95 protein-coding genes (1 of these 95 only partly in view) are annotated in these 115,343 nt (G+C 53.3%); 51 read left to right on the top strand and 44 right to left on the bottom strand.

Annotated features, from left to right (window positions below):
* From ygfK to dpaL, 6 genes are all read right to left on the bottom strand, one after another.
* Nucleotides 1-2,461, bottom strand: partial view of a putative selenate reductase subunit YgfK gene (gene ygfK, locus Dvar_RS27535; RefSeq protein ID WP_419656346.1) — the 5' portion only. It extends 833 nt beyond the left edge of the window; 2,461 of the gene's 3,294 nt are visible here — the first part of the coding sequence; it begins with the start codon at nt 2,459-2,461; its stop codon lies off the left edge, out of view.
* Entirely contained in the window at nt 2,451-3,866 is a 1,416-nt protein-coding gene (gene hydA / locus Dvar_RS27540) for a dihydropyrimidinase (protein ID WP_419656347.1), read from the bottom strand. Before hydA ends, ygfK begins: the two co-directional genes overlap by 11 nt.
* Nucleotides 3,867-3,946: 80 nt before the next feature.
* Nucleotides 3,947-5,224, bottom strand: coding sequence for an amidohydrolase family protein (locus tag Dvar_RS27545; RefSeq protein WP_419656348.1), 1,278 nt, complete (start codon nt 5,222-5,224; stop codon nt 3,947-3,949).
* Between the two features lie 120 nt (nt 5,225-5,344).
* Nucleotides 5,345-6,565 carry a knotted carbamoyltransferase YgeW gene (gene ygeW, locus Dvar_RS27550; RefSeq protein WP_419656349.1) on the bottom strand — a complete coding sequence of 407 codons (1,221 nt, stop codon included), beginning with the start codon at nt 6,563-6,565 and terminating at the stop codon, nt 5,345-5,347.
* A gap of 51 nt (nt 6,566-6,616) precedes the next feature.
* Nucleotides 6,617-7,828 (bottom strand): YgeY family selenium metabolism-linked hydrolase, encoded by a 1,212-nt coding sequence (locus Dvar_RS27555; RefSeq protein ID WP_419656350.1) that lies wholly within the window; start codon nt 7,826-7,828, stop codon nt 6,617-6,619.
* Nucleotides 7,829-7,903: 75 nt separating this feature from the next.
* Nucleotides 7,904-9,136, bottom strand: coding sequence for a diaminopropionate ammonia-lyase (gene dpaL / locus Dvar_RS27560; protein WP_419656351.1), 1,233 nt, complete (start codon nt 9,134-9,136; stop codon nt 7,904-7,906).
* A gap of 134 nt (nt 9,137-9,270) precedes the next feature.
* On the opposite strand from dpaL, the gene Dvar_RS27565 reads away from it, so the two are divergent.
* From Dvar_RS27565 to Dvar_RS27600, 8 genes are all read left to right on the top strand, one after another.
* Nucleotides 9,271-10,683: an FAD binding domain-containing protein gene (locus Dvar_RS27565; RefSeq protein ID WP_419656352.1), complete on the top strand. Its 1,413-nt coding sequence runs from the start codon at nt 9,271-9,273 to the stop codon at nt 10,681-10,683.
* Nucleotides 10,680-12,932, top strand: coding sequence for a molybdopterin cofactor-binding domain-containing protein (locus Dvar_RS27570; protein ID WP_419656353.1), 2,253 nt, complete (start codon nt 10,680-10,682; stop codon nt 12,930-12,932). Before Dvar_RS27565 ends, Dvar_RS27570 begins: the two co-directional genes overlap by 4 nt.
* A gap of 263 nt (nt 12,933-13,195) precedes the next feature.
* Entirely contained in the window at nt 13,196-14,458 is a 1,263-nt protein-coding gene (locus Dvar_RS27575) for a chemotaxis protein CheB (protein ID WP_419656354.1), read from the top strand.
* A gap of 219 nt (nt 14,459-14,677) precedes the next feature.
* Nucleotides 14,678-15,400, top strand: coding sequence for a PAS domain-containing protein (locus tag Dvar_RS27580; protein ID WP_419656355.1), 723 nt, complete (start codon nt 14,678-14,680; stop codon nt 15,398-15,400).
* A gap of 12 nt (nt 15,401-15,412) precedes the next feature.
* Nucleotides 15,413-17,161 (top strand): hybrid sensor histidine kinase/response regulator, encoded by a 1,749-nt coding sequence (locus Dvar_RS27585; protein ID WP_419656356.1) that lies wholly within the window; start codon nt 15,413-15,415, stop codon nt 17,159-17,161.
* A gap of 26 nt (nt 17,162-17,187) precedes the next feature.
* Complete coding sequence (locus tag Dvar_RS27590; RefSeq protein WP_419656357.1) at nt 17,188-18,954, top strand: response regulator; 1,767 nt, start codon at nt 17,188-17,190, stop codon at nt 18,952-18,954.
* A 119-nt stretch (nt 18,955-19,073) separates the two neighbouring features.
* A complete protein-coding gene (locus Dvar_RS27595) occupies nt 19,074-19,727 on the top strand; it encodes a response regulator (RefSeq protein WP_419656358.1) in 654 nt (217 codons plus the stop codon).
* Between the two features lie 440 nt (nt 19,728-20,167).
* Entirely contained in the window at nt 20,168-20,662 is a 495-nt protein-coding gene (locus tag Dvar_RS27600) for a response regulator (RefSeq protein WP_419656359.1), read from the top strand.
* Between the two features lie 134 nt (nt 20,663-20,796).
* Here Dvar_RS27600 and Dvar_RS27605 read toward each other — a convergent pair whose 3' ends face one another.
* Entirely contained in the window at nt 20,797-20,991 is a 195-nt protein-coding gene (locus Dvar_RS27605) for a hypothetical protein (protein ID WP_419656360.1), read from the bottom strand.
* Here Dvar_RS27605 and Dvar_RS27610 point away from each other — a divergent pair.
* Nucleotides 20,980-22,536: a glycogen synthase gene (locus Dvar_RS27610; RefSeq protein WP_419656361.1), complete on the top strand. Its 1,557-nt coding sequence runs from the start codon at nt 20,980-20,982 to the stop codon at nt 22,534-22,536. The genes Dvar_RS27605 and Dvar_RS27610 overlap by 12 nt on opposite strands.
* Nucleotides 22,537-23,039: 503 nt before the next feature.
* Here Dvar_RS27610 and Dvar_RS27615 read toward each other — a convergent pair.
* Nucleotides 23,040-23,288 (bottom strand): hypothetical protein, encoded by a 249-nt coding sequence (locus tag Dvar_RS27615; protein WP_419656362.1) that lies wholly within the window; start codon nt 23,286-23,288, stop codon nt 23,040-23,042.
* Nucleotides 23,289-23,772: 484 nt separating this feature from the next.
* On the opposite strand from Dvar_RS27615, the gene Dvar_RS27620 reads away from it, so the two are divergent.
* A complete protein-coding gene (locus Dvar_RS27620) occupies nt 23,773-24,495 on the top strand; it encodes a sulfite exporter TauE/SafE family protein (RefSeq protein WP_419656363.1) in 723 nt (240 codons plus the stop codon).
* Between the two features lie 226 nt (nt 24,496-24,721).
* Here the strand turns inward: Dvar_RS27620 and Dvar_RS27625 are convergent, their stop codons facing one another.
* Entirely contained in the window at nt 24,722-25,309 is a 588-nt protein-coding gene (locus Dvar_RS27625; RefSeq protein WP_419656364.1) for a hypothetical protein, read from the bottom strand.
* Nucleotides 25,310-25,716: 407 nt separating this feature from the next.
* Here Dvar_RS27625 and Dvar_RS27630 point away from each other — a divergent pair, with 407 nt between their 5' ends.
* Both Dvar_RS27630 and Dvar_RS27635 read left to right on the top strand, forming a co-directional pair.
* Nucleotides 25,717-25,896 (top strand): hypothetical protein, encoded by a 180-nt coding sequence (locus Dvar_RS27630; protein ID WP_419656365.1) that lies wholly within the window; start codon nt 25,717-25,719, stop codon nt 25,894-25,896.
* A complete protein-coding gene (locus tag Dvar_RS27635) occupies nt 25,886-28,084 on the top strand; it encodes a recombinase family protein (protein WP_419656366.1) in 2,199 nt (732 codons plus the stop codon). Before Dvar_RS27630 ends, Dvar_RS27635 begins: the two co-directional genes overlap by 11 nt.
* Before the next feature lie 5 nt (nt 28,085-28,089).
* Here the strand turns inward: Dvar_RS27635 and Dvar_RS27640 are convergent, their stop codons facing one another.
* The 3 genes from Dvar_RS27640 to Dvar_RS27650 all read right to left on the bottom strand — a co-directional run bounded on the left by Dvar_RS27640 (nt 28,090) and on the right by Dvar_RS27650 (nt 30,138).
* Nucleotides 28,090-29,127, bottom strand: a complete 1,038-nt coding sequence (locus tag Dvar_RS27640) for an ABC1 kinase family protein (protein ID WP_419656367.1) — start codon at nt 29,125-29,127, stop codon at nt 28,090-28,092.
* A gap of 288 nt (nt 29,128-29,415) precedes the next feature.
* On the bottom strand, nt 29,416-29,709 hold the full coding sequence (locus Dvar_RS27645) for a hypothetical protein (protein ID WP_419656368.1): 294 nt from the start codon (nt 29,707-29,709) through the stop codon (nt 29,416-29,418).
* A 237-nt stretch (nt 29,710-29,946) separates the two neighbouring features.
* Nucleotides 29,947-30,138 carry a hypothetical protein gene (locus Dvar_RS27650; protein ID WP_419656369.1) on the bottom strand — a complete coding sequence of 64 codons (192 nt, stop codon included), beginning with the start codon at nt 30,136-30,138 and terminating at the stop codon, nt 29,947-29,949.
* Between the two features lie 291 nt (nt 30,139-30,429).
* On the opposite strand from Dvar_RS27650, the gene Dvar_RS27655 reads away from it, so the two are divergent.
* The 4 genes from Dvar_RS27655 to Dvar_RS27670 all read left to right on the top strand — a co-directional run bounded on the left by Dvar_RS27655 (nt 30,430) and on the right by Dvar_RS27670 (nt 33,141).
* Nucleotides 30,430-30,759 (top strand): hypothetical protein, encoded by a 330-nt coding sequence (locus tag Dvar_RS27655; RefSeq protein WP_419656370.1) that lies wholly within the window; start codon nt 30,430-30,432, stop codon nt 30,757-30,759.
* Nucleotides 30,740-31,057 carry a hypothetical protein gene (locus tag Dvar_RS27660; RefSeq protein ID WP_419656371.1) on the top strand — a complete coding sequence of 106 codons (318 nt, stop codon included), beginning with the start codon at nt 30,740-30,742 and terminating at the stop codon, nt 31,055-31,057. Before Dvar_RS27655 ends, Dvar_RS27660 begins: the two co-directional genes overlap by 20 nt.
* Before the next feature lie 231 nt (nt 31,058-31,288).
* A complete protein-coding gene (locus tag Dvar_RS27665) occupies nt 31,289-32,500 on the top strand; it encodes a zinc-binding metallopeptidase family protein (protein ID WP_419656372.1) in 1,212 nt (403 codons plus the stop codon).
* Nucleotides 32,431-33,141, top strand: a complete 711-nt coding sequence (locus tag Dvar_RS27670) for a hypothetical protein (RefSeq protein WP_419656373.1) — start codon at nt 32,431-32,433, stop codon at nt 33,139-33,141. Before Dvar_RS27665 ends, Dvar_RS27670 begins: the two co-directional genes overlap by 70 nt.
* Nucleotides 33,142-33,341: 200 nt before the next feature.
* Here Dvar_RS27670 and Dvar_RS27675 read toward each other — a convergent pair whose 3' ends face one another.
* Nucleotides 33,342-33,503, bottom strand: coding sequence for a YqaE/Pmp3 family membrane protein (locus tag Dvar_RS27675; protein ID WP_419664167.1), 162 nt, complete (start codon nt 33,501-33,503; stop codon nt 33,342-33,344).
* A gap of 342 nt (nt 33,504-33,845) precedes the next feature.
* On the opposite strand from Dvar_RS27675, the gene Dvar_RS27680 reads away from it, so the two are divergent.
* The 6 genes from Dvar_RS27680 (at nt 33,846) to Dvar_RS27705 (ending at nt 36,476) form a co-directional block, all read left to right on the top strand.
* Nucleotides 33,846-34,103 carry a hypothetical protein gene (locus Dvar_RS27680; protein ID WP_419656374.1) on the top strand — a complete coding sequence of 86 codons (258 nt, stop codon included), beginning with the start codon at nt 33,846-33,848 and terminating at the stop codon, nt 34,101-34,103.
* A 296-nt stretch (nt 34,104-34,399) separates the two neighbouring features.
* Entirely contained in the window at nt 34,400-34,783 is a 384-nt protein-coding gene (locus tag Dvar_RS27685) for a response regulator (RefSeq protein ID WP_419656375.1), read from the top strand.
* 114 nt (nt 34,784-34,897) lie between these two features.
* The gene (locus tag Dvar_RS27690) at nt 34,898-35,179 is read left to right on the top strand and encodes a hypothetical protein (protein WP_419656376.1); all 282 of its coding nucleotides are present in this window, start codon (nt 34,898-34,900) and stop codon (nt 35,177-35,179) included.
* 161 nt (nt 35,180-35,340) lie between these two features.
* Nucleotides 35,341-35,829, top strand: a complete 489-nt coding sequence (locus tag Dvar_RS27695) for a sensor histidine kinase (protein ID WP_419656377.1) — start codon at nt 35,341-35,343, stop codon at nt 35,827-35,829.
* Nucleotides 35,830-35,856: 27 nt separating this feature from the next.
* The gene (locus tag Dvar_RS27700; protein WP_419656378.1) at nt 35,857-36,237 is read left to right on the top strand and encodes a desulfoferrodoxin; all 381 of its coding nucleotides are present in this window, start codon (nt 35,857-35,859) and stop codon (nt 36,235-36,237) included.
* Between the two features lie 77 nt (nt 36,238-36,314).
* On the top strand, nt 36,315-36,476 hold the full coding sequence (locus tag Dvar_RS27705; protein WP_419656379.1) for an STAS/SEC14 domain-containing protein: 162 nt from the start codon (nt 36,315-36,317) through the stop codon (nt 36,474-36,476).
* A gap of 41 nt (nt 36,477-36,517) precedes the next feature.
* On the opposite strand, the gene Dvar_RS27710 is transcribed toward Dvar_RS27705, so the two are convergent.
* Nucleotides 36,518-36,910, bottom strand: a complete 393-nt coding sequence (locus Dvar_RS27710; protein ID WP_419656380.1) for a sensor histidine kinase — start codon at nt 36,908-36,910, stop codon at nt 36,518-36,520.
* Between the two features lie 5 nt (nt 36,911-36,915).
* Nucleotides 36,916-37,188 carry a PAS domain S-box protein gene (locus Dvar_RS27715; RefSeq protein WP_419656381.1) on the bottom strand — a complete coding sequence of 91 codons (273 nt, stop codon included), beginning with the start codon at nt 37,186-37,188 and terminating at the stop codon, nt 36,916-36,918.
* Between the two features lie 184 nt (nt 37,189-37,372).
* Here Dvar_RS27715 and Dvar_RS27720 point away from each other — a divergent pair, with 184 nt between their 5' ends.
* Nucleotides 37,373-37,840 (top strand): MgtC/SapB family protein, encoded by a 468-nt coding sequence (locus tag Dvar_RS27720; protein WP_419656382.1) that lies wholly within the window; start codon nt 37,373-37,375, stop codon nt 37,838-37,840.
* A gap of 44 nt (nt 37,841-37,884) precedes the next feature.
* Here Dvar_RS27720 and Dvar_RS27725 read toward each other — a convergent pair whose 3' ends face one another.
* Together Dvar_RS27725 and Dvar_RS27730 are read right to left on the bottom strand one after the other, a co-directional pair.
* Nucleotides 37,885-39,225, bottom strand: a complete 1,341-nt coding sequence (locus Dvar_RS27725) for a DUF2254 domain-containing protein (RefSeq protein WP_419656383.1) — start codon at nt 39,223-39,225, stop codon at nt 37,885-37,887.
* A 31-nt stretch (nt 39,226-39,256) separates the two neighbouring features.
* Complete coding sequence (locus tag Dvar_RS27730; protein WP_419656384.1) at nt 39,257-40,045, bottom strand: TrmB family transcriptional regulator; 789 nt, start codon at nt 40,043-40,045, stop codon at nt 39,257-39,259.
* Between the two features lie 321 nt (nt 40,046-40,366).
* Between Dvar_RS27730 and Dvar_RS27735 the strand changes: the two genes are divergently transcribed.
* Entirely contained in the window at nt 40,367-41,653 is a 1,287-nt protein-coding gene (locus Dvar_RS27735) for an aspartate aminotransferase family protein (RefSeq protein ID WP_419656385.1), read from the top strand.
* Between the two features lies 1 nt (nt 41,654).
* Here Dvar_RS27735 and Dvar_RS27740 read toward each other — a convergent pair whose 3' ends face one another.
* The 3 genes from Dvar_RS27740 to Dvar_RS27750 form a co-directional block, all read right to left on the bottom strand.
* Nucleotides 41,655-42,080: a PaaI family thioesterase gene (locus tag Dvar_RS27740; RefSeq protein WP_419656386.1), complete on the bottom strand. Its 426-nt coding sequence runs from the start codon at nt 42,078-42,080 to the stop codon at nt 41,655-41,657.
* A gap of 98 nt (nt 42,081-42,178) precedes the next feature.
* Nucleotides 42,179-43,390 (bottom strand): aspartate kinase, encoded by a 1,212-nt coding sequence (locus Dvar_RS27745; protein ID WP_419656387.1) that lies wholly within the window; start codon nt 43,388-43,390, stop codon nt 42,179-42,181.
* 13 nt (nt 43,391-43,403) lie between these two features.
* Nucleotides 43,404-44,867, bottom strand: a complete 1,464-nt coding sequence (locus tag Dvar_RS27750; protein WP_419656388.1) for a PAS domain S-box protein — start codon at nt 44,865-44,867, stop codon at nt 43,404-43,406.
* 628 nt (nt 44,868-45,495) lie between these two features.
* Between Dvar_RS27750 and Dvar_RS27755 the strand changes: the two genes are divergently transcribed.
* Nucleotides 45,496-45,750 (top strand): dodecin family protein, encoded by a 255-nt coding sequence (locus tag Dvar_RS27755; RefSeq protein ID WP_419656389.1) that lies wholly within the window; start codon nt 45,496-45,498, stop codon nt 45,748-45,750.
* A gap of 15 nt (nt 45,751-45,765) precedes the next feature.
* On the opposite strand, the gene Dvar_RS27760 is transcribed toward Dvar_RS27755, so the two are convergent.
* Nucleotides 45,766-47,202, bottom strand: coding sequence for a mannose-1-phosphate guanylyltransferase/mannose-6-phosphate isomerase (locus tag Dvar_RS27760; RefSeq protein WP_419656390.1), 1,437 nt, complete (start codon nt 47,200-47,202; stop codon nt 45,766-45,768).
* A 305-nt stretch (nt 47,203-47,507) separates the two neighbouring features.
* Nucleotides 47,508-48,758, bottom strand: a complete 1,251-nt coding sequence (locus tag Dvar_RS27765; RefSeq protein ID WP_419656391.1) for a CinA family nicotinamide mononucleotide deamidase-related protein — start codon at nt 48,756-48,758, stop codon at nt 47,508-47,510.
* Nucleotides 48,759-49,042: 284 nt separating this feature from the next.
* On the opposite strand from Dvar_RS27765, the gene Dvar_RS27770 reads away from it, so the two are divergent.
* Nucleotides 49,043-50,497 carry a TrkH family potassium uptake protein gene (locus tag Dvar_RS27770; protein ID WP_419656392.1) on the top strand — a complete coding sequence of 485 codons (1,455 nt, stop codon included), beginning with the start codon at nt 49,043-49,045 and terminating at the stop codon, nt 50,495-50,497.
* A gap of 2 nt (nt 50,498-50,499) precedes the next feature.
* Here Dvar_RS27770 and trkA read toward each other — a convergent pair whose 3' ends face one another.
* Complete coding sequence (trkA, locus tag Dvar_RS27775; protein ID WP_419656393.1) at nt 50,500-51,870, bottom strand: Trk system potassium transporter TrkA; 1,371 nt, start codon at nt 51,868-51,870, stop codon at nt 50,500-50,502.
* 336 nt (nt 51,871-52,206) lie between these two features.
* On the opposite strand from trkA, the gene Dvar_RS27780 reads away from it, so the two are divergent.
* The 3 genes from Dvar_RS27780 to Dvar_RS27790 all read left to right on the top strand — a co-directional run bounded on the left by Dvar_RS27780 (nt 52,207) and on the right by Dvar_RS27790 (nt 55,131).
* The gene (locus Dvar_RS27780; protein WP_419656394.1) at nt 52,207-53,046 is read left to right on the top strand and encodes an SDR family NAD(P)-dependent oxidoreductase; all 840 of its coding nucleotides are present in this window, start codon (nt 52,207-52,209) and stop codon (nt 53,044-53,046) included.
* A gap of 19 nt (nt 53,047-53,065) precedes the next feature.
* Nucleotides 53,066-53,539, top strand: coding sequence for a flavin reductase family protein (locus tag Dvar_RS27785; RefSeq protein ID WP_419656395.1), 474 nt, complete (start codon nt 53,066-53,068; stop codon nt 53,537-53,539).
* 278 nt (nt 53,540-53,817) lie between these two features.
* The gene (locus Dvar_RS27790) at nt 53,818-55,131 is read left to right on the top strand and encodes an N-acetylmuramoyl-L-alanine amidase (protein ID WP_419656396.1); all 1,314 of its coding nucleotides are present in this window, start codon (nt 53,818-53,820) and stop codon (nt 55,129-55,131) included.
* A 100-nt stretch (nt 55,132-55,231) separates the two neighbouring features.
* Here the strand turns inward: Dvar_RS27790 and Dvar_RS27795 are convergent, their stop codons facing one another.
* Nucleotides 55,232-55,387, bottom strand: a complete 156-nt coding sequence (locus Dvar_RS27795) for a hypothetical protein (protein WP_419656397.1) — start codon at nt 55,385-55,387, stop codon at nt 55,232-55,234.
* Between the two features lie 58 nt (nt 55,388-55,445).
* Here Dvar_RS27795 and Dvar_RS27800 point away from each other — a divergent pair, with 58 nt between their 5' ends.
* A complete protein-coding gene (locus Dvar_RS27800) occupies nt 55,446-57,413 on the top strand; it encodes a HAMP domain-containing sensor histidine kinase (protein ID WP_419656398.1) in 1,968 nt (655 codons plus the stop codon).
* Nucleotides 57,414-57,513: 100 nt separating this feature from the next.
* Here the strand turns inward: Dvar_RS27800 and hisF are convergent, their stop codons facing one another.
* The 7 genes from hisF to Dvar_RS27835 form a co-directional block, all read right to left on the bottom strand.
* Nucleotides 57,514-59,085, bottom strand: a complete 1,572-nt coding sequence (gene hisF, locus Dvar_RS27805; protein WP_419656399.1) for an imidazole glycerol phosphate synthase subunit HisF — start codon at nt 59,083-59,085, stop codon at nt 57,514-57,516.
* A 121-nt stretch (nt 59,086-59,206) separates the two neighbouring features.
* Nucleotides 59,207-59,617: an OsmC family protein gene (locus tag Dvar_RS27810; protein WP_419656400.1), complete on the bottom strand. Its 411-nt coding sequence runs from the start codon at nt 59,615-59,617 to the stop codon at nt 59,207-59,209.
* Nucleotides 59,618-59,890: 273 nt separating this feature from the next.
* On the bottom strand, nt 59,891-60,778 hold the full coding sequence (locus tag Dvar_RS27815) for a CBS domain-containing protein (protein ID WP_419656401.1): 888 nt from the start codon (nt 60,776-60,778) through the stop codon (nt 59,891-59,893).
* Nucleotides 60,779-60,788: 10 nt separating this feature from the next.
* Nucleotides 60,789-61,253 (bottom strand): HPP family protein, encoded by a 465-nt coding sequence (locus tag Dvar_RS27820; RefSeq protein WP_419656402.1) that lies wholly within the window; start codon nt 61,251-61,253, stop codon nt 60,789-60,791.
* 354 nt (nt 61,254-61,607) lie between these two features.
* Entirely contained in the window at nt 61,608-62,300 is a 693-nt protein-coding gene (locus Dvar_RS27825; RefSeq protein ID WP_419656404.1) for a Smr/MutS family protein, read from the bottom strand.
* Nucleotides 62,301-62,404: 104 nt separating this feature from the next.
* On the bottom strand, nt 62,405-62,845 hold the full coding sequence (locus tag Dvar_RS27830) for an NUDIX domain-containing protein (protein WP_419656405.1): 441 nt from the start codon (nt 62,843-62,845) through the stop codon (nt 62,405-62,407).
* A gap of 1 nt (nt 62,846) precedes the next feature.
* Entirely contained in the window at nt 62,847-63,197 is a 351-nt protein-coding gene (locus Dvar_RS27835; protein WP_419656406.1) for a cupin domain-containing protein, read from the bottom strand.
* Nucleotides 63,198-63,454: 257 nt separating this feature from the next.
* Between Dvar_RS27835 and Dvar_RS27840 the strand changes: the two genes are divergently transcribed.
* Complete coding sequence (locus Dvar_RS27840; RefSeq protein ID WP_419656407.1) at nt 63,455-65,392, top strand: GNAT family N-acetyltransferase; 1,938 nt, start codon at nt 63,455-63,457, stop codon at nt 65,390-65,392.
* Nucleotides 65,393-65,398: 6 nt separating this feature from the next.
* Here the strand turns inward: Dvar_RS27840 and gtfA are convergent, their stop codons facing one another.
* The 5 genes from gtfA to Dvar_RS27865 all read right to left on the bottom strand — a co-directional run bounded on the left by gtfA (nt 65,399) and on the right by Dvar_RS27865 (nt 70,737).
* The gene (gtfA, locus tag Dvar_RS27845; protein WP_419656408.1) at nt 65,399-66,847 is read right to left on the bottom strand and encodes a sucrose phosphorylase; all 1,449 of its coding nucleotides are present in this window, start codon (nt 66,845-66,847) and stop codon (nt 65,399-65,401) included.
* 12 nt (nt 66,848-66,859) lie between these two features.
* Entirely contained in the window at nt 66,860-69,043 is a 2,184-nt protein-coding gene (locus Dvar_RS27850; protein WP_419656409.1) for an HAD-IIB family hydrolase, read from the bottom strand.
* Between the two features lie 83 nt (nt 69,044-69,126).
* Nucleotides 69,127-70,020, bottom strand: a complete 894-nt coding sequence (locus Dvar_RS27855) for a carbohydrate kinase family protein (protein WP_419656410.1) — start codon at nt 70,018-70,020, stop codon at nt 69,127-69,129.
* A gap of 54 nt (nt 70,021-70,074) precedes the next feature.
* Nucleotides 70,075-70,407 carry an inorganic pyrophosphatase Ppa gene (locus Dvar_RS27860; protein ID WP_419656411.1) on the bottom strand — a complete coding sequence of 111 codons (333 nt, stop codon included), beginning with the start codon at nt 70,405-70,407 and terminating at the stop codon, nt 70,075-70,077.
* A 48-nt stretch (nt 70,408-70,455) separates the two neighbouring features.
* A complete protein-coding gene (locus Dvar_RS27865; RefSeq protein WP_419656412.1) occupies nt 70,456-70,737 on the bottom strand; it encodes an acylphosphatase in 282 nt (93 codons plus the stop codon).
* Between the two features lie 279 nt (nt 70,738-71,016).
* On the opposite strand from Dvar_RS27865, the gene Dvar_RS27870 reads away from it, so the two are divergent.
* A complete protein-coding gene (locus Dvar_RS27870) occupies nt 71,017-72,909 on the top strand; it encodes a thiamine pyrophosphate-dependent enzyme (RefSeq protein WP_419656413.1) in 1,893 nt (630 codons plus the stop codon).
* The gene (locus Dvar_RS27875) at nt 72,906-73,475 is read left to right on the top strand and encodes a 2-oxoacid:acceptor oxidoreductase family protein (RefSeq protein WP_419656414.1); all 570 of its coding nucleotides are present in this window, start codon (nt 72,906-72,908) and stop codon (nt 73,473-73,475) included. The genes Dvar_RS27870 and Dvar_RS27875 overlap by 4 nt, the downstream gene beginning before the upstream one ends.
* 158 nt (nt 73,476-73,633) lie before the next feature.
* On the opposite strand, the gene Dvar_RS27880 is transcribed toward Dvar_RS27875, so the two are convergent.
* The 4 genes from Dvar_RS27880 to Dvar_RS27895 form a co-directional block, all read right to left on the bottom strand.
* A complete protein-coding gene (locus Dvar_RS27880) occupies nt 73,634-74,488 on the bottom strand; it encodes an isochorismatase family protein (protein WP_419656415.1) in 855 nt (284 codons plus the stop codon).
* 392 nt (nt 74,489-74,880) lie between these two features.
* Complete coding sequence (gene hutI / locus Dvar_RS27885) at nt 74,881-76,134, bottom strand: imidazolonepropionase (RefSeq protein WP_419656416.1); 1,254 nt, start codon at nt 76,132-76,134, stop codon at nt 74,881-74,883.
* Between the two features lie 100 nt (nt 76,135-76,234).
* Complete coding sequence (ftcD, locus tag Dvar_RS27890) at nt 76,235-77,857, bottom strand: glutamate formimidoyltransferase (protein WP_419656417.1); 1,623 nt, start codon at nt 77,855-77,857, stop codon at nt 76,235-76,237.
* Nucleotides 77,854-79,917 carry a urocanate hydratase gene (locus Dvar_RS27895; RefSeq protein ID WP_419656418.1) on the bottom strand — a complete coding sequence of 688 codons (2,064 nt, stop codon included), beginning with the start codon at nt 79,915-79,917 and terminating at the stop codon, nt 77,854-77,856. The genes ftcD and Dvar_RS27895 overlap by 4 nt, the downstream gene beginning before the upstream one ends.
* Nucleotides 79,918-80,679: 762 nt before the next feature.
* On the opposite strand from Dvar_RS27895, the gene Dvar_RS27900 reads away from it, so the two are divergent.
* The 5 genes from Dvar_RS27900 to Dvar_RS27920 all read left to right on the top strand — a co-directional run bounded on the left by Dvar_RS27900 (nt 80,680) and on the right by Dvar_RS27920 (nt 93,228).
* Nucleotides 80,680-81,309: a class I SAM-dependent DNA methyltransferase gene (locus Dvar_RS27900; protein ID WP_419656419.1), complete on the top strand. Its 630-nt coding sequence runs from the start codon at nt 80,680-80,682 to the stop codon at nt 81,307-81,309.
* Between the two features lie 106 nt (nt 81,310-81,415).
* On the top strand, nt 81,416-82,057 hold the full coding sequence (locus Dvar_RS27905; RefSeq protein ID WP_419656420.1) for a class I SAM-dependent DNA methyltransferase: 642 nt from the start codon (nt 81,416-81,418) through the stop codon (nt 82,055-82,057).
* Between the two features lie 772 nt (nt 82,058-82,829).
* On the top strand, nt 82,830-83,954 hold the full coding sequence (locus tag Dvar_RS27910) for an EAL domain-containing protein (RefSeq protein ID WP_419656421.1): 1,125 nt from the start codon (nt 82,830-82,832) through the stop codon (nt 83,952-83,954).
* A gap of 506 nt (nt 83,955-84,460) precedes the next feature.
* Nucleotides 84,461-88,948: a BACON domain-containing protein gene (locus tag Dvar_RS27915; protein ID WP_419656422.1), complete on the top strand. Its 4,488-nt coding sequence runs from the start codon at nt 84,461-84,463 to the stop codon at nt 88,946-88,948.
* A 311-nt stretch (nt 88,949-89,259) separates the two neighbouring features.
* On the top strand, nt 89,260-93,228 hold the full coding sequence (locus tag Dvar_RS27920; protein ID WP_419656423.1) for a BACON domain-containing protein: 3,969 nt from the start codon (nt 89,260-89,262) through the stop codon (nt 93,226-93,228).
* A gap of 322 nt (nt 93,229-93,550) precedes the next feature.
* Here Dvar_RS27920 and Dvar_RS27925 read toward each other — a convergent pair whose 3' ends face one another.
* The 4 genes from Dvar_RS27925 to Dvar_RS27940 form a co-directional block, all read right to left on the bottom strand.
* Complete coding sequence (locus Dvar_RS27925) at nt 93,551-94,462, bottom strand: universal stress protein (RefSeq protein WP_419656424.1); 912 nt, start codon at nt 94,460-94,462, stop codon at nt 93,551-93,553.
* 32 nt (nt 94,463-94,494) lie between these two features.
* On the bottom strand, nt 94,495-95,181 hold the full coding sequence (locus Dvar_RS27930) for a CBS and ACT domain-containing protein (protein ID WP_419656425.1): 687 nt from the start codon (nt 95,179-95,181) through the stop codon (nt 94,495-94,497).
* Nucleotides 95,171-96,136 (bottom strand): radical SAM protein, encoded by a 966-nt coding sequence (locus tag Dvar_RS27935; protein WP_419656426.1) that lies wholly within the window; start codon nt 96,134-96,136, stop codon nt 95,171-95,173. Before Dvar_RS27935 ends, Dvar_RS27930 begins: the two co-directional genes overlap by 11 nt.
* Nucleotides 96,137-96,278: 142 nt before the next feature.
* Nucleotides 96,279-97,658: an aspartate ammonia-lyase gene (locus tag Dvar_RS27940; protein ID WP_419656427.1), complete on the bottom strand. Its 1,380-nt coding sequence runs from the start codon at nt 97,656-97,658 to the stop codon at nt 96,279-96,281.
* Nucleotides 97,659-97,821: 163 nt separating this feature from the next.
* On the opposite strand from Dvar_RS27940, the gene Dvar_RS27945 reads away from it, so the two are divergent.
* The 13 genes from Dvar_RS27945 (at nt 97,822) to Dvar_RS28005 (ending at nt 114,972) form a co-directional block, all read left to right on the top strand.
* The gene (locus tag Dvar_RS27945; RefSeq protein WP_419656428.1) at nt 97,822-98,343 is read left to right on the top strand and encodes an FKBP-type peptidyl-prolyl cis-trans isomerase; all 522 of its coding nucleotides are present in this window, start codon (nt 97,822-97,824) and stop codon (nt 98,341-98,343) included.
* Nucleotides 98,344-98,636: 293 nt separating this feature from the next.
* Nucleotides 98,637-100,379, top strand: coding sequence for a YcaO-like family protein (locus Dvar_RS27950; protein ID WP_419656429.1), 1,743 nt, complete (start codon nt 98,637-98,639; stop codon nt 100,377-100,379).
* Between the two features lie 606 nt (nt 100,380-100,985).
* The gene (locus tag Dvar_RS27955) at nt 100,986-101,396 is read left to right on the top strand and encodes a hypothetical protein (protein ID WP_419656430.1); all 411 of its coding nucleotides are present in this window, start codon (nt 100,986-100,988) and stop codon (nt 101,394-101,396) included.
* Nucleotides 101,397-102,006: 610 nt separating this feature from the next.
* Entirely contained in the window at nt 102,007-104,238 is a 2,232-nt protein-coding gene (locus tag Dvar_RS27960) for a cache domain-containing protein (protein ID WP_419656431.1), read from the top strand.
* Between the two features lie 19 nt (nt 104,239-104,257).
* Nucleotides 104,258-104,929 carry a response regulator transcription factor gene (locus Dvar_RS27965; RefSeq protein WP_419656432.1) on the top strand — a complete coding sequence of 224 codons (672 nt, stop codon included), beginning with the start codon at nt 104,258-104,260 and terminating at the stop codon, nt 104,927-104,929.
* Between the two features lie 374 nt (nt 104,930-105,303).
* Nucleotides 105,304-106,998: an AMP-binding protein gene (locus tag Dvar_RS27970; protein WP_419656433.1), complete on the top strand. Its 1,695-nt coding sequence runs from the start codon at nt 105,304-105,306 to the stop codon at nt 106,996-106,998.
* Between the two features lie 220 nt (nt 106,999-107,218).
* A complete protein-coding gene (locus Dvar_RS27975) occupies nt 107,219-108,367 on the top strand; it encodes an acyl-CoA dehydrogenase family protein (RefSeq protein WP_419656434.1) in 1,149 nt (382 codons plus the stop codon).
* Nucleotides 108,368-108,384: 17 nt separating this feature from the next.
* Complete coding sequence (locus Dvar_RS27980; RefSeq protein ID WP_419656435.1) at nt 108,385-109,191, top strand: enoyl-CoA hydratase-related protein; 807 nt, start codon at nt 108,385-108,387, stop codon at nt 109,189-109,191.
* Between the two features lie 2 nt (nt 109,192-109,193).
* The gene (locus Dvar_RS27985) at nt 109,194-110,831 is read left to right on the top strand and encodes an acyl-CoA carboxylase subunit beta (protein ID WP_419656436.1); all 1,638 of its coding nucleotides are present in this window, start codon (nt 109,194-109,196) and stop codon (nt 110,829-110,831) included.
* Nucleotides 110,832-110,877: 46 nt separating this feature from the next.
* Nucleotides 110,878-112,044, top strand: a complete 1,167-nt coding sequence (locus Dvar_RS27990) for a pyruvate carboxyltransferase (protein ID WP_419656437.1) — start codon at nt 110,878-110,880, stop codon at nt 112,042-112,044.
* A 65-nt stretch (nt 112,045-112,109) separates the two neighbouring features.
* Nucleotides 112,110-112,748 (top strand): helix-turn-helix domain-containing protein, encoded by a 639-nt coding sequence (locus Dvar_RS27995; RefSeq protein ID WP_419656439.1) that lies wholly within the window; start codon nt 112,110-112,112, stop codon nt 112,746-112,748.
* Between the two features lie 45 nt (nt 112,749-112,793).
* Nucleotides 112,794-114,746: an acetoacetate--CoA ligase gene (locus tag Dvar_RS28000; protein ID WP_419656440.1), complete on the top strand. Its 1,953-nt coding sequence runs from the start codon at nt 112,794-112,796 to the stop codon at nt 114,744-114,746.
* Nucleotides 114,747-114,756: 10 nt separating this feature from the next.
* Nucleotides 114,757-114,972, top strand: coding sequence for a biotin/lipoyl-containing protein (locus Dvar_RS28005; RefSeq protein ID WP_419656441.1), 216 nt, complete (start codon nt 114,757-114,759; stop codon nt 114,970-114,972).
* Nucleotides 114,973-115,343: the final 371 nt, after the last annotated feature.

Consider the following 115,343-nt stretch of genomic DNA (forward strand, 5'->3'; position numbering starts at 1 on the left):
AGACCGTTGCGATCTGCGTCTCATGGGTGGCTGGATTGATCTCAAGCTTACCTTCCGGAAAAAAATCCACGTTTATGCGTTGACCGATGGCCGAGATGACACTGTCCACATCCAATTCGAATTCGGACCCGTCGATCTTGATGGGTCGGGGCCGACCGCTTGAATCCTTTTCCCCCAGCTTCATCCGAAAACAGACATTGGACGTTACCCGGCCGTCTTCCATCAGCATGCACTCGGGGGCAGTCAATTCAACCAGTTTGACGCCTTCATCGATCATGGCCTGGACCTCTTCGGGGGCGGCGGGCATCTCCTCGCGGGTACGCCGGTAGATTACGCTCACGTCTCCGTCCGGCCCGACCAGTCGCTTTGCCGTTCGCGCGGCATCCACGGCCGAGTTGCCGCCACCGATGACGGCCACCCGCTTTCCCAGCAATGGTGTTGCTCCGCGGCGCACAGCACTGAGGAATTCCAGTTGATCCATTACACCGTCGGCGTCTTCTCCGGGAATACCCAGTGCGACACCCTCTTGGGCGCCAACCGCAACATAGAGATAGTCAAACGTTTTTCTCATATTCTCGAAGGCTGAACGATCCATGGCCGCGCCATAGTGCATGGTAACGCCCAAGGCCATAATGGCATCAATGTCTTTGCGAATACTTTTCTCATCCAAACGGAACGTGGGAATCGCATCCGAGGCCCAGCCCCCGGCAATTTGCTTTTTCTCGAAGATCTCGACGTCGAACCCCCGCAAGGCCAAAAAATACGCGCATGACAACCCCGAGGGGCCGGCACCGATGATTCCCACCCGGATACCGTTGGACGAAGCGGGTTTCAGTCGGGCACCATCGTCGGCGGCCTGAGCGACAAACCGCTTGATCTCTCTGATCAATAAGGGGGCGTCGTAATTGGCCCGCGTACACTTGGTTTCACACCTGTGATCGCACACCATCCCCTGAATGTTGGGAAAAGGATTGGTTTCAAGAATCACTTGCAATGCCTTGGCATAGTCTCCCTTGGCGGTGTAGTACATATAGCGGGGGATATCTTGACCTGCCGGACAGGCGGCCATGCAAGGGGCGCCGATGCAATCGAAGGCGTCCAGTTGCCGATGGGTCTTGATGGAGTCGAAGGGAAATCGTTCTTTTTTATATGCCGCCGCTTCCACCGCCTCGGCAGCATATTTTTTCAACCTTGACCATCCGGCTTGCGTCGGATCCTGTTTTGTATCACTTTGCGCGATGATGAAGTCATCGATCGTTTTAACGTTCGCAGCGCTGAATGCATCGCGGAGTTTTTCCAGATATTGGGACAGACGACCGTATCCACCGGGTTTCAACAAGTCGGAACATACGCTAATGGGTTTTAGATTACAGGCCAACACATCGGAAACATTGGCATAGTCGATTCCCGCGCAAAACGAGATGTCCAACGCCCCTTGAAACGCATCCTGCAGACGGGCGGCCAGATTGATGCTGATCGGATGGAGTGCGCGACCACTCATGTAAACCATCTGCTCGGTTTTAGGCAGATTCTGGTCCTTGTTTTGGATTTCGAGCGTGTTGGTCAGTTTGATAGTGAAGCCAACGCCAACGTTTTCCGCGCTTTTTAAAAGCGAGCGGATCAGAGTGATCCCGTCGGGATACTTCAGGTCGTGATCGAAAGCCAGATCAGGAACTTTGATTTTATAGCCAAGCTTCTCGTTGAGGATTTCGCGAACCCGCTCCGCTCCCAGCAGGGTGGGATTCAACTTGATCGTCGTGTGAAGGTTGCGTTCTTCAACGAGGTAACGGCCGATTTTTTCAATCTCGTCGGGCGGACACCCGTGCATGGTGGACACTGTGACATTATTTGAGATGCAATCGGCAATGGGCAACGCTTTGACGCGGGGATAGAAAGTGGCAAGACGTTCGATCTTTTCGGCCTTTGCTTCGGCGCAGTCCGCCATCCGATCCAAGAATCGTTGAACCGTGGGGCTGAGAATTCCTTCCAGGTTATACCCCACGCTCATGTTGAAGATGAAACCGGGCTCATCAGGGGAGCCCCAGCCGAATTGATCCTTGAGAATGTGCAGCACAATCCAGGCATTGAGGTATTCATCGAAGGATTGATCGAGCGTCAACTCCTGGGACCATTCACAATTATAGCCTTCATCGGCCATATCGATGCACGGTTTGGTCACCGTCAGTTCATCCAGCACCTGAACGGTTTTCAATTCCAGATAGCGGGCACCGGTCAGCCAGGCGGCAATCAGATTTTGAGAAAGCTGCGTGTGCGGTCCGGCGGCCACGCCCAGCGGGGTTTCCAATAGCTGCCCATACCGTTGCATCCGAAACGGATCCGCAGCATTGGGCACAAAGAACAGATCCTTGGGAATGCCAAAAATCTGCCCCCGCCGTTCGTCTTCCAGAATCCATTTCACCAAGGTCTCGATATTGCAGCCCCACAGTTTATCACTTGGCATGGGTCCCTCCTTGATTGGGTCTATGGAGAACCGCCCGTTTGCGGCGGATGTATTGTCCCCACCCCTTTTCCACCAACAGCGCTTCCTGCTGGACCACGACGCGGCCGCGCACAATGGTAACGACCGGCCATCCGCGAACGCGTCGACCTTCGAAAGGAGAGTAGTCGGCATTTTGACGAAGGATATCGGGCGTGATTGTTTTTTCCAGGTTGGGATCCAGGATCACCACGTCTGCATCCGCTCCCGGCGCCAGGTTTCCTTTTTGCGGGAAAAGCCCCATCAGCCGAGCAGGCGCGGTGGAAACGACGTCCACGAAGCGATTGAGTGAAATCCGCCCCGGCAGCACGCCTTCGGAGAAAAGCAGGGCAAGCCGCGTCTCCACACCGGGCACACCGCCTGGACAGCGGCTGAAATCATCCTTGCCCTGGGCCAATTTGTCGGCGAAGCTGAACGAGCAATGATCCGTGGCCACGACGTCAATGCTCCCCCTGGACAGGCCCTGCCAAAGCGCCGCCCTGTCCGCAGCCTTGCGGGCCGGCGGAGCCATGATGTATTGGAGGCCTTTATGATCAGGCGTTACATAGCAGGCGTCTTCCAACAGCAGATGCTGGGGGCACACCTCAGCAACAACCGGAAGTCCCCGGTCTCTTGCCGATTCAATGATTTCAAGTCCGGCTTGGGTGGACAAGTGGACGATGTAAACGGGTACATCTCCCACTGCCTCGGCCAAAGCAATGATGCGATAGACAGCCTCGGCTTCACAATATGGCGGCCGACTCAACGCATGATACTTGGGTGAGTGTTTTCCCTCGGCGATGAACCGGCGGCATAAGAAATCGATGATGGCATGGTTTTCAGCGTGGAACGCGGCTAACACGCCCGCGGTTTTTGCACGTGCCAAGACGCTCAGGATTTGCTCATCGGTCAGGCGACCGGCATAGGTCAGGTAGATCTTGGCGCTGGACACGCCATGCGCCATGAGGGTTTCGATGTCGTCCAGGATCTGCTCGGACACATGCTGAAAGACCCCGTGAATGCCGAAATCGACCACGCAGGCGCCGGCGGCTTCCTTTTGATACGCCCTCACCTGGTGCAATAACCCGCAGCCGTCGGGTCCGAAAGCGGGATGTTCCACCACACAGGTGGTGCCGCCAAACGCCGCCGCAGCCGACCCTTCGTAAAAACCGTCGCAGACTTTGTTTTTGCCCACGGTCAGGTTCAGGTGGGTATGCGCGTCCACGCCCCCCGGCATGACAATCATCCCGCCGGCATCGATTACATGAGCACCCGGGCGTGTTATTGCCTCGCCCAGGCGGGCGATCACGCCATCGGCGATAAGCAGGTCACCCTCAAAGGAGTCCTCGGCAGTGACCAGCAAACCGTTTTTTATCAGAATATCCGGCATGGGGTTTATCCGTTCTTTGGATTAAGAGGCTGTTTGAAAAGTCTGGATCAGGCCCGCTAACGGATTTATCAAACAGCCTCTTACATTTTTTCCCAAAGTTTACGGCCCATCTCCCTGGCCTGGGCCAGCACAGCTTGTTCGTCCACGGTAACCACCTGCCGTTTTTCGACCAGCAACCGTCCCTGGCAGATGACGCTCTCCACATGGCGTGCATCGATTCCGTAAACAAAGTGTCCTAGAAAGTTATCCCGGGTCAGATCGGTGGGGGTGTCATAATCTAAAATGACCAGGTTGTTGTCGCCATCTCCATGGCCGCCGACCTTGCGAATATATCGATGGACGTTCCGAAAACGACGGTAAATGTCGTCGAATCCGATGCCTTCAGTCGCCTGCCCCACGAGAAAAGCGGCCTTGGCACTTCTCAGCATATCACCGTGCATGCCGTCGGTCCCCAGCATGATGGTGTCGCTCAGATCAGTGTATCGACCTACTCCTACGTTGTTGTTCTGGTTGCTTTCCACATTTTGAACCACCCAGACACCGGAATTGCCCAACAGTTCCCTCTCATGCGCCGACAAATGAATACAATGGGCAAATATGGATTTCTGAAGCTCAAGCACACCGGCATCTTTGAACCGTTCAATCACGCGTTTGCCGTATTTGGCCGTTGCATCGTCCTGATCGGCCCTGTCTTCGGCCACATGGACGTGTATCCCCGTGTCGTGCCGGCGGGCCAGATCCACCGCTTTTTGCATCAGTTCGTCACCCACGGTAAATGACGCGTGCAGCCCGACATGGCCCTGGTGACCGGCAGACAGAAAACAATCGGTCTCAGCCAGGCCCTCCGCCATGGGACCTTGACCATCCCGGTCGGAGAGCTCATAGCAGAGCATGTGCGCGATTCCGACCCGGTCGAACGCCTTGGCGATCGTGGACAACGAATCTGTAATGGCAAACGGCGAGGCGTGGTGATCGATAACGAAAGTGACACCGTTTTTGGCGCAATGAATGGCCGCAGCCAACGCACTGGCCTCGATCATCTCAAGATCCAGGCGTTTGTCGATGTGCCACCAGACGTACTGGAGAACTTCGGTGAAATTGCCTGGAATCTTGCGGGGGGCGGGCATGCCCCGCGCCAACGTGGAGTAGATATGGTGATGACCGCAACCAAAAGATTTGGTCACCCATTTACCCTTGCAGTCGAGAACCCGATCCTCGGCAGTGAGGGCATCTTGATCCGGTATGGAGGCCGACAGGCGGATGCCTTCCTTGGGCCCCGAATTGATGGCAATGTTGGAGCGGCTGATCGTCAGGTCTTCCCAATCGATAAAAGTGGCATCCTTTAAGTATAAAGTCATCGTGTGATCCTTAGAGACTGTTTGAGAAGTCTGGATCAGGTCCGATAACAAGGCGGAAAGTGGCTCTAAAGCGGAGCATATATGGAATATGTGAGCATTTTGAGACAATTTCCAACGCCGTTAGCGGGCCTTAGACGGATTTATCAAACAGGCTCTTGGCTTGGCTGCCGACAACATGCCATCGAGCACGTCCGCAGGGTGCTTGACTTTGCTCAGAAGAATCATGGCGGCAATGATGTAAGGTTTATAGCCGGCCTGCATATACACGGAGGCGCGATAGCGCTCGAACACACTGGCCTGAACTTCACCGTTCTTGCAGCTTACTCCGGTGATGTCTGCAGGCAGACAATGCATATACAGGGCACTTGCCTGATGCGTGGTGGACATCAGCGATTCGGTACATTCCCAATCCTTGAAATCAGCGTTTTGGGCGAGCAGCTCTTTTTCCAGTGTCTGAATGCCATCGACATCGCCCTCCTCATAAAGTGCTGTGCGCTCTTCCATGGCGGAAAACGGTGCCCAGCTTTTGGGGTAGGCAATATGTGCGCCGTTGAAAGCCTCAGCCATGGAATTGGTTTTGGAGAACCGGCCCCCACCCTCGGCTGCATTTTTTTTGGCGACCGCCTCTACTTCCTGCATCATCTCATACCCTTCTGGATGCGCCAGCACGACGTCCATGCCAAAGCGGGTCATCAGTCCAATCACGCCCTGGGGCACGGAAAGCGGTTTGCCGTATGACGGGCTATAGGCCCAGGTCATGGCCAGCTTTTTGCCTTTGAGATTTTCCACGCCGCCGAAATGGTGAATCAAATGCAACATGTCGGCCATGGTTTGTGTCGGGTGGTCAATGTCGCACTGCAGGTTGATTAGTGTGGGACGCTGCTCAAGCACACCGTCCAGATATCCTGCGTGCACCGCCTCGGCCACCTCACGCATGTAGGCATTGCCCTTGCCGATGTACAGGTCATCGCGGATACCAATAACATCGGCCATAAACGAGACCATGGTGGCGGTTTCGCGCACCGTTTCACCGTGGGCCACCTGGGATTTGCCCTCATCCAAATCCTGGACTTCAAGCCCCAGCAGGTTACAGGCGCTTGCGAAGCTAAAGCGGGTGCGGGTGGATTGATCGCGAAACAGCGAAATCCCCAACCCACTGTCAAACAGGCGACTGGAGATGTTGCGCTCCCGAAGACCGCGCAGAATATCGGCCACAAGAAATGTGGCGTTGACTTCCTGGTCGCTTTTTTCCCATGTCAGCAGAAAATCGTTCAGGACCATATCCCCGCATTCAAGCTGATCAAGCTTACCGATAAGCCGTTTGATTTGGGTGATGTCCATTTTTTTCTCCTAATTCCCGATCCTAAAGTACATAGGGCGGCAAACCGGATTTTATTTTCCCAACATTACCTTTTCCAAATAAATCGTCGGCAATGCAGCATAAAAAGCCGCGCAGCGGACAAGGTCGGCCTTCCAGGTTTTCTCATTGGGTGCATGGGCCTGAGCCTCTTTTCCGGGTCCGAACCCAATGCAAGGGATTCCAAGCAATCCCATGATAGACACACCGTTGGTGGAAAAGGTCCATTTATCGACGCGGGGGTCTTGATCGAACAGACGCCGATAGGTGGCCACGGCCGCCTGGGTCACCTCGTGGTCTTCCGGCAATATCCAAGACGGAAAATAGCAATCGGTGGAATAGACCAGGCCCGTATAGGCGGGTTTGTCGTAATGATACAGGCAGACGTGGGCCTTGGCATCAATGACGGCGGGGAGGTCGCGGATCTGTTGCAGCGCCGACTCCTTATCTTCTCCGGCGGTCAGACGACGATCGATGGAAATATTACAGCCGTCGGCAACAGCACAGCGGGAAGGTGAGGTGTAGAAAATCTCAGAAACCGTCAGCGATCCGTTGCCTAAAAATGCATCGGTTTTCAGACGGGTATGCAATTGTTCCAGCTCCCCCAGGATACGTCCCATCCTGAAAATAGCATTGTCCCCTCGCTCAGGCGCACTGCCGTGGGCACTGACTCCTTTGACGTCGACCTTGATCTCCATGCGCCCGCGCTGGCCGCGATAGATGCCGCCGTCGGTTGGCTCGGTAGAAACCACAAATTCGGGTTTCAGGCCAAGTTCTTTGACGATATACTGCCAGCACAACCCATCACAGTCTTCCTCCTGAACCGACCCGACGACAACCAGCGTGTAGTCGCCCGTTAGCCCCAGGTCCTTGATAATCTTCCCGGCATAAACCATGGACGCCATGCCCCCTTCCTGGTCGCTGGCCCCCCGCCCGCCGATGGTCTCCTCGTCTTCAAATCCCTCATAGGGATCGAACTCCCAATTGTCGGGGTTGCCCACGCCCACGGTATCGACGTGTGCATCCATGGCAATCACGTGCTTGCCGTGCCCGATCCTCCCGTGCACGTTACCCATGGGATCGATTTCAACCGTGTCGAAACCGACCCGTTCCATCTCTTCCTTAATCCGCAGAACGACCTTTTCCTCATCGCCGCTTTCACTGGGGATGCGAATCATATCCCTTAAAAAAGCACTCATCCGGGACTTGTATGCTTCGGCCAGGGCATTAATTTTTTTAAAATCCAATTGAGTCAATATCTTCTATCTTCTTGAGGTAAAATCGGCATTTATTTAGCGTTTCGAAAAGCGGTATAATACAGGTTAAGGTTCCGGCAAATGCAGCGCAGGGTATTTGCCATACCAAAGAATTTCTCGATAATTGATGGGATCCGTCGCACCCTCGGTGTTGAAAAACAGTAATTTCGAGTCCGGTCCAATCCCCAGCGCTTGCTTTACTTTTTCAAAAGCACGGTGGTTGAGCAACAGGTCAATAAGACCAATGCCTACCGAACCGGATTCACCCGCCTCCACGGGTAGGTCTTCGCCCATGGGATTGGCCAGGATACGAATGCCGTTGGCGGCCACGTAGTTGTCACAACAAACGTAACCAGTCGTAAAATTCCTGAGAATTTCCCAACCCATCGGGTTCGGCTCGCCGCAGGCCAGACCGGCCATGATTGTAGTAAGATCACCGGTAACCGCATGGGGCCGGCCGTCTCCAGCGATAGCTGAGGCGAAAATACAAGCGGCGTTGTTGGGTTCCATAATGATAAATGCAGGCGGTCGTTCACGATAACGATTGACCAGGTATCCGACAACCGCGCCCGACATGGACCCGACCCCGGCCTGAACGAAAACATGGGTCGGCGCTGCTTTTTGAGCGGCCATCTGATCCACGGTCTCCTTGCCCATGGTCATATAGCCCTGCATGATCCACAGCGGGATTTCTTCGTATCCCTGCCAAGCCGTATCTTGAATCATATGCCAGCCGTTTTTTTCAGCCATGCCGTTGGCCAGGCGCACGGCATCGTCGTAGTTCAAGTCCGTCACTTCCACTTTGGCTCCGTGGGCCCGAATCGTTTCAACGCGGGACGGAACAGTACCCTTGGGCATGTAAATCACGGCGTCCTGGCGGAGCTGCTGCGCGGCCCAGGCAATTCCGCGACCATGGTTGCCGTCCGTGGCAGTGGTTAGGGTGATGCGGCCGATGCGTTGACGTGCCTCATCGCTGGTCAAGTAGGGAAAATCTGTTTCCGCTAACCTTATCCCCAGTTTTTGACAAATCAATTGGGCTACTGCATAGCTACCCCCCAACACCTTAAACGCCTTGAGATCGAATCGAGTGGATTCATCTTTAACGAAAATATCTTCAATCCCCCACGTCCGTGCCAATCTTTTGAGTGATATCAGCCGAGTGGGCTCGTAGCCTGGGAGCTGCCGGTGGAAACGAAGTACCTTTTCGGCGATTTCCTCTGAAAAGGCTTGCGGCGCGTTGCCGTTTTTTGGTTTTTGGATGAAGGATTGAAAGTTATAGTTTAAGATTTCCGTCAGCATAAAATATTTAAAGCACTAAAATAAGATCATATCAATGAAAAATTAACGATTGCCACTATGTGTAATTATCCACTATAATTGAAAAAATGTGTTAATCTCGACGGCAGTGCCGACCTCACCGACAGGGGGTCCCCATGATCCGCTTCATCCTAAATCGCGATCTTGTTTCCACCGATCTCGGGCCCGGCGTATTACTCTTGGATTATTTGCGGCGGGAATGCCGCCTCACCGGGACCAAGCAAGGCTGCCGTGAGGGCGACTGCGGTGCGTGCAGCGTGCTGGTGGGCCGGCTTACGGATGATCGGGTGCGGTATCGCTGCGTGGCCGCCTGCCTGATGCCCCTGGGTGAACTGCACGGCAAACACGTGCTGACCATCGAGGGCATCAACCTGAAGAGCCTGTCACCGGTTCAGCAGAACATCGTGGATGCCGGAGCGACCCAGTGCGGATTCTGCACGCCGGGTATCGTCATGGCCATGACGGGATTTCTCCTGGATAGCCCATCGCTCTGCCTGGCCGATGCAATGACCGCGCTGGACGGCAACATCTGTCGGTGTACAGGCTATGCCTCCATCCGCCGTGCCGTTCAAAACCTCGTCGACGGCCTGGCGCCTTTTCCGGCCGAGCCAATGCGGCGCCTGACACATCTGGTCCAGGCCGGCTATCTGCCCGCCTATCTGCTGGAAATGCATCAGCGTCTGGCGGCCATTGAACCCGTCACCAGGTTGCCTGCCGAGGGTGGCGTGCCGGTGCCCGTTGGCGGCGGCACGGATCTGTTCGTTCAGCGCCCTGACCGGTTAACCCGCCAGCCCCTGGTATTTCTCCACGATGATGCACGCCTTTCGGGCATCATCGTCGATAACAAACATATCCGTATTGGTGCCGCGACCCCGATCGAAGATCTCAAAGCCGATGCCCTACTCAATCAGATATTCCCTTTCTGGCGGAAGGCTCTGGATCACATGGCCTCGACGCCCATCCGCCATCGCGCCACCTTGGCGGGAAACATGGTCAACGCCTCCCCCATCGGCGATTTGACCATCATCATGCTGGCCCTGGGAGCCAGGCTGACCATTCGCGGTCCCCACGGCACCCGCAGGCTTGCCTTGGAAAAATTCTATCACGGATACAAATCCGTCGATCTGGCTGCGGATGAGTGGATCACGGAAATTGCCTTTGCCCGTCCATCTTCACAATGCCGTTTCAACGTCGAGAAAGTCTCACGTCGCCAACGGCTGGACATTGCCAGTGTCAACACCGCCATCGCCCTGGAAACAGACGGGAAACGAATCACAAACGCCCGGATTTCCGCCGGCGGGGTGGCGCCGATACCGCTTCTGCTGACCAAAAGCGCGGCCTGGCTGTTGGGCCAACCCGTTTGTTCTGAAACCCTGGCCGGATTGATAGATATTGTCGATTCGGAAATCGCGCCCATCGACGACGTGCGAGGCTCGGCCCGGTACAAGCGTCGCCTGCTGGGCCGATTGATGGTTGCCCATTTTAAGGCGTGTTTTCCAAAACTGGATCTTAAGGGATGGCTGCCATGAGCAGAACTGATTCCTATTCTCACGTGCGTGCCGAATCGCCTTTCGTGGACGATCTTCCCGAGCCGCGAGGGACCCTGCATCTGGCTGTTCTCGCATCACCCACGGCCCACGGGATTGTGCGTGGGCTGAAGATCGATGCTGCCCTGGCAGCGCCAGGCGTAGCAGGCGTTTTGACGGCATCGGACATCCCCGGAGAGAATCAGGTGGGAATCATGGCCGATGATGAACCCTTGCTGGCCGTGGATCGGGTTCATTACGTGGGCCATCCCCTGGCCATCGTCGCCGCCGACACCCCTGCCCGGGCTCGCCAGGCACTGGCCCGCATCGAGGTGGCAATCGATCCACTGCCGGCGGTCTTCGATCCGCGCCAAGCCGCGGCCAAAGGCGATCTTCTCACTCCACCGCGGACGGTCAGCATGGGTGACGTGGATGCGGTATGGGCCCAATGCACCACCATCGTCAGCGGACGCGTCGACACGGGTGCCCAGGCCCATGTTTATCTGGAAACCCAATCGGCTCTGGCCATTCCCCAACCCCGTGGCCGGATGCACATTTTCGCCAGCACCCAATCCCCATCCACCGTGCAGCGCACCGTCGCCCAGGTGTTGGGGTGCCCCATGCACGCCATTGCAGTGGAGGTGGGCCGCGTGGGCGGCGCTTTCGGCGGCAAGGAAGCACAGGCCACACCGTGGGCGGCAATGGCTGCCCTGGCCGCTCACCGGCTGCAACGACCGGTCAAGCTGGTGTTGGATCGTAAAGCGGATATGCAGATGACCGGTAAGCGTCATCCCTATTCCAGCGATTATCGCCTGGGATTGGATGCCGATGGTCGGTTTCTGGCATTCCAGGCCACCTATTACCAGAACGCAGGCGCATTCACCGATCTTTCCCCTGCCGTTCTTGAGCGCAGCCTGTTTCACGCCACCAACAGTTACGCAATTGCCAATGTTCGGGTTTCCGGCAAAAGCTGCCGTACGAACCTGCCGCCATTTACGGCATTTCGCGGTTTCGGCGCCCCCCAGGCCATGGTCGTCATCGAGGCGGCCATTGCAGCGGCGGCCGAGAAAACCGGCATGCCCACCTGGACCCTTCAGCGGAAAAATCTGCTTCGGCCTGGTACGCCATTTCCTTATGGCATGCATATGGACGGTGATGCCACGCGCCGTAGTTTTGATGCAGCCGTATCACAATTCGATCTCGAATCCCGGTATGCCGAAAATCAGCAACGCAACCAAGCCTCACCGTTTGTCAAACACGGTTTGGCCGTCATGCCGGTCTGCTTCGGTATTGCCTTTACGACCACCATGCTGAACCAGGCGGCGGCCCTGGTGCACATCTATAATGACGGTAGCGTCAGTGTCAGCACCGCGGCGGTCGAACTCGGACAAGATGTGAATAGAAAACTGCGAACTATCGTGGCGACGGCCCTGGGGATTGACCGGGAACGGATTCAGATTGAAAGCACGAGCACCATGCGGGTGGCCAACACGGCGCCCACGGCAGCCAGCACCGCAGCCGATCTGAACGGAACGGCGGCCCGGATGGCGTGTAAGACCCTGCGCTCACGCCTGACAACCCTTGCCGCCGAGCTTGAAGGCGTTCCGGCCACACAGATCACCATCCGCGAAGAACGGATCTGGATCGGTGATCAGCCCGGTTCCCTGACCTGGACAGATCTGGTACAGACCGCCCATAGCAATCGGATCGATTTGTCCGCGCACGCCTTTTACGCCACCCCCAACCTGCACTATGACCGTCAGCAGGAAAAAGGCCGACCATTTGCCTACCATGTCTGCGGCACCGCCGTGATCGAAGCCCGGCTGGACGTCATGCGCGGCACGGCATCCATCGAATCCGTTCAGATTGTCCACGATGCCGGACGCAGTCTGGACCTGTTGGTGGACCGCGGCCAGGTGGAGGGGGCTGTCGTCCAGGGTATCGGTTGGTGCACCATGGAAGAAGTCGTCTATGATGGAGACGGGCGGCTGCTGTCGGATACCCTGACCACCTACAAAGTGCCCGACATTTACTCGGCGCCTGAAAAATTCGAAGTGGTCTTTTTCGAGGAAGGCGCCAAATCCGGCGGCGTCATGGACAGCAAGGCTGTTGGGGAGCCACCGTTCATGTACGGCATCGGCGCCTTTTTCGCTATCCGGGCTGCCATTCGCACCCTCCGCGACATCCCATCCGACCGGATCCAGGCACCGCTGACCGGCGAACGGATATTACGGCTTCTCGACGGTGAATAGGTGATTGCTGCACGGTCCCAGCAATCTTCAGCCCCCCGGCCCCAGGAGGGCCATGGCAGATCCAGAAAAAAACACCACCCTCCCCCCTCCCTTGCGCGACCTAAACTTGTTTTTAAAATATTCCCTTTTCTCCATCGACTAGACCACTTGATCAACACCGGCTTTTCCCCTATGTCCTGAAAATCACGCATTTGGAAATTGCAATTTCGCCACCGCCTGATTTAAAATAGGTACCACTTCCAGCAAATAAAGAAAGTCACCTGATGAATGATAAAAAGAAAGCCAAACAGGCCGTCCCGGGCAAGGCCAAAGCACCGGCCAGACGGGTGAAGAAAACCAAATCAACCTCAAAGGCGGTCAGGCATTTTCCCATCGTCGGCCTGGGCGCTTCGGCCGGCGGCCTGCAGGCCCTGAAAAGTTTCTTCAGTCATGTGCCCGAAAAGTGCGGCATGGCCTTTATCGTCCTGGTCCACATGACCCCCAAGCAGCCCAGCATCATGCCCGATCTGCTGCAGAAAGTGACCGTCATGCCGGTGGAGACCGCCCAGGACGGTCAAGTCATCGAAGCCGATCACGTTTACGTAATCCCGCCGGATAAGGAGATCAGTGTCTTCCGCGGCAAAATCCAGCTCCTGGATGTGGTGGAACGGCACTCCACATTGTCCATTGACGCGTTCCTGCGATCACTGGCTCAGGACCAGGGCTCCCGGGCCGTAGCCGTGGTGCTGTCCGGCACCGGTACGGACGGCACCCTGGGCATCAAGGAAATCAAGGCCAACGACGGACTGGTGCTGGTTCAATCGGAGATCTCGGCCGATTACGACGGCATGCCCCGCAGCGCCATCACCACCGGCCTGGTCGACATCATCCTGTCCCCCGAGGAGATGCCGCACCGGCTCACCCAGTATTTTGCATTGCATCCCGTTACGTCCAAGCCCCCCCTTGCCAAAAGCGACCAGCGGACCTGGCTGTATAAAATTTTCGGCATCTTACGTTCTCAGATCGGACACGATTTTTCACAGTACAAGCTCAACACCCTGCTGCGCCGCATCAACCGCCGCATGGGTCTCAACCAGATCCAGGACCATGAGCAATACATCAACCTGCTGCGGGGAAACCTCGAGGAAGTGGAGGCCCTTTTTCGCGAACTGCTCATCGGGGTAACCAATTTCTTCCGCGACCCGGAATCCTTTGTTCCACTACACCCTGCGCCCCGACGGGGTCCTGGTGCTGGGTTCTTCGGAAACCATCGGCAGTTTTTCGAACCTGTTCGACATATTGGACAAAAAGTGGAAGATCTTTCGGCGGATCGAGATTCCCGAGGAGCTGCGCCAGCAGATCGAATTTCCCAGCGGCCCCTCCACCACCGACATAGCCCTGGCCAACGGCAAGCTGGTACCGACCGAGGAACCCAAGATCAACCTTTCCCTGATCACCCAACGGGCCATTCTCGAGCAATTTGCGCCCACGGCGCTTCTTGTGGATGCCAGGGGGACGATTCTGCATGTTCAGGGTCGCACCGGTAAATACCTGGAGACCCCCAGCGGTCCGCCCACTCACAATATCCTGGACATGGCCCGGCAGGGGCTGCGCTTTGAACTGTCCTCGGCCCTGAGGGCCGCCAAAGCGTCTAATCAGGCTGTGACCCATAAAAGGAAGAGCTGCAGTCGCTCAACGAAGAACTGCAGACGGTCAACGCCGAACTCCAAAGCAAGGTAGAGGAGCTGTCCGCGGCCCATGACGACATGCGCAATCTGCTGAACAGTACGGAGATCGCCACGGTTTTCGTGGACAACAGCCTGCGGGTCAAACGCTTCACCCCCCAGGCCACGGCCATCATCAACCTCATCCAGACCGACATCGGCCGGCCCCTGCAACATGTGTCCACCAACCTCGCCAATACGCATATGATCGCCGACCTGGAAACGGTCCTGAAAAACCTGACCCCCCAAAAGGCCGAGGTGCAGACCAACAGCGGAGACTGGTTTAAAATGCACATCATCCCCTATCGCACCACGGACAACCGAATTGACGGCGCCGTACTCACCTTCACCGTCATCAATGAGGAAAAGCAGGCCCAGGCGGTCCTGACCACCTCTAAAACGGAGATGGAACAGGCCTGGCAGCTGGTGCGCAATGTCTTCGACATGAACGAAGATCCCATGGCCGTGCTGGACGCCGAGGGCAAAATCGTCCTGGCCAATGCGTCCTTTGCCCGGTTGATCAACCTGCCCGAGGAAAAAATCGCCGGGCTGGATGTGTTCGACATTAACAACGGGTTGCTGGCGGCCACCGACTTGAAGTCCCGCCTGGCCGAAGCAGCCGAAAAAAAGAAGGATTTTACCATCGCCGCCAAGGAGATCACGCAGACCGACGGGGCCGACAACTATTTCATCAACGGGCGGATCATCCGCATCGACGATGCCCAGCCCTACCGGATCCTATTACAATTTATGAAAAAAATATAAGAGGAGCAAACCATGCAGGCCTGTCCCCCCCCCGAAAAGTTCGACAGGCTGCGCCGGCAGGCGGAGGAACGCATTCAAGAGAGTCAACAGCAGAATATTCCCCTCCCTGACGATATGCTGGACCTGATCCACGAGCTTAACATCCACCAGGCAGAACTTGAAATTCAAAACGAAGAACTCAAGCGAGCGCAGCGGGAACTTAGCGATCTTCATCAACAGTATGAACGGCTTTATCAATTCGCGCCATGCGGCTACGTAACCCTGGACCCCCATGGCGTGATCACGCGCGTCAATCATACCGGGGCCGGCCTGCTGGGCGCCCCACGGCAATCGCTGCTGCAGTCGGCCATAAGCGATTACCTTGCCGCCGGCTGGCCGGACACCTTTCTGGAAGCCCGCCACAACGCCGCCAAGACCGGCGAACCACAATCCCTGGAACTGCAGCTGAAAAGGGAAAAGCGATCGCCGCTGTGGGTCCGCGCCGATATCACAACCGAGCGGGATGAAAGCGGCGCGACCCTCCAGTGGCGCGTGGTGCTGATGGACATCAGCCGCGAAAAAGAGGCCGAGGAAGAAAAACAGCAACTGGAAGACCGGCTGCGTCAGGCCCAGAAGATGGAGAGCATCGGCACCCTGGCCAGCGGCGTGGCCCATGATTTCAACAACATTCTCAGCATCATCGTGGGCAACACCGAGCTGATGGCGGATGCTCTGCCCACCGTGAGCCCGTTGATTGACAACCTGAAGGAAATCCGCTCGGCCGCCATGCGGGCCCGCGGGGTGGTCCGGCAGCTGCTGGCCTTTGCCCGCAAGGGTGATACACGGCAGACCCCCTTGGACATCGCTGCCGTCGTGGGCGAGTCCCTGACGCTGATCCGGTCCACCCTGCCCGCCAATATCCATATCCAGCCCCACCTGCCGGAAGGCATCGCTCCGGTCATCAGCAACCGCACCCAAATCCATCAGCTGATCATCAACCTGTGCAGCAATGCGGCCGACGCCATGCTTCCCGCGGGCGGAACGCTCACCGTGGAGATGGCCAATGTCACCCTTGATGCTGCGGACGCCGGCCGTTATGGCCGCCTGCAACCCGGTGCGCACGTCAAGCTGGTGGTGGCCGACACCGGCTGCGGCATGGACAGCGACACCATCGAACACATCTTCGACCCCTATTTCACCACCAAGCCGTTCGGCAAAGGCACGGGCATCGGCCTGGCCGTGGTGCATGGCATTGTCGAGCAGCATGGCGGCGAGATTCGCGTGGAAAGCCAGACAGATCAGGGCACGGTGTTCACCATCCTGTTCCCGGCGTTTCTCGGCCCGGTGGTGAACGAAAGCACCGGGCCACCGGATCTGCTCCGTGGCCATGAGCACATCCTGCTGGTGGATGACGATACCGATATTGCAAAGCTTGGCCAACTCTTGCTCAGTCGGCTGGGCTATACCGTCACCGCCCTCACCGACCCTAACGAAGCGTTGGAAACGGTGCAGGCCGATCCATGGGCCTTCGACCTGGTGATCACGGACATGGCCATGCCCCGTTTGACCGGCGATATGCTGGCCAAGAGGCTGCTTGAGCTGCGGCCGGGCCTGCCCATTCTCCTGTGCACGGGACACAGCGATTCCATCGATGAAATAAAAGCCCGCCAAATCGGAATTGCCGGTTTTTTGATGAAACCTTTGGGCGGAATCGATTATGCGACGGCCGTGCGCCAGGCCATCGACCGGGCTAAAACGACGAGCAATCCAGCAACAGAATGAAATCCCGTAACAAAAGCGAGGCCCCAATGCCTGTTTCTCATCAACCGGACAAAAAATTCGACAGGCTGCGCCGGCAAGCCGAGCAGATGATCAACCCAAACAGACCGCTGGATGTTTCCTCCCCTGACGATATTCTGGAGCTGATCCACAAGCTTCAAATTCACCAGGCCGAACTGGAAATCCAAAACGAAGAACTTAAGCGAGCGCAGCTGGAGCTTTCCGACGTCTATCACCAGTACGAGCAGCTTTACGAATTCGCCCCGTGCGGTTACGTGACCCTGAGCCCCAAAGGTCTTATCACCCGCATCAACCTCACCGCTTTCAACCTGCTGGGAACGCCTAAAAGAAAAATATTAGAAACGGCTTTCAGTCGGTACCTCACCAGCGCCTGTCAGGGTTCATTTCTGGAGGCCCTCCGCAAGGCCGGACGGATCGGTGAGAAACAACGGGTCGAGATGCAGCTAAAAAGGAAAAACGGTCCACCGCTGTGGGTACGGGCCGATATCACGGCCGACCGGGATAAAAATGAAGTGGTCGTCCAGTGGCGCGTGATGCTGATGGATATCGCCCGCGAAAAAGATGCCGAGACGCAAATCCGCCAACTCAACCAAACCCTTGAACAGCGTGTTGCTGAGCGGACGGCCGAGCTGGAACAGCGTGCGGGCCAGCTTCAACAACTGACGTTCGATCTGACCCAGACCGAGGATCGTGAACGAAGGTACCTGGCGGCGATTTTACACGATGATTTTCAGCAGCAGGCAGCCTTTATCAAAATGACGCTTGACCGGCTGAACAGCCGGCCGGATGCCGACATGCAAGACCAACTCGTGCGACTGTCACAGTTCACCGGCGAGTTCATCGACAAAATGCGCCATCTGGCCTATACGCTCAATCCACCCATGCTCAAACATAACGGCCTGCTGGCGGCCCTGAAGGGACTGGCCAGCGATATGCTTCTGCATCACGGGCTGGCCGTGACCCTGCGCGCCCAGGCCGAAGCGGAACCTGTTTCACCGGTATTAGCCTCGATATTGTATCGTTCAATCAGGGAGTTACTTTTGAACGTGGTCAAACATGCCGATGTAAACACGGCGTTGGTCGAGATCCGCATCCGGAACAAGCGAACGCTGATCAAAGTGACCGACAAAGGTAAGGGATTTGATTACCCTGCAGCCAGAAACGGTAAGGGTTGTATGCCGGGGTTTGGTTTGTATAACATCGAGGATCGCATGTTGTTTCTGGGCGGTAGCATGCAGATCACGACCAAACCCGGCAAAGGCTGCAGGGTCGTGTTGACGGTACCCAGAGAGATATCAACGCATTCAAACGCGCCTCTAAAGCCAAGCCGAACCGCCACCGGGAAGCAATCAACGGCGTCTGAAGCAGTCGGGCCGACTGACAGACCGAACGGCGAAAACGCCGTTCGGATCCTGCTGGTGGAAGATCATCAGTTGATTCGCAAGGGGTTGATCGGGCTGCTGCATAGCCACTCGAACCTGACCGTCGTGGGCGAAGGCGTCGATGGCCTCGAGGCGATTAAGCTGGCGGACCGATTAAGGCCTGACGTGATCCTCATGGATGTCACCATGCCCAATATGGATGGGATTGAAGCCACGGCCCGAATCACTCGCCGGCATTTAGATACCCGCATCATCGGTTTGAGTATGCACAACGATGAAGACACCCGCCAAAAAATGATCAATGCCGGTGCAGTAGCCTTTCTGGCCAAAACCGATTCACCGGAGAGCTTAATAGAAACCATCCATCGCGTGAATCGAGACCTCAGAAAATGAAGCCGGCATAGTTGACAACGTTGACAGTTATTATATGGTTATATAGGTTAATCATCTACTATTTTGCCCAATTCTATCCAGATTAGTTGCATACCACGCCCGAGAAAGAATTTCGAGACATGAGCGACTATTCCATCATAATCGCCGATGACCACGCCATGATGCGTGAGGGCATCCGAATAATATTGAACGAAATGAATGGGTTGGCAGTATTGGGAGAGGCCGGAGACGGCCTGGAACTACTCAGGCTGTTGAAAAAAACGGTTCCCGATATGGTAATCCTGGATATCTCCATGCCTGGATTGCGGGGCATTGAAGTGGCCCGGGAAATAAAAAACCGTTATCCGGATATCCACATTCTCATGCTCAGCATGCATAAGAGCGAGGAGTTCTTGTGCATGGCCTTGGCTGCCGGAGCACAGGGTTACCTGCTAAAGGAGGACTCGGGTAACGAACTGCTCAACGCCGTCCAAAAGATAAGAAAAGGCGAAACCTATCTATCAAAAAAACTGGTCGCCAATTTTTCATCATCTATCCTTTCCATTTGTCGAGGCAACTATGAAGCCACCATCAGTCCGCTGACTCACCGAGAACGCCAGGTATTGAAGATGATCGCTGAGGGCAAAACCGATCGACAGATCAGCGATCTCTTATGCATCAGCGTCCGCACGGTTCACCGCCACCATGCCAACATTCGAAACAAGCTCAACCTGAAGCATACCGCGGATTTAGTACGATATGCCATTTCCCAGGGATACGTCGACAATATTTGACGAATCCGTCCGAACGGTGGCTGTTTACGACGTCTTCAACGATTGAAGCGCGATGTTGACCAATCCATCCCCAAAAGACCCGTCACTCAGAGTCAAACGCGTGCGCCGGAAATGCATCGCTGGGTGCAAGGCAGTACTGCTGCCCCCGTTCGTTGACTGCGTTTGGCATCCTGTCAATAAAATATCATACTGAGTATTTTTACCCATAGGCAATGTACTAATTGGGCAGTTTTGCCAATTGTATTGTATCCATTGCTCGCAGTATAAAATAAGTCTGACAGGCGATCGTTTCCCTTCCTGCAATTCGGTCGGATAACAAGCGATACAACAAACAATAATGACCCTGTGCATGTAAACGTTGAAAAATAGACGTAAGACAGCATGGAAAATCGAATTCAGATCGCATCAGCCATGAATAAAAATGCAAGAGGATGATAGCCATGTTCACTACCAAACACAGACCGCGAATGGCATCGGGACACGACATCGATGATCCGCCTCCATTGAATCAGCATTGGCAGCAATCGAACGGCGTCAGGAATGATCCCACCACCAGCCACATTCTGATTGTGGATGATGATCCGGAGCTCCTCAATCTGGTGTCACGTATGGTTGCCTGCTTGGGATACGCTTCCGAGGTTGCAGGAGACGCTATGGATGCGCTTGTTTACCTGAAAAAGAGGTATTACAATCTCGTGCTTACGGATTACAATATGCCCTTTATCGATGGTTATCAACTGGCGGATCAGATTAAAAGATGCAACGCCGGGACGAAAGTGATTATCATGACCGGCCATTGTGAGGAGGCGATCATAACCATGCTGAACGCATCCGATGCAGTGGATGGGTTGTTGCTCAAGCCTTTCAATCTAGTTACCTTGAAAGAAAAAATCGATGTCGTAAGCCAACTGCAGGTTGACTCGTTGGCGATTTAACGCATCCCTATCCGTAAACGGCTAATTTACCAATTCTTTGGATGGCCACCAACGACAAAACAGGTAAACGGCAACTAACATCTTACCAATTATTTGCGAACATCACTTACACAACCCAGTTAAAAAGTGAACCCTCAATAGACGATCGCGAATCCATTATTGACGGGATAATTGAATAAAATTTTGAGGATACTGGCAGCGTTAGCCAGGGTCAGCCTTTTGCTGAACAAGCTATCAGCAGCCAAATGCCTTTCGTCCATATTAAAAAAGGAAATGATATGGCCAAAAATTTTCGCGTTTGAACCAAGGAGATCATCATGAGCAGCCAAGCGAAGCATCCTCGCGTATTGGTGGTGACGCCGGAAGTGACCTTTGTTCCTCACGGCATGGGACCGGGAGCGCGGTCGATTTCCGCGCGGGCCGGCGGATTGGGCGATATATGCACGGCCCAGATTCATGCCTTGTTTGAGGCGGGTTTCGATGTTCACTTAGCGATGCCCAACTATCGCAACGTATTCAAGATCAATGCCCATCGTATGCCGGGAGTGGATCTGCATTCCCGTATGCGGGAGCTGCCAGAAAGCCGGATCCATCTGGCCCAGGATCGGTCTTTCTACTATCATCCCAAACTGTTCCTATCCACCGACTGGGATACGATCCGCATCGCCCTGGCATTTCAGCGCGAGGTGATCAACCTGATTATTCCGGAAGTCCAGCCGGATCTGATTCATTGTTATGACTGGATGACCGGATTGATCCCGGCCATGGCCCGCCGTATGGGAATCCCCAGTGTCTTTAGCATGTATCGGCTCGACTCCCCCCAGCTACTGCTATCAACCATCGAAGAGCGGGGGATTGATGCCGCCGCCTTCTGGCAACATTGTTATTATTCCCGCATGCCCGTCAACTACGAAGAGACGCGCACCACCAATCCGGTGGACATGCTGACCACAGGGGTGTTTGCCGCCCACCTGGCCACCGCCTTTAGTCAGACCTTTCTGAACACCCTGATGGATGGACAGGATCGTGGGGCTCCTCCCATGCTCAAGGCCGAGCTGTTCAACAAACTGCACGCCGGGACGCTTTCGGCCATTGCACCGGCACCGGACCCGTCCTTCAATCCAGCAACGGATCGGGCCTTGATTCGGGCTTACGGCCCGGATTTCCATGCGGTCGTCAAGCCGTACAATAAATTGTACCTCCAGGAAAGCATGCACCTGCCCATGGATTCGACCGTCCCGGTTTGTTTCTGGCCCACGCGCCTGGATGGGGCACGACCCGGCTGGCGGCTTTTAGCTGATACCTTAGAGACGATCTTGGAACGCTACCGTGAGCAACACTTGCAAGTCGTATTTGTGGCTGAAGGCGATTGCCAGGATCAATTGCGGACCCTGATCGATCGTCTGCATGCCGGAACTCGGGTGGCGGTGTGTGATTTCGATGCCCGGTGCTACCGACTGGCCTATGCCGGTTCGGATTTTGTGCTCATGCCCCTGTACCTTGATCCCTGTGCGCTGCCTTGCAGGATCGGCCAACGCTATGGGTGCCTGCCCATCGGCCATGATGCAGGCGCCATCCACGACTGCGTCGAGCACCTGGACGCAGGAGCCAACCGCGGCTCCGGATTTTTGTTCAAGCATTTCGATGCCGCCGGCCTGCTCTGGGCCATCGACCAGGCCATGGCCTTTTACGCGCATCCGCCTGAGTGGCGAGCCTGTCAGGTAGAGCGGATCATGACTGAAAGCCTGTCGCGCTTTGACCCCGACGAAATGGCCCGTCAGACCGTAAATCTCTATGGATGTGCCCTCGATCGACCGCTGGTGAAACCGTTGACGGAATCGGATCTCGCGCTTGAACCGCAGATTGCGGCCTGATGCAGTGGTGTCAATTCTTCTTCAATGTGGAACGTACGCTTAGGTTTTTAAAAAAAATTCTAAAGTATCTGAAAGATCTGCCGATAAAAATATTTTAATGCTTCAAAATCAACTTATAGACGGGGCCTCTTAATGGGTGGGGGCCTTGTCACTTTTAGCACCCCGCATGAAGACCGGCCCCTTAAGGCCGGTCTTCCATATTGATGCCATCGAAACGATGTTTCATCGGATTCATAAAGCTCGGCAATCGAATACATACCGTGTTTGCCATTCCGGCGGAGCCCGGAATCCAGGCATGTAGTGGTGAATCAGTCGCTTAAGGATTGGGGATGTTCGTATTTTCTTACAAAGGTATTTATCTTCTTTCTTCTATATCCTTTTTTCTGACAAAGTCTTTTTCCCGTAGTGTGGATTTAACCCACCCATTAGATATTGGTATGTAGTCCAACCCCTACCCTTTTTTGAATGAATTGTGATCGACATGATTTAGTCTGCACCACCGTTTAAGCGATGGTGCATCTTACATTGTATGGAATCCTATGGATCAGCCAATCAGCGAGTTTCAGGAATTTTCTTTCCTCAACCAGACTCATGCAGAAACGGTAGAGCAGGCAATAATATCCGTCCGGCATTAAATTGATGGATCGCATATCAAAAAGCTTTTTTTCAGCCCACGTGTAAAGACGCATGTCATCCGTACGAACCGCAATATATCGTAAACTCATCAGTGCAGCTTTTTTCATTCGTTTCATATTGGTCCATCCCCAATTTTCTGTATTGCTTCGGATCATCGGAAATCCACTTCAATCGTTTTTGCATTGGCGTGCAGCGATATTGCTCAGTAAGGCCAGCACACAGAAACCGTAGAGTAATGCCAGAAGCTTTAAATCCAATATGGGTAAAAAAGGAGGGGATTCATAGTAAGAACCTACCCATTATCAATGCTCGTTCATCGCCGCATTGACCGCGTTGACCGCCGCTTTACCGTCGTCGAAAAGCAACAGCGCATTAGTTGTTGTTCAGTACGAAACCGGTGGCACAGGCAGCAATCCCGGAGTAGGAATTGAGCACGGCAATGACCACCGAGATGACGAATACTTTCTGCATTCAACCGCCGAAGCAATCATACAGGGGAATTCACCAGAGCGCTTCCAATCGGCATGTTTTTTTCGTTACCTGGACGGTGCTGCTTGTGGTACATGGGTCCATCATTCATTCTCAACAGGAGCGAATCCATTGCCGTGGGACACAATTTATCTGGGATGTATTGCTTTTGCTGCCGGGTTGGTCCAGGGATTCAGCGGATTCGGCGTGGTACTGGTGGCCCTGCCACTGATGGCGCTGATTATCGATGTCAAAATCGCCATTCCACTCGTATTGATGCTGGGCATGGTGGTGAACATCATCCTGGCGATGCAATTGGCCCGCAATATTGAAATCCGTGAGTGTCTGCCCCTGATCGTCATGTCTTTGCCAGGCATCCCGATAGGGGTCTACACCTTAAAAGTCGTGGGACCACGGCCGCTGGAAATGCTGGTGGGCATCGTCATTCTCCTCACCGTTGGCACATTTTTGTTTTTGAAACCCGGCGCCAGAAAGCTGTCCAAAGGCTGGGGCTGGATCGCAGGACTGGCCGCCGGCTTCCTTGGCGGCAGCATCGGCGCAGCAGGTCCGCCGGTGATCATTTATACCACCCTGCAACCATGGGCCAAACACAAGATCAAGTCCACCATGGTCGGGTTTTTCTTCATCCTCGGGCTTGGGATTATTATCACGCATCTGATTTCAGGTATCATTACCCCCACCGTCTGGCGCTACTGGACTATCTGTGTGGGGCCGCTTGCACTGGGCGTACTACTCGGTATTGGCCTTTACGGCCGAAGCAGTGCAACCATTTACCAGCGGATTGCCATGCTCCTTCTGGCAATCCTCGGTCTTCTCCTGTTGCTCAAAGGATAAGGCGCCTTCGGCCAATATCAAAATAGACCATGGAAACATCGCCATGACAGTCGTCATCCTTACGATATTATCGCTTTTGCTGGTGGGTCTGACCCTGCTGCCCATGTGGCGACACGAGGCGTGGTGGATACGGTCCTGGGATTTCCCTCGTTTTCAGTTATCCGTTGTTGCGCTGATCATCATCGCTTTCGATCTGATGCTTCTGGATTTTTCGGTAACAGGACCATTATTTCTTGGTACGGATGATGGTAACGACCAGCCAGAGCCCCAATACCACGGACAACAGATACCCGATCACCCCCAGTGCCGGAAAGCCAAACAGATAGGGGCCGATGCCTGTGGTGATGATCATGGACGACCCCATTATAATGGCCGCAACAATGATCGCCATGGTCAATCGATTGGACGCATTCTCAATCGACTGGGCCAGTTTTTCCAGTTTGTTGTGGTTGAGTTGCAGTCTCAGATCACCACTGTCCAACTTGCTGATGATCTGCTGAAGCTGGCGGGGAATTTCTCGTTGATAGGACCACAGATTGGCGAAAGAATTTCGCAGATTACGCCAGATGACGTCAGGCTGAAAGCGGGCCTTTGCCAGACGCTTCACGGATTCACGGACCTCGGCAATCACATTGAGCTCCGGATAAACCTGCCTGGCCGCCCCTTCGGCAGTCACCAGGGCCTTGATCATGATCACGTAATCGGTCGGTAGACGCAGCTGATGATTACGGATAATGACCATCACATCCATCAGCATCTGTCCAATTTCAACATCCTTAATGGGCAGCGCATGGTAGGTGTCGAGCAGAGACAACAGATCCCTTTCGAGCGATAGCGGATGTTGATCACCACCCGTTGGTTGACATAATCGAAGGAAACCACGACACACTACCCACCTCGACGGTTTTCCTCAAAGTGTAGAAATAATACGCAACCGACACCCATTGCAAGGACAATCCCTGCAAGTTCTCGGATGGACACACCGAGATGGAAAATTAAATTTGACACTGGTTCTGCCAGACGGGAGCCGATCGCTCATTCCGGCCGATTGGACTGATCTGAATGAAGGCAACTCCACAGCGACTATCCGCCTTCCGGCATCTAATTTGATTGCCACTACAAGCCACTTGCTCCATACACGCAATATAGTGGATGCTCTTCTTTGTAAGCTCAATTCTTCAAAACAAGAATCGAAAAAAGCTTCAAAGGAGGGCCGCAATCATGCCAAGACAAATGCAACTTTGGGCCACCCCAAAAGAATCGCCTCAGTCTCAGAAAATTTGGAGAAACCTCGAACATCAGCTTCAAAAAGACGTCATCGCCGCTCTGGCAAACCTGATTTGCAAAATGGTTCTTTCACAAGACGCAAATCAGAGTCAGGAGGAAAGCCATGAGCGATAGCAGAAAAGTAACATCAACCCACTTGCAACGATGCGCATACGTGTATGTACGTCAATCAACAGCCGCTCAGGTTGAATATAACCGAGAGTCTACCGATCGACAATATAAGTTGGTCGACCGAGCCATTGGTTTGGGTTGGCCCAAGCAACAGGTAACGGTTATAGATGACGATCTTGCTCAATCCGGATCCAGTACGATACAGCGCAGTGGATTTACAACAATGACCGCAGAGGTTGCCTTAGGCCAGGTTGGACTGATTCTTTCCATCGAGGTCTCCAGGGTAGCCCGCAACAACGCGGATTGGTATCGACTGCTTGATTTGTGTAGTGTCACCGACACGCTGATTGGTGATGAGGACGGCTTGTACCATCCGGGGCTTTTCAATGATCGACTGCTACTTGGATTGAAAGGAACCATGGCCGAGGCCGAACTGCATGTGATACGTGCCAGGCTCGAAGGAGGCATTCGCAATAAGGCAGCCCGTGGTGAATTGCGCCGTGGGCTACCAGTCGGTTTTATCTGGGGTGAACAGGATGGTGAAGTCCTAATGCATCCAGACCAGGCAGTCACCGGAGCTATTCGTACTGTTTTTGAAAAATTTGCTCAGATAGGGTCAGTCCGCCAAGTATGGCTTTGGTTCCAATCCAACCAACTGAATTTCCCACTGCAAACAACCACTTTGCCAGAGATAACATGGGTTGCGGCCAGTTACCACGCCATTCACTCGGTCTTAACGAATCCGGTCTATGCAGGCGTTTATGCTTATGGTAAAACAAAACAAGAATCCTTCGTGGATGAATTCGGGCAGGTAAAAAAACGAGTCAAGCGTTTGCCTCAAAAACAATGGGCGGTATTGATCCAGGATCACCATAAAGGATTTATCGACTGGGAGACCTACGAGATGATTCAGGCTCGAATTGCCAAAAACACCAGACCTGTTGAACATCAAGCCACAGGAGCTGTTCGAGAAGGTGCGGCGCTGCTGCAAGGTCTCGCCACCTGTGGCAAATGCGGTCGTCGGCTCAGAGTTTACTACCAAGGGAAGTATTCTACTCCCGGATATTATTGCGCTGCGAGTCAAGCCATGGAAGGTCGGGCTCGTTATTGTATGCGTGTCGGTGGTGTCAAAATCGATGAAGCAGTAGGCAATGCTTTCCTTGAGGCCATCACTCCTGCCGCAATGAAAGCGGCGTTGCTTGCCGAGAAAAACATTGCAGCGGATTATGACGCTGCTCTTGAACAATGGCGTCTGCAAGTTGAACGAACCAGGTACGAGGCTGATCGTGCACAACGTCGCTATCATGCAGTAGAGCCAGAAAATCGTCTTGTGGCTCGCACATTAGAGACACAGTGGGAATTATCTCTAAGCGATCTCAAAGATGCAGAGAGAGAACTTGAGCGGCGTCAAAAGCAAAGACCTGGAAAATTAACACCTGAGCAGCGCAACAGCATTCTTAGTTTGGGTAAGGATCTCAAACGCGTTTGGCAAGCACCCACGACAACTGATCGCGATAGAAAAGAGCTGCTTCATATTCTTCTTGAAGAAGTAAACATCTCTTTAAAACGAAAAGAGAACAAAGCTCATTTGATCCTGCGATGGAAAACAGGCAATATCTGTGAGCACGAAGTAAATTTGCAATATAAAAACGTTCCCCCTCTCCGGACTGATCAAGACACTATCGAGCTTGTGCGCCGTCTTGCCGCGCACTATCCTGATGCAGTTATTACCGGCATACTCAATCGGCAAGGTAGAAAGACCGCTCGCGGTGATCGGTTCACCGCAAACAAGGTCGGAAATTTACGCCGGTATTGGAAAATCCCCCGATTCGATGCTTCGACGGTTCCCACCGATGGAAAATTGGTAACGATCACAAAGGCGGCCGAAATACTCGGCATTGCTGCTTCAACAGTCCATCGCTGGCTTGCTGACGGTTTCATCGCCGGTGAACAGATCACAGCAGGAGCACCCTGGCAAATTCGCATGACTGATGATCTGCGGTCTCGCTTTATCGAAAAAGCCCCCGAGGGATACGTGACGATGAAGGAAGCCAAAAGCATTCTCGGTGTTTCACGGCAAACGGTGTTGCAACATGTAAAGCGCGGGGAGCTAAAAGCCGTTCATGTTCGTCGCGGCAAACAAATTGGCTTATATATTAAAGTGTTAAGCAAACAGATAGGTCTCTTTTAATCCTTTCATAAAAAGGGGGGCATTATGGCGAGGGCTCCAAGCAGACTGTGCATCAGCGCATCGCTGTCTTTTTCCACCACTGCACGCAACAGCTCGGTCAATTCAAAACGATCCTTTTCCGTCAACCGGCCCACCATGCCCCAGTCGATAATGCACAGATTCATCTGCTCCGTTACCAGCAAGTTGCCCGGATGCGGATCGGCATGAAAAAAACCATCTTCGAGTATCTGCTTGGTCGCCGCGGCCAATCCCTGCTTGGCAATCTGCTCGCCATCATAAATCGATCCGGGAACGATTTCAGCGTACCTGGCACCCTGCACAAACTCCATCACCAGTATTTTTTCGGTAGAATAATCCTCATACCCGTCAGGCACATAAACGGGGGTATCGGCTGCGTTTGCCCTGGCGATCTTCATATTTCGCAACTCTGCCCTGAAGTCGAGTTCGGTAACCATGTGCCTTCGAATGATCTGAACCAGTTCAGGCAGATCGTACGATTTCAGTTCTTCAAATTTCTTGTCCAGAAAGTCCGCCAACGTTTCCAGGATGTCCAGGTCCGCCTGAATCATGTCTTGAATTCCAGGCCGTTGAATTTTAACCGAGACGATGTCTCCCTCCTGCCTGAGCACCCCCTTGTGGACCTGGGATAAGGATGCCGCGGCAATGGGCTCGACATCGAAGACCGAGAACACCTCATCGATGGTTTTTCCCAGGTTATCCTGAACCACCTGTTCGACTTCGGCCAACGAGACCCCCGGTACCGCATCCTGGAGTTTTTCAAGCTCATCCAGCAGCTCGCTGGGCAACAGATCCGGCCGCAGACTCATGATCTGACCGAATTTGACAAACGTGGGGCCTAAATCTTCAATTGCGGATCGGATGCGTGCATGCACGCCAATGTCCGCTGGTGTCGTGCTGATTTTTCGTACCAGCCCGGCACCGGGAAGTTCGATGTGCTGAACAATCTCTTCGAATCCATACTTTGCCAAGATCGTCACGATCTCTCTAAAGCGTTTAATATTTCTCAAATCATTCAATTGCATAGGCACGTCCTGGTTAAAGGATTGAAATCTATGAAAGTGAGATGCAAAAGTAACCATACTGGTGCGTAATGTCCAGCCAAGCCTGAAGATTTACGCACCGTCGGCATTCCCCCAACGGGGGATAGAATTGTGTTGCGCATCAGACTGGAATCGCAATTCGCTTCCCACGGTATGCAGGTTTAACAGACAGTCTTTCCGGTGATACAAAGGCAACTACACCCGATACAGCGCGTCTTTACGGTATCGACCTTATGTTAATTCTGTTCACAAAGACACAGTATATTTTATTCAGAAACGGCGGAAACACCGCCAACCCCATTTATGGCAAAGCCAAAACACAAATGAAAGGAAAACGACATGACTGACATGCCGATGAGAGATACAACCGGAAAATGTGTTGGTGACTGCAATGATCAGGTAAGTAAAATTGATGAATCCGTGGGTGTGCGCATGCCTGGCCATGACCAGACTGGTCTTGGCCAGAATCAGATCACATCCTGATCTACGCGTCTGTTCAGCCAATTGTTCGATGGCGTGTCCTCGAGACGTATCTATTGAGATATGACGAATATAGACCGCCATGATACGATCCGGGTTCTCACTATTTGCAGCGACCCTGGTTCTTTTTCAATCGGGCGCGCATCATTATCTGCCACCGCCTGAAGCCTGGTATGCCTTAGGGGGATTATGCTCAAGATCGAGCAGGGACTGCAGCGTCACTCGTATCTTCTTCTAAGATCTCTTCCACATAAATGCTGTCTACCAATACGACAGAACAGGCCACCAAGGGAATCGCCAGCACAACACCGATAAAACCAATCAGATCCAAGATGATTTGAGATCCGTGTAGACCAGGCGCGCATCTTCGTGTTTACGCCGGATACCGTCCAGGTCGATGGTCGGCTGTGTCTCGTCTCGCATCTTTGCTTTCCGGGTGATGGATTCGATGGTTGTGTTAAACTGGTTCATGCGGGATTCGATTTCGGCGAGATATTTGGATTTGCTCTCCATTTGGGTTTTCCTTTCCATCGGAATTTGATTTTTTTCCGTGTGGACTTATCATTGGTCATCCGGTCCACGTCCTTTTTCAATGGTTACAAAGTAAGCACTTTCCGTGTGGTGAAATATGGGTTGCAGAACCTCTATATTTATCTGTCTGATCCGGAGTATCTGATTTTTTTTCTGCAACCAATACACTGTCCGACGACCTGAAATCAGTAGACCAGCCCATACCCGCCGATCGGTTATTGCGCTATAGTGAGATAAAAACCCGATACCCTTTGACAGAACTGGAGGATCACCATGCCTTTTCGCGACCAACTGGAGAAGAAAATCACCGCTGACAAACTGACGGCCAGAGTTGCCCGGACCCTTAGGGATACGGACAGCGGCGTCAGCTTCGATCGTGCTGCCATGCGCCAGCTTCTGGTTATGGGGCCCTACCGGTATGTGCATGAACGCGACACGGATCTTTATGTGCAGGAAACCCCTTCGGGCGATGGCCCTATCATCGTGCTTGATAATGGCCTGCCGATCTACGATACGATCATTGAGGATGTACTCCTGCGCAAAAGTCCGACCGTCAAGGAAATGGTCAGTAAAGAAAATCCAGATGAGAAATATCATAAATGAACCCGCGGCACCAAAGGCGCTGGCCGTTGAGCTTCTTCCAATTTACAGACCGATAAAATACTTTCCGATAATAAACAGCGCCGCCGTGGCCATGGACCTCAACCAGACATCTTTCCAGGTGATTTCCGCATCAGGCAGAACTTTCAAAATCATACCGAACAGGAGCGTGATGATGGAATGGGAGAAATTCCTGCAGGCCTGCCAGGTCGAGTGGGATCTGATGGCCGAGAAAACCGAAACCATCATCCAGGCCATGGATGACGATCAGCAAGTGGTGGGAATCGATGGTGTTAGCTGAATCACTGAAAAATAAATACCGGTTACCGATGGACGTTCCATTATTGATCGTAGGCAATGCCGCATCCCAGTACAGCACACCTCTTTTTGCTGTTTTCGGAATCCTGTTCATCATCGCTTTTTTTATTTCACGCATGCTCCGCAACCGATATGATAGGCGCTTTGATGGCGGCAGTTAACCTTTTTTCGTTCCCGGTCCGCCAACCGGGTCAAGTTGAAGAGGAATAAAGCAATGAAACTGTTTGAATGTCAGCAGTGTGCCAGCCCGATCTTTTTTGAGAATACACATTGTGAGAATTGTGGCCTTGAACTGGGCTTCCTGCCTGATCGGCAAGTCCTCAGTGCGCTCGAAAACCGCCAGTCGGCGCTTGTCCCTCTGGCCGCACCGCAATCCCCCTACCGCTTTTGTGACAACCATCAGCACGGAGTGTGCAACTGGTTGGTACCAGAGGAGGCCGGCCAGGGGCTCTGCGTGGCCTGTGTGCTCAATGAAACCATCCCCGATCTGAGCGATTTCCAGCACCGGCTGGCATGGCAAACGGTGGAAACCGCCAAACATCGACTGATTTACAGCCTGATCCGTTTCAATCTGCCTTTCGCGAGCAAAATCGCAGAACCGCAAACCGGTCTGGCTTTCAACTTTCTGGCCGATACCAATCAGAATCCGGATCAACCCGGAATCCTCACCGGTCACGACCGGGGACGGATTACCATCAACATTGCCGAGGCCGAGTCAGACCAGCGGGAAGCGACCCGGATCGAAATGGGCGAGCCATATCGAACCCTGATCGGTCATTTCAGGCATGAGATCGGCCATTACTATTGGGATCGACTGATCAAGCCCGACGCCGAAAAACTCGCGGCCGTACGCGCCATTTTTGGTGATGAGAGCGGCGATTATTCAGCGGCGCTCGAAACATATTACAAAAATGGCCCGGCACCAGCGTGGCAGGACCGGTTCGTCAGTGCATACGCCAGCGCCCACCCATGGGAGGATTGGGCGGAAACCTTGTCCCACTATTTTCACCTCGTCGACACCCTGGAAACCGCCCAGGCATTCGGCATCCGCCTTCAGCCATCCTTGAGAAGTCATCCCGAGCTGTCCATGCAGGCTGATTTCGACCCATACGCACATGCGGATTTCGACGCCATCATCTCGGCCAGCATCCCGCTTGCCCTGGCCGTCAACAGCCTGAACCGCAGCATGGGCCAACCGGACCTTTATCCATTTGTTCTCCCACCGGCGGTTCTGGACAAACTGCGTTTCATCCACCAATTGGTCAAATGGATTGTTTCCGGTTTTCCCCAGCGCCAGACATCAGCGGGCTATTTCGAGTCCCAGGAAGGTGAGTGGGATTCCAATGGCCAGGTGCTGTGGATCGCCGACCGGCTGCAGACCCTGACCGGCACGACCGATACCCGGAAACGCTTCAAGCCTGGTTAAATGGTGCGGACTGGATCATCGCCAAACGTCTGCCGGAAGACGGCCGGACTCCCCACGCAGGGTTGTTGCCCGCGGGTTTCAGCGCCGAGCACCTGGGACCCAACGACCATTATTATTGGGACAACTTCTGGGGACTGGCGGGATTGCAAGCTGCCGCGCATCTCGCACAGATCCATGGTGCATCTGAAAAAGCCGCCGGCTACCGCCGACAGGCCGATCAATACCAACAATCGATCATGAGCAGCATCGAGCGGTTACCGGCCACAACATCCCGGGGCGCCATCCCCGCCTCGCCCCATCGCCGCATGGATGCCGGTGCCATCGGCAGTCTGGTGGCGGACTATACCCTTCAATTACTCCCGGCGGGAGATGCCCGAATCATGCGCACCGTGGCCTGGCTTGAAAAGCACTGTTTCCATTCGGGCGCCTTCTTCCAGGACATGATCCACTCCGGGATCAATGTCTATCTGCCCCTGGCCATCGCCCAGAGTCTGCTGCGTGCCGGTGATCCGGGCTACCGTCCATTGATGGACGCCGTTGCCGGTCTGGCTTCGTCCATCGGCCAATGGCCCGAGGCGATTCATCCAGAATGGACAGCGCTGCATCGAAATCAGCGGCGATCTGCATTGCCTCGTCGATGACTCGCGTCTATAGCTCTTTTCCCCTGATGCAAAGCAAAATTGTTTTGTAGGCCATGTCTCCCCTCTTACATTTCCTCGTCAGTGTCCATCCAGAAACAGGCAAATTTGGCCATTTCTGGATGGACACTCGTTAACACTCAACGCCAACCACCAGCCCCGATTTTATGTAAGTCGCCGGTGATGGCGTGCTGATGGCACATTTATCGATATTTGGCAATTACCCACACGGCATGGACGATGCCAGGGATGTACCCCAGCAGGGTCAAAAGGATATTCAGCCAGAAGTGCTTGCCAAGCCCCACCTGGAAAAAAACACCCAAGGGAGGAAGAAGGATGGAGAACAAAATGCGTATGAGATCCATGGTGTCACCTTTCATCTTTGAAAAAATTTTCTCATCCAAACTGATCGGTTCTTTCTCCAGCACGGCTTCGACAATCTCGGCAAATACCCAGACGCCGATAACGATCAATCCCGCAGCGATGAATACGTTGGTTTCGTATCGCCCAAACACCTTGCCAAATCGCTGGACACAGCCATCGGTCCAGTTTCGATCCGTTGCCGGTAATGGCTTGTCCTGACGCATACCCCCCCATCTTTCTGACGGTTGTGGCGGCATATCCAATAGCGGGATCGTGACGCCAATCCCGCCTTGAGAAAATCGATCAGCGATGCGCTGCTATGAGAATATGGATGTGTTTACCGTATGCAACCTATTTATTCCTCGCTTCATTTTGTTCATATTATCATCACGGTGATTGAGCAAGCGCTGCAACGTAACACCGGGCCTGATCCGACATCCAGCAGGTATCGGGCTTCCGGCCTTTGCCGGGATTACGGGCACATCATGTATTTGCTTGCCGGAACAGCAAATCCGCCGCGAGGCATCGGATTAAATCGATTTGATCTGATTGATCTGACCATCGGATATAAACAGGTGCTATGCGAAGTAGAGCCCGAATGATCAATCTACTTTGTATATCACCTGATGGCGTAACGGCTGGATCGATTCCGCAAAGCGGACCGGAAGCTTTATAGATTTCAAACTAAAATATGTATTTCCAGGTAGTTATAAAAATAATCATTACAAAAATAGGGTCTTCACCCCATTTTCAAACCGCCACCTCAGGCAATACTATCTGGGAAAAGTAAATATTGAACGTAACCCAATTGCCGCCGGTTGGTCGATGGTACCGGGCTGCAATACCCCGATAAGCGAGCGATCACGTTCTTGACTTTTCCAGATGGGAGTATAGGCCAATGAGTGAAAAACATCGCGTGCTCATCGTCGAAGACCATCAGCTGTTTCGTGAAGGCCTGAAAGCCATGCTCAACAGCCGCGGCGATGTCAATATAATTGGTGAAGCAGAAGACGGACTTGAGGCTGTCCAACAAATTCGCAAGGAAAAACCAGAGCTGATTTTACTGGATCTCTCGATGCCCAAAATGGGGGGAATTTCCGTGATGCGTGAAGCCAAACGGACGTTTCCGGATACCCGGATCCTGGCGCTGACCATTCACGAATCCGACCAGTTTGTTCTGGAAGCATTCGATGCCGGTGCCGATGGCTACTGCATTAAGGATGCAAGCCGCAAAGAACTCATGATTACTATTGAAAGAGGTCTGGTTGAACCTGAAACATAATCCGCGTTGGCAGTAAACGTCGCCAATCCGGAAGTGGCCGACCTGTCGATATCAGCGTCCTGATGGTGCTCTGATCCGTCTGGCTTCGGTCAAACAATCCTGGTTATATTGCCTATGGAAGAAAACAGCCCCATTGAAGATCTTGACGTCCTGGATTTCAGCCTGGATACACCTTACTTCAAGGCGCTTTACCATGCGCCGGTACCGGTTACCATTTCCCGCGATGACGGGCAACCGCTGCTGGTGAACCATGCTTTTCAGCAGGCGACAGGATATACACCGGAAATGATTCCCACGATCGATGCGTGGGCAGACCATCAACAGGGCGTCGCGGATAATGTTCAAGAGCGTTTCAACGCCTATTTCGATCGAAGCATCTGTCCCATCGAACATTAGCCATTCTGGAAGCCGATCGGCAGAGCATTTCCAAACAGCTGCACGACCGCCTGGGGGCCAGCCTGGCGGCGATCAAATTCAGCCTTGAAAGCAAAGAGATAAAACGAACACAGGAAAGCGATAAGCTTTACCCATCACTGGAGCCGGAAATTTCGCAGCTATTGGCAGCCATCAAGGAAACCAAACGCATTTCCGCCAGCCTTCGGCCCACGACTCTCGACGAGTTGGGACTGATGGCCACGATGAAGTGGTACCTGCGTCAATTTCAGCGCCTGTGTCCGAATATTATGGTCAATTACTTGGCCACGATCACCGAAGATGCGGTCCCAGAGAAAATGAAAATCATTATCTACCGCATCTTCCAGGAAGGCCTGTCCAATGTCAAGGACCACAGCGATGCCAGCCTTGTGCGCCTGAATCTGGAATTGACTGAGGATGAGAATCAATCCATTTACCTGTCAATCGAGGACAACGGTCGTGGTTTCAACGTTTCAGAAACCCTTTCCCGAAAAGATGCAATGAGCGGATCCGGCCTGACTGCGATGCGTGAGCGGTGTGAGATTTTCGGGGGTGCGTTTCATGTTGACGCGAAATCCGGTCGGGGAACCCGGATTCATATTTTGCTTCCCCTTTTTGATGAATCTATATGAAACCCGTTAATAGGAAAGGAGCCTGTTTTGGCAAAAAAGCTTGAAGTTTACAAATGTGATGCATGTGGAAATATCGTGGAAGTGTTAAACGGTGGTGAAGGTGAGCTGGTTTGCTGTGGTCAGCCCATGCAGCTGCTGACCGAAAATACCGTTGATGCAGCCAAAGAAAAGCATGTCCCCGTAATCGAAAAAATCGAGGGTGGCGTCAAGGTAAAAGTGGGCGATGTCCCCCATCCCATGGAGGAAAAGCACTACATTCAGTGGATTGAATTGATCGCCGATGGCAAGAGTTACATTCAGTTCCTCGAGCCAGGCGCCACCCCCGAGGCGGTCTTTAATGTGAGTGCATCCCAGCTGACCGCCCGCGAGTATTGTAATCTTCACGGTCTTTGGAAAGCAACCGCCTAGCCGATCGGCAAGTCGGTCGAAGCGTCCTTAAAAAAAACGCGGAAAGCGGCTCAGTCAGATGAGCCGCTTTCCAACCCATGGCCGCATTCGGGGATTGGACAGGCATCAATGTTTTTTTAAGATTCAGCACCGTAAGAAAAGGGGTCGCCGTGTTTGTCAAGCCGTTCACCGCAGCGGCAGTGCGCTATTTCGACAAACACAATATGGACGCCGCGCGGCAGTGGATCCGGCAGCCCTGATGCAAAAGTCCCGCGTTGGCCATGGTAAACGGTTGTGGTTCTTAATTGACCGCCGGCGGGGCATCCACACCCTCGGTTACAAAAGGCACCATCAATTGAAACCGGCTGCCCTTCTTGGGCGCACTGGTGATCAACAGGTCTCCACCGATATAGCGAACTCGTCGGCGCAAACTTAAAAGACCGACACCGGCGGACGCCTTGCCGGCGTCGAGGGTGGCGGGATCAAAGCCTTGCCCGTTATCACTGACGCTGACCGCTAAACGCCCGTTGGATTCAAAGACATCGATACTTGCGGTATCCACGCCGGCATGTTTGACAACGTTGAACAAAAACTCCCGGACACCCCGCAGCAGAAATACCTTCAACAATTCGTCGTCCACAGGCCGCACAGATCTTATATCAAGCGAAACGGTCAGACCGAACTGCTTTTGCATTCTTTTTACAATCCACTCCAACCCATCCTGCAGGCCAGGGTTTCATTCATGCGCTGCAGAGCATCCTCGGCATACCGGCGGGCAGTAATGTCATGCACAATGGAATACAACAGTTTCCGGCCGTCGATCTCAATGGGCCCGCTGAATACTTCCACATCCCTGATGAGGCCACTAGCCAGCCGATGCTTGAAAAAAAACTGCCTTTTTTCGCGATCGATGGCCATCTGCATCTGCTGATGGACATCCCCTTTGGTCTTTACATTGATATCCGAGATCAAAAACGCGGTTAACTCGGACAGGGGGTAGCCAATTTTTGGATTTAAACACCGTTACAAACCAACGTTGTCAATGGCGGTTTTACGCGCTATACATGGTCTGAACCGGATCAACCGGATGCATGGTTGATCCCCATCACCCGACCCTTACCGATTTTGGACTTACCCAAGCAGGAAAGGAAGCCGGATGGATCTGTTCCCCCACATTGAAATGGACTGGCAATTGATGCTGAGCCATTTAACGCATCTGATCGTTGCCTATCTGCTGGCGTTTCCCATCGGTTGGGAACGAGAACAGAGCAAAAGGCATTTTGGATTGCGTACCTTTCCGCTCGTGGCCGTGGTTACCTGCGGATTCATGCTCGTCGGGATCGCGGTAATCGACACGACAGGTGGTGAAGCCCGGATTATCCAGGGAATCATCACCGGTATCGGTTTTATCGGCGGCGGCGCAATTGTAAAAGATCAGAACACCGTTTCCGGTGTTTCATCGGCCGCCAGCATCTGGAATACCGGCGCCATCGGCCTGGCCGTGGCGTTCGACCGGTTTGAAATTGCCATACTGCTGGCCATCTTGAATTTTATAACACTTTTTTTCTTTGGCAAGGTCAAGGAAACCGTTCGAGAGGGCGATCCGTCCGCGGATAATGAATAGCCTCAGCTGCAAAGCGGCTTTTTGCCCATCCATAGCAGGCAGATTCAAGTGTCCTTGACATTCAAAAGCGCCAAAACCGTCTGATACCGTTTTTTAAGGTCATTGCGATCATCTTCGGCAGACAGCATTTTCTCACATCCACCGGACACCAGCGACGCCTGACGGTATAGGGCCGCCCGATCTTCCGCTCGTCGGGTTTGAGCGGCAATCGTCGCGATGGTTTCCAGGATATGGATCGAAACGGCGGGAACAGATTGTGCGTTCTGACGAATCATGTTGAAGGCGGCATCGACAATGCTCTCAAAATCAGAAATCTTACGAATGACGCGCAGGCGATTCTGCGCATCAAAAAAGTGGGAACGCGGCGGCCTGCAGTTCGCCAGATGGGCCACGGTATCGCCCAGCCAGTCGATGCAAGTCATGGCCGTGATCGGATCGTTGATACCCGGTGACAGCGCACGCACGGCCACCTCGACCAACTGGCTGATCGCATACTCCACGTCCTGCTCCAGCGTCCGCTCGTACCCCAATATGAATAATTGATTGATTTTACGGGACAATTCTTCGCCCACCCGGTCTCCCGGCCAGACCGTCACCAGACGCGCCCCCCGGGTAATAAAATTTCCCGGGCGATGGTCCAGGTGGATCAACAGATCGTTTTCAACAGCCGTGCGGACCAGCTGGTCCACATCCAGCACCTGGAAATACCCACTGTTTTGTGCATTGACCGGGCAGACCTGATGATCACAGCCATCGGGAATATCGTATTGTCGCCGGACCGGTTCATCCATGCGCTGATTTTCCCCATCCGTGCAATCCGGAAACAGGCGTTTGACTGTATTTTCAAGATCACGGTGAACCCGGGCAATGATGTTCTGGGCCTGAATGGATTCCGAAACATTGTGAATGAAATAGATCATCACCCCTAAACTCAGAAAGGACATCACCATGGATACGGTAACCGACAGACTGGCCAGAAACGGATCGTTGGATGCCGATCGAATCGCATTGAGCACCAGAATGCCGTACATGTAGGTGGCCACAAAAGAGCCCAGCACCATTTGATTGGTGCGGATGTTCATGAAATTTCGGATCAGGCGCGGTCCGAACTGGGAAGAGGCCTGGGACAATACCACGATGGTAATTGAAAAAACCACACCGGCAACTGTAATCATGGAACTGGTGATCGCCGACAGGATCGTACGGGCGCCATCCGGTTCACCGTTAAACAGCCACCACCAGCGGTTGCTTTCCAACTGGAAAAACGCCTTGTCAATGGCAATGGTGACAAAGGCGAAAAGGATGGCGCCAATCGCCATCAATGCGGGTATAAACCAGAAACTGGATCTGACATAATAAAGGGTATTGAGTATCTTGAGCTTCACGATCTTCTCCATCGTGGCCATTCATGGATGGCTAATCGTCTCTTTTGATAAATTCGTATATCTTTTTTTCTCTGGCAGACAATTGTTCGCCTTGGTCGTAAATTTTGTTTAAAAAGCAGTGGTAGAAATCATGCCTCACGCTGTCACGGTTAGCGGTGACAAACCAGCGATTGCGTGTCCAGATGATTGGCGCGGTATCTTTCTGACCCGTTTCGAAGATGCCCACCAGGGCCTCGGATTTGTCGGCGATGATATCGATGGACTCTCCGCCGAGCGTTTCCAGCAGGTTTTCCGCATGGGGGTGAATCACCTGAATATCATAGGTGATGGGCATGGTCCCCATGGATACCATGCGCACGCCCACCCCGCGCGAAACCGCCTCGGCGATACACCCCTCAAGGACCTGCCAGGTATCGGGAAACAGGCGCAGGTATAATTCCTTTTTGACCGATCCGATCATGTCCTTGGCCTTGGCCAACACCTCCTTATCGCCTTTGATCGTAAACAGGTATTCGTACTCGGTTTTTCCCGTTTCCTTGTTCAGGGCCTCTTCGAGGAGCGTCAGATTGGTTTCGAACTGGCCACGCAGGCGTTTTTTCAGTTCTTCAAACGGCAGCGGCACATACTGGCCCTGCTCAATCTCGAACACGATTCCTTTACGCGTCAAGCTTCTGAGAACATCATAAATTCTGGAACGCGCGATGCCCGACAATTTACTCAATTGCGAGCCGTTTGAGGGATGATTCGCCAGCAGCGTCAGGTAGCAGGTGGACTCATATTTGGAAAAGGCGAAATCCCTTAACAGTGCGGAGATATCCATAGCATCCCTTTTTTTCAATTTTTTCGAATCCGTCCGAACGGCGACTTTTTACGCGTTCATCAATTTTATCAGCCGCCGTTTGCCACCAGGAAGGTATTCCAATTGTTTGGCCCCGAAACATTGCGGTTTGGGCATCATTTTCAAGCGGTTTAATCATGATCTTCCATGGTGGTCAACAAGGCAAGTGGAAAGCGGTAATCAGCAAAGATTGACACCTGAATAAAGGTGATGATATTATTGTTGCTACAAAGATAGCAACATAAATAAGCGTCAGAAATGACACGTTATCGTCAAAACCCAAAGACAGCAAAGGGGGTAATCGTGTTGAAAAATACAATCCAGCTTTACAATGCACCTGTATTCGGCTTTTCCAACAAAACCGATGAATCCGTTATGGCAATGGAAAAAAACAGCGGCGCCCACCACTACAGGCGGCTCAATGTCGTCGTCCGGCAGGCCAAGGGCAGCTGGATTACGGACGTCAATGGTAAAAAATACCTGGATTGTCTTGCCGCTTATTCGGCAGCCAACCTGGGCCACCATCATCCCAGAGTCGTCAACGCCATGGTCAAGGCGCTATCGGGCGGTTATGGTTCCGTAATCTCCAATGTGGTCTATACGGACCCCCTGGCACTGTTTCTGTCCAAGGTGGCAACGTTTGCCCCCCAATTGGCCCCGCGGTTCGGAAGTCATGGCAACAAGGTCCTGCCCAAAAACGGTGGTGTGGAATCCGTGGAAACCGCTATCAAAATGGCGCGTTACTACGGTTGGAAATCCAAGGGGATTGCCGACGGCAAACAGGAGATTATCGTTTTCGATCGGAATTTCCATGGCCGCATGATCAGCGTGGTCTCCTTCTCCACGGTTCTCAAGTACAAACAGGGGTTCGGTCCGCTGACCCCGGGGTTCGTGTCGGTACCATTCGGCGATGTGGATGCGGTTGAAAAAGCGATCACCCCCAATACTTGCGGGATTCTGGTCGAGCCGTTGCAAGGTGAAGGCGGGATGGTGATTCCACCGAAGGGTTTCCTGAAGGGGTTGAGGGAACTCTCTGACCGTCACGACCTTTTGTTGATGGTCGATGAGATCCAGGTGGGATTAGGCCGAACAGGAAAAAACTTTTGTTTTGAGCACGAAGGGGTTGTGCCGGACGGGCTGATTTTAGGAAAAGCCCTATCCGGTGGATTGGTGCCCTTGTCGGTGTTCGTTACCAATGCCAAGTTGATGGATATGGCCTTTCAAATCGGGTCAGACGGATCGACCTTTGGTGGATATCCGCTGGCCTGTGTGGCCGGCATCGAGGCCCTTAACGTACTGCAGGAGGAACGCTTGGCCGAGTCCGCGGCCAGACAGGGTAAAAAGCTCAAAGCCAGACTCCTAAAAATGGCCGAGGGCAGTCCGCACATCAAAGAAGTCCGTGGCAAGGGACTTTTTATCGGCATCGAAGTCAACAACGGCAAAGCCATGGCGTACTGCCGGCAGTTGCTTGATTTAGGGCTGATCATCAATGACAGCCACGGGCACACGATCCGTGTTTCCCCGCCCCTGAATATCAGTGATGACGAAATCGATTTTCTGGCGGCCCAGATGGAAAAAGTGATGAAGTAAGCTATAACTCCTCGGCTGCCACGGCGATCTGCGTGAACATGCCCTTGGACACCCGTTTTTCGATTCCATCGGCAACCGAAAAGACCTCGGATTCGGCCACTTTGATCTTTTTTCCATTGTTGACCACCGCAGATCGGCAGATGATCAGCGGGCCGATAGCGGGTTTGAAATAGTTGATTTTAAATTCTATTGTCAGAATACGGAATTTGTCTGATACCGTCGTAAACGATGCATATCCGGATGTATGGTCCGCCATGGTGGCAATCACGCCGGCATGCACGAATCCGTCCTGCTGTCGGTGTTGATCAAGGACGTTCAGGCTGGTTTCGAAGATACCATACTCCGCACGGGTGACTTCAAAACCGCAAAACGCAGGAAAACCCTGCAAAAAATCTTTCTTCAGATACTCAAACCAATCCGATGACATAACGATCCTCCAGCTGGAAACCAGATCCCCGCTGACAAAAAAGTCCGGATTCTGCCCATAAGTGCCGGGCCGGTAATCCAAAAGTTCTCAAACGGCCCTCATGCGTCGGCAACCCATTTGGCATGGCAAAGCCGGACGCTTTGATCAATGTTTTCCCGGGGCATCAGCAGTGAAATCCGAAACGAGGTAGTCGTGACGCCGGCAATCACAATCCCCTGCTGCTTTAACAGGCCAAGCGCCGCTAACAACGTGGTATTGTCGCGATTCAGTCCCTCGCCGATCAATGACAGCGCACTCAAATGGGTATCGAATCGAACACGATCACCCAAGTGTTGGTCGATCTTTGCTTTTATTTCATTCCAGCCGTATATGTTGGGCGACGATACAATAAAAGAGGCCCGTGACGGGTTGGAATCATCCGCGGCCGTGGTCAAATGCACTTCTTTGATGGGCACCTGCTCGCCCTCGAGAAAATCGGAAACCCAGGAAAAATCAGACAGGGCGGTTTTCCCCTTGATCCGCAGACGGGTGATCTCTTTTTCACTGACCACAGCCTGAACCCCCACCACCCGGCCCGGCGCGATTTTCCTCACAATGGTTTCCTTGCGTCTGTCAAACGTACTGCCGGCATAGATGGCAATCTTTTTCTCTTTGGCAAACTGCACCGCCTGGGCGTTGAGAACTTTTGCACCCGCCGCACTCATCTCCTGCATCACCGGATACGATACTTCCGGCAGATGCCGTGCATCGGCCACAACCGACGGATCAGCGGAATAGACCCCATCGACGTCCGAGTAGATTTCACACCGCTCGGCATCAAGGGCGGCCGCCAGGGCCACGGCCGTGGTATCGGAACCGCCGCGCCCCAAGGTGGTGATATCTCTTTTGTAGCTGACGCCCTGAAAGCCGCCGACCACGACGACCTTTCCATCGGCCAGTTCATCCTGAACCCTGAACGGCCGGACTTCGATCACCTGCGCATCGTTGTGCCGATGGTTGGTAATGATGCCGCACTGTGATCCTGTGAGTGACACGGATTCAACCCCCATCTGATGCAACGCCATGCAAAGCAGGGACATGGTGATGCGCTCACCGGTGCTGAGGAGCATGTCCATTTCTCTTCTGGGTGGTTTGGGGGATATGCTGCGGGCCATGCCGACCAGCTGGTTGGTGGTTTTGCCCATTGCGGACACCACCACCGCCACATCCATGCCCTGCCGTTTGACCCTGGCAATCATTTCAGCGACCTTCGTGATCTTGTCCACGTCGGCCAGGCTGCTGCCTCCATATTTCTGCACGATACAGGTCATTGATGGATTCCCTTTACTTTCCATCTTTTGATTTTACGAAATCGGGGTATAATTTTTTCATACAATCAGGGCAAATACTGTGGCTGAACTCAGCTTTCGAATGGCTGCTGATGTATGCTTCGATTTGCCGCCAATACCCTTTATCATCTCTGATCTTTTTGCATGACGCGCAAATCGGCAGAAGCCCGCTCAGCTCCTTTACCCTGGATAAGGATTGTTTGAGCTCGCGAATCAATCTTTCACGTTCTTTTTCAGCTTTTTTTCTCTCGGTAATATCTCTCACCACTGCAAGAATATAAGGTTCTCCACCTTGGCTGATGATATTTGAGTTTATTTCAACTGGAAATTCTTCACCAGACTTTTTGATATGAACCGCTTCAAACACCAAGTGCCCGACTTCCAATAACTTTTTTCGATGGCTCGCCCTTCTATGGGATAAAGAATCTGATTTTCTGGTTATATCGGGAGCCGACAGGGTTAAGAATTCAGCATGGGTATAACCGTATCGTTTACAGGCAATATCATTGACTTCAACAAAAGGAGCAAACCCTTCCATTTTTAATGGATGCACAAAAATGGCATCCTCAACGGAACTAAAAAACATCCTTGAACGTTCTGATTCAGCCAGCGCCCGCGCCTCCGCTTTTTTACGATCCGTAATGTCCATCAGATTGCCGATAATCTTTACAATTTGACCATCGACATATTTCGGTATAGCCGCGGTTCGAACCCAAATCCGTTCACCCGTTGCTTTGGTAAATTGGGATTCTAAATCGTAAGGGGTGCCGTCCTGTATACATCTGTTAAATGCGGCACGAATGATCTTTCGGTTTTTTGGGGGATAACAGTTCATACTGAATTCTATATGCTTGTCCGACCCATATTCGAATTGTTGCGGTTCAAAGCCGTGCAATCGATACAACTCATCGGTCCAGTACATCTTGTGCAATCTGGCATCATATTCCCAACCGCCAATTTTTGTCAGCTGCTGTGCCGAATTTAAAATCGCCTCATTTCGTTCCAGGCGTTTTTCAGTCCGCTTGCGCTCGCTGATATCCGTAATAATAAGAACCGCTTTTGAGAATGCCCCCATAGGGTTGAGGATGGGATCCACAACAACTTCTAACCACCTGTTATCGAAATAAATTTCTGTGGATTCACGTTTCAGGCTCTCTTTTACATGGGAAACGGGGCAGTCGGGGATGGGCTCATCGGTGCCATGCACAATTTCCCAGCAATGTTTACCGAGGATCTGGTTTTCATCGCATTTAAACATCTTTGTAGTGATTGTATTGGTATATTGGACAATAAACGTTTTATCAATAATCCAAACGGCAGCATTGAGCGCATCGACGGTGTCATGCCAGGCTTGCACTTGCTCATTCAGTTTTTTCTTATCCTCAAGATGTTGACGAACCGTACCTTCCAGGCTTTCGACTTTTTTTCTAAGTTCTTCATATGGTGGGGTATCGTTCATGAAATGCAATATATGGTATGATCCATCGAATAAAAAATCAGATACCATTCAGTTGCTGTTTATTCTTATCAGCCAACAAAGAATGGCTTCGTTTCGCCAGAAAGAATGGGGGCGTTGCTAAAATGTAAATGCGTCTGCTGCGGGTAACAAGAGAGCGGATTGATAATCAGTGAACGATGAGAGATGTGACATGTCATATGTTATTTTCAATTTTGAATAAGCCACCGCACAATAAATATACGCAACTATTTTAGTTGGTTTGATCATTTATAAAAATAGCATACCAATATTTCAGAATTAGTCAAACGATTGATGGAAATCAAACCGCGATCATCTTCATGGAAACGGATGGTGTCAACACTTCCAATGGTTAAAATGTCTGATAGTATACCGATAATATTTAAAATCAGATATTTTTACACTTGACTTAAGGGCATCGCATTTTATAAATTTTATAACGAAATATATCTCGAATTAAGAACAACGCTCCTCTGGTCGGATGATTTTTTTCCATTTTATTTTGTATTTTCGCTGCAGCTATTGATGCAACATGGAATCCTTCCTTGCATCGACAGATTTCTTTTAATGGCTGCAGGACTGCCAATTGGAAAACGAAAGGGAGTCGACGATGAGTGAAAGTGTCTACAAAGTTATAGAATTGGTCGGAGCCAGCGGGACATCCTGGGCGGATGCGGCAAAAAACGCTGTTGAAACAGCAGGCAAATCCCTGAGAAATTTGCGCATTGCCGATATTTCCAGGATGGATATGCGTGTGGAAAATGGCAAGATAACCCTATACCGCGCACGGGTAAGCCAATCCTTCAAGGTCGATTCGCAAGAACTCGCAGCCAGTGTAAACAAATTAATGGGCAGTTATCCTTAATCGACATACAGATGCTCAGTCATCATTTTTATGTCGGCCGTAAAGATCCTCCATCCGGATGATGTCATCCTCACCAATATATGAACCGGTCTGGACTTCGATGACTTCCAGGGGGATCTTGCCCGGATTTTCCAGACGATGCGACGTGCCTGCTGAAATAAAGATGGAGTAGTCTTCCCTTAACACAATCTGCTCTTCTTTTTTCGTTACCAAAGCGACGCCGCGAACCACAACCCAGTGTTCGGAACGGTTGAAATGCTTTTGTAAGGACAGGGCACCGCCAGGCTTGACCGTTAACCGATTGACCTGAAAACGACTGCCGGTGACGAGTTGGTCCACCGTTCCCCATGGCCGGTATACCCGCTTGTGTGTCTGGGTTTCCAGACGGTTATGTGCCTTGAGTCGGTCCACGAGTCTTTTGACATCCTGAACCCGGTCACGGGGGGAGATCATTACCGCATCCGATGTCTCCACCACAATGTGATCCTTGATGCCCACCGCGGCGATCAACCGGCTTTCGGCATGCAGGTAGGATTCGCTCACATCTTGCAAGACCACATCGCCCTTGACCACATTATCGGCTGTGTCTTTCTCTCCCACCTGCCAAAGGGCTTCCCAGGACCCAAGGTCATTCCAGCCGGCGTCCATGGGGACCATGGCACCGGCGTCGGTTTTCTCCATGACGGCATAATCAATGGAGTCGCTGGGACTGGCGGCAAACGCAGCTCTATCCAGCCGAAAGAAATCCAAGTCTGTCTTTCCTTTTTCTACGGCCTGCCGACAGGCACTTAAGATATCAGGAGCAAATTTCTCCAGTTCCTCGATGGCTTTGGAAGCCGAGAACATAAACATGCCGCTGTTCCAGCAATACTTTTTGGAGGCCACGTAACGCTTGGCTGTTTCAAGGTCCGGTTTTTCCACAAAGGCATCAATGGCCATCGCCCTTTCAACCGAGTCAATAGGGTCTATAGGTCTGCCCATCTTAATGTAACCATATCCGGTTTCGGGCTTATCGGGAATGATACCAAAAGTAATCAGACGGCCGGATCGGGCATATGCATAGCCGGTGGTCAAGGTCTGCAAAAATTTATCGGTATATTGAATGTGGTGGTCGGCGGGCAGTATCAACAGCACAGGATCGGTGTCGGTTTTTATGGACCACAATGCGGCGACCGCCATGGCCGGGGCCGTGTTTCGGCCAACCGGCTCAAGAATGACGGCACCCGGTTTGACACCGATCAGTCGAAGCTGCTCAGCCACCATGAATCGGTATTCGTCGTTGCAGATGACCACGGGATTGATCGTATCGGCCAGCCGTTCAATGCGCATGACCGTATTCTGCAGCATGGTATGCTCATCCACCAGATTGATCAGTTGTTTTGGATAAAGGGCACGGGAGAGCGGCCAGAGACGGGTACCGCTGCCCCCGGCAAGAATGATGGGTAGTATCATGGAGTAACCTTTTGGTTTAGTTGGTGCCCATCCAGAAATGGCTAATTTGCCCGATATCGGCGTTGCGCGAAAAATTTTATCCTCGGAATATCAACCATATACCTGTGGTAAAATTTGTCGTGCGCCTTGATCTCGACCAAATTTTCCTGTTTCTGGACAGACACCAGTTAGTTTTGTACGTTTATTGGTTGAGTTGGTTTGTTTGTTTGTTGGTTTAGTTGGTTTGTTGGTTTAGTTGGTTTTGAACGAACGCTCACAATTCATTCTCCATTCTCCATTCTCCATTCTCCATTCTCAATTATCCATTATTTCTTGTCTAACAATTCTTTACGTAAAAGGTCCAACGCCGCCACGGCAAATATTTTCTTGTTCATCAGTCGTTTTCCGAACCTGAAGGTCAACCGGCGGCCAAAAGCGCGATCCGGCGTGGCGACCCCGATGCACACCGTGCCGACCGGCTTGTCCGGGGTTCCTCCGTCCGGTCCGGCGATACCGCTGGTGGAGAGCCCATAGGTGGCGCCGGCCACCTGCCGGGCGCCTTCGGCCATCTCCCTTGCAGTTTCCTCGTGAACCGCACCATATTTCTCCAGGGTTGCCTGGCGCACGCCCAGAACCTTCATCTTGGCCTCGTTGGAGTAGGTCACCCCGGAAAAGAGAAAATAGTTTGAACTGCCGGCCACATTGGTCAGCCAGTTGGCCACAAGTCCGCCGGTACAGCTTTCGGCCAGCGCAAGGGTCGCGGATTGGGCGGTCAACAGGTGCCCCACCACCGCTTCCATGCTTTCACCGGCTTCCGAGACCACCGCCGACCCCAACCGCTCGATTGCCCACCGGCCGGCATCGTCGAGACGCTTATCCAAGCGGGCAGCATCCTCGTCCCGGCTGTAAAATTTTACCTGAATCAAGGGAAAATTGGCCCGCAGTCCCAACTTGATGCCCGGAAACGCCGCTTCCACACCGGCCATTTTCTCACCGGCCAGGGATTCAGGCAGACCAAAGGTGGTAATGGTCCTCACCCGGCTATGGATATGTTCGTCTCCCTTTAAAGCGCGCATGTCCGGGATCACCTGATCAGCCAGCATCCGCTTCATTTCATAGGGGACGCCCGGTAAGAAAAAGAACCGGCAGCGTTTGATCGTCAGGGCAAAACCAGGTGCCGTGCCCACCGGATTGTACAACACCTTGCAACCGGTTGGCAAAAACGCCTGTTTGCGGTTGGATTCACCCATGGGACGATTGACTTTTTTAAAAAAACTGGCAACGTTTTCCATCGCGCGCGAGTCAAACGCCAGCTCTACGCCAATCGCTTTTGCGGCAGCTTCGGCCGAAAGATCGTCGGTCGTGGGCCCCAGACCGCCGGTCACCACGGCCACGTCCGCCCGATCGCCGATCTCGCGCAAGGTTTTCACCAGAATGGGCATAACATCGCCCACGCTGGTATGTCGCACCACTTCAATCCCATGCTGTTCCAGCAGCTCTGAGATGTATGCCGAGTTGCTGTCCACCAATGCACCGGAACGAATTTCGTCCCCGGTCGCCAGAATTTCCGCTTTCATCACTATCTTTCCAAAGTTGAGCGTTATGTTTTGTGTCCGGATCCAACATTAAAAAATCAAATGATCGTAATTTTCGTCTGCCTGAGTTCCAATTCCCGACATTAACGGCAGCCTGATGTCCCTGTCAACGAAACAATGTCCGGCAATCCGGCGGATTTTGCATTTTCCCCACAGCTAGGCTATAAATGCCACAGCAACGCTGGCTATCGTTAAGCGGCAACAACAATCGATGGCATGGACGCTGCTATCAATGGTACCCTCCCATGGCCTGATGGAAAGGGCGTATGCATCTTTTTTCCATACTTCACGTTTTCGGAACCCTTTTTTTGGTTACGGGCATCTCCATGGTGCTTCCCCTGGCCTGTTCATTGATCTATGGCGACGGTGATTGTTTTGCGCTGTCGGTTGCGGCCCTGTCGACCACGATTTTGGGGATACCACTGTGGTGGGTGTTCAGAAAGCATCATAGCCTGGGAATAAAGGACGGTATTTTCATTGCCGCCTTCGGCTGGATTGTGGTTTCCGCCCTCAGCGCCCTGCCCTTCATGATTCACGGGGTGATCCCTTCGTTCACCGATGCCTTTTTTGAAATGATGTCCGGATACACCACCAGCGGGGCCACGATTTTGACCGATATCGAGGTGGTCCCCCACGGGCTGTTGTTCTGGCGCAGCCAGACGCATCTGCTGGGCGGCATGGGATTTCTGACCCTGACCGTCATTTTCCTGCCTCACGGCATGGGCGGATTGCGCATCTTCCGGGCGGAGTCGTCCCCGGGGCAGGTGATTACCAAAGAGAAATTCCATGCCCGCAACCGCGATACCATGATCAGCCTGTGGATCATCTACATGGTGCTCAATCTGGCCGAGACCCTGCTCCTTTGCGCCGGCGGTATGTCCCTTTTCGATGCGCTGTGTCACGCTTTCGGCACCGTTTCCACTTCCGGTTACTCGCCGTGGAACGCGAGCATCGGGCATTACGACAATGCCTATTTCGACTGGGTCATCATCCTGTTCATGTTTCTGGGTGGCGTAACGTTCGTTCTCTTTTACCAGATGGTACGCGGCAACTGGCGATCGGTATGGATTAACACCGAGTTTCGCTGGTATGTCGGCTTCATGCTCTTTTTCTGCGGCATGGTCTCATGGCTGCTGTGGAAGGAAAACACCTATGGTCTCATGGATGCCATCCGCTACGGCACATTCCAGGTGACCAGCCTGCTCACCACCACCGGCTTCACCACCGCCGATTATGAACAATGGCCCCAGGCGGCACAGATGTTTCTGTATGCCGTATGCTTTATCGGGGCTTGCGCCGGATCGACCACCAGCGGTATCAAGATCGTTCACTATGTGGTGCTGTGCAAATTTATGTCGGCCTCCATCAAAAAGCTTTTTTTCCAACCCATGGCGGTGGTCTCCGTGCGTCTCAACCAACGCCCGGTGGATGACTCCATCATTCATCTCTCGGTCTGCTATTTCATCGTCAATATTTTCATGATTTTGGCGGGCGGCTGTGTGATGGTTCTCACCGATGACATGGACTACCTGACCGCCATGAGTTCGGTCATCGCGACGCTCATGAACATCGGCCCGGGTTTCGGCGGGGTGGGGCCTGTGGAAAATTATGCGTTTATCTCCGATACCGGCAAATGGTTCCTGTCCTATAACATGCTGGTGGGACGGCTGGAAATGTTCTCGGCATTAGTGATTTTTTATCCCTCTTTCTGGAAACGGTAGCACTACCCCAAAAAAAGCTTGTGCACATCCTTAAGATGCAGCGATTTGCAGAACACGATCACCCGTTCGTCAGGCAGAATACGGGTGTCTCCCACGGCGATTTTCCACTGGCCGTCCCGATAGACACCACCGATGAGAATCTTTCCGTGAAAGAACGGATCGATGCGGGATAAGGGAATGCGGGTGATGGGAGAATTTGGCGCGGCCAGGATCTCCACCACTTCCGCGTCAAACCCGTGCAGGTGGGCCACGGAGAGCAACTCACCTCTGCGGATAAACTTGAGGATTTCATTGGCCGCCAGGACCTTTTTGTTCAAGGCGATGTCGGAGCCACTGGTGGCGGCCAACACCAGATACTCCTCCTTGTTGACCAGTGAGATGGTTTTTCGCTCCCCATGGCGTGTATCGTTGTTCTGGGTGGTCATCAGATGTTTGGCCAGCATGCAGCTCATGATGTTGGTTTCGTTCTCCCCGGTGGCGGTGATGAACGTATCCATATCGCACAAGCCGGCCAGATCGAGGGCATCGGCGTCCGATCCATCGCCTTGCAGGACTTCGACATGACTCAGTCGATGGCACAACTCGGCAGCCCGGGATGCGTCCTTTTCAATAATCTTCACCTTGACGTCCCTGCCCATCAATTCAGCCACGCGTGACCCCACCAGCCCGCCACCGAGGATCATCACCCGATGCCGCCGCTGCTGTTTGACCCCGATGAGCGCCATCAACCGGGTCAGATTGCTCCGCGTTGCCATGATCAGCACGTGGTCCTGGGGAAGGATCGTGCTGTCTCCACCCGGCAGAATCGTAGTGATGCCCCTGGCAATGGCCACCACGCGGAATGGAAATTCATTGTAGGTGCGGGAAAGCGTTTTTAAATTCTGGTTAGCCAGCGGTGAATCGCTGGTAATTCGGGTGGCCATGACATGGGTATGGCCATCGGCGATATCGATGATCTCGATGCCGGCCGTACGCTTGACCAGCCGGACGATTTCCTGGGCTGCCAGTTCTTCCGGATGAATGATCAGATCGATTTTCAGGTCGGCGGTGCTGAGCACAGAATCATTACTGAAAAAATCAGTCGAGCGTACCCGTGCGATTTTCAAGGGAATACCAAAGCGATCAGCGACCATGGCTGCCAGCATATTGACAGCGTCGTTATTGGTGACGGCGATCAGCACGTCAATGGATGGTGCATTGGCGTCCCGCCAGCAATCAATGCTCATGGCTGATCCGTGAATCAGGCGTGCGTCCAGTTGACTGTCGATATGATGGATCAATTCACCGTCGGGCTCAATGGCGGTGACGGCATAGCCTTCATGAACCAGTCGTTTGGCCAGATAAGTCCCCACGCCGCCGAGACCCAGTATCAATATATTTTCCGTGTGTGGCCGCTTTTTGCTTAACATATACGCACTCTCAACCACGAGGCTTCATGTCACGTTGATCATGATTGGGTAATAATGGAAGGCACCGTGGTTGTCAATGCACCGGCACAACCGTTGTCTGGCACCATCATTTTATTATACCAGGTCGAGGAGATGTTTGCATACCCGTCATGGCTGTGATAACAAAAGGACCATCCTGACGCATCGGTTACTCGCCGGAGCGTTTCGAACCAGCCAGGCGCTTCCGACCACCATACCGGGAAGGTCAGAGCCGATCAATCTCCTATTTTAAAAGTGGCAAATCCTACAAGGAGGCACGAGATGGACATCAACGAACCGGTCATCAGTGAAGCGGACATTCTCAAGCTGTCGGATCCAGCCTTCAACACGGAAAACGTTTGTATCGTTACCGGCTGCGGCACCGGCATCGGCCGTGCCACGTCGGTGGCCGCAGCGGCCAACCAACTCACGACCGTCGGACTGGATGTCAATGCCGAAGAGGGACAGAAAACCCAGGAAATGGCCCGTGAAATGGGAGGGCGAATGGTTTTCATAAAAACGGATCTGGGTCAGGATGACGAGGTTGAGAAGGCCGTCGCCGAAGCCGCCCAGTTGGGCGCAATCCGCTATCTGGCCAACATTGCCGGGCTTCAGCATATCGACGCCATTGAAAACTTCCCCATGGAAAAATACGATCTGATGCAGCGCATCATGCTGCGGGCCCCATTTTTGCTGTCCAAACTGACCATCCCGCATTTCAGAAAAAACAAGGACGGGATTGGCGTGATTGGCCATATGGCGTCTGTCCACGGCCACATCTGCACCCTTAACAAACCGGTCTACAATATTACCAAGTTCGGCTTGAAAGCCCTTAGCCAATCCATTTCGGCAGAAGGCGAAGGCAAAATCAGATCCTTTACGGTCAGCACGGGTTACGTGAAAACTCCGTTGGCCCTCAATCAGATTCCCGCCCAGGCTAAGCAACGCGGCATTTCCCAGGAGGCCGTGGTGCGTGAGGTGATGATGGGGCACTCGCGCGTAAAGGAGATGATGTCACCCATTGATGTGGGCAACCTGTTCCTTTTCGGCTTTTCCCGTTTTTCCAATTATCTGGTAGGCGGTGACATGCTTTATGACGGTGGCATGGTGTTGACGTATTGATAAAAGCAGGAGGTAGCAGATGGAAAAAACCCTGATCGCCAATATGAGGCAGATGACCTACGGCATTTATGTACTCACCACCCGCAACGGGTCCGACATCAACGGCATGATCGCCTCCTGGGTCAGTCAGGTCTCTTTTGACCCGCCACTGATCATGGTGGCCGTCCACCCCAACCGCTATTCCCATACCTTGATCACCCAAAGCCGGACGTTCGCCCTGCACAGCCTGGACAGCACACAAAAGGATCTGTTGGCCCGTTTCAAAGGCCCCGACCCTGCGGCCAAATTCTCCTCTATCGCGTGGCACGACGGCGTCACCGGCTGTCCGGTTCTTTCGGACTGCATCGGCTGCCTGGAATGCCGGGTGACCCAGACACTGGCCCCGGGCAATCACACCCTTTTTATCGGTGAAGTCGTAAACGCTGAATTCAATGGAGAAAAATCTCCCCTGAGCACCTTGGATTATGAGGGGTGCTATCTGGGCAAAAGCTGAAAAATCCTTTCCCATCAACCTTTTTTTCATATTCGATCAGATGCCGTGAGGCAAACTGAGCCCGTCATATTTCTATCCGCTTTTAACAGTGGGTTTTGACATTTCGGTCCTTTTTAAGATAATGTTTAAAACGGCGATAATAGAGGAACAGGCAATGGTTTGCTGAATGCGTATGATTGAGCTTTTTTGTTGTGTTTGTTGAATATTGGCACACATGGATTATCGGGTTAATCAGCGATAACGGTAAAATACTTTATCGCGTGAATAAACGTTTTGTCATGGACTTATTACAGATTCGTTCTTCAGGTAAAGGTACCGGCAAAGGATTCGCATCGGTCATGGCCATCCTCATCATCCTTTGCTTTCTTCTTCCATCCCTGTCGGCGGCCTCGACGCGCTCCGGTCACGCTTCGTTCCAACGCTCGATTGTCGATTACCGCCCCCGCTTGAATCCCGGATACAAAAAAATCAAACGGTCCAAAACCAAATACATTATTGTCCACACATCGGAACTGGGACGTGAGGCAACGCTTAGAGTCGTATCCAAAGGCAAATGGGTTCGGGGCGGCCGACGCTGCACCCATGGCGGCCATACCCATTATGTCATCGCCCGCAACGGGAGAACTTATCGCATCATGGACAAGCAGTTTATTGCCGATCATGCGGGGCTCAGCATGTGGGATGGAGAAACCAAAATCAGCCGGGTCTCCATCGGCATTGAACTGGTCGGCTATCATTACACACCGATTACCAATGCTCAGTATCGATCGGTCGGCAAATTGATTGATATTTTACAAGGCGTCTATCACCTGGATGACCGTGCCGTGCTGACGCACAGCCAAATTGCCTATGGCCGACCCAACCGCTGGTTCAAGAAAAACCACCGGGGCCGCAAACGCTGCGCGAAGAATTTCATTCGCAGCAAAGCCGGGTTGGGGCCGACCTGGCCCTATGATCCGGATGTGCGCGCCGGCAGACTCACGGCCGATGCTGATCTGGCAAAGGTGTTCTATGGCCGGTTTGCACAGTATGCTCAGCTTGATGAGGCCAACATCATTTCCAAGACCAACTCCGCCTGGGCCATTGCCGGGGAGGATTTTGACAGTTCAACAACCGTATATAAATTTCCCGACGGCAGCGTTCGCACCGGTCAACAGATTGCGGCCGCCAAGGATTGGAACCGGATCCCCGCAAAAACGGTCATTCTGCTCAACCAGGGTGATCATGTCGAGGAATTGGAGGAAGACGGACCGGTAAAAACCATCTCAGATGGCATCACGGCATGGTCGCTGGCCGGAACGATGTACAACCATGAAACCACAATTTATCTGCTGCCCTCCGGTCATATCCGCAAAGGATCGATGATCGATGACTGGGATGATCTGCCGGCCAAGACCAAGCTCATCATCGGCTATGAAGGGCCTTACAAGCTGAGTAAAAGACAATCGGCCTATAATATTGCTGGGAATAAATACAAGGACCCGAAAACCATTTACTACCTGCCCTCCAATCAACTGCTCAGCGGCAATGAAGTGAAGGATTTCAAGCGGCTTCAGGCCGGGACACTGGTTTTTCTGCCTGCGGCTATGTAGAATCAACAATTCATCAATACCTTAGATTGTTATCAATCAAAAATTAGGTACGATCGGTTTTGGCCCCTACGCCGATGCACTGATCGCTGATGTAAAAATTCTATCCATCGATCACCTTCAACCAACTGATGAGGCCTATCCGAGTCATGGCGTCCTGGCACTGATTTTCAAAGCCAATCACCGCCGGGGAATCGTTGCCGCTTTTATCGATTTTGTTTTCACGCCCAATGGCATGGCTGCCATAAGGTCCGGCCATGGCATCCCCTATTGAAAACAACGCCGTGAATAACAATTATAGGGCCCGGGACACAGGAATGCTGAAGCCATTAAAATGGAAGCTGCTGACAGCCTTCATCCCCTTGAGCGTGCTGTCTCTGTTCTTTGCCGGGGCTGTCCTGTGGCTGGTTCTTCAAAACACGTTCCGGCAACAGAAGGCCTATCTGACCCGCTGGGTTCATACGGAACTTACCCAGCAGGCCCACAGCGGCCATCTGTTTATGGAACAGTTTTTTACCAACCTCCTTGACAACCTCAACCGGGCCACGGCGCATCTGGCCAGCAGAGCGGATCTGCAGACATTTCTGGAAAAAAACCAACCCGAGCCCTTGAACCTGATTCTAAGCCGTTTCACCCAGGTCAACCATCTGGATTTCGCGATTCTCTTCGACCGTGATGGATTTATCCTGGCCAAATCTTCCCCAAACATCAACGATCTCGGCTTTCAGCAACAATTCAAAAAGAGTCGACTCGGAAAATACGTTCATCAGCGGCTGCTGCTCCCCCACTCGAAAACCAGCATTGTTTTCAATGGTTTCACCAGCCTGGCAGATCTATGCCAAGACATGCAACAGGCGTTTATCGAGCCGCCGGACCCGCGCAGTTACGGTCCGGTCACGCTTTACCCCATCGCAGATGATTTCGGCGATATTCTGGGGTGGGTGATCAACGGACGTTTTCTACAGCATACCGTCTCGGAAATCGAGAAAGCAATCGCACCCCAAGAAGGCGCATTTATCAGTTTCATGAATGGCGATCCCCTGGTGGCCGTCGGCTTTCCGGACGCCTCCATGCCCTTGCCAACGGCACAACAGGAGGAAGTTATTCAGCAAGGGCACGCCGTCATCAGGTATCAGGCCGGTGGAATCACTTACATGTTGGGCTGTGCGCGCTTTAACGAATTCGAGGGGGACGTGAAAAGCATTTATGGTCTTGGGTTTCCCATCGAACCGGCCCTGGCCCGATCCGGCAAGATGGTATCCCTGGTAAAAAAAAGCCAAATGACCATGACCATGTCAATGGTCGCTATTGCCGCGCTCACGGTCGTCGGGTTAATCGTCGTATCCTTAGTGCTTGCACGGCGTATCACCGCACCCATCGAAAAAATGACGAATAGTCTAGCGTGCCTTGCCCAGGACGATATCGAGGCACCCCTTCCTTCCCGAATCGATACCGCCGAACTGCAGAAGCTGGCCGATTCAATGGCCGCGTTTCGTGAGAGTATCACCAAACGCCTGGAAGTTGAAAAACGGTTCAGAGGCACCATTGAAGTGCTGGAAATTGCCAAACTGAAAGCAGAGTCATCGGAGCGGCTGAAATCCGAATTTCTTTCGACCATGAGTCATGAACTGAGAACACCGCTGAATGCCATCACCGTTTTTTCCAAGCTGATTGCCGAAGTACTGCGTGATGATCCCAAAAAATCCGAATGGGTCCAATTGATCATCGACAACAGCGACCACCTGATGCGCCTGGTAGAAGACATGCTCGATGTGGCCGCGTCTTCGGATGGGCGGTTGCGCCTGAACGAAGCCCCGCAGAACATCAGGACCGTCATCCGTTTGGCATGCGTTCAGGCAATGCCCGATGCCAAAAAGAAACAGATCGCGATAACGGATACCTGCGATCCTGACCTTCCAATGGTTTACGCAGATGGTGAACGACTGCGCAAAGTCTTTTTTCTCATTATTGAAAATAGCGTCAAATTCTGCAGACCGGAAGGGCGGGTGGAGATCAATGCCTTTGTCGGCGATGACGGTGGCGTCAGCGTCAGCATCGCCGATACCGGTATCGGCATGGATCCGGTGACGCTGGCATCCGCCTTTTCGGCCTTCAAACAGGCCGACGGAAGCAATACCCGGGAATATGGTGGACTGGGCATCGGACTCACCCTGTGCAAGGCCCTTATCGAACAGCATGGTGGAACCATCGGGATTGACAGCGACGCCGGTGTGGGAACGACTGTCACGATCCATCTGCCGGCGGAAAGGAGTATTGAAAAGTAACGCAAGTCATCTCCTGAGAGCCTGTTTGATAAATCCGTCTAAGGCCCGCTAACGGCATTGGGAACGGTCTCAAAATGCTCACATATTACATTTCCTTCCCCTATAGCCGAACTTCCACCTTCCCCTTCAAGTATTCCTTAACCGCTGAGATGGGCACCTCGCGACGATGAAAAATACCGGCGGCCAGGGCCGATTCAGCATCGGTCTTCTCGAAGACCTCGGCGAAATGGGCTTCGCACCCGGCCCCGCTGGAGGCAATCACCGGGATGGTCACGGCCTGTTTGACGGCGTTGATCAGTTCGATATCAAAGCCCATGTTGGTGCCGTCGCGATCAATGCAGTTGAGCAGAATCTCTCCGGCCCCCAGGCTTTCGCACACCCGGGCCAGGGTCACGGCGTCCACGTCGCGCCCTTCCCGGCCCCCTTTGACCGTACACTGAAACCAGCAGTAACGCTCGCCATCCGGTCCGGGGATAGTGGTTTCCACGACTGGATGATCGGTATCCTCCGGTGCGTTCACATATACGCGCCGGGGATCGATGGAGATCACCACGGCCTGATTGCCGTATACGTATGAGATCTGTTCGATGGCGCTTTTGCCGGTTTTGCGGCCGGTTTTCAGGTAATCCTCGACAATATAAACGGCATCACTGCCGATGGAGACCTTGTCCGCTCCGGACCGGAAATACTCTGCAGCGACCTCCAGCGAGGAGTAGCTGCGACCGTTTTTATCGGTGAAATCCCGGATACCCCCACCGATGGTCAAGGGCACGAACACGTTTTTACTGGTTCCTTTGAGTACCTGGATCATGGGCATGTCTTCCAGGGGAAAATCTCTGAAACCGGTAATATTGAGAAATGTCACCTCATCGGCGCCTTCCTCGAAATAACGGCCGGCCAGTTCCACAGGCTTTCCCAGATTGCGCACATTGCCCGCCTCCCGCACGTCGTACTGATCACCCTTGGTGACCACCAGATCGCCCTGATCGTTGGTACGTACATCCAGGCAGGCAATGATGCGTTTGGCCAGATGGGTTTGTGCAGGGCTTTTTTCCGGAACGGAAAGGGGGCGATCCTGGCGAATAAAATTCTCCAGCAGCGTCAGCCCGGCGTTGCCGCTTTTTTCCGGGTGGAACTGCGTTCCCTGGACATTATTGCGTTGGACGGCACTGACAAACGAGTACCCGTAATCAGTGGTGGTCAGCACCACCGCCGGATCATCGGCGACCACGTGGTAGGAATGCACAAAATAGAATTTTTCATCACCCTTGAGCCCGTGAAACAGATCCGTGGGCTGTTTGACGCTGATACCGTTCCACCCGATATGCGGTACGGCCAGGTCAACCTTGAACCGCTCTACCCGGCCGGGGAAAATGCCCAGTCCTTTTTCATCGGGTGCCTCTTCGCTGCCCTCAAACAGCGCCTGCATCCCCAGGCAAATGCCGAAAAACGGTCGACCGGATTTCAGAAAAGCCAACAGCGGCTCCACAAACTGCTTTTGCCGCAGGATGCTCATCATACTGCCGAAGCTTCCCACGCCCGGGAACAGCAGTTTCTCGGCATTGGCAATATCCTGACCCGAGGCAGCCACACTCACGGTTTCGCCTAGTTTCTCGATGGCATTGATCACGCTGCGAACGTTTCCAGCTCCATAATCCAACAAGGTAATCATGGTTCACTTGATCCTTTTACAATTGGCGTTTACAAAAGCTGAACTCATACACCATCCTTAGGGCTGCCTCAACCGCTTTTTCCGGGACGCGCCAGCGCAGGGCCGACCGAATGAATGATCCTTATGGCTGCGGCGGTTCCATGCGGTAGCTGTGGGTAACCTTGGCATTCAACGAAGCCATGGCCCCGCAATATTTTTTCTCTGACAGGTCAATGGCCTGCTCAATGCCTTTGGGATTGAGATCCGTTCCGTAAATCACATACTCGATATGGATGTCCGTGTATGGTTTGGGAAATTCCTCGCCCCGCTCGCCAGAAATATTAATCTCAAACCCGGTAACGTGCATGCGTTTTTTCTGTAAGATGGTCAGCACGTCCACGGCGGTACACCCGGCCGTGCCCATCAGTACGAGCTGCATGGGACCGGCGCCGCTGCCCCCTTCCGGCGTATCCATCACCACTGCCGGCCCGTCTCCGGCCCGGCCCACAAACTGCATTCCGTCTGTCCACTTGACTTGTGCGTTAACGGTCATTCAATCGTTCCTTTCGCTTATCGGTATGGGGATAGCTTTTTAGGCTGAAGGTATTTAGACTGAAGGGCTGTAGGAGTTCTATCCATTATGTGCTGCGCCCTGAACCTGAGATGCTTTCAGTCTGTGTGTTTGTCCGAAAAATGGTAGTTTTCGCCCGAGTTCAAGGCGGGCGGCGGATTTGAACCGGAGGAATATACGAAATATTTTGAGGATTCAATTCCGCCGGCCAACGCCGAAATCGGGTGAAAGATGCTATTTTTCGGGCAAACACCATTATAGCAAGCGACTGGATACACAGGCCTTGCACGTCCCCGACCGCTGGTTGGCCGCATCGGCAAGGGCCAGCACGCCGACGATACGGCCGTGATCCGAATCATGGACAAATATCCGGCCCATGTCCTCCACCAGCATCCGGGCCATGGCATCGGTCAGGGTCGTTTTGCGATGGCAAGAACGCACGGGCACGCTCATGATAGCATCCGCCAGGGTCTGTGCATCATTTTCCCGGTACCAGGCCAGCACCAGATCCGTCTTGGAAATCACACCGGCGGGCTTATCACCCGCATCGTTGACCAGCACGGCACTCTTGCGTTGGGCCGAAAGCATTTCCATGACCAGGGTCAGGGTATCGTTGACACGACAGCCCATCACATCCGGGGTCATCACCTCTTCCACCAATGTGTCTGATGGGAAAACGGCGTCTTCGCCGTCAGACATCCGGCGGGCATGACTCTTCCGGCAGCGGTGGCAGTAACGGTAGACCAGCCCCAGGATGTCACCAAAAGTCAGCAAGCCCTCGAATCGACCGGCATCCGCCCCTTTGACGAACAACTGATGCACACCATGAAGATTCATGGTTTCCAGGGCATCCTCCAGGGGATCATCTGCAAAGCAACTGATCAGCGGTCCCATCATGATGTCTCCCAGGGCCGTATCCACGGGCAGGCCGGCATAAAAGGCACCGGTCATATCGGTTTTGGAGACAATTCCGGCCGGCTCGGCGCGGTCGTCGGTGATCAGCACCAGATCCGCCTTGTACTTGATCATGCGGGCAATACCGTACCGTGCGGTTTGTCCATGATCGACGGCCACAATCTGGCGGCGCATGGCTTCCTTGACGCGCATACCGGAAAGAACGCTTCTGGTTTTGGCGATTGGCATTTTACCCTCATCAAGCCAAATATTGGCGAAGCAGGTGATAAAAAAGATCCGAAATGTACACGATCCCCACCACATCTCCGTTATCTACCACCGGCAACCGGCGGATATGACGCTTGATCATCAAATCCACAATGACCATCAGGTGGGTATCGGGAGAGACGGTCACCACATCCGGAGTCATCAGGTCGCCCACGCGGATATTTTTCACCCGCCCCAGCAAATCGTCAAACATCCCGGCCTGGTCCAGATCCTCCAACTCTGCCCAGACCCCGGCATGGCGGGGTTGCACAAAAAGCAGAATATCGTACATGGACAGCATGCCCACCAGATGATCGTCATCATCGGTGACCATCATTCCGAATACGTTTTTGCCCTGCTCCCGGCTGGCCTCTCTGAAACGCTTGACGGCATGGGAAATGCTGTCATCGGTTTTCAGGGTCCAGAAACGCGCGGTCATGACATCGCGGGCTTTCATAGGCGCTCCTTTCGTGTGCACACCGGTTTTGGCAACATGGATCGTTAGATCCGATCCACCACTTAGCACTTGACGGTTCAGTAGAAAGTCGAAAATACCACTTTGGCGTCATTCCGGCGTAGGCCGGAATCCAGTTTTTTCAATATGTTCTGGATGCCGGATCAAGTCCGGCATGACGAGCCAGGCACTTTTTACGAGTTCATCAACACTTAACACTTGAAACTTAACACGTTTACAAAACAACCTTGTGGAGAGCTTTTCGTCTCTAACTTGAGCGTTCAGGAGAACCGCGTCGTGTGAATGAAGGTCGGTGTTGACAGGCAAGCAAGGCCACCAGCGCGCCCCTTGCTCATTTTAGCGTTTTTTGGCGGACCGGGGCACCTTACGCAGCAGGATATAGGTCGCACCGGTGCCCCCATCACAGGACCGGGCGCTGGTAAAAGCGATGACCCAGCGCTTCCATGGCGCCTGGGTCAGCCATTTAAACAGATTGCGTTTCAATACCGGACGCCCTGGTGAACAGCGCCCCCGACCATGGACGACCAGTACAGCCCGCTTGCCCGATTGGATCGCGCGCTGCATGAATCGGTTAAAACTGGCCTGAGCCGTTTCCACGTTCATTCCATGCAGGTCAACATGCCCCTGAATGGCAAAGTGACCACCGTGCAACCGCCTGAACAGTTCCGGCGGCATCCAGCTGCACGCCCCTTCCACGTATTCGGCGGTGTGGGCAAGAACAAACCCGCTGCCGGTCTCTACAAGGCATTTGAGTTGTTCCAGCGCTTCGGCATCGGGATCCTTCTCTTCGGCGCATTGATCGGGGATTTTTTTAGGGCCGGGCATTGGGCCGACGGTTCGTTTATAACTGGGCAGGGGACTGACATCGGCCATGGCCGCATCAAACAACGCCTGTTCCTCGTCCTTGGTCATCGGACGGGCGGAAGGTGTAGGCAAATGAACTTCGGGCAGACGAATCTGGTTCCTCTCCAGAAGTTTGTCCAGGGATGCAAAGGGGCGATTTTCCAAGGATGCAGGGCGGGATTTCATGGAACCTCCTGCGGTTGCAGCGAGTCAATAGACAGCCACTTATCCATCTGGTCATTATACTACATGGTCAGCAGCTATTTGAAAACCCTAGATGTTCGAAATCGCTAGCGGTAATACTGTCCAAAAACATCGCCCCGTGACCGACCACTTCGGTACCCAAAGTAATCGTCAAGGATCCGGGCGTGATCAAAGGCCAGCGGTTCGGGCAGGTTGTTTTCGGTAAATATCCCGGCCTTGGCCGCATCATCGGCAGCCACGGGCGTGCCACTGGCCGAGGCGATAAACACCGTGGTAACCGTATGGTGGCGGGGGTCTCGCGCCGGATCGGAATACACGTAAAAAAGCTCCTGGAGGGTTACCACCAGTCCGGTTTCTTCCCTGGCCTCCCGAACGGCACAGGCTTCCACCGATTCCCCCCAGTCCAGGAACCCACCGGGAATGGCCCATCCATGGGGTGGATTCTTGCGCTCGATCAGGACAATCCCGCCGCCAACCTCAATGATGATATCCACTGTGGGAAACGGATTGCGATAAGGGCCACTCATCTTAAAGCTCCGGTGCGCCTGAGGGAATCAGGCAGACGAAAACCAGTTTGTCGTCCCCGCTATTTCGGATCTGGTGCGGCTCATTACCCGGGATAAAGGCAACAGAGCCGGCTTGTACCGGCGTCCACTGGCCGTCCTGCCAGACCTCGCCGTCTCCGGCATGGAAAAAGATCTCATGTTCCCAGTCATGAGCGTGCTTGGGCGAGCACCCTCCCCGGTCCAGTTCAAAAACGCGCATGCAAAAATTCGGGGCCCCATCAGCCTTGCCGATCACCACCCGGCCGCTTACCCCTTTGACCTGGTCATTATCGATTCGCGTCTCTTTTGTCTGTGAATAGTGAGCTATTTTCATGCGATCGCAGCACCCTTTCAATGGTCATGGCAATGGTTCATCTGACAATGCATGAAAGCTATGAAGCAAGGGGGGTAATGTCAACTCTTTTCTAACTATGCTTGACTATCGAAATGAATTGGGCTGAAATAGGGCGACTTTTCACGATGAATGGTAAGATTGACGATTTATGCCATATCATACACCAATACAAACATTTAACGCGCTGCCTGGTTTTGTTCCAGGCATGTGATCATCAATCCCATGGAGGACGGGCAATGAATTTAAAGAAGGCATTTCCGGATAAGGTGGTCGATGCCGAAACCGCCGTTTCCTTAATTAAAAATGGCAGTCGTGTGTTTGTCGGTACCGGCTGCGGGGAACCCCAGCACCTGATCCGGACCATGGTGGAAGACCTGAACACACAGGACATCATGGTTTACCAGATGCTCTCCTGGACCTTTGCCAATTATGTGGATGATCCCAAATTTTTAAAGCGTTTTTCCCTGAAGCTGTTTTTCATCAGCCATGATATGCGCAAAGCCGCCTTTGAAGGTAAAATCGACTATGTGCCGACTTACCTGTCTCAGATCCCGCGCTATTTTGCCAACCAGCGCATCGGTCTGGATGTAGCACTGATTCAGGTCAGTCCACCGGATAAATATGGCTACTGCAGCCTGGGCGTATCCGTTGACATTACCCAGGCCGGTGCGCAAAGCGCCAAAATCGTCATTGCCCAGGTGAATCCGCGCATGCCCCGAACATGGGGGGAAAGCTTTCTGCATGTAGACGAGATCGATTATTTTGTGGAGTATGAAGAACCGCTGGTACAGGCCTTACCCAACCTGAAGAATCAGGAAATCGCCAATCGCATTGGATTTTACGTCAACCAGCTGGTGGATGACGGTGCCACATTGCAGATCGGTTTCGGCCATCTGCCCAATACCATTCTCGGGCACCTGTCGGATAAAAAAGACCTGGGGATTCACACCCAGCTGATCACCGACGCATTCCTGCCGCTGTTCGAAAAAAAAATCATCAACAACACCAAAAAAACACTTTATCCCGGCCGGGTAGTGGTATCGCTGTGCATGGGATCGGACAAACTCTACCGCTATGTGGATGACAATCCCATGTTCTTTTTCCGGTCGTCGGAGTTTGTCAATGATCCCACTGTGATTGCCCGCAACGACAATCTCATCTCCATCAGTTCGGCCCTTGAAGTCGATTTGACCGGTCAGGTCTGCTCGGACTCCATGGGCCACCTGTTTTACAGCGGTATCGGTGACCAGGTCGATTTCTTGCGCGGCAGCGCTATGTCCAAGGGTGGATTTTCCGTCATTGCCCTGCCATCCACGGCCCAGAACGGCTCTGTCTCGCGAATCGTGCCACACCTGAGCGAGGGTGCGGGCGTGGCCACGACCCGCGGTGACGTGAACTTCGTGGTCACCGAGTACGGTATTGCCGAACTGTCCGGCAAAAGCATCTACCAGCGGGTCATGGAGCTGGCCCAGATTGCTCATCCCAAGTTCCGCGAAGAGCTGATCGAGGTGGCCAAAACCAAACACTATATTTTTTCCGATCAGTTGCCGCCGTCCAGCGACGATCTGATCTTCATCGAAAGCTACAAAAACCGGCTGACATTAAGAAACGGCAGGACCATGGAATTCCGTCCTCTTTTGCCGTCCGATGAATTCGCCTATCGCAACTTTTTCTATTCACTTCAGGAAAAGACCATCTATTTTCGCTTTTTCTACAAAATGAAACTGTTCTCTCACGAAGTGGTACAACAGCAGTGGGCCAGCGTGGACTACCGCAAAAACATGTCCATGATCGGCCTGGCCCGCATTGCCGGGCATCAGGAGGTCATCGCCATCGGCTCCTATGCCGAGGAAAGCGAATCCCGGGCTGAAGTGGCGTTTGTGGTACGCGAGGATTTCCAGGGCATGGGAATCGCTTCTCATCTTCTGGCAACCATGGAGAAAATCGCCAAAGCCAACAACTACAAGGGCTTTCTGGCGACCGTATTGCGGGAAAACACCGCCATGCTGCACGTCTTCAAAAAACGCTACCCCAATGCCAAAACCACCATCAGCGGCGGCAGTGATGTTAGCATTCACATGGATTTTGATGACGCGGTGGAAAGGGCCGCCGGCACGGGCCTCCACAGGGATAATGACGATGCCTGTGTCTGCCCGATACCGGATGGGAAATAGAGAATTTCATGCGGTAAAGGCCACCATTTTCTTTTGCTTTGTATCGTAGTAGGCAATCCTGGTCTCATAGCTCGTCAAATCAATATGCAATGTTGCCTGATGAGGCAGATCGGTCCATGACAACTTGAGCTGGTCATCGGGTGAATCCTCGATGGTAAATCGGCCATCAAAGGCCTGGCAGGCGCACCGGAACGCCATGAGCCTTAATAGGCGTTGCACCACAGGCTTTTCGATTTCCTTGGCGATTTCTTCAAGGGAGTAATTGTGCCGGTTGATATCCCGGCCGTTTTTGGTCTGCTGTACCAGCTCGATATCATTCTCGCCGGCCAGCAGCCCCACGTAATACACCTGCGGAATTCCCGGTGTAAAAAACTGGATGGCCCGGGCGGCAATGTAGGAGTCATCGTTGCAGGCCAGGGCCGAGTAATAGGTACAATTGACCTGGTAGACATCCAGGTTCTGGTATTCGGGGCCGGAAAAGATTTTGCGGGTGTTGGCGCCCTTTTCATCCAGGCCGTTAAGGGTTCGCTCGAGATCGTCGGGGGGGATCACATCCTGTACGTCCACCACCCCGATACCGTCATGGGTATCCAGCGTGGTAATCTGCTTGCGGGGGCAAATGGCCAACCACTGTTTGAGCACCCGGCTGGTATGGTGGTAAAGAGTATGCAGCACCAGCATGGGCAACGAGAAATCATAAGTCCAGTATCCGTGCTCGGAGATTTTTTGATGATAGCTGAAATGCTCGTGCACTTCGGGCAGGATCTCCACCCCAAAAGGGGCCACATAATCCTTCAACCATTGGAGCAGTTCCCAGACCTGGGGCTCCAGGAAAAAGCAGTTGGTACCGAGTTTAAATGTACAATAGGCAAACGCGTCCATGCGAATCATTTTGGCCGGCGTTCGCGACAGTTGAATCAGGTAGCGCCGCATAATGTCATGGGTGAGCGGCGACGCCCAATCCAGGTCGATCTGCTCGTAATCAAAGGTACACCAGACCTTTTCCTTGGAGCCGTCCGCACGCTGGATGATGGTATAGGGGGGGCGGGGCTTTCGGGTATACACCTTGGCCAGCTCCGCCTCGCTGATCTCTCCATCGGGACTGATTTTATTGAAACTCAAAAACATGTCGGCGTACTGGGAATCCGCCCCGTTTTCCATGTAATCCTGGAAATAGACGGACTGCCGGGAAATATGATTGACCATGAAATCGATGGTCAGGTCGAATTCACGGCCAATCAGATCGATGTCCCGCCAGGTGCCGAACATCGGGTCCACTTCATCATACGTCAAGGGCGCGAATCCGCGGTCCGCCGAAGATGGATAAAAGGGCAACAGATGAATGCCGCCAATCGCCTCGCTTAAATACCGCCGCAGGACATAGTGAAGTTCCACAAGGTCGCTGCCCAAACTGTCCGGATAGACAATCAATTGAACCTGGTTGCTGAGGGACATCGCCTGTTCTCCTTACTTTTGATCATCGATGAAAGAAAAGTGCTTCAACCCTTCGATAATTCCACCCGAGCAACGGTTAGCGGCAAAATAGATATTGCGAGCGCCTTTAAGATCTTCCAGTTCGTTGCTGTAGTTGCCCACGACCACGGCACGCGGCTCTCCACGCAACATCTCCTCATCGTTGCCGGAATCACCGCACACCAAAAAATTGCTCAAAGGGATCTCCCAACGATAGCTCAAATAGCGGATCGCCTTGCCTTTGGAGGCCCGAAAGGGAAGGATATCCAGATACATGCCGTGGGAATAGATCAGGGTATAGCGACAACGGTGATGAAGCAGGCGGTGGTGAACGGCCGAAATTCGGTCCTTGGCCGACTCCATGTAGTAGCTGACTTTAAACCGGCGCTGGGCGTCTTCTTCCTGATATTCGAGAAAATCAAAATCCTTCAGCAATTCAACAATTTTTTCGCGATTCCAACGATTGGCGATATGACTGGCCCACCCCGGGCTGGGAGTCGTGCTCTGCCCGTAAAACATGGCGCTGCCCACCGAGCAAATAATCACGTCCGGATCAGGGATATTGTACTCCTTGAGGATTTTCCGTGTGGAATCAGAAGAGCGTCCCGTTGCCACCCCAAAACCGACGTGCTCCCGGTTTTGTTTCAACAGCTCGAGCAGCGCTTCCAGTTGTGAATTGTCATCGCCGATCAAGGTATTGTCGATGTCGGTGATCAAAAAATGGGTCAGTTTAAGCAGCCGCCGGCCAATGGCATCGGATGGCTTGGCGGTGTTGAGAACAAGCTTGTGGTTACCATCGGTGAGTCTTTTTATTTTCTTCGTATACACACCGGCATGACTTGCCCACGTGTAATGCTTGCGGACATTCATGATGCCGTTTTTCGAATATTGATCCCAGAGCCCTTTATCGGTGATGATTTCACGAATGGCCGCCGACACCTGATCCGTATTGGAGACATCGACGAGAATGCCGTTTTGACAATTGCGGATAATATCGTTGGGTCCCCCGTCATTGGTGGCCACAATGGGAAGGCCGGTGGCCGATGCCTCAAGAAGGGTCAGCCCGAAGGGCTCGGTAAGCGCCGGGTTGATGAACACGCCCCTTTTCGCGGCGGCAATGCGATACAGGGCCGGCACTTCGTATTCGAAATCGTGCTTTTTGGGAATGGCCATCTTGCCGTAAAGATCGTATTTATCCATGGCCAGGAGCATCTGGGTCAACACTTCCTTCTCATTGTCGGCCATGGCGTCAATATCTTTTCTCAGCCCGGCAAACACGGCCAGGTTGGCCATGGCCTGAAGTCCCAAATCTTCTCCGTAGGCCTTGACCAAACCGGAAATATTCTTGCGCTTGTCCGGCCGGCTGAGCGCAAGCACCAGCGGTTTGTCAGGGTTCATAAAAAAACGATTCAACTCGCCCAGCATGGAGGCTTGAGCGTAACGGGCATTTTCCGAGGGCTGCGAGTCGTCGAGATCATCGTGATAGTAGGGGTAAAACGTTTCGACATCAATGCCAGGCGGAATCACTTCATATTGCGGCACCTTGCGATTGTCATAAAGTCCGTACTGCTCCGTGATCTCATGGTTCGTGCTGGTTACCACCAGATCCGCCCGGGACAGGATCTGTTCTTCAATCTGAATGCGGTGATCGATCTTGAAACGTTTGTTCATCTCCGCTTCACTCATGCCCTGATCAAGCAGTCTGGCTTTTTTGGCCCGTCCCAGCGAGTGGCCGGTATAAACGAAAGGCAGTCCGAGGATGTCGGCCAATTGGTTGGCAACATAGCCGGCATCGGGATAATGGCCATGCACAATATCGGGAAAATCCTGGTCGCGCCGGATAAATTTGATCGTCTTGTCCACATATTCTTCCAGGTGCGGCCAAAGGCGCTCTTTGCGCAGGTACTTTCGCCCACCGCACTGGATGCGTACGATACGGAACTTTTCGTTAATGACTTCAATGGGCTTGCTGTAGTCGGAAGATACGCGTTTATCGCCAATCAGACGTGTGAAAAGATCCACTCGGCCGATATCTTCACGCTCGCTCAGGCAGCGGCCCAGTTCAAGAACATATTTTACCTGCCCGCCGGTGTCTGCGTCCCGGCCCATTTCCAGATTGTTCGCTCGAATCAGGCCATGTAAACTAAACAGATGAACGGTGGGTCCTTTGGCGACCATGGATAATTCCTTTCTAACAGGGTTAGTGTGTAGGCAAATCAACAGCGGTTCGTTGTCCACAACCGCAAGGGTGCCGTTTAAAATCAGCCTCCTTTAAAGATATTCCTAAAGTCATTGTAAAACGCATCATCATCGGGGACGGCACCGGCAATCTGGCAAATTCGCCCGGCAAAGCGGGATGCCGCCTCCACGGTGACATCCCAGGCAAGCTGACGGATGTATCCGGCAGCCAGTATGGCGGCATAGCCGTCACCAGCGCCCACAGTATCAACGATGGCGCGGGCCTCGGTGGCGGGCCTGTGGATGATCCCACCGGACCAGGCAAACGTGCTGCCCTGTCCGCCCCGGGTCAACGCGATATGTTGTATATCAAATGTTCTCATCAGCCATGACAGCGCGCCATCGCCATCCATGGGGCCATCGAATCGTTGCGTTATCTTCTCCAGCTCTTCTTCATTGAGTTTAAGCATATCCGCAAAGTTGAGTGATTCGGCCACGGCATGGGGATTAACATGGGGAAAACGCATATTGATGTCACAAAAATGCGTGCCCCGCCCCCGTTGACGGCTGAGGAATTGGGTGACCTGTCGGCAGGCGGTATCGGTTCGTTGCAGCAAGCTGCCAAAATAGGTCATGGTCGCGTCATCGATGCCGGATAGCACATCGGGGTCAAGCGACAGGTAGTCGTAAGCCACATGTTGACAGATATCAAACCGCGGTACACCGGCGGCGTCAAGCGTAACCTGAACCGTTCCCGTTGGATGCCGGGAATCGATCTGAATATCGGCTGGGTCAAATCCGTTTTGTTCGGCCATGGCAAGCAGCGCATGCCCATGTCGATCATCCCCCACACGGCTGATCAACCGCACCGGAAACCCCAGTTTTTTCAAATGATACGCAAAATTAAAAGGGGCGCCGCCCATTCGTTGATAGTCCGGGAAAATGTCAATCAACATCTCGCCAATGACAAGTATCACCAAGTCTTCCCCCCTTACAAAAAGTGGAAATTGATAATTTCGATTGAATTCATCTTAAAGTGATGTCACCTGAAACGGTGTGCACTGAACCGCAAAACTGCCTTTTTTAACCCAAATGCGGGCCATGGAGACCGTTTCGCCGGAAAGATTGACAATATTGGCCAGTTTTTCCACATAGGAAATGTCGTTTTTGCTGAATTCCAGGTAAGGACTGATTTCATTGTATGGATCCGGCACCAGAATAATCTTCTCTGAATCCATGGGGTGTTTTTGCGGAGACCCGCTATAGGGAACATGAGTTTTTGAAAGAGAATGGACATCCTTGGGCGCCTTGTACTTCTCAATTTCAAACTTCTCAACTTTTTGAAGCGATGTAATCGGTGTCATAAAAACGCCTCCAGTGAAAGGATAAAACGAATTTCGCTCACCTGAACATTAGTATCTGACATCAAAGGCGTCAAACGCGCCTTCGTAGCTTTGCCAGTCCACCATTACGTCATCGACGCGTGAAGCGGGTGGTCCTTTTTTGCACCAGTTGATCAAAGAAACCACATCACCTTTTTTCCCCTCGCTAAGGGCCTCCACGGTTCCGTCACGCAGGTTGCGAACCCATCCCGTAACACCGTACAGGTTGGCGGCACGCATGGTCTCGGCCCGAAAAAAAACACCCTGCACCCGGCCTGAAATAATCAGGTGGGCCCTGACTTTTTCCTCCATTTCATCATCCTCCTGGATTTCGACGTTGGAATCGTAAAAAGGGGCAATTCAATCAATATTTAAGATATTTCCAGCATCTTTGCATGTCAAGGTGGATAGCCCAAGCGGGCAATCGCATGCAATCGATTTCATCCTTCATTTGACATTTGGCCGTTGGCATGTGGCGCCTTGGTTTGACAATGTTATCCGGTGATCCTACAGTATCATATATCTATAGAATAAACTGATCTTACAACGATTTTTTTAAAGTGGCGTGGTAAACGTTCAGGAGACAGACCAATGAAAAAAATGGCAGATATGCTGCTCAGGCAGAAAGCCTTCTCGGAAATCGTCATGGGCAACACGGCCCTGGTGAGAGCCATGGTGGAAGCCGGCACCCGGGTGGTCAGTTCCTATCCCGGTTCCCCGACACCGGAAATCGCCACCGCCATCGCATCCATTCCCACCGCCCAGCGGCCTTTTTATTTTGAATTTTCCACCAACGAAAAGGTCGCCACCGAGCTGGCCTATGGCGCGGCACTCAACGGGCACCTTTCCACCGTTTTTTTCAAAAGTGTCGGACTGAACGTAGCCGCAGACACCTTTGTGCAGCTCAGCCTGATGAACATCATCGGCGGTCTGGTGATCGTTTTGGGCGATGATCCCGGCGCCAACTCCTCCCAAAACGAGCAGGATAACCGCCACTACGCATTGCTCAGCTATACCCCGGTGCTGGAACCGGCGGATCCTGGGGAAGTTTACCGCTTTTACCTGGAAGCCGCCCGGCTTTCCCAACACCTGCACATGCCGGTGATCCTGCGCCTGACCACGCATGTATGCCATGCCAAGCAAAAAGTGGCCTTCGGCGCCTGGCAACCGCAATCACCGGACGACACCCCCCGCTTCGATTCGGCCAACGGTCCCTATATCCCGCTTACCAGCCTGGCCCTGGAACAAAAACGCACGGCCCTGGATCGCCTTGAGCAGGTTCGCCGCCATGCCGAAAAAAGCGATTTGAACCAAAGCGTCGACAACGGCAATGCAAAGCGCGGGGTGATCACCATGGGACTGCCGTTTCTGTCCCTGATGGAAACCATTGGCGGCGTGGCCGCCAAACCGGACATCCTCAAGCTGGCCTATGTTCATCCCCTGCCCCGCAAGACCATCATCGATTTTCTTTCCCGTCATCAAACGGTTAAAATTCTTGAAGAGCTCGACGACGTGCTGGAAAATCAGATCAAGGCCATTGCCTTTGACGAAAAAATTCCGGTTACCATCATCGGCAAGACGCTCACCGATGACTGGATTGGCGAGTATACCCCGGACAAGGTGCGCCAGGTGCTCGCCCGAAGCTGGCCGGACATGATTCCACCGGACAAAGTCCCTGCCGCCCCTGATCCGGCCCCTTCCCGGGTGGCCCAATTGTGCCCGGGTTGCGGTCATCGCAGCGCCTTTTTCGCCATCAAACAGGCCCTGGCCGCCACGGACATCACGGTGGCCGATATCGGCTGCCACACATTAGGATTTCAGCCCCCCTACAATATGGGCCAGCTACTCATGTGCATGGGGGCGTCCACAGCCATGGGCAGCGGCCTGCGATTATTCAATACCAGTCGCAACGTCGTGGCCTTCATGGGGGATTCGACATTTTTTCATGCCGCCCTGCCCGGCGTTATCAATGCCATTTTCAACCGCCACCCGATTACCTTGATTCTGATGGAAAACGGCACCACCGCCATGACCGGCCACCAGGACCATGCCGCCACCGGTCACAATTTCAATGCGGCAACGGACAAAATTCCGGTGCGCCAGGTGCTGGAGGGACTGGGGGTCAACCATATTTTCGAGGTGGACACCTACCAGCAGGCCAAACTGATCGAACGGGTCAAAGAGGCCTTGGCCATCGACGAATTTTCCGTGGTCATCGCCCGGCATCCATGCATGCTTAAATTCACCCGGGAGCAGCGTAAAAAGCCTGGCTATCGAAGGCGGCAGGTGACCATTGATCAAGACGTGTGCGAACGGATTCACACCTGCGTCGAAACGTTCGCCTGTCCCACCTTCACACGGGATGCCAAGGGGAACATCACCATCAACACCGATCTTTGCATCGGTGACGGCAGCTGCATTCAGACCTGTCCATCCGAGGCCATTGCCCCCGCCAATCAGAAAAAATCAGGAGGTGCCGCATGAAACCGTTCAACATCTATTTGACGGGGGTCGGTGGCCAGGGTATCGGCCTGATCAGCGAAACCATCCTTCGGGCCGTTGACCATGGCGGTCATCGGGTAAAAAGTGTGGACACCCACGGCCTGGCTCAACGCGGCGGCATCGTTGTCTCCCAGATTCGCATGGGTGATGCGGTTTTCTCACCCCTGATTCCCGATGGCCAGGCTGACTTGGTTGCCAGCCTGGAACGTCACGAGGCCCTGCGCGCCGCCGGCACCATGCTGAAAAGAAAAGGTGTGCTTATCTACTACAACACGGTCTGGCAGCCGCTTTCCGTGCGTCTGAACGAGCGGTCGGAAGTCAGCCAAGCGGACATCCATTCACTGTGCAAAAACCGCGGCATCAAAGTGATTTCCGTTTTCCGAGATCATTTGACCGACATTCGCATGCAGAACATGGTTGTGCTGGCTGAAATCTGCAAACGCGGCCTTATTCCCGGCATCCAGCAGGAACACTATGAAAAAGCCATGGCTGATTTGATGGCCGGCCCCATGCTGGAGAAGAATATGGCGGTTTTTTCGGCGAATTGACCAGTGTCCGTCCACAAATCGGTATAATTGGCCATTTCAGGATGGGCACCAAGGGCTGACGTTAAAGATGGACCAGCGTACATCTTATGGGGTGAAAAGCACTATCGGGCCGGATTCTACCCATAGGCCATGCTGGTGCTTATAGAAACACCGACGCGTCAATCTTCTTTTCGACCGTCGGGATGGCCTGTGCCTTTTACGGCGCCCGGTTCTCCCATGACGAAATCGTTCTTCATGTAGTTGATCACGTCATCGGTTGGCAACACTTTTGCGACAGTGCTGTTAGCAATCTTTAGCGCGATTTCTTGATTTGCTGTCGCTGTTGCGACCGCGTCAGCGACCACCACAACATCGTAACCACGCGAGTTGCCCGCGTAGGCCGTGCTGAGAATACATTCATCTGTCCAGAGACCGACAAGCACGATAGTATCGATGCCGGCGACCTTCAGTTTCTCATCCAGATAGGAATTGCCGTTTTCATCGAAGTTCCAGAACATATCCAGATGCTTTCCGTGGTAGAACCAACCGTCGGAAACTTCCTTATCAGTTGGGGCAATTTCCGATAGGGGCATCATGCCGGGTGCTCCGGTGAAAACATACACGGCGTTCTCTGGATCTTCCGGCCGCAGGCCTTTTGGACCATACCATCGATCCATCGCGTTGCTGATGCCGTCGTCAAAAATACGGGTCCAGGCACTCCACATAATGCGGATTCCGTCACTTTTCGATTGCGCCGCTCGAAACGCACCCACCAATCTGGTGAGATTCGGTAGAATAACCCCTGCATACGGTCGGTACTCCTCTTGACAGTCATCGAGAAGTAGGGCGATTCTACGAGGTCGATCCTCCAGATTCCAGGAAGCCCAAAAGCTTAGCGGCTGTCGATTCGGACTACCTGGAGTACTTCTGTAGTTGTTCATCGGCTTTATCGCCATATCCATGTCGCGATGCTTGCGTGGTTCCTTGAGAGCTTCTTCAAGTGTTCGAACCTTGCCGTCACTGTTGTTCATCATCGATTCCCTCTCGAATAGCGTTGTTGCGTGGGCAGCCGTCACCTTGCCGCTAACCCTTGTGATGGTATCAACGGGTTTTTCTCTCTTTGGAAGCGTTTTACTCTATCTGGTGCCGGAAACGTTGTCAAGAAAGCTCACAGCCAGTGGATTTCTGATGTAACTCGCCCATACACAATATTTGAAAGTTTGTTTGTTTCAGGCTGTTGAGCTACTGCTTAATTGAGATCAGATTAGACCTCTTTATCTCATACGGCTTCATATAGCGAAAGCCAACCAATGGGAAAACACCCGATAAAACAATCAGTGACTTTTTCTGAGCAGTCGTTTTTTGTAGCGGTCACGGGTGACCTCATCGATTAGCTTTTCCCCGACCAATAAATCTAAATGGGTCGTCAACGAATCGGGCCTTTGATAGGCACGCCGGCCTTGACCGTCATCGTCAAGGGGCTGCCGCCTATGTAGTAAGCCAGCTCGGCCGGCCGCTGGATGTCCCAGACGGCAAAATCGGCCATCTTGCCCGTTGCAAGGCATCCGATATGCTGATCGCGCCCCAGCGCCCGGGCGGCATGGACAGTGAACCCGGCCAGGGCTTCGGCGGGCGTGAGGCCGAATAAAATGCAGGCCAGGTTCATCATGAGCAGCGGCGAGGTGGTTGGACTGGTGCCGGGATTGCAATCGGTGGCCAGGGCCATGGGCACACCGGCCTTGCGCAATCCTGCCACCGGCGGCAGACGGGTTTCCTTGAGAAAGTAGAAGGCCCCGGGCAGCAGCACGGCCACCATTTGCGCGGCTGCCATGGCATGGATGCCATCGGCACTCAGGTATTCCAGATGGTCGGCGCTCAGTGCCTGATAACCGGCGGCCAGGGCGGCGCCGTTAGTATCGCTGAGCTGTTCGGCGTGGATCTTGACCCGCAGCCCTGCACCTGTGGCCGCCTCGAAGATGCGCCGGGTCTGATCCCTTGAGAAAGCGATGCGCTCGCAGAAAACGTCCACCGCCTCGGCCAGATTTTCTGCGACCACGGCAGTTAGCATGTCTTCGACCACCAGAGCCACGTAATCGTCCGACCGGTCCCGGTACTCGGGTGGCAGGGCATGGGCCCCCAGAAACGTGGGACAAACCCTAACCGCCGTCTCGGCCCCCAGCCGGCGGGCCACCCGCAGCATTTTCAGCTCGTTTTGGGTGTCCAGGCCATAACCGCTTTTAATTTCGACGGTGGTCACGCCCTGGGCCTGCATGGCCGCCAGCCGGCGCACGGACTGGTCGAACAGGCTCTCTTCGGTGGCCTTTCTGACCTCGTTGACCGTGCTGACAATCCCGCCGCCGGCCTGGGCGATTTCCTCATAGGTGGCGCCGCCGAGCCGCATTTCGAACTCCAGGGCCCGGTTGCCGGCGTAGATTAGATGGGTGTGGCAATCGATCAGTCCCGGCGTCACCCAGGCGCCGTTCAAGGCATAAACGCGCCGGGCCGAGGATTCGGCCACTGGCGGCAGGTCCCGCCGGGGGCCGATCCAAACAATGCGCCCGTCGGCAACGGCCATGGCACCGTCTTCGATCGTGCCGTAAGGCTTTTCACCGGTCATGGTGGCCAGGTGACAGTCGATCCACAGGGCATCGATGGGACTGTCAAAATGCACTGGATTCATACGTTTGTCCTCTATACAGCGACACGTTGCAGTCTATGCGGTGTGCTGTGCCTGACGGCAGTAAGCCCTAAATGGATAGGATACGGTGCACCGATCACTTTTATGTTTCGCGTTCATCCAGGATCGCCAGCACCTCGGCACATTTCTTTGCGGCCCGGGCCAACAGGGCGTCGGCCTGGGCACTGATTTCCTTTTTAAAGACAGCATCGGACACGCCTGCCAGATTGATCTGCACGTTCTGGTAGGCGCCCCAGATCCCCGTCTCCAGCGCCCGGGCACCCACCTGAACATCCGAGGCCGAGGCGATGTTGCCGTAGCGGGCCACCTGGGTCATGGCATCCCAGGCCTTGTCGGCCAGCTGCATGGTTGTCAGGGGCACCCGGGTGGCGGTTTTCAGGCCGGCCTGCATTTTCTCCCTGCGGGCCTTTCGCTGGGCATCGGTGGCTTTGGGCATGGCCAGCCCCTCCATGTACGCATTAAAAGCCTCGGTGTCGGCATCGATCATGGGAATCAACGCCTGGGACTGGTGGTGCAAGGTGGGGATAATGGCCCGCATGCGGCCGTCCAGATGCTCGAACTTGCGCACCCCATAGGTAAGCTTGGCCACCATGGCGCCCAATCCGGTTCCCAGCGCGGCCAGCACCGCCGACACCGAACCACCGCCAGGCGCCGAGGTGCGGGCGGCCACGTGTTCGATAAAGGCCCGTACCCCCATGCCGGCCAGGGGTTCGTGGCGGGGTTCGGCCACGGCATAGTCGATGATGCGCGTCTGCGGATCAAAGGTGGCCACCGCATTGAGCCCCAACCGCTCGATGGCCAGCCTCACCTTCTGGCCCTCGTCGAGGATAAACAGGTTTTCCTTTTCTATGTAATAATCGGCAGCCATGATAATCGCTTCTAGGGGCACCACACCGACGATTTCCGACCCGGCCACACCCACATGCAGCGCTGCGGCCTCCGCTTTCACCGCCTCGAATAGGGTGTGGATGGCCGTCACCCGGTAATCGGTGAGATTGACGGTCACCTGGGCCAGATTGTACTCACCCACATACCAGCCCATGCCCTTGACCGCCTTAAGACGGCCTGGCTGGTCCTTCCCGCGGCCGGCCTCGCGCAGGTTCAGGGCGATACGATGGGCCTGGTTGCGGGTGCCCAGGATATTGACATTGTAAGCGATCAAAAACTGGCGGGCGCCCGTGGCTGTGGCCCCCCACTCGGGGATGAATTCGGCCGGACCGAAATCGGGTTTCCAGCGCGGATCGGCAAGCCGTTCGGCCAGTCCTTCGTATTCTCCCCGGCGGATATCGGATAGCTTGCAGCGATAATCGGCGCTGGCCGCCGCTTCATACAGATAAATGGGCACGCCGAGCGCCTCACCGGCCCGCCGACCGAATGTCCGGGCGATATCGGCACACTCGGCCATGCTGACGCCCCTGACTGGAATAAACGGACACACGTCCATAGCACCGAACCGGGGATGCTCGCCCTTGTGAGCACGCATGTCGATGCGTTCCCGGGCCACCCGGGCTGCGGCCAGGGCACCCTCGACGATGGCATCCGGATCCCCCACGAAGGTGACCACGGTGCGGTTGGTCGATGCCCCCGGGTCCACGTCCAAGAGGTTGCACCCGGCGGTATCCCGAATCGCCTGGGCAATCGCCTGGATTGTTTCACTGTTGCGACCCTCGGAGAAATTGGGCACACACTCGACAAGTTTCCTCATGGTTTCCTCTTTCCCGATACATGGCGAATTTCCGATTTGGCAAATAGTTCGGCCACCGCCTGGTTCACTTGCGTTTCATCGGCCAGGTAAGGAATGGTGATCTGGTCGCCGTTGGGATTCTCCCGGTTATACTCGGCGGACACGGCCATGGCGTTTGGATTGCGTCCCCAGTTGCGCCGGGCCACGCCGCCCATCACGTCCCACAGCATGGCCGAGCGGATAGTGTCGTCGACCCGCCTGGAGCCGTCGAGCACCAGCCCGAAGCCACCATTGATGGCCTTTCCGATGCCGGTCCCGCCGCCGTTGTGCAGGGCCACCATGGACATGCCCCGGGCCGCGTTGCCGGCAAAACAGTGGGTGGCCATGTCGGCGCACACGTTACTGCCGTCCTTGATGTTGGCCGTCTCCCGAAAAGGGGAATCAGTGCCGCCGGGATCGTGGTGATCGCGGCCGAGCATGATGGGCCCGGTCACCCCGTCCCTGACCATCTGGTTGAACTTAAGAGCGATATTCACCCGGCCCACGGCATCCTGATACAGAATCCGCGCCTGACTGCCCACCACCAGTCGATTGGCGGCGGCATCCCGGATCCAGATGTAGTTGTCCCGGTCTTCGGGACGGCGACCCGGGTCGATGCAGTCCATGGCTGCCCGGTCGGTCCTGGCCAGATCTTCGGGCTGTCCGCTCAAGCAGACCCAGCGAAACGGTCCGTACCCATAATCGAAGATGGGCCCCATGATGTCCTCGAAATAGGAGGGAAAAACAAAACCGTCCTTGGCATCCACCCCGTTTTTGGCCACTTCAGTGATGCCGGCATCGAACACCGCCTTTAAAAAGGCATTGCCGTAATCGAAAAAGAAGGCCCCCGGCCCGGTAATGGCCTGGATCAATGCATAATGACGGCGCAGGCTGCGGTCGACCAGTTGACGGAAGGTCTGCCGGTCTTCGGCCAAAAGCCGGGTGCGCTCCTCAAAGGAGATCCCCTGGGGACAGTATCCGCCGTCGTAGACCACGTGGCAGGAGGTCTGGTCGGACAATAGATCGACTTTGAATCGTTTGTCGACCAGATGCGCGAGCAGGTCCACGACATTACCCTGGTAGGCGATGGAGGTGGCGGTCTTGTTTTCAACGGCTGCCTTGGCCCAGGAAAGGACTTGATCCAGGTCGGCGGAGACCTTCTCCACCCATCCCTGGTCAAGGCGGGTCTGAATACGCGAGGCGTCCACTTCGGCAATCAGGGAGACCGCCCCGGCAATAGCGGCGGCCTTGGGCTGGGCGCCGCTCATACCGCCCAGGCCGGAACTGACGAAAAGCAACCCTGCCAGGTTGCCGTCGGCGGGCACGCCGCACATTTTGCGGCCGGCATTGAGCAGGGTGTTGTAGGTACCGTGAACGATTCCCTGGGGGCCGATGTACATCCAACCGCCGGCAGTCATCTGCCCATAAGATGAAACCCCCATCTGAGCGGCGATTTCCCAGTCATCGAGGTTGTCGTAGAGCCCCACCATCAGCCCGTTGGTGATCACCACCCGGGGTTGGTCCGGAGCGGACTTGAACAGTCCTAAAGGATGGCCGGACTGCATGACCAGGGTCTGATCCTCGGTCAGGGCCTCCAGATATTTTTTGATCAGGCGGTACTGCATCCAGTTCTGGCAGACACTGCCGGTCTCCCCGTAGGTCACCAGTTCATACGGGTAAAGGGCCACCTCGACATCCAGGTTGTTGTCGATCATCAGCTGAAAGGCCCTGCCGGCCAGGCAATTTCCCTTGTAGGCCGTGACGGGCTTGGCCGAAAGGGGCCCGTGGGGCCGGAACCGGTAGCCGTAGATGCGTCCCCGGGTTTTCAGTTCGGTCAGAAACTCGGGGATCAATACGTCGTGGTGCTGCGGCGGGATATAACGCAGGGCGTTTTTCAGGGCCGTACGGGTCTGGGCCTCGGTCAGACGGTAGCCCCGGTCGGGCGCCCGCCGGATGCCTGCTCTAAACGGTTCGGGTTCCGGCAATTCACCGCCTATGCGAATGGTCATGGTTTTGGCCATGTCATTGGGATTAAGCATCATTGGATTCTCCTGACGTTTCCATAAACGGGCGATTGCTGATTATTTGGCATTATTATATATCTGTTGCCTGTCAATGGCCAAGGAGAATTGGTTTGATCTCGCCTTAATATAGCATCTTACCATGAACTGCGCATTATATGCACATCAATAACAGAAGACTACCTGGGGGGACAATATTTCTGTACAGCCGAAATATGTTTCAACCACTTGTAATACTTTTAATTAAAATATTTTTATTTTTATAAAAAGGTTATAACAGCCAATGACGACGCAATTATTCATTGTGCAATATTTACCCATTCACTAATACCCCTTTCACAAAAGTGTTTATTTATTTCCCGATAAAACCGTCTCGAAGCGATTATCCATTGGATCTCTCTTTTTTATACCATCCCACAGCAAATTATTTTTATTCAATCATATCTAATACTTATTTTTATCCTCAAACCAACTCGGGTTAAAAACGATGATGGCATTCAATTTGCTGTAGTGAACCCCTTTAACGATTTTAGGTAAAGCAACGATGTGTCAGACATCCCCACTGCAATGCGAACCGAGGCTATTCGGAGAGTATGACACTGAAAGATCGTCCGTATTATTCCAACGAAAAGCCCATTCCCGTTATCGGGAATGGCCCCTAACAGTCCGATCAAAATTGCAGCATTTTGCCTGCTGCGAATTCAAGATCATCTGGATGTTCTAAACAACAACCCTGTGGCTGTGTGGCAAAAAATCAGCCACGGACAATCGGAAGGAGAAACGATGAGTAGTACGCCCCAATTATGGACCGCCACCTACGAAGCCCAAACCACGGATGAACTGGCCGATGCCTATAAGGCATGGGCGGGTGACTATGATCGAGATACGCTGGACACCATGGGGTATGTGGGCCCGCATGCGGCGGTGAAAATGCTTGACTATCACTTGGATTCAAAATCATGCCGCGTTCTTGATGCCGGCTGTGGCACCGGCCTGGTGGGTGAGCTTCTGAATCGCATGGGGTACGAAAACGTGGATGCCATGGACTATTCAGAAGCAATGCTGGATGAAGCGGAAAAAAAAGGCGTATATAACCAGCTGATGAGAGATGATATGAATCACACGCTGGGTATTCCGGATGACCATTATGACGCCACGATCTGCGTGGGGACGTTTACCTATGCCCACGTGGGTCCGCATGCACTGGACGAACTGGTGCGCGTCACCCGCCCAGGCGGATATATCTGCTTTACCATCCGGGATGGCCTCTATAAGGAACATGGTTACCGCAACAAAATGCTCAAGATGGAAGCCAGCGCCAAATGGGAGCTGGAAGAACTTATCGATCACGATTATCTTATAAAAGAAAACGTGAACGCAAAATTCTGCACCTACAGGGTGCTGGACAATTAAGCCCTTTATTCAGGCAGTCCCCGTCCAGAAGTTGGATCGTTGGCCTTTATTGAATGGAAAACAGATAGAACCACACAATATTTACAACATGGTAAAAAGAGGAAATATGGTAAGCGACAATCAAACACTTGACAAAGTATATACCGCAAAGAATCACGAAGAACTCATGGATGCCTACAAGGACTGGGCCGCCGATTATGATACCGATACGGTACAACGCTTTGGCTATGTCGCCCACATCGCTTCTGCCGATGCCCTGGACAAGGTGCTGGATCAAAAAGATGTCCATATTCTGGATGCCGGCTGTGGCACCGGCCTGGTGGGTGAGGAACTTGTCAAAAAGGGATATAACCAAATCGATGCCCTTGATTACTCCAAGGAAATGCTTGACGAAGCAGAGCGTAAAAAAATCTACAGGCAGCATATCCAGGCCGACTTGAGCAAATCGCTTGACATCCAAAAGGATCAATACGATGCCATCGTTTGCACGGGAACCTTTACCTATGGGCATGTCAAGGCCACGGCATTTAACGAGCTGATTCGTATCACCAAACCGGGCGGGGTCATTTGCTTTACGATTCGCGAGGGCGCCTATGAAAACTATGACTACCGCGGGCACATGATTGGCCTGGAGCAGGATAACGCCTGGGAGCTTGTCAGTATGCACGACTCAGACTACCTGAAAAACGAAGGCGTCAAGTGCAAAATGTGCACATATAAAGTACTTAAGGGTGCAGGTAAAAAATAATTACACCAGATTGCGCCGGATTTGCGCCTCGTCTACAAGGCGCATCCGCCGGTGCATATTTGGAATCTGTGCCGGCGGATGGAACGCTGTAGACGGGTGCAAGGACAAGCAGGATGGGGTAATTATTTTTTCCTGCGCCCTAATTAAGCCCAATCGTTAAGATCCAGAAAAACGGTAGTCCAATGCGGCAAAAACCTGAGGGTACCCTGGCAAAGGCGCCAAAAGGAAACTTTCGTCAATCACGATTTCTGGTCAACGCCGGGCTTAGTGCCCTCGGGCTTTTGCAAAAAAAGAAGGCTTATATAGATCAATGTTCAAGGCACAATATCCAGGTCTTAAGCGGTTTTGGCATACCGTAGCGTAACATCGGGCTTCTAAGGAAGTCACCCCAAAATAGGGTGATTTCCTGGACTTGAATATTTCCCCAGAAGCAGGGGCAAGCCGCTTTTTACGAATTCATCAATATTTAATTGCAGTTATGATTCATATTATGAGTGTGAGAAAATAATGAGAATTCGCACCTACCACATAATACACCCCTGAAATCCAACATGAGCCATTTGAAATACTGGACACGATCCACCATCGAATTATTCAAAGAGCTGGACGAATAAGCCGCCCTCAGGTAAAATTGATGTTTAAAATGAGTGCCGATCAGGCAACCAGAAAAGATCTTCTGCATTTTCTCGATGTGTTGCAAAAAGCGGCCTGATTATCAACGGCAAAAAGCTGAATTTTATGCAACGTTAGGGATAACTTAGAAGGTAAGCGATTGAAAAAGAATGAATCTTTAAAAGAAAAGCCGGTGCAATGGTGCTTAGAATACGTGGCTGACGAAGATAGAGAATGGCAGGTCACGATCGATTCGGTTCCGTTTGTCATGGGCCGTGCCGATGACTGCAATCTTAAATTAACCGATCGGCATATTTCCAGACATCATAGTGAGATTCGTATCAGTGGTGATCTACTGTGGATTCGAGACCTAAAGAGCACCAATGGCACATTTGTAAATCAAAATAGACTCGAAGATGCCCAACTGCTTGAACCAAAAGATATTATTTCAATTGGGAGATACACGTTCAGGGTCAAATCAATCTCGCCCTCACTTGCTGATGAAAATCTTGAAACGATTGACACAACGCTTTTTGAAAAACGGATGGACGTAGATTTGTATTCTTTTGAGCCAAGGTTCAGGCAGTTAATTCATGAACGCAATGTAATTCCACATTTTCAGCCCTTATTAAGATTCTTAGACATGGCCAACGTGGGGTATGAGATTCTTGGAAGAATTGGTGATGAACGTTTACCGTCGAGTCCTGATGACTTATTTGATATGGCCAAGCACTTGGGGTATGCCTCTGAACTCAGTTCTTTATTCCGTGAAGTCGGGGTGGAAATAGGCAAAGATTTGCCTGGGTCCCCGATGTTGTTCGTTAATTCCTCCATGTCCGAAATTAGCGATATAGACACCCTTTTGGCATCGATGCAAAAGATTTGTGATATGGCCCCTTCCAATAAAATCGTGTTGGAAATCAATGAAAAAGCCATCGCAGATAGAAATGAACTGCCCATGCTGCGCAGTGCCCTGAAAAAAATGGGTATCGGATTGGCTTTCGATGACTTTGGGGTAGGACAAACGCGTTTGGTGGAACTTTCCAAAACACCTCCAGATTACTTAAAATTCGACATTTCCCTAATTCGTGAAATCCATCTCGCCCCAAAGCGATTACATCAGATGATTTCAACCTTTATCAAAGCTTCTCATGACCTTGGTATTCTTACCCTGGCTGAAGGCATCGAATGTTCTGATGAATCAAAGGTGTGCCAAACGCTTGGCTTTGATTTTGGACAGGGATATTTCTTTGGAGAACCGGCACCCATCAATGAGATCAATTAACCATTTAGGACAGAAAGGGGAAGAATTGAGTCATTTTTTTCTTATGTGAAATTCATTTCCTACTAATTATTACCTTGATCTCTTACAGGTTACAAAAAACATCAATATATAGTGGTAATATTTTAAACGACATCGACATATTGATTTGCATGATTTTTGCTAAGAGCTTAACAGTTACTCTTTACCCCTTCATGTATTTTGGATGCGCTTGCCGCGTAGCGGAATAATTTCTCTAAGGTTCAACGCCCCCAGCTAACCGCTCTTAGGATTAAATGGTAACACCGATTAGAGCAACACCATCTTAAACGAACAATGAACAAATTTCTTGGTCACCTTTTTTCCAGCAGGTTTCGAAATACCCAGGACTAAGAAATGCCTCCAGAATAAAATTCGGAGGCATCGATGAACTGACCGCATCCATTTTAGCCGGTAGCGCGGATGTAAACGGGTAGAATACCTTGTGCATTTGCCAGCGGCGTAGATCTATAGCGGGGAGCACAATGACAATGCATGGGATGATTGGTTGGCAGAGGTTCCGCGGATTTTGCCTATCGTTAATCTTTCTGTGTTTAACCCTGCTTCCGTCGAGCTGTGGAGATGACCAGCAGGACAGCGTATCGGATGAATCTGATGGGGCCGCATCGGCTAATCTGACCATACGCTGGCACGATGCACCCATGGCCCAGGAGTCGGCGCCCATTCGGGCGGCGACTTTGGATTGCCAGGCAGGCGGTGTAGATCAGGTGGTTTGCGAGGTGTACGATGCCGAGGGCAACTGGCTGGTGATCGGCGGCCCGTGGGATTGCGAAGCCGGCAGCGGGAGGGTCGAGGGCATTCCGCCGGGTCAGGACCGAATCTTTGTGGTACTGGCGGAAGATGAGTTTGGCAACATCCGCTACCAGGGAGAGACCACCGGGGTCAGCATCGAAGCCGGTGAAATCACCCAAGGCGTAGTCATTGACGCCTATCTGTTTGTTCCCACCTTGTCCGCCCCCGAAGACGATGCCGAAGATATTGATCCCAACAGCGTGTCCCTTGAATGGGAGACTGTTGAAAATGCCGATGAATACCTGGTACAGGTGGCCACAGACCTTGATTTTGAAGCCATCGTCATCAATGAAACAACCCCTGCCACGGCCTACGCACCCTCAACCCTTGAGCCGTTAACAGAATATTTCTGGAAAATTTGTGCGGTAGACATGTACACCAACACGGGTGCCGACTCAGAAGTCAGAAGCTTTGTCACGTCTGATTGTGCCTACACGATTTCACCCGCCAGCCGATCGGTCACTTGGGGGGGGGAAACCTATGCGGTAGCCGTTACCGCCACCCACACCGAGTGCGAGTGGTCCACTTCGGAAAGCTACGATTGGATCTTGCTGTCGCCCACCAGCGGATCGGGCAGCGACACGGTGCAGGTCACTGTTTCAGCCAACGAGGGTGAGGCTCGATCCGCCACCATCACCATCGCCGGTCAAGATCATACGATCAACCAGGATCCTGCCGGTTGCAGCTACACGATTTCACCCGCCAGCCGATCGGTTGACAACGAAGGGGAGACATATAATGTCGCAGTTACCGCCACTCACAGCGAGTGCGAGTGGTCCACTTCCGAAAATTACGACTGGATCTTGCTCTCGCCCGCCAGCGGCAGCGGCAACGGCACGGTGAGCGTTACCGTTTTAGCCAACACCGGCGCGGCACGATCAGCCACCATCACCATCGCCGGGCAAAATCATACAATAAACCAGGACCCTGCCGGTTGCAGCTACACCATTTCCCCTACTATCCGATCGGTTAATTACGAGGGTGAGGCTTATACCGTCACCGTTACCGCCACCCACAGCGAGTGCGACTGGAGCGCTTCCGAAAACTATAATTGGATCTCGCTGACTCCCACCAGCGGCAACGGCAATGGCACGGTGAGCGTTACCGTCTCAGCCAACACCGGCGCGGCACGATCGGCCACCATCACCATCGCCGGGCAAAATCATACGATCAACCAGGACCCTGCCGGTTGCAGCTACACCATTTCCCCCACCAGCCGATCGGTTGATAACGAAGGAGAGACCTATTCCGTCACCGTCACCGCCACCCACAGCGGATGCGACTGGAGCGCTTCCGAAAACGACGATTGGATTTCGCTCTCGCCCACCAGCGGCAGCGGTAGCGGCACGGTGCGCGTTACTGTTTCTGCCAACACCGGCGCGGCACGATCAGCCACCATCACCATCGCCGGCCGGCCCCATACCGTCAACCAGGCGGCGGGATCATGCACCTACACCATCGCCCCCACCAGCCGATCGGTTGATAACGAAGGGGAGACCTATTCCGTCACCGTTACCGCAACCCACAGCGGGTGCGACTGGTCCACTTCCGAAAACTACAATTGGATTTCGCTCTCGCCCACCAGCGGCAGCGGCAGCGGCACGGTGCGCGTTACTGTTTCTGCCAACACCGGCGCGGCACGATCAGCCACCATCACCATCGCCGGCCGGCCCCATACCGTCAACCAGGCGGCGGGATCATGCACCTACACCATTGCCCCCACCAGCCGATCGGTTGATAACGAAGGAGAGACCTATTCTGTCACCGTTACCGCCACCCACAGCGGCTGCGACTGGTCCACCTCCGAAAACTACACGTGGATTTCGCTCTCGCCCACCAGCGGCAGCGGCAGCGGCACGGTGCGCGTTACTGTTTCTGCCAACACCGGCGCGGCCCGATCGGCCACCATCACCATTGCCGGGCAAAATCATACGATCAATCAGGATCCTGGAGGTTGCAGCTATACCATTGCCCCCACCAGCCGATCGGTTGATGACGAAGGGGAAACCTATTCTGTCACCGTTACCGCAACCCACAGCGGCTGTGACTGGTCCACTTCCGAAAACTACACGTGGATCTCACTCTCGCCCACCAATGGCAGCGGCAGCGGCACGGTGCGCGTTACCGTTTCTGCCAACACGGGCGCGGCCCGATCAGCCACCATCACCATTGCCGGGCAAAATCATACGATCAATCAGGATCCTGGAGGTTGCAGCTATACCATTGCCCCCACCAGTCGATCGGTTGAAAATGACGGGGAGACTTATTCCGTCACCGTTACCGCCACGCACAGCGGGTGCGACTGGAGCACGTCCGAAGACTACGGTTGGATCTCACTCTCGCCCACCAGCGGCAGCGGCAGCGGCACGGTACGCGTTACCGTTTCTGCCAACACGGGCGCGGCCCGATCAGCCACCATTACCATTGCCGGTCAAAATCATACGATCAACCAGGATCCTGGAGGTTGCACCTATACCATTGCTCCCACCAGCCGATCGGTTGAAAATGACGGGGAGGCCTATAACGTCACCGTGACCGCAACTCACAGCGAATGCGAGTGGTCCACTTCCGAAAACTACAATTGGATTTCACTCTCGCCCACCAGCGGCAGCGGCAGCGGTACGGTGCGCGTTACTGTATCAGCCAACGATGGGGCGGCACGATCGGCCACCATCACCATCGCCGGTCAGAATCATACGATCAACCAGGAAGCGGGCGCATGCACCTACACCATTTCCCCCACCAGCCGATCGGTTGATGACGAAGGGGAGACCTATTCCGTCACCGTTACCGCCACCCACAGCGGCTGCGACTGGAGCACCTCCGAAAACTACACGTGGATTTCACTCTCGCCCACCAGCGGCAGCGGTAGCGGCACGGTGCGCGTTACTGTTTCTGCCAACACCGGCGCGGCCCGATCAGCCACCATCACCATTGCCGGGCAAAATCATACGATCAACCAGGATCCCGGAGACACTGCGGCACCAACACCAAATCCCTTGACCTGGTCAACTGAACCTTATGAAACCAGTACATCATCGATTTCGATGACATCCAATAGCGCTTCCGATCCAACCACTCCGATCACCTATTTATTTGATTTCTATAATAGCCCGAGCGGCGGTTCAGGAGGAACAGACTCAAGCTGGCAGAGTAATAGGAGTTACACCGATTCGGGCCTTGGCACTAACCATCAGTACGGATATCGGGTAAGGGCACGGGATGGTCTTAACAATCAAACATCATGGTCGGATGTTAGCTATGATTATACCGACATCGAAACTCCGACTGGAATCACTTTTGGTACGATAACAACAAACAGCATCCAGGCAAGATCGACAAATACCCCTTCAGGGTTAACCAGAGGCTCCTCCGGCTTGATACTCTACAACACAACTCGGGCAACAAATTCAGGCTGGCGTCAGAATAATGACTATTGGAATAGTACATCCCTTTCCGTCAACACAAGCTATGGATTTCGTGCTCGGGCCAGAAATGGTGATGGGGATCTAACGGATTACTCGACCACCTATACTCGGTATACATTGGCCAATACACCTGGGTATGCCCAATTCTCCAACGTGACACAAACCAGCATTCGAGCCAACTGGACTGCTAACGGAAATCCTTCCGGGACGCAGTACTATTGTGAGAACATGGACAACGGAACAAATTCAGGTTGGATAACAAATACTTATTGGGCTAGCACAGGCCTTGATTGTGGCGCCTCATACGAATTTAGAGTGAGAGCGAGAAATGGCAATAATGTAGTAACCGGTTGGAGGTATCTCGATAATCAATACACTCTGGGATGTGATGACATTTATGAAGAAAACGATACCATGGGATCGGCTCACAATATCACCAGCTGGGGAACCTATTGGTTATACGGAATTCAATACGATTACGATTGGTATGTTTTTTACTACGATGGTTCTGGTGAATATTTAGAGGTATTGTTAGATTTTAGCCATAGCAATGGCGACATAGATCTCGCCCTCTACAATAGTTCTGGAGCTTTGATAGCTTCGTCTACTAGTTCTACAGATGATGAACAAATTGTAGTATCCGTTGGAGCTGGTACCTATTACATAAGAGTCAGTGGTTACCCTTCAAACAATACAGGAAACACTTATTATTTTAGATGGAGATGGATAATAGGTTAGTGCCATCGTATACGCAGGGATTAGGACGTTTCAAAATCCGAAGCTGCCGCCGTTGTCGATATTTTTTTTGGCTCATAATGAGATTTCTCACTTACCATAATACGACCCTGAAATCCAACATGAGCTTTTAAATAGAAAGAGGTCTTGACGACTCCATTACATAGCGGGGCTTCAGTCAGTGGGATAGCATCGTTAAACGGCAATGAGTGCCTGAAAACTGACCATGCTACCGGAATCGTTTCCGGAAACAGCACAGATCTGGTAGAACACCTTTTGCATTCGCCAGCGGCGTCTGGTTTTAGGGGGGAGCAATGACAATGCATGGGATGATTGATTGGCAGAGGTTTCGCGGATTTTGCCTATCGTTAATCTTTCTGTGTTTAACACTGCTTCCGTCGAGCTGTGGAGACGACCAGCAGGACAGCGTATCGGATGGATCTGATGGGACCGCATCGGCCAATCTGACGATACGCTGGTACGATACACCCGTAGCTGAGGACTCGGCGCCCATTCGGGCTGCGACTTTGGATTGCCAGGCAGGCGGTGTGGAGCAGGTGGTTTGCGAGGTGTACGATGCCGACGGCAACTGGCTGGTGACCGGCGGCCCGTGGCCTTGCGAAGCCGGCAGCGGCAGGGTCGAGGGCATTCTGCCGGGTCAGGGCCGAATTTTTGTGGCACTGGCGGAAGATGAGTTTGGCAACGTCCGCTACCAGGGGGAAACCACCGGGATCAGCATCGAAGCCGGCCAAATCACCCAAGGCGTGGCCATTGACGCCTATCTGTTTATTCCCACCTTGTCCGCCCCTGAAAACGAGGCCCAGGATGTTGATCCCAGCACTGTTTCCCTTGAATGGGAGACTGTCGAAAATGCCGACGAATACCTGGTGCAGGTGGCAACAGACACCAATTTTGAAACCATCATTATCAACGAAACAACCCCTGCCACGGCCTACGCACCCTCAACCCTTGAGCCGTTGACTGAATATTTCTGGAAGATCTGTGCAGTAGATATGCACACCAACACGGGTGCCGACTCGGAAGTCAGAACCTTTGTCACGTCCGATTGTGCCTACACGATTTCACCCGCCAGCCGATCGGTCACTTGGGAGGGGGAAACCTATGCGGTAGCCGTTACCGCCACCCACACCGAGTGCGAGTGGTCCACTTCGGAAAGCTACGATTGGATCTCGCTGTCGCCCACCAGCGGATCGGGCAGCGACACGGTACAAGTCACTGTTTCAGCCAACGAGGGTGAGGCTCGATCCGCCACCATCACTATCGCCGGTCAAGATCATACGATCAACCAGGATCCTGCCGGTTGCAGCTACACGATTTCACCCGCCGGCCAATCCGTTGATCATGACGGGGCGACCTATGATGTAACAATTACCGCCACTCACAGCGAGTGCGAGTGGTCCACTTCCGAAAACTACGACTGGATTTCGCTCTCGCCCGCCAGCGGCAGCGGCAACGGTACGGTGCGCGTTACTGTTTCAGCCAATACCGGCGCGGCCCGATCGGCCGCCATCACCATTGCCGGCAGGCCCCATACCGTCAACCAGGCAGGGGGCGCCTGTACATACACCATCTCCCCTACCATCCAATCGGTTAATTTCGAGGGGGATGCCTATACCGTCACCGTTACCGCCACTCACAGCGAGTGCGACTGGAGCACTTCCGAAGACTACGATTGGATCTCGATCTCGCCCGCCAGCGGCAGCGGCAACGGCACGGTACGTGTTACTGTTGCAGCCAACCCTGGCGTGGCCCGATCAGCCACCATTACCATCGCCGGTCAAGATCATACGATCAACCAGGATCCTGCCGGTTGCAGCTACACCATTGCCCCCACCAGCCGATCGGTTGATAACGAAGGAGAGACCTATTCCGTCACCGTTACCGCCACCCACAGCGGATGCGACTGGAGCGCTTCCGAAAACGACGATTGGATCTCGATCTCGCCCACCAGCGGCAGCGGCAGCGGCACGGTACGCGTTACTGTTGCAGCCAACACCGGCGCGTCCCGATCGGCCACCATCACTATTGCCGGCAGGCCCCATACCGTCAGCCAGGCAGCGGGATCATGCACCTACGCCATTGCCCCAACAAGCCGATCGGTTGATAATGAAGGGGAGGCCTACACCGTCACCGTTACCGCCACCCACAGCGGCTGTGACTGGAGCACGTCCGAAAACTACACGTGGATCTCGCTCTCGCCCACCAGCGGCAGCGGCAGCGGCACGGTGCGCGTTACCGTTTCTGCCAACACCGGCGCGGCCCGATCGGCCACCATCTCCATTGCTGGCCGGCCCCATGCCGTTAACCAGGAAGCGGGATCATGCACCTACACCATTGCCCCCACCAGCCAATCGGTTGATAACGAAGGGGAAACCTATTCCGTCACCGTTACCGCCACTCACGGTGGCTGTGACTGGAGCACCTCCGAAAACTACACGTGGATCTCGCTCTCGCCCACCAGTGGCAACGGCAGCGGCACGGTGCGCGTTACTGTTTCTGCCAACACCGGCGCGGCCCGATCGGCCACCATCTCCATTGCCGGCAGGCCCCATACCGTCAGCCAGGAAGCGGGATCATGCACCTACGCCATTTCCCCCACAAGCCGATCGGTTGATAATGAAGGAGAAACCTATTCCGTCACCGTTACCGCCACCCACAGCGGCTGCGACTGGAGCACGTCCGAAAACTACACGTGGATCTCGCTCTCGCCCACCAGTGGCAGCGGCAGCGGCACGGTGCGCGTTACTGTTTCTGCCAACACCGGCGCGGCCCGATCGGCCACCATCTCCATTGCCGGCAGGCCCCATACCGTCAGCCAGGAAGCGGGCGCGTGCACCTACGCCATTGCCCCCACCAGCCGAACGGTTGATGACAGCGGGGAGGCCTATGACGTCACCGTGACCGCCACCCACAGCGAGTGCGACTGGAACGCTTCCGAAAACTACACGTGGATTTCGCTCTCGCCCACCAGCGGCAGCGGCAACGGCACGGTACGCGTTGCTGTTTCAGCCAACTATGGCGTGGCCCGATCAGCCACCATTGCCATCGCCGGCCGGCCCCATACCGTCAACCAAAGTCCTGGAGACATTACCGCACCGACACCAAATCCATTGACGTGGTCGGCTGAACCTTATGAGACAAGCACATCATCGATCTCTATGAGGGCCACCACCGCTTCGGATCCGACTGGCCCGGTGATGTACTATTTTGACTTCTATTCCAGCCCAACTAGTGGGTCAGGTGGTAATGACTCAGGGTGGCAAAACAGCACCAGCTATAGTGACTCAGGGCTTGGAGCCAATCACCGATATGGTTATCGAGTGAGGGCAAGGGATGGCAACAACAATCAGACTGGATACTCATCGGTAAGTTATGATTACACGGATATTGAAACACCGGCAGGCATTTCTTTCGGCACGATAGACAGTACAAGCATTCAAGCGAGATCTTCAAATACACCCTCAAATCTATCGTCCGGCAGCTCTGGATTGTATATCCAAAATTATAGCAATGAGAACAACTCAGGTTGGAAACAAAATAACGACTATTGGACCAGCGCCAAACTGACGCCAAACACCAATTATGGATTCAGAGCGATCGCCCGCAATGGGGACGGGAATAATACACCCTGGTCGGGCATCAGTTATCGCCGGACATTGGCAGTTACCCCAGGCGTGATCTATACCTCTAGTCGAACGGCTAATTCCATCCGGGTTTATTGGACATCCAATGGGAACCCGTCAGGCACCGAATACCAATGCTTACGATATCCCGGCAGCGTATATTCGAGTTGGACGACTTCATTGAATTTGCTTTGGACCGGCCTGGATTGCGGTACCACTTACCAATTCTGGGTCAGGGCCAGGAATGCAGATAATACTACTACAGGTTGGACAGCTGCTTATTCTCAATCCACACTGAGTTGTCCATCCATAACGTCGGCAAGGTTTGATCCAGCGTCACCAAGAAGTATCCTGATTGGTTATGATGTGACTATAACCATCGGCTACAATAATACACTTAGCGAAGATGTACTTATTTTTGCACGTCCGTACACGAATGGATTGCTGACGCCCAATTACTCGGCCAGTGGTGGTGATCGATGTTCACCCGGATCTGGAACCGCAGAGCAATATTTTACCATCACAGTCCCGCGCACCCAGGTTGATCAGGTGCGCATCTGGATAACAAATGTAGGCCAAACACAAACGTTCTCGACGTATTCTTACAATGTTGATTATTGGTTTGATACAATCTATTAATGACGGATTCGTAAAAAGCCCGATATCGGCGTTACGCTTCATCCTTCGTCACTGCGGAGTACGAGCAGTACGCCTCATTCCTCAGGATTTGCAAGCCTTGATCTCGGGCTTTTTACGAATCCGTGCGGACGGCGACATTTTACAATGTTAATCATTAATTGAACCGACAAGGTCCTTGGCAAAGCCTAATGATGCAGGCAGAGCAACCCGCGTTACCCATCAGAAATGGCACCCATGTTCTCTGATTGCCGGTCGTTTTTCCGGTAATTGAGAACAATGGGCGCAGGTGTCCGCCTTTTTTGGGTTTCGCCCGAGAGCTACTTTAGGTCACGATCCAAACCGTATCCTTGGGGGCTGCATGCACCACCTTGTTACTCACGCGGCCCATAAAAAATTCGCTGATTTCAGACAATCCCCGCCGCCCCAGAACAATGGTATTCCACTCCCCGCTATGGGCCGCATCGACAATGGATCCTGCACGACTCAATACCCCCGTCGTGGTTTTAGTGGAAATGTTGTCCTCACTGAACCCGGCTTCTTTTAGAATCTTGACCGGCTCGATGAAAACCGAATCCGTTTCAGCGATCACTTCTGATTCAGCCGCTGCCAAATCGAAATGGAATCCACCGCGCACTGCATGCACCAGCTTCACCTCGTAGTCTTTGAGCGGACCGAGCATACTGGCAACGAAGTGGACGGCCCGGATGGCGCAGGGTGACCCATCCACCGCCAACAGGACCTTTTTATTGATCGGTTTCCGGCCGGCGATCAGCAGGGGCGCAAACGTGAGTTTTTGCAGCAGTTTCAAGGTCACGCTGCCCACAATGATGTTTTGCAGCGCCGAGGCCCCGCGGCGCCGAACCAGGACGGCATCATAGCCGCCTTGAGCTTCCGTGATGATATCCCTGGCAATTCCTTTTTTACGATTCTGGATCTTGATATCCACGGCAGGCTCGGCGTGTCCAGCGTCCAGCAACAGTTGTTTGGCATCATCCATGTACTTGCTGATTTTCTTCTTCTGCTCTGCCTCCCAGCTGCGTACATGAGCGACAACCTTGACGCTCTTGGGTTCCTTTTCCAAATCGTAATACGCTTCCGGGATACTCTTGTACACATGGAAAAGAATGATTTTCATGCCCTTAAAGGCTTCTTCTTCTCCAGCGTACTTGACCGTCTGCATGGCGTTTTCCGATCCGTCCACGGCCAGCAGTAAGCGTTTTTGTCTGGCTGTCATATTTTCCTCCTCACCTCGGTCATGTGACCGAATCAATTGTTTTCAAAAATGATCCGCCGGTTTTCACGATGATCCACCATGTAGCGCAGCTTCGCTTTAAACTTCACCGCCGCCAGTAAATCATCGATCCGATCCCGTGAGACATCGTAAAACCGAAGATAGACATTCCGATAGCCGCTCGGCGCCCGTTCGTAAGTGGAAAGAATACTGGCCATACGGCCGCCATGCTCCCGGACCACGGTAACAATTTCCATGATCGAACCGGGGCTGTCCTCGAGCAGGAAGGCCATCTGAAAGCCTCTCTTTTTCAAACCGGTAATGTACAGGGTAGCCTTGAACATGTCCGTCTGCGTGATCACACCGCACAGCTGGCCATCATCATCCACAACCGGCGCGCCGGATATTTTACGTTCCAGCATGAGATCAGCAGCCTCTTCCATGGTCCAGTCCGGTTTCACCGTCACAACGTCGCGGGTCATGATATGATCCACCTTGATCTTGGATATGAGATAGAGCAATTCATGAATATCCAGACTCGTTGCATCCGAAGCGGAGGCCCGCTTCAGATCACGGTCGGTGACAATCCCACAAAGCGTCCCCTTATGGGTCACGGGAAGCCGCCGAATGCCCTTCTCTTTCATCAGCGCGACGGCGTTGTTCATGGATTCCGATTTATCGATTTCAATCGCCGGTTTACTCATCCAATATCTAATCAGCATCGTTTTCCTCCTTTCCTTGTATTCTCAGTGTTCTCAAGTAAAACCGATGCGTACCGTATTTTGTCTCGATTAGTTTCCCTTCCTCAAGCAGTCGTCCGACCACCGCCCAATCGCCTCCAGCCCTTGTAAGATATTCGTTCACGGCATCCTGGCGCATAGGATGCACGGCGGTGATGCTCAGCAAATCCTGCTCGACGTCACCCGTGAAGGCAAAAGCGTTGCCCTCGTATCCGATGAGGTATTCGGCACGCTGCACCTTCTCGCGCAAGCATTGATACGCCCGGTTGAGGATCTTTTCATCCGGGGCACTGACCCACTTCTTCGCCGGTGGTCGGGTGGGGATCGAAAGGTAGGCAACGCTTGGTTGTAAACGCGCCAGATAATCAGCAACCGCGGCAACCTGGTCTTCGCTATCATTGACGCCCGCGACGAGCATGGTTTCGGTCGCCAGGGTTCCTTCATAGACCGTTGCGAACTCAAGCGCCCCCTCCAAGATGGCGGTCAGCGCCAGGCTTTTGTGGGGGTGATTGACCCGCCGCCAGGTTTCTTCTTCTACGGTATCGATCTTAAGGGAAACCCAGTTGGCGTTCAGCAGGTCTTCCCGGACATCCTGCCGCCAAATGAGCGAGGCATTGGTAATCACGGCGATAGGCAGGTTCAATGCCTTTAGACGTTCCAGGATCGGCTTTAAATTGATGTCCAGCGTGGGTTCGCCATCAGGAACAAAGGTAAGGTAATCGATGGTTTCGCCGGCTTGTCTGGCTTTTGCGACCTTGTCCTGGACAGACGCCCACACCATTTCGGGTTTGTAGAAGGCCTGGCGCCGCGCTTGCAGTTTAAGGGTGCGTCCCAGCTGACAATAGGCACAGGCATAGCTGCAGATCTTGGGCGGGATGTTGTTGACCCCCAGGCTTCGCCCTAACCGTCTGGATGGAACCGGTCCGAATGCGATCATATTGTTCCCCCCTAAATGTGCCGGCAACCGACGCCGTCCAGAAGGATAGGATCAATGCAATGCGATCAATTAAATATAGTATAAACGATCTGATCGTTGGGGTCAAAAAAAGCTTTTTCAGGGGGTTTGGCGCAAAGACCGATTATTTTAGGTTGGGCTCAAATGCCTTTTCCAGCAATTGATCCAGTGCCGTTTCATCCATCAACTTTTTCTCCAGCACCAGAGTTTTCAAATTTTTACCACTGGCCAGGCCTTCTTTGACCAGCGCTGCCACACGGTCGTACCCCAAAGCGGGATTGAGAATCGTGGCCAAACCGGCGCTGCCTTCGAAATGGCGCCTGCAGACGTCTTCGCGGGCATCGATTCCCCGAATGCATTTCTCATCCAGCATCGTGCAGGTTCGCGTCAGTGTACCAAAGGCCTTGACCAGGTTGGCACCGATGAGCGGCATATGGGTATTAAGTTCCAGCTGTCCCAGGCCGCAGGCCATGGCCACGGCAGCATCATCGCCTACCACTTGGACACAGGCCATGTTGGCGGCCTCGCAGATGCTGGGGTTGATTTTTCCGGGCATGATCGACGACCCCGGCTCCACGGCCGGCAGCCGGATTTCTCCCAGGCCGGTATTCGGCCCGGAAGCGAGCAGGCGAAGGTCGTTGGTGATCTTGAGCAAATCCAGCGCCAACAGCTTTAATGCCGTCGACATCTGGCCCATGTCGGTCATGAATTGGGTGATCTCGATCCCGTCTTGGGCCACTTGGAACGATATCCCCGTAGCCTTGTTGAGCGCCTCGACAATCATGGACCGAAAGGCCGGTTTGGTGTTGATGCCCGTGCCCACGGCGTTGCCGCCGACACCGATTTCCAAAAGATTTCCCGCTGCCGCCTGAAGACGAAGGCGCGCTTTTGTAAGGGCGCGGGCGTAACCGCCGAATTCCTGGCCCAGGGTGATGGGCACTGCATCCTGCAGGTGGGTACGACCGCTTTTGGCGATCGTGGCGAACTGTTTCCTTTTCTCATTGAACGATTTGATTAAGCGGTCCAGGGCGGCAACCAAGGTCTGATTCAACAGCACACTGGCCAGCCGAATCGCCGAGGGGAAGACATTGTTGGTGGACTGCCCTTTGTTGACATGATCGTTGGGATGAACTCGACCGCGGTCACCGGCCTTGCCGCCCAGCTGTACGGCGGCCAGGTTGGCGATGACTTCGTTGACGTTCATTTGAGTCGATGTGCCGGATCCGGCCTGGAAGATATCGATGGGGAACTGGTCGTCATATTCCCCATCAAGGATTTTCCTGCATGCCGTAGTGATCCCATCGGCGATATTCTTCTCGAGCAGACCCAATCGGTGGTTGGCCGTCGCACAAGCGGCTTTCATCCGCACAATGGCATGAACAATAGCAATTGGCATAGCTTCACCGGCAACATTGAAATTTTCCAGAGATCGACAGGTATGAATACCATACCAAGTGCCGTCCGGAACCGCTTTTTCACCCATTGAGTCTTTTTCGATTCGCATGGCCCGGTCCTTTGTTATTGGGATGAATGATAATTGTAACGTAGGCCCGTTCTTGTTGCTGTCAAGAACGGCAGATGCGGCTTTTCCGACATATTTTCTTGACTTTGTATGAATCGTCCCCATGTTGACTTGAATTATTCATTTAAATTTAAAGGAGTTTATCATGCAAAAAGTTGAGAACGGACTGTTCGTAAGCGTCGACTACACGGGGACCCTGGACAACGGCGAAGTGTTCGATTCCAGCAAGGGTCGCCAGCCCCTGGAGGTCCAGTTGGGCGCCGGCAGCCTCATCCCCGGTTTCGAATCGGCGCTGATGGGCATGACCCTCAACGAGTCCAAGACCTTTACCCTTTCCCCTCAAGAGGCATATGGTGAACGGGATCCCAACCGGACCCACGAGTTCCCCCGCTCCGAGATACCGGAAGGGATGGTCCCCCAGGTGGGCCAAACCCTGATGCTAAGCACCCCCCAGGGCCAGCAGATTCCTGCCCGCGTGGACAGCATCGATGATACAAAAGTGATCTTCGACCTCAATCACCCCCTGGCCGGACAATCCCTGACCTTTGATATCAAAGTTGTGGGCATCAACCAGACGGCCACGCAGCAGCAGGCCGGTTGCGGTTGTGACTGTTCCAGCAGCGGAAGCTGCGGGGATGGCGGTTGCGGTGACAGCGGCTGTTGTTAACCGAGTCCCGTAAAAATAATATCAACGCCCCTTTGTTTGTCCCCAGGGGCGTTGATTTGACCATCCCTTACCGCTCACTGATAAACCTCGCCTATCTACATCTGTTTATTCCCCCTTTGGGCAATCAAGATGTGATCCCGAAAAAACGGCACTGCAATTGCCATCTGTTCAACCCCCCTTACAAAAAATAGCTTGCCTTATGCAGGCAGGGCCATATAGAAGAGCAAACAAAAATCTATTGGTTTTAATGAAAGCTATATTTTGAAAAAATAGTGTCCTATCAAGGAGATTGCATGAAACGCACAGGCCCCGTCATCATACCAGACGCAGCCAAGCAGGCCACCGATGATCAAGACAAAAGCATCAAACCGGAGCAAACCGTAGCCCAGGTCAAAGAAAAAATGAAGGCCATGGATCTAAAAATTTTGGATCAGACCATGCGCATCGACAACGGCCGTTTGGATATTCCGGTTTTTTTCAGTACCTGCGGGCATGATGCGAAAGCCGTAATCGGCACCCAAAAGCAAATGGGCAAAGGCGCCACGCCCACCCAAGCCGAAGCCAGCGCGATTATGGAACTGGTCGAGCGTTTCAGCTTCTTCAGTTTTTACCAGAACCCGGCCCATACCCGTTTGGCCACCTGTGCTCAGATCGGCGATCAGGCCATTGCCTTCGAGCAGATTGCCCGGTCGGTGCACGATGACAGCGAAGATCTGGCGGTTGCCAGAAAGCTGTTCGACACCCTGCCCTTGAGATGGACCGGGGCCTTCAGCCTCACCCGAGAACGGGAAGTGCTGGTGCCCATTGACTGGTTTTATGCCATCAACGCCTTTAATGGGCCATCGGCGGGCAATTGTGTTGCCGAAGCCCTGTGTCAGGGAATTTGTGAGGTCGTCGAACGCCACGTTTCATCCATTGTCAGTCGTGAGCGGTTGGCGGTTCCGGTAATCAATCCGAATTCATCCGCGGATCGGCTGGTTCGGGAAATGCTGGGCAAGTACAACCGTGCGGGAATCAAGGTGGTACTCAGCGACTTTACCCTCGAAATGGGGATCCCCACCGTGGGCGTGCTGGCCCATGATCCGGAAACTTTTCCACAGCGCAGTGAAATCGTCTGGACCGCCGGCACCACACCCAGCCCGGAAAAAGCGCTCAGCCGGGCACTTTCCGAGGTGGCTCAGCTGGCCGGGGATTTCAACACCGGTTCCAACTACGTGGCCTCGGGCCTGCCCAAGTTTTCCAGCCTTAAAGAGGCCGACTATGTGATCGGCGCCCCTGGCCCGATAGCGTTGTCGACCCTGCCCGACATCTCCAATGACAATATCCGCATCGAAGTGGAATCCTGCGTGCAAGCCCTGGCCGAAAGGGATTTTGAGGTGATCACGGTGGATACCATGCATCCTGAACTGGCGATTCCCGCATTTTACACGATCATCCCCGGTGCCCATTTCAGGGAACGGGCCGCGGGCACCAGTGTAGCCATGTTCGTGGCCAAACTCACCGTGCAGCAGTTTCCCGTGGATCAGGCCATCGGTCGACTGCTTGACATGGATCGCCAATTGCCCGGAAAATACTTCGTTCAGTTCTACCTGGGCAACTGCCATTTGGAGCTGGGTGATCCTGAACAGGCGTTGACCCATTTCTCACGGGCCATAGATCTTTCCCCCCACGCTCAGGACGCTGCCAGCATCTACTCCTACATGGGCGTCTGCCACAAAGACCTGGGCAATTATCAGGCAGCCCTGGAAGTACTGGCCAAGGGCGAAGCCCTGGATGCGGAGCGCACCGATATCTATAATCTCATGGGCTTTTGCCATTTCAAGCGCAAGGAACATGAAGCCGCCATCAAATGTTTTGAACAGGTCATCAAACTGGATCCCAGCTCGGCCATCGATTACGCCAACATCGCTTCCAACTACCGTGATATGGGCAAAACCGACGAAGCCATCAGGTATTACCGGTTGGCCCTGGAGTTGGACCCGTCCATTGATTTTGCCCGTGATAATCTGGAGCGGCTCAGCGGACAAGCAAACTAGTGTTCATCCACAAAACGGATTCTATCGAAAATCAAAAAAACGTCCAGATGATTAGCGGGACTGGCATGATTTTATTTTTTTAAAACCCATAACGTCATGCCAGTTCCCATAGCGCACCCATTTGTTAATGCCGTTTAGAGGTCACCGGACCATTAATAAATGGTCCGGTGGCAGGAGAGAAAAATAAAAAGATCATTTAAAGATTCGGACGCGCTGCTTTCATGGCCAAGCCATCAGCGTATCCGCTTATGAAATGTACAGTAGCACCCAAACCTTACGGCATGATGACACAAAGATTACCGAATGGTCATTAATTGGGGTGTATAACCGCATTGATGGTTTCGTAAGAAATCGGAAATGAAAAGTCCGGTATCCCCTCGCAAATCGGAAATGAGACTTCCCGATTCGTACCCGGCAGAGCGCGTGCACCGGCAATAAAAACCGATGAATTTGTGCCATCGGTAAAAGTGGAATTCCAAAAGGCTATAGGATGTCGCCAAGCACCGCATGGGAAGGCATCTGGCCGTGCAGGATCACTTCAATTCCTTTTCCTCGACGACAGTCCCATCCGTTTTATCCCCTGAATTTTGGGTAGGTCTGCTTGGCATGAATATTGTATATTATTTGGGTTACGGTCAACAACCGGATTTTCCATCCATTCGATGCCCCGCCGGTCTTGCCGGTTCAAGGGCATCCACCGTCAACCTGGGAGGGATCAAGATGAGGAAAAATCGTGGATTGAGTTTGGCAGTAGTCATGTTCTTGGTTATCGGGCTGTTGTTCACGGCCACTGCGATGGCTACCCAAAAGGGGAAACAGGAAACCATTCAGGGAACACTGGAAAAAGGGGAAAAGGGCATTACGGTCATTAAAACCGATGACGGCCAGACGTTCACCGTTCTCGGCCAGAACATGGCCAAAATGATCGGGAAAAAAGTTAAAATCACCGGCACCCTGACCAAGGGCGGCGGCAACCGCTCTGTTATCGTCAGTCGTTTCGAACCGATCGAAGAATAATTTGATGGCTGCCGGGCCTTAATCACCCGGCACGATGAATCGTTGCAAACCGATTCTTTATAGAAGGAAGCTTCGGGGAGAATCGGTTTGCCCGACACAATTCACAAATGGGTCATGCAAAGCATTTCCCCCCGCCCCTTGTCCCACCATCTACCATGGGTTATATATACATTTAATTACAATATTGGTTATTTCTATGAAGGCCGAGGCTGGTCAGAAATATGGGACACCGCATTGATCGTGCTATGGCCCAATTACCACCAAAGGAACATCCAATGAAGCTGCAAGCGTGGGCAGACCGGGCGATCGATCAAATTGTTTCCATACTGACGATGGGGAAAGTAGCTTAAAACACTTGTCAGTATAAAGGCGCTTGTAGGTCATATACCTACAACCTGCGTTAGTATTTTCCCACATCCACGGTAATTTTTAGTCTTACACTAAAATAATGGACGCGCCGATTGTCAAGGTTTCATTTGTCTACTAAAGCATGTTTACTGGGTGCGTCTGTTTTAAACAGACACAGGCCCACTTCTCAAACAGGCTCTAAGATACCCAAAGGCCCTGAAACAGTTCAATTATCTGAAATGCTTCACCACAAGGTGCCATCATGTATCGTCTTCCTGTAATTCGCAATCTTCCGATTCGCTACAAGATGTTGTTGAGTTACTCGACGGCATTCATCTTGTCCATTACCATAAGCAGCGCCGTTATCTATTCCATCGTTCGTGATACCATCAAGGCGAATATCGAAAGCGAGCTGAAAAACACATCCGCAGCAATCCTCAACATGGTGCAAATTTCCGCATCCGTGGCCATCAAGAACCATCTTCGGGCAGTCGCGGAAAAAAATCTTGAAATCGTCAAGTACCATTATGATTTTTATGTAAAGGGATTATTGAGTGAAACGGAGGCGAAAAACAGGGCAAAGGGCATATTATTGGCCCAGCAAATCGGCGTCACCGGCTATATCGCCTGTGTGGACAGCGACGGTATCATGAAGATTCATCCGCGCAGTGAACTGGAAGGCGTCGATTTCTCCGACCGGGCCTTTATCCAGGACATGATCAGTCGCAAACAGGGCTACATTGAGTACCGCTGGATGAATCCCGGGGAACCGAGCCCTAAGCCAAAGGCACTGTTCATGTCTTATTTCAAGCCCTGGGACTGGATCATCAATGTCTCATCCTACCGAAATGAATTCGGCAAACTGGTGGATGTGGACGACTTTCGTGAAAGTATTCTGTCCTTGCGATTCGGAAAAACCGGTTACGCTTTTATTCTCGACGTTAACGGCAATGTTATCGTTCATCCCGTGCTTCAAGGCGTCAATGTCTTGAAGGAGGATCGGTTGCCGGACCAGCCGGTAAAAACCATGCTGAAGCAAAAGAACGGGCAGATCATGTATGCGTGGAGGAATCCGGGAGAGACGGTGCCCAGACAAAAACTGGTTCATTTCAAGTATATGCCCGATTTCAAATGGATCGTGGCCACGTCCAGTTATATCGATGAATTCTATGCCCCGTTGCAGCGGCTCAAAAAAGTGATTTTGCTCGCCATGCTGTTTTCTCTGGCCCTGGTGCTGCCGATCACTTTCATTATCAGCCATTCGATTACCCAACCCATGCAACGGTTGATTTGTCGCCTGCACAAGGGCATCGCCGAACTGCGAACCGAGACCAGGCTCCCTTCTTTTGGTGACGAAATGGAACGGTTGACCCTGTATTTCAATTCGTTTATGAAGCGGTTGGAGGCCTACAGTCAGAACATTCACCAGGAAATCGCCGAGAGAAAACAGGTTGAAGCGGCACTGCGCGAAAGTGAGGAAAAATACCGGTCCGTCATGGAGGCTGTACCGGACCCGATCCTTGTCCATGATACCAACGGATTGGTGACCTACCTGAATCCCGCTTTCACGAAAGTCTTCGGTTGGAGTGAAAAAAACTGCCTGGGACACAAAATGGTCGATTTCGTCGAAGGCGAGAATTGGGAAAAGCTGCATCAAGGTTTGTGGAACCGTCCCCACGCAAATGACATGTCCAGCGTCGAGGCCCGCTGTTATCGAGAGGACGGCGGCCTGGTTCACGTGAGCATCCGGCGGGCAACCTATCGAGATCGGACCGGAAAACTGTCCGGCAGTGTGATCGTCTATCGGGACGTATCCGAAATGAAACGACTGGAAAAAGAGGTCATGGATATCGGCGACAGGGAGCGCCAGAAGTTCGGGCACGACCTTCACGATGATCTGTGTCCGCACTTGATCGGAATCGTCGGATTGGGCACCGTACTCAAACGCAAATTGGAAGCCCGGGGTATTTCCGAGGCGGCCCAGATGGAAAAAATCAAGGAGCTGCTCAAAATCGCCATCGTCAAATGCCGACAGCTTGCCAGGGGCCTTTGTCCGGTCAATCTCGTGGAGCATGGCCTGGTGGCCGCCTTGCGTGAACTGGCGGAAAATGTCCAGTCCATCTTTCAAATTCCCTGCACGTTTGACTGTGAAGTTGACGTGATGATCCGGGACAATACCGTGGCGACCCATATTTTCCGGATCACTCAGGAAGCCGTGTACAATGCGGCCCGGCACGCCACCCCGAATGAGATCCAGATCCGCCTGACTGCCGGGGCGGGGCGGCTGGTCCTGACCGTCATCGACGATGGCATCGGCCTGCCCCGATGTGGTCGCAGCGAAGGCATGGGATTGCGGATCATGGATTTCCGTGCCAATATGATTCAGGCTGCGCTGACCATAGGGCCACACACAGACGGTGGCACCGAGGTACAGCTGCAGATGCAAAACCCGGTCAATGTCGACAATGCCTTGCCCTCTTCATCATACGCATAACCACGGATGGTTTGATCCAATGGAAAAAAAGAAAATCTTTGTAGTCGAAGATCATCCCATTTTCAGATTGGGAATCAGCGAATTGATCAATCAAGAGGAGGACATTGCCGTATGCGGTGGCGCTGAGAGCGTTTGCCAAGCCATGCATGAAATCGATCGCCTGAACCCAGACCTTCTCATCGTTGACATATCGCTGAAAAACAGTGACGGGATTGACTTGGTAAAGGAAATTCACAATCAACGCAAGGACCTGCCGGTGTTAATCCTCTCCATGCACGATGAATTCCTCTACGCGGAGCGTGCCCTGCGCGCCGGTGCGCGGGGCTACATCATGAAAGAGGAAGCCATGGAGTCGGTGGTCTTTGCCATTCGCCAGGTGCTGGCCGGCAACCTCTATTTTAACGACCGGGTCAAAGAACACATCCTTTTTCAGCTAAGCGGCGATTCCGGAGCGGCAGACACGGATCCCATCAAACGACTGACCAACCGCGAACTCGAGGTATTTCGTCTCATCGGCCGGGGGTATAGTACACGCGATATCGCCGGCAAATTGAACCTTAGCATCAAAACCATCGGGACCTACCGGGAAAGAATCAAAGAAAAATTAGGGCTTAGAAATGCCACGGAATTGGTCCGCCTGGCGGTTCACTGGGAAAATACCACAAAGATCAAACCATCGGTGCAAGTTTAGACCAATCTGACCCCGCCACTATCGCGGCCGCGTCTTTGCACGTTGCCCATCATCCATAACGCTAAGCGCCTGTTTGATAAATCCGTCTAAGGTCACTTTTTATCTGCCATTTGACTTTTCGATGCGTTTCTTCGCGGCAAGCGTGTAGGCTTTTTTACGGGTTGATGTCAAAAAACACCCGACACGTCGACTGGCATCTGCATCACAAAAAAATGAGTTGCCTGCCGATTGTCAAAAAAACGTAGTTTGATTAAATCATATTCAGCCATGGCCGTTTCTTAAAACCAATTCCATTTTTTAGTTTCTCATTTCATCACTTCGGTCAATCGAAGGACCTGCTAATTTTTTGGTTGTTCTGTAAAGGGGAGGAATACATGCAATTACCAATGTTTGAAGTCGGAAAGATCACGATCGGAGAACTATTGGACAAGGTTTCCGAGCAATTCGGAGACAGCCATGCCGTCCGTTATTATGAAAAAAGTATCTATCATACCTATGCTGAATTCAATGCCATCTGCAATCAGGTGGCCAAGGGGCTGATGGCGTTGGGCATCGAGCCGGGCGAAAAGGTTGCGATCTGGGCCAATAACGTTCCCGAATGGTTGTACTGCCAATTTGCCACCGGCAAGATGGGGGCCGTCCTGGTCACGGTCAACACCAACTACAAATCCTTCGAACTGGAATATCTTCTGAAACAATCGGATGCAACCACACTGGTAATGATTGGCGGCGTTCGCGATGATCAAGAGTATATCGACGTCATCAATGAGGTCTGTCCGGAACTTTTGCTTTGTGAATCGGGAAAACTGACATCTGAGAAACTCCCCCTTTTAAAGAACGTGATCTTTGTGGGTGACGGTGAAACCACCCCGGCCGGGATGCTGTCCTGGCAGGCGATGCTCGATCACGGCAGTGATATCAGCGACGAGGCCCTGGCAAAGCGCCAGAAATCCCTTGCCCCGGATGATGTCATCAACATGCAATATACATCCGGGACCACCGGCTTTCCCAAAGGCGTCATGCTCACCCATACCAATATCATCGGCAATGCGAAAAGCCTGGGGGAATGCATGCGCCTTAGCGCCAAAGACAACCTTTGTATTCCGGTTCCATTTTTTCATTGCTTCGGTTGCGTGTTGGGAACACTGACCTGTGTGGTTTGTGCGGCATGCATGTCACCGGTGATTCAGTTCAAACCGGACGTGGTCCTGGAAACCATTGAGCAGGAGCGCTGCACCGCGGTTCACGGCGTTCCCACGATGTTCATCGCCGAATTGGAAGAGATGGAAAAGAAGTCCTATGACACGAGCAGCTTGAGAACCGGTATCATGGCGGGTTCCCCCTGCCCCATTGAAGTCATGAAAAAAGTCGTGGACAAGATGGGCGCCAGTGAGATGACTATCGTCTACGGCCAGACCGAAGCGTCCCCGGGAATCACCCAGACCCGCACCGATGATTCACTGGAGTTGCGCGTGAGCACGGTTGGCCGGGCCCTGCCCAATGTTGAGGTAAAAATCGTGGATATCGGGGAAAGTGCCATCACCTTGCCCCCCGGTCAGCAGGGCGAGCTGTGCACGCGCGGGTACCACGTGATGAAGGGCTACTATAAAATGGTTGATGAAACCAAAAACGCCATTGACGCCGACGGCTGGCTGCATACCGGCGATCTGGCCGTAATGGATGAGAATGGCTATTGCAAAATCACCGGGCGCAGCAAGGATATGATCATTCGCGGGGGTGAGAATATTTATCCCAGGGAAATCGAGGAGTTTTTGTACACCCACCCGGAGGTTCGTGACGTTCAGGTCGTTGGTGTTCCGAGCGAGAAGTACGGTGAGGAAGTGGTTGCCTACATTCAACTCAAAAACGGTAATCGGGCCGAGGCCACCCAGGAAAAATTCCGTAATTTTTGTGACAAGAAGATCGCTTTTCACAAGATTCCCAGGTATTTTTTCTTTGTGGATGAGTATCCCACGACCGCATCCGGTAAAATCCAAAAATACAAGCTGCGGGATCAAGCCATCGAAGCGCTGCAGCGCCAGCAGGCAGCCGCCGTCGTGACCGCCTAAACGAATCTGGCCGGATCATCACCGGCCAGAACACCTTTAAAAATTTTTATCATTTTACCTAACGTCCGGTCGGTAGGCCAACTTTCAGGATAAGGCGGAGTTTAAAAAATCAGGAACCGAATCTTAACTGACAGCGAAAAACAGACCAATAATCGATGAAAAGATGATTTTTGCATTGATTATTGGCCCTAGCATGGACGGTAAAAAAGGAGGAATAAAAGTGGACTTCGATTTAACCAAAGAGCAGGAAATGATTCGTAAAGAGGTTCGAACGTTCGCCCAGAAGGAAATTGCACCGGTTGCCGCCGAATTGGATGAGAGTGAAACATTTTCATCTGAACTGACGCGCAAGATGGGCGAAATCGGGCTGTTCGGCATGTTCGTGTCCGAAGACTACGATGGGCAGGCCATGGATTATATTTCCTATATCATTGCCGTGGAAGAAATTGCCCGTGTGGATGGCAGCCAGGCGGCGACTGTGGCCGCTGGAAATTCCCTGGGCATCGGACCGCTATACTACTTTGGCAACGATGAACAGAAGAAAAAATATCTTCCCAAGCTGTGCCGCGGAGAGGCCCTGTGGGGGTTTGGACTCACCGAGCCCACCGCCGGGTCCGATGCCGGCGGCAGTAAAACCACGGCAGTCAAAGACGGCGATGATTGGGTGATCAATGGGTCTAAAATCTTCATCACCAATGCAGCCTGCGAGATGACTTTGGGGGTGACCGTTCAGGCGGTGACCGGCAAGCGTGAGGACGGGCGGCCGGAATACACCTGTTTTATCGTCGAGGCCGGTACAAAGGGGTTCAAGGCGGTCCCCATGCATAAAAAAATGATGTGGCGGGCCTCCAGTACGGCGGAACTGTATTTTGACGATGTCCGTGTTCCGCATGAAAACATACTCGGCAAACAGGGCGATGGGTTTCACCAGATGCTCCAGACCCTGGACGGCGGCCGCCTGTCCATCGGCGCCATGGGACTCGGCGGCGCCCAGGGAGCCTTTGAGGCCGCGCTGAAATATGCCAAGCAGCGGGAACAATTCGGCCAACCGATCAGTAAATTCCAGGCCAACGCCTTCAAGCTTGCCGATTGCGCCATGGAAATCGAATGTGCCCGCAATCTTTTATACAAAGCCTGCTGGCTGAAAAGCCACAAGCGCCCCTATGAAAAAGAGGCCGCCATGGGCAAGCTTTACTGCTCCGAGTTGATGGGACGGGTCGCCGATCATGCGGTCCAGATTCATGGCGGATACGGGTTGATGAAAGACTACGGTGTGGAGCGCTTTTATCGGGACCAGAAGCTGCTGGATATCGGCGAGGGAACGTCCGAGGTCCAGCGGATTGTCATCTCACGACATATTGGATGTTAATATGAGGGAGTAAAACCATGCTTGATATAAAAAAAGACACCATTACCGAAAGTTTGCTTAAAATCGAAAAAGAGAATCAGGTCACGACATTGACCCTCAACCGCCCGCAGGTCATGAATGCATTTAATTTCCAGTTGCTCCATGAATTAAAGGATCAGATCGAAGCCCTGCGTTTCGATTCCGATACCCGCGTGGTCATCATCACCGGTGCCGGAGAAAAAGCCTTTTGCTCGGGTGCTGACCTGAAAGAACGGGCCACGCTGCCGCCGGTCAAGGTCAAGGAATATATTTTCACCATCCGCAGCCTGTTCACATCCATTGAACAGTTGAACAAGCCGGTCATCGCCGCGGTCGGTGGCATCGCCCTGGGCGGGGGCACCGAACTGGCCCTGGCCTGCGATATTCGCATCGCCTCGGACAATGCCACCATGGGGCTCACGGAAACACGCCTGGCCATCATTCCCGGGGCCGGGGGCACCCAGCGTCTGCCGCGCATCGTGGGCAAAGGTAAGGCCAAGGAACTGATTTTCACGGGCAAGCGGGTCGGCGCCCAGGAAGCTCTGGCCATTGGACTGGTCAACCAGGTGGTCCCCAGAGAAGGGCTCATGGCAGCCTGCCGGGAACTCGCTGGCCAGATCTGTGAAACCGGCCCCATCGCCATCGAGCAGGCCAAATATGCCATCAACTACGGCATGGAAACAGATCTTCACTCGGGACTTGCCATGGAGTCCAACGCCTATTGGGTCACCATTCCCACCAAGGATCGGCTTGAAGGCCTGGCGGCGTTCAAAGAAAAACGCAAACCTGTCTACCAAGGAGAATAGCCATGTTTCTGCAGGATACGCCCAGTCTACTGCAAAAGGATTCAACGATCTCAGAAAATCGGATGTTTTGGGAAACCGAAGAGAAAAAGCTGGATGATAGGGTTTACCAGGCCACCTGGCCGGGCGGGCAAAAAGCCGTGGACCGCCTGGCCAAACAGGGTAAAAAACCGGTTCGCGACCTGATCCAGCAGCTCATCGACCCGGGCAGTATGTTTTTCGAACTGGGGCAGCTTGCCGGTTTCGGGGTAAACTATCCGGGCGGGATCGATGATGTCCCTTGCGGTGGTGTGGTCACGGGCATTGGAAAAATCAACGGCAACTGGACCATGATCTTCGGCAATGATTCCCGGGTCAAGGCCGGGGCCTATTTTCCGATAACATTAAAGAAGCACATGCGCGCCCAGGCCATTGCCGAGCGATGCGGGCTGAACTGCGTCTATATTGCCGACTCGGCCGGGGCCTTTTTGCCCATGCAGGTCGACGTTTTTCCCGATGACGGTCATTTCGGTTCCATGTTTTACAACATGGCCAGGATGTCCGCCAAAGGGCTCAAGCAGATTACCATGAGCACCGGCGGTAACACGGCCGGCGGGGCCTACATCGTTTTCATGGCCTGCCAGTCCGTCATGATCGACAAAATGTCCTATTCTTTTCTGGGCGGCCCGCCGTTGGTCAAGATGGCCACTGGAGAAGTCATCTCCGCCGAGGATCTTGGCGGGGCCAGGGTACATACCCAGGTATCCGGCGGGGCCGACCATTTTTGCGCCAACCAGGATGAGGCGGTCAGCCGCGTCAGAGAAATCCTTGCCCTGGACGCACCGCAGAAGATTCATTCCCACCGGTATGCCGATGCGCCGCCCACCTCGCCCCCTGAAACCATCTATGACCTGATGCCAAGCCAGGTTCATCAGGGCATCGATGGAAGACGTATCATCCAGGCCATTGCCGATGATTCCTATTTCATCGAATACAAGAAATCCTATGCCCCGGGCCGCGGGGACAACATCCTGACCGGCAAGATCCGCATCAAGGGGATTCCCGTGGGCGTGGTGGCTTCCAATTCAGTGGGCATCATCTTTGCCGAAGCCGCCCGCAAAGCCGCCGAATGGGTCGTGCGCTGTTCCCAGGAAAAAACGCCGCTTTTGTTCGTTCAGAGCGCGCCCGGCTACATGGTAGGCTCCGAATCGGAGCATCAGGGCATCGGCAAGTACGGATCCGACATGGTTCGAACCGTGGCCTGCGCCCAGGTGCCGCGCATCCAGCTGGTCATCGGCCCGGACAACGGGGCGGCCAACTACGGCATGTGCGGCCGCGCCTATCGTCCCCATTTTCTTTTCAGCACCATGCGCGCCCGTACCGGCGTAATGAGCGGCAGAAGCGCCGCCGGCGTGCTGCTTTCCATCGAAGAGAAAAAGCGCGAAGTCAAAGGCAAGCCCATGACGGCCGAAGAAAAGCAGGCCTTCAGCCAGAAAATGATCGAGAAATACGATGGCGAGGCCCACCCCTTTTTCTGCGGATCGCGCCTGCTCACGGACCGGGTACTCAAGTTTTCGGAAATTCGCGATTGGCTTGGCATGGCCTTCGAGGTGAGCCTGATAGAACCCATCGGGGAGCCGGCCTTTGGTAATGTCAGATTCTAAATCGATATAGGTAACAGAACAACACGAGTAAAAGAAGGAGTGATTCATGACCGAATATGATTATTGGAAAATTTTCCCGCGGATGCCGAAAAAAGTGACCCTGGGTGACATCACCGTTCGAGACGGATTTCAACATCTGGAAAAATTCATCTCCACCCGGGCCAAGATTTTCTACGCGGAGAATATGATCTTTGCCGGTTGTCGCAACATCGAGGTGACCAACCTGGGCAATGCCTATCTGATGCCCCAGTTCAGCGATGCCGAAGCGGTGCTGAGGCACCTTCGCAGCGACCGGTTCAGGGCCCGCTGCGAGAAAAAAGGAATCAACTATGATGATCTGACCATCACCGCCGTGACCATCCGGGAACCGGCCGTGGACCGGGCCATCGAGCTGGCCAAGCGTGGCATCGGCCCGGATCGCTGCCTGATGATGGTATCAACAGAAGAAGAGCATCATTTCGCCAACTCCGGCACCACACTTCCCGACTACTGGAAAGAGTGCGAACGGGCCATTCAAAAATGCCGCGACGCCGGCCTTCAGATGTGTGGTACGGTAAGCACCATCTGGGGCAGTCCCATTGCCGGGGCCACCGAGCTTAAGGATGCCGTGGAGTTTACCAAACGCTGGCTGGAAATCGGTGCCACCGATATCGAGCATGCCGACCATGACGGCAGCGCATCCGCCCCGGAGGTGTATCGCTATTTTTCCATGGTTCTGGATGAAATCCCCGATCCGTCCCTGCACATCGCGCACTTTCACGAAACCAAGCGTATGGCCTCGGCATCGGCATTGGCTGCCATGCAGGCGGGGATTTCTCATTTTGAGGGTACGCTGGGCGGCCTGGGCGGTCAACCGGCCAATTTTCTGGACGACTGTCCGGTACCTGGAACGGGAGACTATTATTACGAAGATCCGCGCTATGTGGGCCTGATCTGCCTTGAGGATTTACTGGTCCAGATTGATGAAATGGGCATCGCGCACGGCTATGATGTGGACCGGGTGCTGTGGCTGGGCCGCCAAATGGAACGAACCGTGGGCCAGCGCCTGAGAAGTGAGGCGGTCATCAATGGACGGACCCTTAAAGATGGGCATATGAAATTTGCCCGTCCAGGTCTGGCCAGACGCAAAGAGGCGCTTGGCGAGGCACCCGGTCAAAATATTCCTGAAGGATGGAGGGAAATGGCGATCCTGCCCGTGCAGTACCACCCGTAATCTGTCATTTTCAATGACGATAAATAGCGAACTAACGTCAATGGTGAATAAGAAGGGAGAAAAAAATGAATTCAACTGTGTCCCTGCCCCATATTAATGTCGATTACTTCCAAGAGCTGACAGGAGAAATCGCCCAGTCGGAACCGGTCGGTATAACCGGAATCGGCGATCGAATCCAGGCCCTTCGGGAAGAAAAGGGATTTTCCATCGAGGAGCTTGCCAGTATGACCGGTTTTTCCACCGAATTGCTGTCCAAGATCGAGACGCGGGAGGTCATGCCCCAATTGGGCACGGTGATGAAACTATCCAAGGCACTGGAGGCTGCCATCGGTGGTCTCATTTCCGGTGAGGGCGACAAACCCTATGCCATCACGCGCATGGGAGAACAAAAAACCATTTCCCGCTCCACAACCCAAGGCGGGCAGCAGCAATTGTACATTTACAAAGGACTGGCGGCTGAAGTCAAAGGCCGCCACATGGAGCCGTTGCTCGTCAAATTGATCGAAAGCTCACAGAAAGAAACATCTCAACACGATGGTGAGGAATTTATTTATGTGCTTCAGGGGACGGTGGTATTGGAACTCGGTTCCGAGCGTCATGAATTGTCACCCGGGGACAGTGTGTATTACTCATCCACCACCCCCCACTGGCTGACCGCCAAATCCGACACAGCAACCGTGCTGGCCGTGCTGTACAATCAATAATCGATAACATTGGCTCACCTTTGAAAACGAAAAAAGAGGTGTAAAATGGGAAAACTGTTATGGGAACCGTCCGACGAGCGGGTTCAAAACGCCAACATGACCGCGTTTATCAACGGCATCAACCAAGAGTACGATCAACACATCAACGATTACAATGACCTGTGGCAATGGTCGGTGACAAACATTTCCGATTTCTGGCAGGAAATGTGGGCCTACGGCGGTGTTATCGCATCGACCCAACCCACCACAATCATCAATAATGACAAGACCATGCCCGGCGCCAGATGGTTTGAGGGGGCAAGACTCAACTTTGCCGAAAACCTGCTGCGCTTTCGTGATGAGCAAACCGCCATCATCTTTTACGGTGAAGATCGCATCCGCCGAGAGCTGTCGTACAACGCGCTGTTTTCCGAGGTCAGCGCCGTGGCGGCGGCCCTCAAATCGTTAGGCGTGACGACCGGTGACCGGGTGGCTGGATTCATGCCCAACCTGCCCGAGACCATCATCGCCATGCTGGCTGCCACCAGCCTGGGGGCGACCTGGTCGTCCTGCTCACCCGATTTCGGCATCAAAGGCGTCCTCGATCGATTCGGCCAGATCAAGCCCCGGGTCCTGTTCACCGCCGACGGCTATTGGTTCAAGGGCAAGCGTATCGACAGCCTGGATCGTGTACAGAAAATCCTCGAACAGATCGATTCCGTGGAAAAGGTTGTCGTCGTCCCATACGCCCAGGATGATCCGGATCTGAGCAAAATCCCCAACAGCGTCCGATTCCATGATTTCAAGATAAAAAACCCTTCACCCCTGGAATTTACACAGCTGCCGTTCGACCACCCCCTGTACATCATGTACTCTTCCGGTACGACCGGACTGCCCAAATGCATGGTCCAGAGCGCCGGCGGCATCCTGCTGCAACAGATGAAAGAGCACCTGCTGCACACGGACCTGAAACGGGAGGACACCATCTTCTATTTCACGACCTGCGGCTGGATGATGTGGAACTGGCTGACCTGCGCCCTATCCGTCGGTGCCACCCTGGTCCTTTACGATGGCAATCCCTTCCACCCCGGCCCCGACATCCTATGGAAGATGGCCGAAGCCGAAAAAATCACCGTTTTCGGCACCAGCGCCGGTTACCTGTCGGCCCTTTCCGCAACCGGCTTGAAGCCCGCTGAGCAGTTTGATCTTTCACCGCTGCGGGCCCTTCTGTCAACCGGCTCGCCCCTTTCCATCGAGGGGTTTGATTTCGTTTACCGCGATATCAAAAAGGACCTGCAACTGGCATCCATCTCCGGCGGAACGGACATCAATGGCTGTTTTGCCCTGGGCAATCCCATCGGCCCGGTTTATGCCGGCGAGCTGCAATGCCGCGGACTGGGAATGAAGGTCGAGGCATACGACAGCAATGGTCAGCCGGTGATCGGCCAGCAAGGGGAACTGGTCTGCACCGCCCCCTCCCCTTCCATGCCCATTTATTTCTGGGATGACCCGGACGGTACAAAATATCATGCGGCTTATTTTGATGTTTACCCCGGCATCTGGCGCCACGGAGATTACATTGAGATCAACGACCACGGCGGTGTGGTGATTTATGGGCGTTCCGATGCGACCCTAAACCCGGGTGGAGTCCGCATCGGCACGGCGGAGATCTATCGCCAGGTGGAGGTCCTGCCGGAAATCGAGGACGCGCTGGTTGTGGGGCAAAACTGGAAAAACGACGTTCGGGTGATTTTATTTGTCAAGCTGATCAATGGTCATGCATTAGGCGATGACATTTGTGACCGGATCCGGCAGACAATCCGCACCCAATCCTCGCCCCGGCATGTCCCGGCAAAGATCATCGCGGTTCCCGACATTCCCTATACGCTGAACATGAAAAAAGTGGAAATTGCCGTCAAGAAAATCATCGAAGGCAAAACCGTGCAAAACAAAGACGCGCTGAAAAATCCGGAAATTTTGGATTTTTATGCCAATATCAAGGAACTGCAACAAGATTGAAAGGAAAAAAATGAGCAAAGAGATTGTCGCCCCCATGCCGGGAGCCATCGTTAAACTGGATGTCAAAAAGGGTCAGGCGGTTGCTGAAGGCGAGACGCTTCTTTTTCTGGAAGCCATGAAGATGGAAAATCCAATTGTGACACCGGTCGCCGGGACAGTGGCCGATATCCTGGTCAATGTCGGGGATCAAGTCGCCACCCACCAATTGCTGGCCATGATCGAATAAACGTACTTTATCGAGCCATTCCCCGAAGGATCGATAACGATGTTGCGGAAAAAACTGTAACGTGGCTTGGTTCTAACTTCGCCCACTTACGCCTCGTTCCCACGCAGAGCGCATCCCCGTCAAATTAACTGGTTCCCAAGCTCCGCTTGGGAGCCCTCATCACGTTCAAATGAACAGCTGTGCGCGCGCCCACATTTTCAGCATGGGAGCCCAATGAAAAACCCTTGGCGCTATATCTTCGTGGTCGTGGTCGTGATCGTAATTTCCTTTTCTCGATTACGATTACGACCACCGCTTCGCTGACAACGACCACGACTTGGGATTGCGTTGTCCCATGCCAGCATCCCAGGTTGGGTTGAGGTACGAAATCC

The organism is Desulfosarcina variabilis str. Montpellier, assembly GCF_048565275.1.
Classification (GTDB): domain Bacteria; phylum Desulfobacterota; class Desulfobacteria; order Desulfobacterales; family Desulfosarcinaceae; genus Desulfosarcina; species Desulfosarcina variabilis.

Bases quoted from the DNA above. Each gene is read 5' to 3' on its own strand.
- hydA (WP_419656347.1), bottom strand. From the start codon at position 3,866: ATGCCGGATATTCTGATAAAAAACGGTTTGCTGGTCACTGCCGAGGAC.
- Dvar_RS27545 (WP_419656348.1), bottom strand. From the start codon at position 5,224: ATGACTTTATACTTAAAGGATGCCACTTTTATCGATTGGGAAGACCTG.
- ygeW (WP_419656349.1), bottom strand. From the start codon at position 6,565: ATGGACATCACCCAAATCAAACGGCTTATCGGTAAGCTTGATCAGCTT.
- dpaL (WP_419656351.1), bottom strand. From the start codon at position 9,136: ATGCTGACGGAAATCTTAAACTATAACTTTCAATCCTTCATCCAAAAA.
- Dvar_RS27565 (WP_419656352.1), top strand. From the start codon at position 9,271: ATGATCCGCTTCATCCTAAATCGCGATCTTGTTTCCACCGATCTCGGG.
- Dvar_RS27570 (WP_419656353.1), top strand. From the start codon at position 10,680: ATGAGCAGAACTGATTCCTATTCTCACGTGCGTGCCGAATCGCCTTTC.
- Dvar_RS27575 (WP_419656354.1), top strand. From the start codon at position 13,196: ATGAATGATAAAAAGAAAGCCAAACAGGCCGTCCCGGGCAAGGCCAAA.
- Dvar_RS27580 (WP_419656355.1), top strand. From the start codon at position 14,678: ATGCGCAATCTGCTGAACAGTACGGAGATCGCCACGGTTTTCGTGGAC.
- Dvar_RS27585 (WP_419656356.1), top strand. From the start codon at position 15,413: ATGCAGGCCTGTCCCCCCCCCGAAAAGTTCGACAGGCTGCGCCGGCAG.
- Dvar_RS27590 (WP_419656357.1), top strand. From the start codon at position 17,188: ATGCCTGTTTCTCATCAACCGGACAAAAAATTCGACAGGCTGCGCCGG.
- Dvar_RS27595 (WP_419656358.1), top strand. From the start codon at position 19,074: ATGAGCGACTATTCCATCATAATCGCCGATGACCACGCCATGATGCGT.
- Dvar_RS27600 (WP_419656359.1), top strand. From the start codon at position 20,168: ATGTTCACTACCAAACACAGACCGCGAATGGCATCGGGACACGACATC.
- Dvar_RS27610 (WP_419656361.1), top strand. From the start codon at position 20,980: ATGAGCAGCCAAGCGAAGCATCCTCGCGTATTGGTGGTGACGCCGGAA.
- Dvar_RS27615 (WP_419656362.1), bottom strand. From the start codon at position 23,288: ATGAAACGAATGAAAAAAGCTGCACTGATGAGTTTACGATATATTGCG.
- Dvar_RS27630 (WP_419656365.1), top strand. From the start codon at position 25,717: ATGCCAAGACAAATGCAACTTTGGGCCACCCCAAAAGAATCGCCTCAG.
- Dvar_RS27635 (WP_419656366.1), top strand. From the start codon at position 25,886: ATGAGCGATAGCAGAAAAGTAACATCAACCCACTTGCAACGATGCGCA.
- Dvar_RS27640 (WP_419656367.1), bottom strand. From the start codon at position 29,127: ATGCAATTGAATGATTTGAGAAATATTAAACGCTTTAGAGAGATCGTG.
- Dvar_RS27645 (WP_419656368.1), bottom strand. From the start codon at position 29,709: ATGGCGGTCTATATTCGTCATATCTCAATAGATACGTCTCGAGGACAC.
- Dvar_RS27650 (WP_419656369.1), bottom strand. From the start codon at position 30,138: ATGGAGAGCAAATCCAAATATCTCGCCGAAATCGAATCCCGCATGAAC.
- Dvar_RS27655 (WP_419656370.1), top strand. From the start codon at position 30,430: ATGCCTTTTCGCGACCAACTGGAGAAGAAAATCACCGCTGACAAACTG.
- Dvar_RS27660 (WP_419656371.1), top strand. From the start codon at position 30,740: ATGAGAAATATCATAAATGAACCCGCGGCACCAAAGGCGCTGGCCGTT.
- Dvar_RS27665 (WP_419656372.1), top strand. From the start codon at position 31,289: ATGAAACTGTTTGAATGTCAGCAGTGTGCCAGCCCGATCTTTTTTGAG.
- Dvar_RS27675 (WP_419664167.1), bottom strand. From the start codon at position 33,503: ATGGATCTCATACGCATTTTGTTCTCCATCCTTCTTCCTCCCTTGGGT.
- Dvar_RS27680 (WP_419656374.1), top strand. From the start codon at position 33,846: ATGCAACCTATTTATTCCTCGCTTCATTTTGTTCATATTATCATCACG.
- Dvar_RS27685 (WP_419656375.1), top strand. From the start codon at position 34,400: ATGAGTGAAAAACATCGCGTGCTCATCGTCGAAGACCATCAGCTGTTT.
- Dvar_RS27690 (WP_419656376.1), top strand. From the start codon at position 34,898: ATGGAAGAAAACAGCCCCATTGAAGATCTTGACGTCCTGGATTTCAGC.
- Dvar_RS27705 (WP_419656379.1), top strand. From the start codon at position 36,315: ATGGCCGCATTCGGGGATTGGACAGGCATCAATGTTTTTTTAAGATTC.
- Dvar_RS27710 (WP_419656380.1), bottom strand. From the start codon at position 36,910: ATGCAAAAGCAGTTCGGTCTGACCGTTTCGCTTGATATAAGATCTGTG.
- Dvar_RS27720 (WP_419656382.1), top strand. From the start codon at position 37,373: ATGGATCTGTTCCCCCACATTGAAATGGACTGGCAATTGATGCTGAGC.
- Dvar_RS27730 (WP_419656384.1), bottom strand. From the start codon at position 40,045: ATGGATATCTCCGCACTGTTAAGGGATTTCGCCTTTTCCAAATATGAG.
- Dvar_RS27740 (WP_419656386.1), bottom strand. From the start codon at position 42,080: ATGTCATCGGATTGGTTTGAGTATCTGAAGAAAGATTTTTTGCAGGGT.
- Dvar_RS27745 (WP_419656387.1), bottom strand. From the start codon at position 43,390: ATGACCTGTATCGTGCAGAAATATGGAGGCAGCAGCCTGGCCGACGTG.
- Dvar_RS27750 (WP_419656388.1), bottom strand. From the start codon at position 44,867: ATGAACGATACCCCACCATATGAAGAACTTAGAAAAAAAGTCGAAAGC.
- Dvar_RS27755 (WP_419656389.1), top strand. From the start codon at position 45,496: ATGAGTGAAAGTGTCTACAAAGTTATAGAATTGGTCGGAGCCAGCGGG.
- Dvar_RS27760 (WP_419656390.1), bottom strand. From the start codon at position 47,202: ATGATACTACCCATCATTCTTGCCGGGGGCAGCGGTACCCGTCTCTGG.
- Dvar_RS27765 (WP_419656391.1), bottom strand. From the start codon at position 48,758: ATGAAAGCGGAAATTCTGGCGACCGGGGACGAAATTCGTTCCGGTGCA.
- Dvar_RS27770 (WP_419656392.1), top strand. From the start codon at position 49,043: ATGCATCTTTTTTCCATACTTCACGTTTTCGGAACCCTTTTTTTGGTT.
- Dvar_RS27780 (WP_419656394.1), top strand. From the start codon at position 52,207: ATGGACATCAACGAACCGGTCATCAGTGAAGCGGACATTCTCAAGCTG.
- Dvar_RS27785 (WP_419656395.1), top strand. From the start codon at position 53,066: ATGGAAAAAACCCTGATCGCCAATATGAGGCAGATGACCTACGGCATT.
- Dvar_RS27790 (WP_419656396.1), top strand. From the start codon at position 53,818: ATGGACTTATTACAGATTCGTTCTTCAGGTAAAGGTACCGGCAAAGGA.
- Dvar_RS27795 (WP_419656397.1), bottom strand. From the start codon at position 55,387: ATGGCCGGACCTTATGGCAGCCATGCCATTGGGCGTGAAAACAAAATC.
- Dvar_RS27800 (WP_419656398.1), top strand. From the start codon at position 55,446: ATGCTGAAGCCATTAAAATGGAAGCTGCTGACAGCCTTCATCCCCTTG.
- hisF (WP_419656399.1), bottom strand. From the start codon at position 59,085: ATGATTACCTTGTTGGATTATGGAGCTGGAAACGTTCGCAGCGTGATC.
- Dvar_RS27810 (WP_419656400.1), bottom strand. From the start codon at position 59,617: ATGACCGTTAACGCACAAGTCAAGTGGACAGACGGAATGCAGTTTGTG.
- Dvar_RS27815 (WP_419656401.1), bottom strand. From the start codon at position 60,778: ATGCCAATCGCCAAAACCAGAAGCGTTCTTTCCGGTATGCGCGTCAAG.
- Dvar_RS27820 (WP_419656402.1), bottom strand. From the start codon at position 61,253: ATGAAAGCCCGCGATGTCATGACCGCGCGTTTCTGGACCCTGAAAACC.
- Dvar_RS27825 (WP_419656404.1), bottom strand. From the start codon at position 62,300: ATGAAATCCCGCCCTGCATCCTTGGAAAATCGCCCCTTTGCATCCCTG.
- Dvar_RS27830 (WP_419656405.1), bottom strand. From the start codon at position 62,845: ATGAGTGGCCCTTATCGCAATCCGTTTCCCACAGTGGATATCATCATT.
- Dvar_RS27835 (WP_419656406.1), bottom strand. From the start codon at position 63,197: ATGAAAATAGCTCACTATTCACAGACAAAAGAGACGCGAATCGATAAT.
- Dvar_RS27840 (WP_419656407.1), top strand. From the start codon at position 63,455: ATGAATTTAAAGAAGGCATTTCCGGATAAGGTGGTCGATGCCGAAACC.
- gtfA (WP_419656408.1), bottom strand. From the start codon at position 66,847: ATGTCCCTCAGCAACCAGGTTCAATTGATTGTCTATCCGGACAGTTTG.
- Dvar_RS27850 (WP_419656409.1), bottom strand. From the start codon at position 69,043: ATGGTCGCCAAAGGACCCACCGTTCATCTGTTTAGTTTACATGGCCTG.
- Dvar_RS27860 (WP_419656411.1), bottom strand. From the start codon at position 70,407: ATGACACCGATTACATCGCTTCAAAAAGTTGAGAAGTTTGAAATTGAG.
- Dvar_RS27865 (WP_419656412.1), bottom strand. From the start codon at position 70,737: ATGGAGGAAAAAGTCAGGGCCCACCTGATTATTTCAGGCCGGGTGCAG.
- Dvar_RS27870 (WP_419656413.1), top strand. From the start codon at position 71,017: ATGAAAAAAATGGCAGATATGCTGCTCAGGCAGAAAGCCTTCTCGGAA.
- Dvar_RS27875 (WP_419656414.1), top strand. From the start codon at position 72,906: ATGAAACCGTTCAACATCTATTTGACGGGGGTCGGTGGCCAGGGTATC.
- Dvar_RS27880 (WP_419656415.1), bottom strand. From the start codon at position 74,488: ATGATGAACAACAGTGACGGCAAGGTTCGAACACTTGAAGAAGCTCTC.
- hutI (WP_419656416.1), bottom strand. From the start codon at position 76,134: ATGAATCCAGTGCATTTTGACAGTCCCATCGATGCCCTGTGGATCGAC.
- ftcD (WP_419656417.1), bottom strand. From the start codon at position 77,857: ATGAGGAAACTTGTCGAGTGTGTGCCCAATTTCTCCGAGGGTCGCAAC.
- Dvar_RS27895 (WP_419656418.1), bottom strand. From the start codon at position 79,917: ATGATGCTTAATCCCAATGACATGGCCAAAACCATGACCATTCGCATA.
- Dvar_RS27900 (WP_419656419.1), top strand. From the start codon at position 80,680: ATGAGTAGTACGCCCCAATTATGGACCGCCACCTACGAAGCCCAAACC.
- Dvar_RS27905 (WP_419656420.1), top strand. From the start codon at position 81,416: ATGGTAAGCGACAATCAAACACTTGACAAAGTATATACCGCAAAGAAT.
- Dvar_RS27915 (WP_419656422.1), top strand. From the start codon at position 84,461: ATGCATGGGATGATTGGTTGGCAGAGGTTCCGCGGATTTTGCCTATCG.
- Dvar_RS27920 (WP_419656423.1), top strand. From the start codon at position 89,260: ATGACAATGCATGGGATGATTGATTGGCAGAGGTTTCGCGGATTTTGC.
- Dvar_RS27925 (WP_419656424.1), bottom strand. From the start codon at position 94,462: ATGACAGCCAGACAAAAACGCTTACTGCTGGCCGTGGACGGATCGGAA.
- Dvar_RS27930 (WP_419656425.1), bottom strand. From the start codon at position 95,181: ATGCTGATTAGATATTGGATGAGTAAACCGGCGATTGAAATCGATAAA.
- Dvar_RS27935 (WP_419656426.1), bottom strand. From the start codon at position 96,136: ATGATCGCATTCGGACCGGTTCCATCCAGACGGTTAGGGCGAAGCCTG.
- Dvar_RS27940 (WP_419656427.1), bottom strand. From the start codon at position 97,658: ATGCGAATCGAAAAAGACTCAATGGGTGAAAAAGCGGTTCCGGACGGC.
- Dvar_RS27945 (WP_419656428.1), top strand. From the start codon at position 97,822: ATGCAAAAAGTTGAGAACGGACTGTTCGTAAGCGTCGACTACACGGGG.
- Dvar_RS27950 (WP_419656429.1), top strand. From the start codon at position 98,637: ATGAAACGCACAGGCCCCGTCATCATACCAGACGCAGCCAAGCAGGCC.
- Dvar_RS27955 (WP_419656430.1), top strand. From the start codon at position 100,986: ATGAATATTGTATATTATTTGGGTTACGGTCAACAACCGGATTTTCCA.
- Dvar_RS27960 (WP_419656431.1), top strand. From the start codon at position 102,007: ATGTATCGTCTTCCTGTAATTCGCAATCTTCCGATTCGCTACAAGATG.
- Dvar_RS27965 (WP_419656432.1), top strand. From the start codon at position 104,258: ATGGAAAAAAAGAAAATCTTTGTAGTCGAAGATCATCCCATTTTCAGA.
- Dvar_RS27970 (WP_419656433.1), top strand. From the start codon at position 105,304: ATGCAATTACCAATGTTTGAAGTCGGAAAGATCACGATCGGAGAACTA.
- Dvar_RS27980 (WP_419656435.1), top strand. From the start codon at position 108,385: ATGCTTGATATAAAAAAAGACACCATTACCGAAAGTTTGCTTAAAATC.
- Dvar_RS27985 (WP_419656436.1), top strand. From the start codon at position 109,194: ATGTTTCTGCAGGATACGCCCAGTCTACTGCAAAAGGATTCAACGATC.
- Dvar_RS27990 (WP_419656437.1), top strand. From the start codon at position 110,878: ATGACCGAATATGATTATTGGAAAATTTTCCCGCGGATGCCGAAAAAA.
- Dvar_RS27995 (WP_419656439.1), top strand. From the start codon at position 112,110: ATGAATTCAACTGTGTCCCTGCCCCATATTAATGTCGATTACTTCCAA.
- Dvar_RS28000 (WP_419656440.1), top strand. From the start codon at position 112,794: ATGGGAAAACTGTTATGGGAACCGTCCGACGAGCGGGTTCAAAACGCC.
- Dvar_RS28005 (WP_419656441.1), top strand. From the start codon at position 114,757: ATGAGCAAAGAGATTGTCGCCCCCATGCCGGGAGCCATCGTTAAACTG.